The sequence below is a fragment of the Palleronia pontilimi genome, from assembly GCF_016412875.1.
Taxonomy (GTDB): domain Bacteria; phylum Pseudomonadota; class Alphaproteobacteria; order Rhodobacterales; family Rhodobacteraceae; genus Palleronia; species Palleronia pontilimi.
In genome coordinates this window covers 1-111,004 of record NZ_JAEKPD010000013.1, presented here as the reverse complement: position 1 = coordinate 111,004, position 111,004 = coordinate 1, and the positions used below count along the sequence as shown (strand labels likewise).

General features: G+C 68.1%; 113 protein-coding genes (1 of these 113 cut by a window edge). 78 read left to right on the top strand and 35 right to left on the bottom strand.

What is annotated here, in order from left to right; all coding sequences use genetic code 11:
* The 4 genes in view from ILP92_RS13110 to ILP92_RS13095 are tightly spaced (at most 3 nt apart) and all read right to left on the bottom strand, a layout consistent with a single transcriptional unit that may run on beyond the window.
* A protein-coding gene (locus ILP92_RS13110) for an efflux RND transporter periplasmic adaptor subunit (protein WP_198916862.1) crosses the window boundary here: on the bottom strand, window positions 1-261 show its 5' end (the start). It extends 951 nt beyond the left edge of the window; the window shows 261 of its 1,212 coding nt (coding positions 1-261); the start codon lies at window positions 259-261; its stop codon lies off the left edge, out of view.
* A gap of 3 nt (window positions 262-264) precedes the next feature.
* The gene (locus ILP92_RS13105; protein ID WP_368667885.1) at window positions 265-2,631 is read right to left on the bottom strand and encodes an ABC transporter permease; all 2,367 of its coding nucleotides are present in this window, start codon (window positions 2,629-2,631) and stop codon (window positions 265-267) included.
* Complete coding sequence (locus ILP92_RS13100; protein WP_198916861.1) at window positions 2,628-3,347, bottom strand: ABC transporter ATP-binding protein; 720 nt, start codon at window positions 3,345-3,347, stop codon at window positions 2,628-2,630. Before ILP92_RS13100 ends, ILP92_RS13105 begins: the two co-directional genes overlap by 4 nt.
* Window positions 3,344-3,844, bottom strand: a complete 501-nt coding sequence (locus ILP92_RS13095) for a flavodoxin family protein (protein WP_198916860.1) — start codon at window positions 3,842-3,844, stop codon at window positions 3,344-3,346. The genes ILP92_RS13100 and ILP92_RS13095 overlap by 4 nt, the downstream gene beginning before the upstream one ends.
* Before the next feature lie 170 nt (window positions 3,845-4,014).
* On the opposite strand from ILP92_RS13095, the gene ILP92_RS13090 reads away from it, so the two are divergent.
* The gene (locus tag ILP92_RS13090; protein WP_198916859.1) at window positions 4,015-4,437 is read left to right on the top strand and encodes a hypothetical protein; all 423 of its coding nucleotides are present in this window, start codon (window positions 4,015-4,017) and stop codon (window positions 4,435-4,437) included.
* Window positions 4,434-4,646 carry a YgaP family membrane protein gene (locus ILP92_RS13085; protein ID WP_198916858.1) on the top strand — a complete coding sequence of 71 codons (213 nt, stop codon included), beginning with the start codon at window positions 4,434-4,436 and terminating at the stop codon, window positions 4,644-4,646. The genes ILP92_RS13090 and ILP92_RS13085 overlap by 4 nt, the downstream gene beginning before the upstream one ends.
* Here ILP92_RS13085 and ILP92_RS13080 read toward each other — a convergent pair.
* Window positions 4,643-5,281: an exopolysaccharide biosynthesis protein gene (locus tag ILP92_RS13080; protein WP_198916857.1), complete on the bottom strand. Its 639-nt coding sequence runs from the start codon at window positions 5,279-5,281 to the stop codon at window positions 4,643-4,645. The genes ILP92_RS13085 and ILP92_RS13080 overlap by 4 nt on opposite strands.
* A gap of 340 nt (window positions 5,282-5,621) precedes the next feature.
* Here ILP92_RS13080 and ILP92_RS13075 point away from each other — a divergent pair, with 340 nt between their 5' ends.
* The 4 genes from ILP92_RS13075 to ILP92_RS13060 are packed head-to-tail and all read left to right on the top strand — an operon-like array spanning window position 5,622 to window position 9,886.
* A complete protein-coding gene (locus ILP92_RS13075; protein WP_198916856.1) occupies window positions 5,622-6,752 on the top strand; it encodes an ABC transporter permease in 1,131 nt (376 codons plus the stop codon).
* Complete coding sequence (locus ILP92_RS13070; protein WP_198916855.1) at window positions 6,752-7,546, top strand: ABC transporter ATP-binding protein; 795 nt, start codon at window positions 6,752-6,754, stop codon at window positions 7,544-7,546. The genes ILP92_RS13075 and ILP92_RS13070 overlap by 1 nt, the downstream gene beginning before the upstream one ends.
* Window positions 7,546-9,264, top strand: coding sequence for an MlaD family protein (locus tag ILP92_RS13065; protein ID WP_198916854.1), 1,719 nt, complete (start codon window positions 7,546-7,548; stop codon window positions 9,262-9,264). Before ILP92_RS13070 ends, ILP92_RS13065 begins: the two co-directional genes overlap by 1 nt.
* Window position 9,265: 1 nt before the next feature.
* Window positions 9,266-9,886: an ABC-type transport auxiliary lipoprotein family protein gene (locus ILP92_RS13060; RefSeq protein ID WP_198916853.1), complete on the top strand. Its 621-nt coding sequence runs from the start codon at window positions 9,266-9,268 to the stop codon at window positions 9,884-9,886.
* 13 nt (window positions 9,887-9,899) lie between these two features.
* Here the strand turns inward: ILP92_RS13060 and ILP92_RS13055 are convergent, their stop codons facing one another.
* Entirely contained in the window at window positions 9,900-12,620 is a 2,721-nt protein-coding gene (locus ILP92_RS13055; RefSeq protein ID WP_198916852.1) for a cation-translocating P-type ATPase, read from the bottom strand.
* Between the two features lie 219 nt (window positions 12,621-12,839).
* Between ILP92_RS13055 and ILP92_RS13050 the strand changes: the two genes are divergently transcribed.
* Window positions 12,840-13,688, top strand: coding sequence for a CPBP family glutamic-type intramembrane protease (locus ILP92_RS13050; protein ID WP_368667883.1), 849 nt, complete (start codon window positions 12,840-12,842; stop codon window positions 13,686-13,688).
* A 22-nt stretch (window positions 13,689-13,710) separates the two neighbouring features.
* Here the strand turns inward: ILP92_RS13050 and ILP92_RS13045 are convergent, their stop codons facing one another.
* Window positions 13,711-14,574, bottom strand: coding sequence for an AfsR/SARP family transcriptional regulator (locus ILP92_RS13045; RefSeq protein ID WP_198916851.1), 864 nt, complete (start codon window positions 14,572-14,574; stop codon window positions 13,711-13,713).
* Between the two features lie 221 nt (window positions 14,575-14,795).
* On the opposite strand from ILP92_RS13045, the gene ILP92_RS13040 reads away from it, so the two are divergent.
* From ILP92_RS13040 to ILP92_RS13010, 7 genes are all read left to right on the top strand, one after another.
* Window positions 14,796-15,020, top strand: coding sequence for a hypothetical protein (locus ILP92_RS13040; RefSeq protein ID WP_198916850.1), 225 nt, complete (start codon window positions 14,796-14,798; stop codon window positions 15,018-15,020).
* Window positions 15,010-15,852, top strand: a complete 843-nt coding sequence (locus ILP92_RS13035; RefSeq protein WP_198916849.1) for a hypothetical protein — start codon at window positions 15,010-15,012, stop codon at window positions 15,850-15,852. The genes ILP92_RS13040 and ILP92_RS13035 overlap by 11 nt, the downstream gene beginning before the upstream one ends.
* A gap of 10 nt (window positions 15,853-15,862) precedes the next feature.
* Window positions 15,863-16,378: a hypothetical protein gene (locus ILP92_RS13030; RefSeq protein ID WP_198916848.1), complete on the top strand. Its 516-nt coding sequence runs from the start codon at window positions 15,863-15,865 to the stop codon at window positions 16,376-16,378.
* A gap of 15 nt (window positions 16,379-16,393) precedes the next feature.
* Window positions 16,394-17,059 (top strand): hypothetical protein, encoded by a 666-nt coding sequence (locus ILP92_RS13025; RefSeq protein WP_198916847.1) that lies wholly within the window; start codon window positions 16,394-16,396, stop codon window positions 17,057-17,059.
* 9 nt (window positions 17,060-17,068) lie between these two features.
* Complete coding sequence (locus ILP92_RS13020) at window positions 17,069-17,467, top strand: hypothetical protein (protein ID WP_198916846.1); 399 nt, start codon at window positions 17,069-17,071, stop codon at window positions 17,465-17,467.
* A 70-nt stretch (window positions 17,468-17,537) separates the two neighbouring features.
* A complete protein-coding gene (locus ILP92_RS13015) occupies window positions 17,538-20,537 on the top strand; it encodes a phage tail tip lysozyme (RefSeq protein ID WP_198916845.1) in 3,000 nt (999 codons plus the stop codon).
* 11 nt (window positions 20,538-20,548) lie between these two features.
* Window positions 20,549-21,805 carry a patatin-like phospholipase family protein gene (locus ILP92_RS13010; protein WP_198916844.1) on the top strand — a complete coding sequence of 419 codons (1,257 nt, stop codon included), beginning with the start codon at window positions 20,549-20,551 and terminating at the stop codon, window positions 21,803-21,805.
* 228 nt (window positions 21,806-22,033) lie between these two features.
* Here ILP92_RS13010 and ILP92_RS13005 read toward each other — a convergent pair whose 3' ends face one another.
* On the bottom strand, window positions 22,034-22,198 hold the full coding sequence (locus ILP92_RS13005; protein ID WP_198916843.1) for a hypothetical protein: 165 nt from the start codon (window positions 22,196-22,198) through the stop codon (window positions 22,034-22,036).
* Between the two features lie 427 nt (window positions 22,199-22,625).
* The gene (locus ILP92_RS13000; RefSeq protein WP_198916842.1) at window positions 22,626-23,012 is read right to left on the bottom strand and encodes a hypothetical protein; all 387 of its coding nucleotides are present in this window, start codon (window positions 23,010-23,012) and stop codon (window positions 22,626-22,628) included.
* Window positions 23,013-23,180: 168 nt separating this feature from the next.
* On the opposite strand from ILP92_RS13000, the gene ILP92_RS12995 reads away from it, so the two are divergent.
* From ILP92_RS12995 to ILP92_RS18870, 18 genes are all read left to right on the top strand, one after another.
* Window positions 23,181-23,657, top strand: coding sequence for a hypothetical protein (locus ILP92_RS12995; protein WP_198916841.1), 477 nt, complete (start codon window positions 23,181-23,183; stop codon window positions 23,655-23,657).
* Window positions 23,658-24,295: 638 nt separating this feature from the next.
* Entirely contained in the window at window positions 24,296-24,745 is a 450-nt protein-coding gene (locus ILP92_RS12990) for a GtrA family protein (protein ID WP_198916840.1), read from the top strand.
* Window positions 24,742-26,319, top strand: coding sequence for an NAD(P)/FAD-dependent oxidoreductase (locus ILP92_RS12985; protein WP_198916839.1), 1,578 nt, complete (start codon window positions 24,742-24,744; stop codon window positions 26,317-26,319). The genes ILP92_RS12990 and ILP92_RS12985 overlap by 4 nt, the downstream gene beginning before the upstream one ends.
* Complete coding sequence (locus tag ILP92_RS12980; protein ID WP_198916838.1) at window positions 26,306-28,240, top strand: hypothetical protein; 1,935 nt, start codon at window positions 26,306-26,308, stop codon at window positions 28,238-28,240. The genes ILP92_RS12985 and ILP92_RS12980 overlap by 14 nt, the downstream gene beginning before the upstream one ends.
* Before the next feature lie 186 nt (window positions 28,241-28,426).
* Window positions 28,427-28,948, top strand: a complete 522-nt coding sequence (locus ILP92_RS12975; protein ID WP_198916837.1) for a hypothetical protein — start codon at window positions 28,427-28,429, stop codon at window positions 28,946-28,948.
* Between the two features lie 18 nt (window positions 28,949-28,966).
* Window positions 28,967-29,458, top strand: a complete 492-nt coding sequence (locus tag ILP92_RS12970) for a prepilin peptidase (protein WP_198916836.1) — start codon at window positions 28,967-28,969, stop codon at window positions 29,456-29,458.
* Window positions 29,459-29,570: 112 nt separating this feature from the next.
* Window positions 29,571-31,295, top strand: a complete 1,725-nt coding sequence (locus ILP92_RS12965) for a TadE/TadG family type IV pilus assembly protein (RefSeq protein WP_198916835.1) — start codon at window positions 29,571-29,573, stop codon at window positions 31,293-31,295.
* 378 nt (window positions 31,296-31,673) lie between these two features.
* A complete protein-coding gene (locus tag ILP92_RS12960) occupies window positions 31,674-31,862 on the top strand; it encodes a hypothetical protein (RefSeq protein ID WP_198916834.1) in 189 nt (62 codons plus the stop codon).
* 327 nt (window positions 31,863-32,189) lie between these two features.
* Window positions 32,190-33,251, top strand: coding sequence for a Flp pilus assembly protein CpaB (cpaB, locus tag ILP92_RS12955; RefSeq protein WP_198916833.1), 1,062 nt, complete (start codon window positions 32,190-32,192; stop codon window positions 33,249-33,251).
* Between the two features lie 58 nt (window positions 33,252-33,309).
* The gene (locus ILP92_RS12950; RefSeq protein WP_198916832.1) at window positions 33,310-34,761 is read left to right on the top strand and encodes a type II and III secretion system protein family protein; all 1,452 of its coding nucleotides are present in this window, start codon (window positions 33,310-33,312) and stop codon (window positions 34,759-34,761) included.
* 31 nt (window positions 34,762-34,792) lie between these two features.
* Window positions 34,793-34,951, top strand: a complete 159-nt coding sequence (locus ILP92_RS12945) for a hypothetical protein (protein ID WP_198916831.1) — start codon at window positions 34,793-34,795, stop codon at window positions 34,949-34,951.
* Between the two features lie 87 nt (window positions 34,952-35,038).
* On the top strand, window positions 35,039-35,518 hold the full coding sequence (locus ILP92_RS12940) for a TadE/TadG family type IV pilus assembly protein (RefSeq protein ID WP_198916830.1): 480 nt from the start codon (window positions 35,039-35,041) through the stop codon (window positions 35,516-35,518).
* Complete coding sequence (locus tag ILP92_RS12935; RefSeq protein WP_198916829.1) at window positions 35,512-36,147, top strand: TadE/TadG family type IV pilus assembly protein; 636 nt, start codon at window positions 35,512-35,514, stop codon at window positions 36,145-36,147. The genes ILP92_RS12940 and ILP92_RS12935 overlap by 7 nt, the downstream gene beginning before the upstream one ends.
* Window positions 36,147-37,316, top strand: coding sequence for a P-loop NTPase family protein (locus ILP92_RS12930; protein ID WP_198916828.1), 1,170 nt, complete (start codon window positions 36,147-36,149; stop codon window positions 37,314-37,316). The genes ILP92_RS12935 and ILP92_RS12930 overlap by 1 nt, the downstream gene beginning before the upstream one ends.
* On the top strand, window positions 37,313-37,885 hold the full coding sequence (locus tag ILP92_RS12925) for a L,D-transpeptidase (protein WP_198916827.1): 573 nt from the start codon (window positions 37,313-37,315) through the stop codon (window positions 37,883-37,885). Before ILP92_RS12930 ends, ILP92_RS12925 begins: the two co-directional genes overlap by 4 nt.
* A gap of 20 nt (window positions 37,886-37,905) precedes the next feature.
* Window positions 37,906-39,318 (top strand): TadA family conjugal transfer-associated ATPase, encoded by a 1,413-nt coding sequence (locus tag ILP92_RS12920; protein WP_198916826.1) that lies wholly within the window; start codon window positions 37,906-37,908, stop codon window positions 39,316-39,318.
* Window positions 39,319-39,321: 3 nt separating this feature from the next.
* Window positions 39,322-40,278 (top strand): type II secretion system F family protein, encoded by a 957-nt coding sequence (locus ILP92_RS12915; RefSeq protein WP_198916825.1) that lies wholly within the window; start codon window positions 39,322-39,324, stop codon window positions 40,276-40,278.
* A 39-nt stretch (window positions 40,279-40,317) separates the two neighbouring features.
* The gene (locus ILP92_RS18870) at window positions 40,318-41,238 is read left to right on the top strand and encodes a type II secretion system F family protein (RefSeq protein ID WP_214650047.1); all 921 of its coding nucleotides are present in this window, start codon (window positions 40,318-40,320) and stop codon (window positions 41,236-41,238) included.
* Window positions 41,239-41,259: 21 nt separating this feature from the next.
* Here ILP92_RS18870 and ILP92_RS12905 read toward each other — a convergent pair whose 3' ends face one another.
* From ILP92_RS12905 to ILP92_RS12890, 4 genes are all read right to left on the bottom strand, one after another.
* On the bottom strand, window positions 41,260-42,699 hold the full coding sequence (locus ILP92_RS12905) for a DUF8689 domain-containing protein (RefSeq protein ID WP_198916823.1): 1,440 nt from the start codon (window positions 42,697-42,699) through the stop codon (window positions 41,260-41,262).
* Between the two features lie 296 nt (window positions 42,700-42,995).
* Entirely contained in the window at window positions 42,996-44,780 is a 1,785-nt protein-coding gene (locus ILP92_RS12900; protein WP_198916822.1) for a hypothetical protein, read from the bottom strand.
* Between the two features lie 159 nt (window positions 44,781-44,939).
* Window positions 44,940-45,704 carry an SDR family NAD(P)-dependent oxidoreductase gene (locus tag ILP92_RS12895; protein ID WP_198916900.1) on the bottom strand — a complete coding sequence of 255 codons (765 nt, stop codon included), beginning with the start codon at window positions 45,702-45,704 and terminating at the stop codon, window positions 44,940-44,942.
* Between the two features lie 51 nt (window positions 45,705-45,755).
* Window positions 45,756-46,664: a LysR family transcriptional regulator gene (locus tag ILP92_RS12890; RefSeq protein ID WP_198916821.1), complete on the bottom strand. Its 909-nt coding sequence runs from the start codon at window positions 46,662-46,664 to the stop codon at window positions 45,756-45,758.
* A 121-nt stretch (window positions 46,665-46,785) separates the two neighbouring features.
* On the opposite strand from ILP92_RS12890, the gene ILP92_RS12885 reads away from it, so the two are divergent.
* From ILP92_RS12885 to ILP92_RS12875, 3 genes are read left to right on the top strand one after another with little or no spacing between them, the layout of a single operon-like run.
* Window positions 46,786-48,015, top strand: coding sequence for an aromatic ring-hydroxylating oxygenase subunit alpha (locus tag ILP92_RS12885; RefSeq protein ID WP_198916820.1), 1,230 nt, complete (start codon window positions 46,786-46,788; stop codon window positions 48,013-48,015).
* Window positions 48,015-49,082 (top strand): FAD-binding oxidoreductase, encoded by a 1,068-nt coding sequence (locus tag ILP92_RS12880; RefSeq protein ID WP_198916819.1) that lies wholly within the window; start codon window positions 48,015-48,017, stop codon window positions 49,080-49,082. Before ILP92_RS12885 ends, ILP92_RS12880 begins: the two co-directional genes overlap by 1 nt.
* Window positions 49,083-49,093: 11 nt before the next feature.
* Complete coding sequence (locus tag ILP92_RS12875; RefSeq protein WP_198916818.1) at window positions 49,094-51,130, top strand: NADH:flavin oxidoreductase; 2,037 nt, start codon at window positions 49,094-49,096, stop codon at window positions 51,128-51,130.
* On the opposite strand, the gene ILP92_RS12870 is transcribed toward ILP92_RS12875, so the two are convergent.
* Window positions 51,127-51,813 carry a D-lyxose/D-mannose family sugar isomerase gene (locus ILP92_RS12870; RefSeq protein WP_198916817.1) on the bottom strand — a complete coding sequence of 229 codons (687 nt, stop codon included), beginning with the start codon at window positions 51,811-51,813 and terminating at the stop codon, window positions 51,127-51,129. The genes ILP92_RS12875 and ILP92_RS12870 overlap by 4 nt on opposite strands.
* 132 nt (window positions 51,814-51,945) lie before the next feature.
* Between ILP92_RS12870 and ILP92_RS12865 the strand changes: the two genes are divergently transcribed.
* The 3 genes from ILP92_RS12865 to ILP92_RS12855 are packed head-to-tail and all read left to right on the top strand — an operon-like array spanning window position 51,946 to window position 54,465.
* Window positions 51,946-52,362 carry a ribbon-helix-helix domain-containing protein gene (locus ILP92_RS12865; RefSeq protein WP_198916816.1) on the top strand — a complete coding sequence of 139 codons (417 nt, stop codon included), beginning with the start codon at window positions 51,946-51,948 and terminating at the stop codon, window positions 52,360-52,362.
* Between the two features lie 46 nt (window positions 52,363-52,408).
* Window positions 52,409-53,341, top strand: a complete 933-nt coding sequence (locus ILP92_RS12860; protein ID WP_198916815.1) for an extracellular catalytic domain type 1 short-chain-length polyhydroxyalkanoate depolymerase — start codon at window positions 52,409-52,411, stop codon at window positions 53,339-53,341.
* Entirely contained in the window at window positions 53,338-54,465 is a 1,128-nt protein-coding gene (locus tag ILP92_RS12855; RefSeq protein WP_198916814.1) for a C45 family autoproteolytic acyltransferase/hydrolase, read from the top strand. Before ILP92_RS12860 ends, ILP92_RS12855 begins: the two co-directional genes overlap by 4 nt.
* Here the strand turns inward: ILP92_RS12855 and ILP92_RS12850 are convergent.
* From ILP92_RS12850 to ILP92_RS12830, 5 genes are all read right to left on the bottom strand, one after another.
* Window positions 54,462-55,634 (bottom strand): lytic murein transglycosylase, encoded by a 1,173-nt coding sequence (locus tag ILP92_RS12850; RefSeq protein WP_198916813.1) that lies wholly within the window; start codon window positions 55,632-55,634, stop codon window positions 54,462-54,464. The genes ILP92_RS12855 and ILP92_RS12850 overlap by 4 nt on opposite strands.
* Before the next feature lie 60 nt (window positions 55,635-55,694).
* Window positions 55,695-56,594, bottom strand: a complete 900-nt coding sequence (cbiB, locus tag ILP92_RS12845; RefSeq protein WP_198916812.1) for an adenosylcobinamide-phosphate synthase CbiB — start codon at window positions 56,592-56,594, stop codon at window positions 55,695-55,697.
* A gap of 81 nt (window positions 56,595-56,675) precedes the next feature.
* Window positions 56,676-57,617 (bottom strand): threonine-phosphate decarboxylase, encoded by a 942-nt coding sequence (locus tag ILP92_RS12840; RefSeq protein ID WP_198916811.1) that lies wholly within the window; start codon window positions 57,615-57,617, stop codon window positions 56,676-56,678.
* The gene (locus ILP92_RS12835) at window positions 57,610-57,984 is read right to left on the bottom strand and encodes a DUF1636 family protein (protein WP_198916810.1); all 375 of its coding nucleotides are present in this window, start codon (window positions 57,982-57,984) and stop codon (window positions 57,610-57,612) included. Before ILP92_RS12835 ends, ILP92_RS12840 begins: the two co-directional genes overlap by 8 nt.
* 40 nt (window positions 57,985-58,024) lie before the next feature.
* Complete coding sequence (locus tag ILP92_RS12830; protein ID WP_198916809.1) at window positions 58,025-58,999, bottom strand: glutathione S-transferase family protein; 975 nt, start codon at window positions 58,997-58,999, stop codon at window positions 58,025-58,027.
* Between the two features lie 268 nt (window positions 59,000-59,267).
* On the opposite strand from ILP92_RS12830, the gene ILP92_RS12825 reads away from it, so the two are divergent.
* The 8 genes from ILP92_RS12825 (at window position 59,268) to ILP92_RS12790 (ending at window position 66,408) form a co-directional block, all read left to right on the top strand.
* Entirely contained in the window at window positions 59,268-59,477 is a 210-nt protein-coding gene (locus ILP92_RS12825; protein ID WP_198916808.1) for a DUF6732 family protein, read from the top strand.
* Window positions 59,474-60,661, top strand: coding sequence for a sirohydrochlorin chelatase (locus ILP92_RS12820; protein ID WP_198916807.1), 1,188 nt, complete (start codon window positions 59,474-59,476; stop codon window positions 60,659-60,661). The genes ILP92_RS12825 and ILP92_RS12820 overlap by 4 nt, the downstream gene beginning before the upstream one ends.
* A gap of 66 nt (window positions 60,662-60,727) precedes the next feature.
* Window positions 60,728-61,363 (top strand): precorrin-8X methylmutase, encoded by a 636-nt coding sequence (locus tag ILP92_RS12815; RefSeq protein ID WP_198916806.1) that lies wholly within the window; start codon window positions 60,728-60,730, stop codon window positions 61,361-61,363.
* A 60-nt stretch (window positions 61,364-61,423) separates the two neighbouring features.
* Window positions 61,424-62,626, top strand: a complete 1,203-nt coding sequence (gene cbiE, locus ILP92_RS12810; RefSeq protein WP_198916805.1) for a precorrin-6y C5,15-methyltransferase (decarboxylating) subunit CbiE — start codon at window positions 61,424-61,426, stop codon at window positions 62,624-62,626.
* Window positions 62,627-62,705: 79 nt separating this feature from the next.
* Window positions 62,706-63,407, top strand: a complete 702-nt coding sequence (gene cobI / locus ILP92_RS12805; RefSeq protein ID WP_198916804.1) for a precorrin-2 C(20)-methyltransferase — start codon at window positions 62,706-62,708, stop codon at window positions 63,405-63,407.
* Complete coding sequence (gene cobJ / locus ILP92_RS12800) at window positions 63,398-65,176, top strand: precorrin-3B C(17)-methyltransferase (protein ID WP_198916803.1); 1,779 nt, start codon at window positions 63,398-63,400, stop codon at window positions 65,174-65,176. Before cobI ends, cobJ begins: the two co-directional genes overlap by 10 nt.
* A 43-nt stretch (window positions 65,177-65,219) precedes the next feature.
* Window positions 65,220-65,990, top strand: coding sequence for a precorrin-4 C(11)-methyltransferase (cobM, locus tag ILP92_RS12795; RefSeq protein ID WP_198916802.1), 771 nt, complete (start codon window positions 65,220-65,222; stop codon window positions 65,988-65,990).
* A gap of 55 nt (window positions 65,991-66,045) precedes the next feature.
* Complete coding sequence (locus ILP92_RS12790; protein WP_198916801.1) at window positions 66,046-66,408, top strand: hypothetical protein; 363 nt, start codon at window positions 66,046-66,048, stop codon at window positions 66,406-66,408.
* Here ILP92_RS12790 and ILP92_RS12785 read toward each other — a convergent pair.
* Genes ILP92_RS12785 through ILP92_RS12775 form a run of 3 tightly spaced genes read right to left on the bottom strand, consistent with a single transcriptional unit; the run spans window position 66,405 to window position 69,195 of the window.
* On the bottom strand, window positions 66,405-67,487 hold the full coding sequence (locus ILP92_RS12785; RefSeq protein ID WP_198916800.1) for a thiolase family protein: 1,083 nt from the start codon (window positions 67,485-67,487) through the stop codon (window positions 66,405-66,407). The two genes, ILP92_RS12790 and ILP92_RS12785, sit on opposite strands and share 4 nt — an antisense overlap.
* Window positions 67,484-68,566, bottom strand: coding sequence for an AMP-binding protein (locus tag ILP92_RS12780; RefSeq protein WP_198916799.1), 1,083 nt, complete (start codon window positions 68,564-68,566; stop codon window positions 67,484-67,486). The genes ILP92_RS12785 and ILP92_RS12780 overlap by 4 nt, the downstream gene beginning before the upstream one ends.
* Window positions 68,563-69,195 carry a ribonuclease T2 family protein gene (locus ILP92_RS12775; RefSeq protein WP_198916798.1) on the bottom strand — a complete coding sequence of 211 codons (633 nt, stop codon included), beginning with the start codon at window positions 69,193-69,195 and terminating at the stop codon, window positions 68,563-68,565. The genes ILP92_RS12780 and ILP92_RS12775 overlap by 4 nt, the downstream gene beginning before the upstream one ends.
* A gap of 132 nt (window positions 69,196-69,327) precedes the next feature.
* Here ILP92_RS12775 and ILP92_RS12770 point away from each other — a divergent pair, with 132 nt between their 5' ends.
* From ILP92_RS12770 to ILP92_RS12705, 14 genes are all read left to right on the top strand, one after another.
* A complete protein-coding gene (locus ILP92_RS12770; RefSeq protein WP_198916797.1) occupies window positions 69,328-70,083 on the top strand; it encodes a DUF1013 domain-containing protein in 756 nt (251 codons plus the stop codon).
* A gap of 553 nt (window positions 70,084-70,636) precedes the next feature.
* Window positions 70,637-71,278 (top strand): hypothetical protein, encoded by a 642-nt coding sequence (locus ILP92_RS12765; RefSeq protein ID WP_198916796.1) that lies wholly within the window; start codon window positions 70,637-70,639, stop codon window positions 71,276-71,278.
* Entirely contained in the window at window positions 71,278-73,707 is a 2,430-nt protein-coding gene (gene bcsA, locus ILP92_RS12760) for a UDP-forming cellulose synthase catalytic subunit (protein WP_198916795.1), read from the top strand. The genes ILP92_RS12765 and bcsA overlap by 1 nt, the downstream gene beginning before the upstream one ends.
* Window positions 73,704-76,046: a cellulose biosynthesis cyclic di-GMP-binding regulatory protein BcsB gene (locus ILP92_RS12755; protein ID WP_198916794.1), complete on the top strand. Its 2,343-nt coding sequence runs from the start codon at window positions 73,704-73,706 to the stop codon at window positions 76,044-76,046. Before bcsA ends, ILP92_RS12755 begins: the two co-directional genes overlap by 4 nt.
* Window positions 76,046-77,104 carry a family 8 glycosyl hydrolase gene (locus tag ILP92_RS12750; protein WP_198916793.1) on the top strand — a complete coding sequence of 353 codons (1,059 nt, stop codon included), beginning with the start codon at window positions 76,046-76,048 and terminating at the stop codon, window positions 77,102-77,104. The genes ILP92_RS12755 and ILP92_RS12750 overlap by 1 nt, the downstream gene beginning before the upstream one ends.
* Window positions 77,101-78,513, top strand: a complete 1,413-nt coding sequence (locus tag ILP92_RS12745; protein ID WP_198916792.1) for a hypothetical protein — start codon at window positions 77,101-77,103, stop codon at window positions 78,511-78,513. The genes ILP92_RS12750 and ILP92_RS12745 overlap by 4 nt, the downstream gene beginning before the upstream one ends.
* A 76-nt stretch (window positions 78,514-78,589) precedes the next feature.
* On the top strand, window positions 78,590-79,294 hold the full coding sequence (locus tag ILP92_RS12740) for an ABC transporter permease (RefSeq protein WP_198916791.1): 705 nt from the start codon (window positions 78,590-78,592) through the stop codon (window positions 79,292-79,294).
* The gene (locus ILP92_RS12735) at window positions 79,291-79,995 is read left to right on the top strand and encodes an ATP-binding cassette domain-containing protein (RefSeq protein ID WP_198916790.1); all 705 of its coding nucleotides are present in this window, start codon (window positions 79,291-79,293) and stop codon (window positions 79,993-79,995) included. Before ILP92_RS12740 ends, ILP92_RS12735 begins: the two co-directional genes overlap by 4 nt.
* Entirely contained in the window at window positions 79,992-80,795 is an 804-nt protein-coding gene (locus ILP92_RS12730) for an ABC transporter substrate-binding protein (RefSeq protein ID WP_198916789.1), read from the top strand. The genes ILP92_RS12735 and ILP92_RS12730 overlap by 4 nt, the downstream gene beginning before the upstream one ends.
* Window positions 80,796-80,898: 103 nt before the next feature.
* The gene (acpS, locus tag ILP92_RS12725; protein ID WP_198916788.1) at window positions 80,899-81,315 is read left to right on the top strand and encodes a holo-ACP synthase; all 417 of its coding nucleotides are present in this window, start codon (window positions 80,899-80,901) and stop codon (window positions 81,313-81,315) included.
* 155 nt (window positions 81,316-81,470) lie between these two features.
* Window positions 81,471-81,956, top strand: a complete 486-nt coding sequence (locus ILP92_RS12720; RefSeq protein ID WP_198916787.1) for a nucleoside deaminase — start codon at window positions 81,471-81,473, stop codon at window positions 81,954-81,956.
* Between the two features lie 61 nt (window positions 81,957-82,017).
* Window positions 82,018-82,803 (top strand): signal peptidase I, encoded by a 786-nt coding sequence (gene lepB, locus ILP92_RS12715; protein WP_198916786.1) that lies wholly within the window; start codon window positions 82,018-82,020, stop codon window positions 82,801-82,803.
* Window positions 82,800-83,477: a ribonuclease III gene (rnc, locus tag ILP92_RS12710; protein ID WP_198916785.1), complete on the top strand. Its 678-nt coding sequence runs from the start codon at window positions 82,800-82,802 to the stop codon at window positions 83,475-83,477. The genes lepB and rnc overlap by 4 nt, the downstream gene beginning before the upstream one ends.
* Complete coding sequence (locus tag ILP92_RS12705) at window positions 83,474-84,358, top strand: DMT family transporter (RefSeq protein WP_368667882.1); 885 nt, start codon at window positions 83,474-83,476, stop codon at window positions 84,356-84,358. The genes rnc and ILP92_RS12705 overlap by 4 nt, the downstream gene beginning before the upstream one ends.
* Here ILP92_RS12705 and ILP92_RS12700 read toward each other — a convergent pair.
* The gene (locus tag ILP92_RS12700; RefSeq protein WP_198916784.1) at window positions 84,316-85,287 is read right to left on the bottom strand and encodes an NAD(P)H-binding protein; all 972 of its coding nucleotides are present in this window, start codon (window positions 85,285-85,287) and stop codon (window positions 84,316-84,318) included. The two genes, ILP92_RS12705 and ILP92_RS12700, sit on opposite strands and share 43 nt — an antisense overlap.
* 90 nt (window positions 85,288-85,377) lie before the next feature.
* On the opposite strand from ILP92_RS12700, the gene era reads away from it, so the two are divergent.
* From era to recO, 3 genes are all read left to right on the top strand, one after another.
* Window positions 85,378-86,283 (top strand): GTPase Era, encoded by a 906-nt coding sequence (gene era, locus ILP92_RS12695; protein ID WP_198916783.1) that lies wholly within the window; start codon window positions 85,378-85,380, stop codon window positions 86,281-86,283.
* A 36-nt stretch (window positions 86,284-86,319) separates the two neighbouring features.
* Window positions 86,320-86,649, top strand: a complete 330-nt coding sequence (locus ILP92_RS12690; RefSeq protein ID WP_198916782.1) for a DUF1491 family protein — start codon at window positions 86,320-86,322, stop codon at window positions 86,647-86,649.
* A 66-nt stretch (window positions 86,650-86,715) separates the two neighbouring features.
* Window positions 86,716-87,447, top strand: a complete 732-nt coding sequence (gene recO, locus ILP92_RS12685) for a DNA repair protein RecO (RefSeq protein ID WP_198916898.1) — start codon at window positions 86,716-86,718, stop codon at window positions 87,445-87,447.
* Here the strand turns inward: recO and ILP92_RS12680 are convergent.
* The 3 genes from ILP92_RS12680 to ILP92_RS12670 are packed head-to-tail and all read right to left on the bottom strand — an operon-like array spanning window position 87,432 to window position 89,059.
* On the bottom strand, window positions 87,432-87,827 hold the full coding sequence (locus tag ILP92_RS12680) for an META domain-containing protein (protein WP_198916781.1): 396 nt from the start codon (window positions 87,825-87,827) through the stop codon (window positions 87,432-87,434). The genes recO and ILP92_RS12680 overlap by 16 nt on opposite strands.
* 22 nt (window positions 87,828-87,849) lie before the next feature.
* Window positions 87,850-88,488, bottom strand: a complete 639-nt coding sequence (locus ILP92_RS12675; protein ID WP_198916780.1) for an NrsF family protein — start codon at window positions 88,486-88,488, stop codon at window positions 87,850-87,852.
* Window positions 88,475-89,059: a sigma-70 family RNA polymerase sigma factor gene (locus tag ILP92_RS12670; protein ID WP_198916779.1), complete on the bottom strand. Its 585-nt coding sequence runs from the start codon at window positions 89,057-89,059 to the stop codon at window positions 88,475-88,477. Before ILP92_RS12670 ends, ILP92_RS12675 begins: the two co-directional genes overlap by 14 nt.
* A gap of 203 nt (window positions 89,060-89,262) precedes the next feature.
* Here ILP92_RS12670 and ILP92_RS12665 point away from each other — a divergent pair, with 203 nt between their 5' ends.
* From ILP92_RS12665 to ILP92_RS12650, 4 genes are all read left to right on the top strand, one after another.
* Window positions 89,263-89,562: a BufA1 family periplasmic bufferin-type metallophore gene (locus ILP92_RS12665; protein ID WP_198916778.1), complete on the top strand. Its 300-nt coding sequence runs from the start codon at window positions 89,263-89,265 to the stop codon at window positions 89,560-89,562.
* Window positions 89,563-89,645: 83 nt separating this feature from the next.
* A complete protein-coding gene (gene bufB, locus ILP92_RS12660) occupies window positions 89,646-90,500 on the top strand; it encodes an MNIO family bufferin maturase (protein ID WP_198916777.1) in 855 nt (284 codons plus the stop codon).
* The gene (locus tag ILP92_RS12655; protein ID WP_198916776.1) at window positions 90,484-91,242 is read left to right on the top strand and encodes an HvfC/BufC N-terminal domain-containing protein; all 759 of its coding nucleotides are present in this window, start codon (window positions 90,484-90,486) and stop codon (window positions 91,240-91,242) included. Before bufB ends, ILP92_RS12655 begins: the two co-directional genes overlap by 17 nt.
* On the top strand, window positions 91,239-91,715 hold the full coding sequence (locus ILP92_RS12650; RefSeq protein WP_198916775.1) for a DoxX family protein: 477 nt from the start codon (window positions 91,239-91,241) through the stop codon (window positions 91,713-91,715). The genes ILP92_RS12655 and ILP92_RS12650 overlap by 4 nt, the downstream gene beginning before the upstream one ends.
* Window positions 91,716-91,771: 56 nt before the next feature.
* On the opposite strand, the gene ILP92_RS12645 is transcribed toward ILP92_RS12650, so the two are convergent.
* Complete coding sequence (locus ILP92_RS12645; RefSeq protein ID WP_198916774.1) at window positions 91,772-93,463, bottom strand: acyl-CoA dehydrogenase family protein; 1,692 nt, start codon at window positions 93,461-93,463, stop codon at window positions 91,772-91,774.
* A 154-nt stretch (window positions 93,464-93,617) separates the two neighbouring features.
* Between ILP92_RS12645 and ILP92_RS12640 the strand changes: the two genes are divergently transcribed.
* Window positions 93,618-94,388 carry a sulfite exporter TauE/SafE family protein gene (locus ILP92_RS12640; RefSeq protein ID WP_198916773.1) on the top strand — a complete coding sequence of 257 codons (771 nt, stop codon included), beginning with the start codon at window positions 93,618-93,620 and terminating at the stop codon, window positions 94,386-94,388.
* A gap of 38 nt (window positions 94,389-94,426) precedes the next feature.
* Here ILP92_RS12640 and ILP92_RS12635 read toward each other — a convergent pair whose 3' ends face one another.
* Window positions 94,427-96,025 (bottom strand): phosphoenolpyruvate carboxykinase, encoded by a 1,599-nt coding sequence (locus ILP92_RS12635; RefSeq protein ID WP_198916772.1) that lies wholly within the window; start codon window positions 96,023-96,025, stop codon window positions 94,427-94,429.
* 312 nt (window positions 96,026-96,337) lie between these two features.
* Here ILP92_RS12635 and ILP92_RS12630 point away from each other — a divergent pair, with 312 nt between their 5' ends.
* Genes ILP92_RS12630 through ILP92_RS12600 form a run of 7 tightly spaced genes read left to right on the top strand, consistent with a single transcriptional unit; the run spans window position 96,338 to window position 101,734 of the window.
* Window positions 96,338-97,039, top strand: a complete 702-nt coding sequence (locus ILP92_RS12630) for a response regulator transcription factor (RefSeq protein ID WP_198916771.1) — start codon at window positions 96,338-96,340, stop codon at window positions 97,037-97,039.
* 4 nt (window positions 97,040-97,043) lie between these two features.
* Entirely contained in the window at window positions 97,044-98,765 is a 1,722-nt protein-coding gene (locus ILP92_RS12625; protein WP_198916770.1) for a sensor histidine kinase, read from the top strand.
* Window positions 98,762-99,199, top strand: a complete 438-nt coding sequence (locus tag ILP92_RS12620; RefSeq protein WP_368667881.1) for an HPr kinase/phosphorylase — start codon at window positions 98,762-98,764, stop codon at window positions 99,197-99,199. Before ILP92_RS12625 ends, ILP92_RS12620 begins: the two co-directional genes overlap by 4 nt.
* Window positions 99,196-100,104, top strand: coding sequence for an RNase adapter RapZ (gene rapZ / locus ILP92_RS12615; RefSeq protein ID WP_198916769.1), 909 nt, complete (start codon window positions 99,196-99,198; stop codon window positions 100,102-100,104). The genes ILP92_RS12620 and rapZ overlap by 4 nt, the downstream gene beginning before the upstream one ends.
* A complete protein-coding gene (locus ILP92_RS12610; protein WP_198916768.1) occupies window positions 100,101-100,520 on the top strand; it encodes a PTS sugar transporter subunit IIA in 420 nt (139 codons plus the stop codon). Before rapZ ends, ILP92_RS12610 begins: the two co-directional genes overlap by 4 nt.
* Before the next feature lies 1 nt (window position 100,521).
* On the top strand, window positions 100,522-100,791 hold the full coding sequence (locus ILP92_RS12605; protein ID WP_198916767.1) for an HPr family phosphocarrier protein: 270 nt from the start codon (window positions 100,522-100,524) through the stop codon (window positions 100,789-100,791).
* Window positions 100,792-100,846: 55 nt separating this feature from the next.
* The gene (locus ILP92_RS12600) at window positions 100,847-101,734 is read left to right on the top strand and encodes a lysophospholipid acyltransferase family protein (RefSeq protein WP_438361556.1); all 888 of its coding nucleotides are present in this window, start codon (window positions 100,847-100,849) and stop codon (window positions 101,732-101,734) included.
* 7 nt (window positions 101,735-101,741) lie between these two features.
* Here the strand turns inward: ILP92_RS12600 and ILP92_RS12595 are convergent, their stop codons facing one another.
* Window positions 101,742-102,617 carry a 3-hydroxybutyryl-CoA dehydrogenase gene (locus ILP92_RS12595; protein WP_198916765.1) on the bottom strand — a complete coding sequence of 292 codons (876 nt, stop codon included), beginning with the start codon at window positions 102,615-102,617 and terminating at the stop codon, window positions 101,742-101,744.
* A gap of 175 nt (window positions 102,618-102,792) precedes the next feature.
* Between ILP92_RS12595 and ILP92_RS12590 the strand changes: the two genes are divergently transcribed.
* Window positions 102,793-103,665 carry a DUF6473 family protein gene (locus ILP92_RS12590; protein ID WP_198916764.1) on the top strand — a complete coding sequence of 291 codons (873 nt, stop codon included), beginning with the start codon at window positions 102,793-102,795 and terminating at the stop codon, window positions 103,663-103,665.
* A 57-nt stretch (window positions 103,666-103,722) separates the two neighbouring features.
* Here the strand turns inward: ILP92_RS12590 and ILP92_RS12585 are convergent, their stop codons facing one another.
* The 6 genes from ILP92_RS12585 to ILP92_RS12560 all read right to left on the bottom strand — a co-directional run bounded on the left by ILP92_RS12585 (window position 103,723) and on the right by ILP92_RS12560 (window position 107,816).
* Window positions 103,723-104,649, bottom strand: coding sequence for an electron transfer flavoprotein subunit alpha/FixB family protein (locus tag ILP92_RS12585; RefSeq protein WP_198916763.1), 927 nt, complete (start codon window positions 104,647-104,649; stop codon window positions 103,723-103,725).
* The gene (locus ILP92_RS12580; RefSeq protein ID WP_198916762.1) at window positions 104,649-105,410 is read right to left on the bottom strand and encodes an electron transfer flavoprotein subunit beta/FixA family protein; all 762 of its coding nucleotides are present in this window, start codon (window positions 105,408-105,410) and stop codon (window positions 104,649-104,651) included. Before ILP92_RS12580 ends, ILP92_RS12585 begins: the two co-directional genes overlap by 1 nt.
* 146 nt (window positions 105,411-105,556) lie before the next feature.
* The gene (locus tag ILP92_RS12575) at window positions 105,557-106,129 is read right to left on the bottom strand and encodes a cob(I)yrinic acid a,c-diamide adenosyltransferase (RefSeq protein WP_198916761.1); all 573 of its coding nucleotides are present in this window, start codon (window positions 106,127-106,129) and stop codon (window positions 105,557-105,559) included.
* 3 nt (window positions 106,130-106,132) lie between these two features.
* A complete protein-coding gene (locus ILP92_RS12570; protein ID WP_198916760.1) occupies window positions 106,133-106,339 on the bottom strand; it encodes a twin transmembrane helix small protein in 207 nt (68 codons plus the stop codon).
* A 79-nt stretch (window positions 106,340-106,418) separates the two neighbouring features.
* A complete protein-coding gene (locus ILP92_RS12565; RefSeq protein ID WP_198916759.1) occupies window positions 106,419-107,246 on the bottom strand; it encodes an SDR family NAD(P)-dependent oxidoreductase in 828 nt (275 codons plus the stop codon).
* A 72-nt stretch (window positions 107,247-107,318) separates the two neighbouring features.
* Window positions 107,319-107,816 (bottom strand): SH3 domain-containing protein, encoded by a 498-nt coding sequence (locus ILP92_RS12560; protein WP_198916758.1) that lies wholly within the window; start codon window positions 107,814-107,816, stop codon window positions 107,319-107,321.
* Window positions 107,817-107,954: 138 nt separating this feature from the next.
* Here ILP92_RS12560 and ILP92_RS12555 point away from each other — a divergent pair, with 138 nt between their 5' ends.
* Together ILP92_RS12555 and ILP92_RS12550 are read left to right on the top strand one after the other, a co-directional pair.
* Window positions 107,955-110,270, top strand: coding sequence for a DNA topoisomerase IV subunit A (locus ILP92_RS12555; RefSeq protein ID WP_198916757.1), 2,316 nt, complete (start codon window positions 107,955-107,957; stop codon window positions 110,268-110,270).
* 11 nt (window positions 110,271-110,281) lie between these two features.
* Entirely contained in the window at window positions 110,282-110,893 is a 612-nt protein-coding gene (locus ILP92_RS12550) for a hypothetical protein (RefSeq protein ID WP_198916756.1), read from the top strand.
* The last annotated feature ends 111 nt before the right edge of the window (window positions 110,894-111,004 follow it).

Here is a 111,004-nt window from a genome sequence, read left to right as displayed (position 1 = left end):
CTCGCCGCCGGTCACCGCGTCGCCCACCGCCACGGGCGAGCGTCGCGCCACCCCCGCGATGGGGGCCGCGATCTCGTAAAGGTCGCGGACCCGCGTCTTGCCGTCCGCGTCGATCGTCACCTGCATCGGTCCGCGCGTGACCGTGCTCAGGTCCACGGGCACCGGGTCAGGCCGGAAGGTAACCCACAGCAGCGCGGCCACCGCGGCCAGGCCCAGCAGGGACACGATGACGGATCGCAGGTTCAGTCCCTTGGCGCGCATGGCTCACTCCCTTGTCTTCATGACGGCCACTAGGTCCAGCCGGTCCAGCCTGCGCCGCACCACCAGCACCGCGGCCAGCGTGGCGCCCAGCACGATCAGGCTGGCGAAGCTGAAGGTGGCCGGTTTCAGGACCAGCGGCAGGTTGTAAAGATCGCTGGAAAACGCGCGCACCATCAGCCCGGTGAAGACGCGGCCCAAAAGCCAGCCCAAGGGCTGCGCCAGCACGGCCAGCAGCATCAGCTCGCCCACCAGGATATACGACACCTGCCAGCGGCTGAAGCCCAGGATGCGCAGGCTGGCCAGCTCGCGCGCCCGCTCGGACAGCTGGATCCGGGCGCTGTTGTAGCCGACGCCGACCGAGATCAGCACGGCGATGGTGATATAGACCGTCAGCATGATCGTGACGTTCTGGCGGATCGTCTCCTGGAACGAGCGGCGGGTGTGGGTCATCATCACCGTGCCCGCGATTCCGGGGGTGTCCTTGATGGCGGCGTGCAGGGCATCGTGCCGGGCGCCGTCCAGCGTGATGTTGGCGACCGAGACACGGGGCGCCTGCCGCAGCAGCCGGTTGAACCCCTCCAGGTCCACATAGGCGCCCAGTCCGAAATATTGCGGCACGATGCCCGCGACCTCGAACGTGTAGGTGCCCTGGTTGCCGCCCAGCAGCTCGGCCGTGATCGTCTGCCCGGGCCGCACGTCGAGCTGGCCCGCCACCCGCTCGGACAGAAGGATCCCGCCCGGCGGCGCGTCGCGCGCGCCGCCATCCGCCGCCACGATCCGGCTCAGATCCGCGCCCGGAAGGCGCGCCTCGATCGCCACCTGCTTTTCGTGGTGCCCGCGGCGCAGCACGGCGGCGGCGATCTGCTGGCCCTCGACCTGGCGCACGCCGGGCAGGTGGGCCACGTCCTGCAGCGCCGACAGCGGCGCGTCGCTCTGGAAGATCAGCATCGCGTGCTGGCGGTTGGACTGGTAGAAGGCGCTGTCGACGACGAAATCCAGCGCATCGGTCATGAAGGACGCGGTCATCACCGACGCCACCGCCAGCGCCAGTCCCAGCGCCGTCAGCGCGCTGCGGACCGGCCAGCGGACCAGGCTGCGCAGGATCATCACCGTGGGCTGGGTCAGGTTGGCCCGGTCCATGGCCCGGTCGAAGGCACTTTGCGTGAATTTCGGCGGCGCGGGCGGCTGCATGGCGATGGCGGGCGCCAGCCGGGCCGCGCGCAACGCGCTTTGGGTGGCCCCCAGCGTGGTCGCCGCCAGCGCCAGCACGGCGGACAGCCCATAGACCCAGGGCGCGATGCGGAAGATCACGAAGGGGAAGTCGAAGAAATTGGCGTAGAGATGCGCAAGCCCCCGCGCCAGCCACGTGCCCGCCACCCAGCCCGTCGCGATGCCCACCAGCGCGATCAGCCCCGCCAGCAACAGGTAATGCAGGCAGACCGCGCCGTTGCCGTATCCCAGCGCCTTCAACAGCCCGATCTGGGCCCGCTCCAACGTCACGATCCGGCCCATGACCATGGCCACCAGGAAGGCCGAGATGCCGAAGAAGACCGGCGGCAGGATCATCGCCATGCTGCGCAACTGCCTGATCTCGGCGTCGATGAAGGCGTTGGACAGCTGCTTGTCGCGCCCGTAGGCGCCGAAGCCGCCATAGGGGTCCAGCAGGTCGTCCAGCGCGTCGATCACCGGCTCGGCCTTGGTGGACGCATCGATCTTCAGCGCCAGGTCGTTGAACGCACCGCCCATGTCGAACGCGGCCTCGGCCCCCGCGCGGCGCATCCACAGGATGCCGAACCCCTCGTTGTCGGGCATCAGCGCGCCGGGCCCCAGCGTGTAAATGAACTCGGGCGACAGCAGCGTGCCGGTGATGGTCAGCGTGCGCTTGCGCCCGTTCAGGTTGGCCAGGATCGTGTCGCCGGGCCGGTAGCCGTTGGCGTCGGCGAAGGGCTCGTTCACGGCGATCTCGGACGGGGTGTCGGGCAGCCGCCCCGAGCGCAGAAGCGGCAGGTTCAGCCGCGGCTCGGCGTGATCGGGCAGCGACAGCACCCGGCCGACGGCGGCCTCGACCCGGCCGGGCAGGTCCAGCACCACGTCGCCGGTGACGCGCCCCTCGACGGCCTGGACACCCGGGATCGCCGCGATTTCGGCCAGCAGGGCCAGCGGTGCGCGGCGCGCTTCCACGAAGACATCGGCGAAGCGGTTGCGCTGGTAGTAGGCCGCGCGCGTCTCGTCCAGCGCGCGGTACATCCCGAACGACGTGAGCAGGATCGCCACGCCGCAGGCCAGCACCAGCGCGATCGCCAGCACCTGCGCCCAAAGCCGCCGGAAATCCCGCAACAGCTTGCGGTCCAGGGCGTGCAGGCCGCTCACCACGAGATCTCCGACGGAGCGATGCGGTGGTCGTTGCGCTCGACCCGCGAGATGCGGCCATCCTGGAAATAGATCACCCGGTGCGCCATGCGGCGGATCTCGGCGTTGTGGGTGATGACGACCGTGGTCGTGCCGAACCGGTCGTTGATCTGGCGCAGCGCTTCGAGCACCTGGATCCCGGTCTGGCTGTCCAGCGCGCCGGTGGGCTCGTCGCACAGAAGGATCTCGGGGCGTTTCGCGATGGCCCGCGCGATGGCGACGCGCTGCTGCTCGCCGCCCGACATCTCGGATGGGAAATGGTCCATGCGCGCGTGCAGCCCCACCAGCGCCAGCGCCTCGTCCGCGGGCATCGGATCGCGCGCCACGTCGGTGACCAGCTGCACGTTCTCGCGCGCGGTCAGGCTGGGCACCAGGTTGTAGAACTGGAACACGAAGCCCACGTGGTCGCGCCGGTACCGTGTCAGGCCCCGGTCGCCCAGGTCCGTCAGTTCCAGATCGCGAAACCACACCCGCCCGTCGGTGACATGGTCGAGCCCGCCCAGGATATTCAGCAGCGTGGACTTGCCGCTGCCAGACGGGCCCAGCAGCACGGCCAGCTCGCCGGTGAACAGCTCCAGGTCGACGCCGTCCAGCGCGCGCACCTCGACCGCGCCGGTGGCATAGACCTTGGTGATCCCCTCGGTGCGGAACACCGGCAGATCGGCGCTGTCCTTCATGGCGGCTTGCCCAGTCCCGCCAGCAGGCTTTCGCAATAGCCGGCCACGCGCGATCGGATCTCGCCCGTGTCGGTGCCGTTGGGCACGTTCACGGCCGCATCGACCTTGTAGCCCAGGATATCCTCGACCACCTTGCGCGCCTTGGCCTGCGGTCCGTCGCCGCCGCTGGTGGTGAACAGCCCGACCGTGCCGGGCAGCGTCGGATCCTGCGCCAGGTACGCGCGCAGCGGCGTCGCGGGGTTGCCGATCCAGACCGGAGTGCCAAGCGACACGGTGACGTATCCCGCCATGTCCCGCAGCGGCTTGATCGCGGGCAGCCGTCCGACCAGGCTGTCGAACCCGGCCAGCAGGTAGCTGAACGGCTGGTCGCCGTAGCGGTCGGTGGCGATGCGGAACAGGTCCGCGTCCAGCCCGTCGGCGATCTGGCTGGCAAGCGCATGGGTATGGTCGTCGCGCGAGTAGAAGACGACGGCATGCTGGCGGGGCGGTGACGACATGGGATCCTCGGCAATGGCGGGTCGGAACGCCGGGGAAGTGTCCGGTAGGACCGCGCCCAAGGGGTTGATCGGGATCAATTTGCGACAGCGCCGGTGCCCTAGGGTGAGCGGAACGCCAACCTGCCCAGAGACGAGGATCTGCCTTGCAACCAGACCTGATTGAACCCCGATTGTTCCAGACCAGCGCCGAGCTGCGCCGCGCAATGCGCCGCCGTGCCGTCGACCGTCCATGTCCCGGTCGGGGACCGACAGACCGGGCGGGCCCGCGCGACGGACCCCTGCCGGTGGTGTTGGCGGGGGCCTTGCACGTCGCGCCGTCCATCGGTTGCCGCCCGGCCGTCACGCTCTACTGCCTGGACTTCGAACCGCCCTATCACGTCGCGGCACCCCCCCGCGTGGACCTGCCCGCCATGGCGCAGCAGCTTGCCGGGCTGGATCTGCGCGTGTTGTGGCTGACGCGCGCGGCCTGCGAGGATCTTCTGGCCCGCTTCGCCGAGTTCCGCGGCCTGATCTTTCGCGCCACCTCGGCGCATCTCGTGGCCCTTCGCGGGGCCGCGACCCCGGCACTGCAATGGAAAGGACCACTCCAATGATCGAGAATGTCGGAAAAATCGACCGCGGCTTGCGGATCTTGCTGGGGCTCGTGCTGCTCGCGATCCCGGCTCTGGGACTGTTCGGGGTCAGCGGCGCCAGCGCCCTCGGGATCGTGTCGCTGATCGTGGCCATCGTGCTGCTGGTCACCGGCGTGTTCGGCTTCTGCCCGCTCTACCGACTGCTGGGCATGTCCACGCGGGAAGGCTAGGGCGTGCCGAGGCCCGTGGCCAGCATCCCGGCCAGCAGGTCGCCCAAGGCGAAGACCGTGACGAAGATCCCGACCGACACGGCCAGCCCCAGCCCGACCACGAAGCCGTCGCGCTGGATCAATCCCCAGGACAGGCACACCAGCGCCAGCGCGGGCGCCATGTTCAGGAAGGGCACCGGCAGGAACAGCAGGAATGACAGCATGATGCTGACCAGTCCGACCAGCCGTTCAAGGTTCGCCAGCGCGGGCAAGCGATCGCCGGTCAGCCGTTCGGCCCGTTCGAGCGGACCGGCGACACGACGCGCCAGAAGGTCGATCAGCCGGTCGGGCAGCCTGACCCGGCGCGCGCGGGGGGGCAGATCGCCTCGCTCGCCGTAGAATGCCAGGTGCAGCGACACCAGGATCAGCGGAACCCCCAGCACGGCCCCGAAACTGGGGATCGGCAGGGGAAGCGCCTCGGGCAGCGCCATCAGCAGGATCGCCACCCCGTGAACCCGCGCGCCCGCGGCATCCAGCGCGTCGCCGAGCGTCACCGTCTCGCCATCGGCCCGGCGGCTGTCGAGGTCGCGGATCAGGGCCGCGAAGCCGCCCGCGTCGGGCTGTTCCGATTGTTCGGGTTGCGGCGATCCGGTCATCACGCGCCCGGTCTCGGGCCGCGCGCGCCGTCCCGCAAGTTCAGCGAACCCCGGTCGGCGGGCTTGTGCGTCGCGGTCATCCGGCGTCTCCTTCTGTCCGGCCTCACGGCCGGAAATGGCCTGCGCCCGGGGTGCCAAGATCCGCTCCGGCGTCGGCACCTCTGGCCCCAAGATGCTGCTGTAACTGCCGAAATCGCGCGCACGGCGCATGTGGCGGTTCTGCACATCCCTCGGGCTGCAAATCGGCCGACCGGGCGGTCATCCTTGAGGATAGGACCAAAGTCGTGGATGGTCCAACCGATCCCCGGCGCAATTTCGCCACCCAGATCGCGTGAGTTTGATGCCCAAGTCCATTAACGGTTCCGTCCAGCTGTCCGTGGCAGACGCGCGGCTGACGCTGACGGGTCGGCTGGACATCGGCGTGGTGGGCCGCCTGGATCCCCATGCGATCCTCGCGCAAGGGCAGGGGCAGGGCGTGTCGGTCCTGGACATCGCGGGCCTGTCGCAGATCGACACGGCCGGGGCGTGGTTCCTGCTCGACCTCGAGCGGCGCATCGCCACGCGCGGCGGGAGCATCGCCATCGAAGGGGCCAGCGCCGTGCAGGCGCAGCTGATCGAGCGGGTGCGCGCGAACCTGGCGCCGGACGACATCCCGCCGCCGCCCCGCAAGTCGCCGGTCGACCACCTGGAAGAGTTCGGGCGCAAAACGGCCAGCGCGGGCCGCAAATCGGTCGAGCTGATCTCGTTCCTGGGCCAGACGGTCGCCACCATCGCGGGGATCGTGGTGCACCCGAAGCGCTTGCGCCTGACATCGCTGGTGCATCACTGCCAGGAGGTCGGCCTGAACGCCGTGCCCATCGTCGCACTGATGGCTTTCCTGATCGGCGTGGTGCTGGCGTTCCAGGGCTCGGCCCAGCTGCGCCAGTTCGGGGCCGAGGTCTTCGTGGTGGACCTGATCGCCATCTCGATCCTGCGCGAGCTGGGCATCCTGCTGACCGCCATCATCGTGGCGGGCCGGTCCGGCTCGGCCTTCACCGCCGCCATCGGATCCATGAAGATGCGCGAGGAAATCGACGCCATGCGCACGCTGGGACTGGACCCGGTGACGATCCTGGTGGTGCCGCGGGTGCTGGCGCTGATGATCATGCTGCCCGCGCTGGGCCTGATCGCGGACGTGTCGGGCCTGGTCGGCGGGGCGCTCATGTCGTGGATCGAGCTGGGCGTCTCGCCCGCCGTCTTCCAGTCGCGCCTGGTCAGCAACACCGACGTGTGGCATTTCGGCGTCGGCATGATCAAGGCGCCGTTCTTCGCGCTCATCATCGGCATCATCGGCTGCTACGAAGGCATGATGGTGGGGGGAGACGCGGAATCGCTGGGGCGCATGACCTCGACATCGGTGGTCTTGTCGATTTTCATGGTCATCGTGATGGATGCACTGTTTTCCATATTCTTCGCCGTGGTGGGCGTCTGATGGCGGCGGCGGACCAAGATCGCATCATCCGGGTGCGCGGCCTCGTGACCCGCTTCGGCAGCCACGTGGTCCATGACGGGCTGGATCTCGACGTGAGACGGGGCGAGATCATCGGCGTCGTCGGCGGTTCGGGCACCGGCAAGTCGGTCCTGCTGCGCGCCATCGTGGGCCTTCTGAAACCCGCCGAGGGCCGGATCGAGGTCTTCGGCCAAAGCGTGCGCGACACCTCCGACGCCGAGTATCGCGCCCTGCGCCGCCGCTGGGGCGTGATGTTCCAGGACGGCGCGCTGTTTTCGTCCCTGACCGTGCGCCAGAATGTCGAAGCCCCCATGCGCGAGCAGCTCCAGCTTGCGCCCGACCTGCGCGAAACGCTGGCGGCGATCAAGGTGCGCATGGTCGGCCTGCCGGAAAACGCCCAAGACAAGTATCCGTCCGAGCTGTCGGGCGGGATGCGCAAGCGCGCGGGATTCGCGCGGGCCATCGCGCTCGACCCCGAAATCGTCTTCCTGGACGAGCCGACGGCGGGCCTGGACCCGATCGGGGCCGCCGCCTTCGATATCCTGATCAAGCAGCTGCAGAATGCGCTGGGCCTGACGGTCTTTCTGGTGACGCACGATCTGGACAGCCTGCACGCCATCTGCGACCGGGTCGCGGTGCTGGCGGACCGCCGCGTGCTGGCGGTGGGCACCATGGCCGACATGCTGGAGGTCGATCACCCCTGGGTGCGCGAATATTTCCACGGCCCCCGCGCCCGCGCGGCCCTGGCCTCGTCGGTCACCGAAGGGGCCGCGTGATGGAGACGCGCGCCAATTTCATCCTGATCGGCCTTTTCACGCTGGCCGCGATCCTGGGGACGCTGGGCTTCTTCATCTGGCTCGCCAGTGTCCAGATCGACCGGCAATACAGCTACTACGCGATCCTGTTCGACGATGTCTCGGGGCTCGATCCGTCGGGCGACGTGCTCTTCAACGGCATCGCGGTGGGGCAGGTGATCGGGCTGGAAATCTACGACGACGATCCGTCCAAGGTTTACACCACCATCCAGATCGACGCGGCGACCCCGGTGCGCGAGAACACGATCGCGCGGCTGCAATCCCAGGGCGTGACGGGGGTGGCCTATATCTCGCTGTCGGGCGGCAACAACGGCGCCGCGCCGATCGAAGCCGAGGATGACGAACTGCCCATCATCCCCTCGCGGCGCTCGTCCGTGCAGACCCTGGTCGAAGACGCGCCGGGCCTCGTGGTCGAAGCGGGGCGCCTGATCGGTCAGATGCAAGAGCTGACCGGACCCGAGAACCAGGCGCTGGTCGTCAACATCCTCAGCAATCTCGACGCGGCGTCGGGCCAGCTTGACCGGGCGCTCAGCGATTTCTCGTCCGTCACCGGCTCGGTCAGCGACGCCACCGCCGAGATCGCGCGCTTCACCGAGCGGCTGGACAGCATCGGCACCGCGATCGAAACGACGATGGCGCGCGCCGACAGCGCCCTGGCCGCGACCCAGCAGACCTTCGAGACGGCAGACACCGCGCTGGCCGCGTCGGTGCCCGCGATCGAGCGGATCGAAGGCACGTTCGGCCAGACCGAGATCCTGCTGCGCGACCAGATCCCGGCGATCCTGTCCGACATCAACGACGTCGTGGCCCGCACCGGCGACGCCATCGCCGATCTGCAGGACCGCTCGGGCCGGACCATCGACCGCTACGGCGAATCCGCGGCCCTTCTGAACCTGCGCCTGGCCGAGCTCGAGCGCACGCTCCTGGGCGCCAACACCGCGTTCGAGGCGGTGACCGAGGCCTCCGACAGCTTCGATATCCTGGTGGATGGTGACGGCACGCTGCTGATCGCCGAGGCGCGCGATTTCCTGGCCGACGCCAAGGCCGCGGTCGCCACGATCGAAACCGTGGTGCTGGAAGACGTGCCGCCGGTGGTGGCCGATATCCGCCGCGCCGTGGCCTCGGCATCGGGTGCCGTGGACCGGATCGCGCAGGATCTGACCGGGCTGACCGGCCGTCTCGATCCCATGGCGGGCGCGGCCGAGGACGCGCTGACCTCGGCCAACGCGCTGTTCGACCGGGCGCAGACCAGCCTGGACCAGCTCGACACCACGCTGCAGGGGGCTGATGGCGCGTTGGCCTCGGCCGAAGGCGCCTTCGACGCGGCGACCGGCGTGCTCGAGACGGATATCAGCCCCGTTCTGGGCGATATCCGCACCGCGTCCGAGCGGATCAGCGTCGCGGTCGAGGACGTGACCCGCGACGTGCCCGCCATCGCGCGCGACCTGCGGGCGCTGATCGCGCGGGCCGACGCGGTGGTGGTGCAGGTGCAGGGCGCCGTGGCCGCCAGCGCGCCGGGCGTCGCCGATTTCGCCCGCACCGGCCTGCCCGAACTGACCCGCCTGGGCGCCGAGGCGCGCGGCCTCGTCACGTCGCTTGACCGGCTGGTGCGGCGCATCGAACGCAACCCCACGCGCTTCCTGCTGGAAGACGACCGCGTGCCCGAATACCGGAGATGACATGATGCCCCCTTCAGACCTGACGCGGCGGGCGGCGCTCCTGGGCGGTGTCTGCGCGCTTGGCGGCTGCTCGGCGCTCGCGTCGCTGGACGCGGCGTCCCAGCCGCTCGATACCTACGATCTGTCGCCGCGCGCGGGCGCGACCGCCGGGCGGCGCACATCGCGCACCCTTGTGGTGGCGCAGCCCGACGCGCCTGCGGCCATTGCCAGCGACCGCATCATGGTCAAGCCCGACGCGGTGTCGGTGACGTACCTGCCCGACGCGCGCTGGACGGACGAGTTGCCGCTGGTGATCCAGTCGCTGCTGATCCGCAGCATTTCGGGAACGGGCCGCGTCGGCTACGTGGGCCCGGCCCAGGGCGGCCCGGTGCCTGACACGGCGCTGCTGGTGCGCGTGGACGCCTTCCAGGTGGATATCGGGCCCGACGGCGGCGCCACGGCGCGCATCGACATGGCGCTGACCCTGCTGCGCGACCGCGACCAGCGCGTGATCGCCACCCGCAGTTTCGCGCAGGCCGGGTCGGCGGCAAGCGACGCGCCCGCCGCGATCGTCGCCGCCTTCCAGGCACTGCTCGACACGCTGCTTCCCGCCATGGCCGACTGGGCGGTGCAACGGGTCTGACCGGGCCAACCGCTCAGGTCTCGGCGCCCCGCGGCCCGCCCAATTGCGGCGCGGGGTCCCGGCCCATGGCCCAAACCACGGGCTGTCCCGCCAGAACGGTGACCAGGCTGGCCCCCACGCCCAGCAGAAGGCCCGCCGGACCGGGATCGGGCAGGCCCAGAAGCTCGGCCGCGCTCGGGATCCACAGGGCCAGCCCGATCAGCGTCAGGCAGAGCGCCAGCGCGGCCCAGACGTACGGATTGCGCGTCACCTCGTTGCGCAGGACCGCGCTGTCGGGCGCGCGCATGTTGAACACGTTCCACAGCTGCGCCAGCGACAGCGTCACGAAGGCGACCGTGACGGCTTGGTCGGGCGCAAGGCGCAGCCCGAAAAGCGCCGCCGCGAAAGCGCCAAGCGTGACCAGCGTGATGATCGCCCCCAGCGCCCCCAGAAGCCACCAGCGCGCCCGGTCGACGATGGCCTCCTTCGGATCGCGGGGCGGGCGCTGCATGATCCCTACGTCGCCACGCCCCAGGCCCAGCGCGAAGGCGGGAAAGACGTCCGTCACCAGGTTCAGGAACAGGATCTGCAACGGCAGCAGCGGCGTCGGCAGGCCCGCGCCGATGGCAAGGCTGACCACCAGCACTTCGCTCACGTTGCACGACATCAGGTAGATGACGAACTTGCGGATGTTGTCGTAGATCACCCGCCCCTGGCGCATGGCCACCACGATCGTCGGGAACGCGTCGTCGCGCAGCACCATGTGCGCGGCCTCCTGCGCCACCTGCGTGCCGCGTTTGCCCATGGCCACACCGATATCGGCCTTCTTCAGCGCGGGCGCGTCGTTGACGCCGTCGCCGGTCATGGCGACGACCTGTCCCGCCTGCTGATACAGCGCGACCAGGTTCAGCTTCGTCTCGGGCTCGACCCGCGCGAAGACGTCGGCCGCCAGCAGGCGCGCGCGCAGGTCGGGCGAGGCTGCGCCAAGATCGCGGCCCGCGATCTCGTGGCCTTCCATGACGTGCGGATCCGCGCCGCCGATCCCCGCCTGCGCGGCGATGGCGCGGGCCGTGGCGGCGTGATCGCCCGTCAGCATGACCACGCGCACGCCCGCCCTGCGGCAATCCTCGATGGCGTCCGGGATATCGGGGCGCAGCGGATCGCTGAGACCGGCAAGACCCAGCAGCGTCAGCCCGTCATAGGGATCGTCGCCCGCGCCGTCGGCCCGCTTCATCGCCAGCCCCAGAAGCCGAAGCCCGCGTCCCGCGGCGCGCTCCAGCCGGTCCCGCCATGCCGCGCGCGCCGCGTCGGTCAGCGGGCGGGGGCCGTCCGGACCCATTTCGGTCCCGCTGCGCGCGATCACCGCCTCGGGCGCGCCCTTGATCGCCACCAGAACGCCGTCGTCCCAGCCATGCTCGGTCGCCATCATCCGCAGCTCGGGATCGAAGGCGTATTCGGCCAGCTCGGGATGGGTCCGCCGCAGATCCGACGCTTCCAGCCCGGCCGCGCGCGCCGCGTCGAGCAACGCGATCTCCATCGGATCGCCGCTGGCCGCGTCGCCGTCGGTCGCCCCGATATCGGCGTTGGTGCACAGCGCGCCCACCGTCAGCGCCCAGCGCGCGCGGGCATCCGCCGCGGGCTCGACCGCCCCGTCGTCCAGCGTGAAGGACGCCGTTTTGCCGTGCCAGTCGAGCGCCAGATCGGCCTCGGCCAGCAGGATCCGCACGACGCTCATCCGGTTCTCGGTCAGGGTGCCGGTCTTGTCGGTCAGGATGATCGTCGCCGCGCCCAGCGTCTCCACCGACGACAATTGCCGGATCAGCGCGTTGTGCCGGTTCATCCGCAACATGCCCCGCGCCAGGCACAGCGTCGCCACGACCGGCAACCCCTCGGGCACCGCGGCCACAGCAAGCGCGATGCCCGTCTGGATCATCACCGCCATGTCGTGACCGCGCAGGATCCCGGCGCCGATGGTCAGCACCGACAGCGCCAGCGTCAGCCACACCAGCCGGTGGCCCAGCCGGTCCAGCCGCCGTTCCAGCGGCGCGACCTCGGCCTCGGCGCCCTGGGCCAGTGCGCTGATCCGGCCGACTTGGGTGTCCATGCCCGTCGCCGTGACCACGCCCGCGCCCGTGCCCTGGGTGATCGCCGTGCCCTTGAACGCCATGCAGCTTCGATCGCCCAGGGTCGCGTCGGCCGGGACCGGATCGGTCGATTTGGCGACCGGCGCGGATTCGCCCGTCAGCACGGATTCGTTCGCCTGGATATCCGCGGTCTCGAGCAGGCGCAGATCCGCGCTGACGATGTCGCCCGCTTCAAGGATGACCAGGTCGCCGGGAACCAGGTCCTGCGCGTCGACCATCTGAACCTTGCCGTCGCGCCGCACGCGGGTCCGGACCTCCGCGATCCGCAGAAGTGCTTCCATCGAGCGGGCGGCGCGCAGTTCGGTGATGAAGCCGATGGCGGTGTTGAAGACCAGCACGCAGGCGATGGCGACCCCTTCGGCGACATCCCCCAGCGTGAAGGACAGCAGGGTCGCGCCGCCCAGAAGCCACACGATGATGCTGCGCACCTGGTGCAGCAGGATCTGCCAGGCGCCTTTCCTGTGCTGCCGACTCAGGCGGTTGAGACCGTGGCGCGACTGCCGCGCGCGCACCTCTTCGCCGGTCAGGCCGGTGCCGGGCTTCGCTTGCAGATCCTCGACGACCCTTTGGGCGGTCTCGGCATGGCGCGGTTGCGCGGTATCGCTCGGCACTCGGACCCTCCTGCCTGCGCGCGCCCGGGATCGGGGGGCCGCATGGTCACACCAATCTGCGCCCGTCCGGCGCGCGCGTCCTTACGTTTCATCAAGACGCGCCATTGTTTCAAGGGACCACGCGCGGGCGGCTGCGGCTTGATCTGGATCACCGCGCCCCGCACCGGCGCGCCGCATCCTGGCCCCATGTCCGCACGTCCCCGCAGATGAGGTCCAGCCGTGTCAGTCGTCGCTGCCCCCGCCGCGCGAAAGCCGATCCCGACCCGCGCGATCCTGCCCTTCCTGGGCCTGACCTTCCTGATCACGTGGGGGCTCATGGGCTTCTACATCCTGCTGCCCGCGCGTGCCGCGGCGCTGCTCGGGCCGCTCAGCGGCACCCATCCGGTCTTCTTCCTGGCCACCTGGTCGCCCGCGATCGCCGGGCTTGCCGTGACCGCGCTCTACGGCGGCAGGTCGGCGCCGCGCGCGCTGCTGTCGCGCCTGCTGATCTGGAGGATCCCGTGGGTCTGGCCGCTTTTCATCCTTGTCGTCCTGCCCGGCGTCTTCGTCGCGGGCGCGCTGATGAAAGGCGGCCCCGTCCTGGCCCCCTTGCCCCCCGGCGGGGCGGGCGCGGTCGTCGCCACGCTCTTCACGATGCTGGCCCTCGGCCCCGTCGAAGAGCTTGGCTGGCGCGGTGTGCTGCAGCCCTTGCTCCAGCGCCGCGTCGCCCCGTTCTGGGCCGGAGCGGCCGTCGGCGCCACCTGGGGCCTGTGGCACCTGCCCGCCTTCTTCCTGGCGGGCACCGTCTTCGCGGACTGGAATTTCGTGCCGTTCTTCGTGGGCAACGTGGTGCTGGCCATCCTGGTGACGCCGATCCTGAACGGCTCGGGCGGATCGCTGCTCTGGCCCATGCTGTTTCACTGGCAGCTGATCAATCCGCTCTGGCCCGATGCGCAGCCCTTCGACACCTGGATCCTGCTGGCCGTCACAGCCATCGTCGCCTGGATCTCGCGGGCCGACTTGTTCACGCGCGGCGGCGTGACCGACGTGCTGCCCGCCCCGAAAACGCGCCCGGCCGGACCGGGCTAAGGCGCGCCCGCCCTCCGTCAGCTCAGGCCAAGGCGGTGCGACCGGCCCCCGCGTCGCGGGCGTTCGGGCGCTCGGCCAGCGCGCGCTCGACACGTCCCAGCCGCGCGCGGATCGCGCTCAGCGCCGGGCCGAACGCATCGGGGCGCGCGCCGCGTTCGGGCTGGTCGGGCGCAAGATCGGCGAAGGCAAATCCGGGCCGTTCGCCGAATTCACGCTCCATGATTGCCACGTATTGCTCGTAAAGATGCCGGGCGAACAGGCGATGCCCGTCGGCCAGCGCATGTTCGATCTGCAAGCGGCGAATGTCCTCGCGGTACGGCTCGAGCCGCAGCAGCCGCGCCGCGTAGCGATTGAGCCTCTCGCCGCATCCCAGCTCGGACGCGATCCGGGCGCCCAGGAACAGCGCGTCGCATTGGGCATTTTCCAGCGTGAACCGCGCCTCCGCGGCCCAGTCGCCGGGAAGCTCGGCGAAGGCCGGGCCGCCCTCGGCCAGCGCGATGGCGCGTTCCAGCCGGGCCGCGGCCTGGCGCGGGGCGCGCGAAGCACAGCCGAGCGACCTGGCCAGGTGACGGGTCATGGCCGACAGGTCCGACCAGACCGACGCGCCCCGGCCCAGCCGCACCGATTTGCGCGACCGCAGGATGTGGGGCGCCAGCGCCTCGACGCTGGTCAGTCGCCACAGCGCGGTGCTCAGCGCGCGGCGGGCGCGGTGCTCGGACAGATCCGGCCAGAGCGTCCCCGCGATCATCGACCGCGCGACGGGCTTGCCCAGATGCAGCGTGAGAAAGCCAAGAAGCGGCGCCGGGAAATCGCCCGGAAGTTGAACGGGCGTCTTTCGGGACGCAAGAGAAAGACCGCCGAAATGGCGAATTGTCAGGTCAGGCATCGAAAAATTCCGCGATTTCTGAAGAAATAAGCGAATGCCGCAACGATACCGCTGCAGTTGTGGCGGCCAAAGCGTTTTTCCCGCGGCCCCCTCGGTGAGCGGGGCGCCGCGCAGATTTTTCCTGTCCCCCGCACCCCGTGAAACTCCGGTGAGCCGGGTTGAGCCTGCCGTGACCGGGCTCTGCCAGCGTCGGGGAAACGAGTCGGAACAGGGGACGAATCGTGACGACCGAGACCGGCGAGGGCCGCGCGACCTTCGTGATCCGCATCCCGCTTCGCCAGCTCGCAATCCGGATGTCCGACGGTCCCGGCGGGCACCTGCGCTGCCTGGAAACCAATGTCTCGCAGACGTTTCGCGATTTCGCCGAGCTTCGGCGGCTGATCGTGGAAAGCAGCGCCGCTTTGCAAGAGGCCCGAACCCGAAAGGAGCCACGCCGTGACCCATAGCGAATTCGCCCACCAGGATCCCTTTCCGGCGGCAAGCCGTTACCCGGCCCTGCGCAGCGTCCTGCGCGAAGACCTGGTCGGCCTGTCCGACAGCGAACTTGCCGAGGCGGCATACCACGTGGTGCCCGGCGTCGATCTGGATGCGCTCGAGCTGGACCTGCGAAATATCGGCCGCGGCCTGTCGCAAGGGCTGCGCAGCGTCGGCCGGGTCGCGGGGCAGGCGGCCCCGGGTGCGCTGAGCGGCGCGATGCAGGGTGCCACGATGGGTGCGGCGCTTGGTCCCTACGGGATGCTGGCGGGCGCCGCGCTGGGCGCGCTGGGCGGCGGTGCGATGAGCTATCGGCAATCCCAACAGGCCCGCCGCCAAGGCCCAAGTCCCGCGCCCATCCCAGCGCAGCCCAGCCCGGCCCAGCCGCGCCCTGCCGCGCCATCCCCCATGATGCCGCAACACCGCGCGCCCCAGGCGCAGGCCGCGACGCTGCAGCTGTTGCAGCTCTTGTCGCGGCCCGAAATCATCCAGGCGCTGATGGCGCTGGGGGCAGGCGCGCTGGGTCGACAAAGCGTCCCGGTGGGACGGATGCAGACCCCGGTTCGGCCCGAAGCGGTGCTGGAAGTCCTGCCCTATGCCTGCGCGGCGGGCGCGGGCACCGGCTACGGCGAAGCGGCGGCCTTCCCCGACGGCGCGGCCATCTGGCAGGCGCTGGCCGAAACCGACCCCGCCACCCATCCCTTCACCGCCGCGCTCGATGCGCTGGTCTACCAGGCGCCCGACCCGGCCTCGGTCTTCGACACCTGGAACGAAGATTACGGCCCCACTTTCCCCCATGGCTGAGGACACCGCGATGACCCATTCCACAGATGCCGCGTCGCTGCCCGATCTCGCCGCCAGCCTGCCGTCAGGCCCCGCGGCGATCCTGGAGGTGCTGAAGGCCCGCGGCCGGATCTCGGCCGAGCAAGTCAGCCTGCTGCAGGCGATGATGTCCGGCGACACCCCGCCGCCCGACGCGCCAGGCGCACCGTCGGATCCCGGTGCGGACAGCGAAACGCAGATCCCGTCACATGCGGCAGACCTGCTGGAACGGGCCGATCTCAGGATCGGCTGGCTCGAGACCGTGCTGGCCCACGTGGCCCAGGGCCTTGGCGCGTGCCCCCGCTGCCTTGGCGGCGATCCCGCGTGCCCCGATTGCGACGGAGACGGTCTGCCCGGCAGTCGCCCGCCGCACCGCGAAGCCTTCGACTATTTCGTTCTGCCGGTCCTGGACCGGCTGAAACGCCCGCGCCGCCGGCCCACGGATGCGCAGGCGCCCTCGGCCATCGGACGCATGTCCGTCGCGGCCACCCGCAGCCAAGTTGACTGAAAGGAGAAAGTCACGATGGAACCCGAGCTGATCGAAAACGACTACGAGCTGGAATTCGACGAATTCCACGATGACGACGACATGTATGACGACGAATTCGACGAAGATCTCGACGAAGACGAGGCGGCCGAGTTCGACTTCGACGAAGGCGTCCTCGAGTTCGACGAAGACGACGATGACGACGCCGAGCGGCGCGGCCGCCGCCGTCGCCGCCGCCGGCGCGGCAAGCCGAAGACGGGCAGTGGCACGGGCTATCTGCAGCGCCAGCTGCGCGGCTACGTCAAGCGGACCGAGCTGCGCAAGAGCCTGGCCCGGGTCGGCCGCGACATCCGCCGCAACGGCGCCGCAATCAAGATCAACGCCCGGCGGATCTCGTCCAACCGTTCGCGTCTCGGCAATGTCGATCGGCTGAATCGCAAGCAGTCGAAGGAAATCGCCGCGATCCGCAAGGAAATGGCGGATCAGCGGCAGTTGAGCCTTCTGATGTCGCTGCTGGATTCGGGATCGGCCCAGTACGACGTCACCGACGTCAAGCTCGATGGGACCGGCAACCTGCAACAGGTCTCGTTGGATCGGAAGGGCGACGAGCTGACGGCGCTGCTTCCGCTGATGATGGGATCATCGGGCGGCGGCACGGGGTTCGACAACCCGCTGATGCTGATGCTGCTCCTCAAGCAATAGGGGGGTGCCATGAGTTTCAACATGAACGCCTTTGCCACCGGCCTCATCGTCGGCCGGACGCAACAGCTCAACCAGGCCGCCGCCATGCGGCTGGGCATCCTGAACGCCGCGGTGGCGCGCGACAATTCCACCGCCGCGATCGTCCTGCCCCTGGCGCTGGCGCCCCGGCTGAAAGCGATGTCGCCGCCACCGCGCCCGGCGGATAACGGGCCGGGCGACGTGGTCGTGACACAAGCGCCGACCGGGTCCCAGCCCGATGCGCAGATGTCCGACGTGATCGAGCGGATGGATCGGCTGGACCAGGGCCTGCAGGACGTGGCGGCCACGCAAGAGACGCTGAACCAGCGCATGGCGTCGCTCGAGCAGGACCAGAAATCCGCGTCGGACAGCGCCCGGACGAAGAAGTGACACCGGCGCGGGTCCGTTCCCTGCGGTCCCGCGCCCCCATTCCCCCAGGCATCGTGAAAGGGAGCCGCAGATGGACCCGCAACTTTGGGAAGAGATCGAGCGTGGCGCCGCGGACGAGGATATCCGCGCCCTCGTGCGCCTCTATCCCGGCATGAGCCCGCCCGCCACATTGCGCCCGGTCAGCCGCTTCGGCGACATCCTGACCTGCCGTCTGCGCCGCAGCGATATCCTCGCGGCGCGAAGCCATGCCTCGGTGCGCTCGCTGAAAGCCGCGCGCGGGCTCGAACCCGCGTCGCGTCCCGGCACGACCCCGCCCACCCGGAGCGGCCAGGTGCGCCGTCCACAGGTCCGCGAGACCGGCGCGGGCGTCGTGCTTGGCGTCATCGACTACGGCTGCGATTTCGCCCACCGCGCGTTCCGCAAGCCCGACGGGGCCAGCCGGATCGAAGCGCTCTGGCATCAGGGCGCGCGCGCCCGCACCGGGCTGTCCCCCGATCCGTTCGACCAGGGCCGGGTCTGGAAGACGCGCCACCTGGACCGGGCATTGCGCCAGGCGAACCCCTATCGCGCGCTGGGCTACATGCCGTCGTCGCGCGGCGCGGATGGCCGCAGGCATCCCAGCCACGGCACCCACGTGCTCGGCATCGCCGCGGGCGGCCTGGACAGCGACGGTCCTGTCGGCATGGCACCGGACGCGGATATCGTGTTCGTCCACGTGGACAGCGGCGACACGTCGGGGCTGCTGAATTTCGGCGACAGCGTGGGTGTGCTCGAAGCGCTGGACTTCATCCTGCAAAGCGCGGGCGACCGGCCCGCCGCCGTCAACATCTCGATGGGTCGCCACGGTGGCCCGCACGACGGCAGCACGCTGATCGAGCAGGCCATGGACCACGTGCTGGACACCCGCCGCGGCGTGTCCATCGTCCAGAGCGCGGGCAATTACTACGGCGGCAACATCCACTGCACGGGCACCCTGCGCCCCGGACAGACCACCCGCTTCGCCTGGCGGGTGCAACCGGCGGCGACGGGCACCAAGGAACTGGAAGTCTGGCTGAACGGCGAAGACACCACCGATTTCGAGATCACCGCCCCCGATGGCACGCGCTGGGACGTGCCGCCCGGCGCGCGGGTCGTGCTGGAAAAGGACGGCGTCGTGCTTGGCCGCGCCTATCACCGGCTGGACGATCCGGGCAACGGCGACACCCATATCGACGTCTTTCTCTACGAAGGGTCTGGCAGCGACGGCGTCTGGCAGGCCGGGCTGGCGCCCCGCCGGATCGTCACCGGCACGTGGCACGCCTGGCTCGAGCGGCACGGACGCAGCCGCAACCAGACCCGCTTCACCCGCGGGCCGCGTAGCGACAGCACCACGGGCGGCACCATCGCCCACGGACGCAGGCCGATCCAGGTGGCGGCCCATCGTGCAGATCCGCCCTACGCCTTCACGCGCTTCTCGTCCGCGGGGCCCGCGCGGGACGGCCGCTCGGTGCCGCTGATCGCCGCACCTGGCGAGGCGATTGTGTCGGCGCGCTCCGCCACCTCGGCGCGGGCCACGGGCCGCGAGGTGACGCGCATGAACGGGACCTCGATGGCCGCGCCGCACGTGACGGGGACCGTCGCGCTGATGCTGCAGGCCGCGCCGACGCTCAGCCAGGCGCAGATCCGACACATCCTGCGCCGCACGGCCCGCCCCATGGCGGCCAATATCGACGAGGTCGGCCTGCGCAGCGCCTGGGGGCGCCTGGATGCCGCGGCCGCGGTGCGCGCCGCCCGGCGCGGTGCCGCCCGTCCCGCGCGCGAAGCAGGCGGTCCCGCGGAACAGCTCGCGTCCCGCATCAGCGCCAGCGAATGGCGCGTGGTGGAAAGCTGGGTAAGCGTCGGGCAGGTGCCGGTCGACGGCGGTGGTGCCCTGGCCCCCAACCAAAGCGCGCTGAACGCCGTGGCACTGCCCGACCAGCCCGTCGCGGCCGCCCGCGCCTGCGCGCAGGCCCTTCTGAACCGGCGCAATCGGATCCAGGGGACACCCACCATAACCCACCCCATCCCGCGGCAGACGCGCGTCAGCGACTCCGTGCTCGACCCGCTGGCGCGCCAGCTCGTGGCCGCCATGCCGCTGGGCGACGGCGACTGGCAGACGGTCGGGCGCTTCGTCGAGGCGCAGCTGACCGCCAATCGCAGCACGCCCGCGCCGACATCGCCGATGATCGGACCGGACGACGCGCGCAACCGGCTGAACATCGCGCACCTGATCGCCTGCGAGCGCGAGACCGCCTTCAGCGGCGGGGTGGCCGGGCCGTCGGCGGCCTGCGGTTTCCCGCAATCCGCGCCCGCCTCGGCGGCGGCGGCGATCACCCGGCGCCAGCTGCGCCGCCTGGGCCCGATCGTGGACTGGGTTCAGGTGCCGCTCGACCAGCGCCGCGTCCACGTGATGGAGCGGCTGATCGACCACTACCGCTTCCCGGTCAACGCCGCCGCCGGGATCGTCGGCAATCTCGAGTCCGAGTCCGGGATCCTGCCCGAACGCCTGGAAAGCGCCGCGCGCGCGACCCCGCGCCTGGCGCTGGCGCTGCGCGGTCCCCGGCGGCGCTTCAGCGCCCAGGAAGTGCGCGACCGCTCGCGGCGGTTGGGCCGCGGGCCGCGTCTGCCCGGGGTCGGCCTTGCCCAATGGACCACCGCGCGGCGCAGGCGGCTGCCCTTCGCGCATCGCTACCGGGGGGTCACGCTGGGGGCCTACGTTCTTTATTTCATGGACGTGCAGATCGACGTGCTGGTCAGCGAACTGGGCAACACGGCCGGGTTCCGCACGCTGCTGCGCAACCTGCGCGACGCCAGCCGCACGGTGAACCAGGCGGCCGACGACTTCGTCTACATCTACGAAATCCCCGGCCGGCTGCTCGAACCCGATCCCGCCCGTCCGGGCCGCCGCCGCCGTCGCGCCCGCACCGATCCGCAAGCGCAGGCCGTCTTCGCCGAGCGCCGGGCCCGGGCGCAGCGCGCGCTCGCCGCCTACCGCGCGGCGCATCCCGCGCAGGGCCCGGACCGGATCGAAACACCCGAACCCATCGCCTGAAGGAGCGCATCATGCGAGACGAGCTCAACGGCCACGAAGACACCCGTCCCACGGCGATCGAACGGATCGCCGCGCCGTCGGTCGAATACCTGTGTTTCGAGGGCGGTGGCGGGAAGGGCATCGTCTTCCTGGGCGCCTTGGTCGAGCTGAACCGGCGCGGCGTGCTGCGCTACGCGGGCCACCGGCTTGACCCCGATGGCCAGATCAAGGGGATCGCCGGGTCGTCGGCGGGGGCGCTGACGGCGGTGCTGCTCAGTTGCGGCTTCAGGCCCGCCGATTTCCAGCGCCTCTTGTTCGGCGGCTACGATTTCAACCGTTTCTTCGACCAGCCCGCCCATCCCGCGCCCATTCCGGCCCTGGTGGGCCGATCCACGGATGACCATGCCGCCTGGACGTCCCGGGTCCTGCCGGGCCCGCTCAGCTACCCGCTGAACGCCGTGCTCAGGCGCAGCGCCGGGATCGGTGCGCCGACCGATACGCTGCTGCGCAAACTGGGCAGCCCGCGGTTGCTGCACTATCTTTTCAACATCTACCGCCACTGGGGCATCTTCTCGGGCATCGCGGCGCACGAGCTCTTTCGCGCGCTCATCGCCCGCAAGGTGGCAGCCCAGCAGGGCCGCGCGCGGCGCCCCGAAGATGGCGACATCACCTTCGCGGAGCATCGCCGGATCTTCCGTTGCGATCTGGTGCTGACGGGATCGAACTTTTCGACCGGGAAGACCGGCTTCTTCTCGGCCGACACGTCGCCGAAGATGCCGGTCGCCGCGGCGGCCCGGATCTCGATGTCGATCCCGGTGGCGTTCAAGCCCGTCCGCATCGACAGCGCGACCGCGCAGACCTTCGCGGCCCCCGCGGGGCATCCGCGCAACCTGAGCGCCCGCGCCTTGCAGGGGGTTTGGGTCGACGGTGGCTACATGAACAACCTGCCGCGCACGGCCTTCGCCCATCGGCGCGGCGCGCTGGCAAAGACGCTGTCCTTCGCGCTGCACGACTACGGGGGCCGCCCGCGCCGGATCCGGAACTTCGCGCAATTCCTGGGCGCCTATGCGCAACACGCGGCGTTCGGAACGGGCGAGTCGCAATCGTCGCGCAGCACCGGCGCGCTCGAGGATATCGTGCCCCTGATCGCGGGCGACAGGGCCTTCCAGATCGACACCCTGGATTTCGCCTTCCCCGCGACCGCGCTGCCATCGGTCATGCGGATCGTCACGGCGGCGCAGCAGCGCACCAGCGACTATTTCAACGGGGTCGCGATCCCCGACCCGTGATCTGGCACGCGATGCTCAACCGGATTTGGCCCGGTCGGATCGGGCGACCTGCTCGACCGGCTTGGGGGCCGCCCTCGCGTCCGGACTGGAACGGACCAAGACCACGATCTACTTGCCCGGCAGGTTCAGAGCCACTTCAAGATCGCGGCGCCCTTTGCCGGTGGAGGCCACGCAAGACAGCCCGCGATCGGGCAGGAACACCGTGATCGACCAGGTCTGCGCGTCCTTCTAGGCGAAGACCTCGAGCACGTTCTTGGATTTGCGCAAGGCATTGGCATACAGGATCGGCCGATCCGGCGGAAAGGCGGCGGCCAGGTGCGCCAGTACCGTCAGTCCGGTCGCGCGTGCGTCATTGGCCGATCTTTCGCTTGCCCGGCGCACGATGGCGTTCACGCGGCGATCGGCACCGCGCAGCTAGGCGGCCCGTACTCATGTCACGAACGCTCCGTGAAATCGACGCGGTAGAATTCGGGCGCACGTTGGCCCAAAGCCTGCAGTGAAAAGCGTCTTTCGATGAAATCCCGTCGTACAGTGGATCCGCGGCCAGCGCGCCCGGCAACCAGGCTTCAAGCCGGACCGCCGCCCCACCGGGTGTTGCATCCGCATCAAGCACTAGGCCCGCGCAGTTTCCATTGCGCAGGATGGCGCCCCACAGACGTCCCTGATTGCAGCCTGCCAGCAGGATCCCGAGCGCAAGGGTCTCGTGCAGCACGTTCGCCCTACTTTGATCCGCTACATCAGCAGTTCTGCATCGGCCTTTTGATAGAAGTCGCGCGGCAGCGCCAGCAAGAGATATCGAAAAGACCTGGCGCCAGCGTGACTAGGCGCATCCTTGCAGATGGATCTCGGCCACATTGGCAAGGCGGTTGTTGTGCTTGGCGTCGGCTTGGCCGACCGTCTGTCCCCCGAAGCGGTCATCCCCGAGATGGGATCCTGGCTTGCCGTGCTGAGTGTCGAAGTGGCCCATCTCGGCGCCTTGCACGGGGTCGACAATTTCATCTGGACCAAGGACCATGACCGACGGTTGCCCGGCCTGCTGAAGCCCGGCCAGTCCTTCCGACCGCTTTTCGAAGATCTGACCGGGGCGAAACGGGCAGAGGGCACTATACACGATACCCGGTTCGAGGACTTCATCTGGACCGGGCCGCGGATTGACCTTCTGATAATCGACTCGCCAATATGCGCCGGACGCGCTGGTCGCGGTCAAGAACGCGCATAATATACAGAAACCTCCGCTGATGCGGCAGTTGGACCGCTTGGTCTCTGGGCCGCCTTGCGCTCGAACGGGACCTGATCGACCGGCAGCGGAACATCCTCGTCCTGCGTGCCACGGCCACGCGCTACGATCTGGTAAAACGATGCCAGGCAGCGAAAAATGATCGATTGGGGGCACGCGGCCTACGACCCGGGTCCCGAGCACCACATCGCCCTCTGCCTGAGCTGGATCAGGACGGATAAAGTCATCGCCCTGACCGAGCGTTATTTCGATAGCGAGATCCCCGAAGAAAAGGCGTCGCGCCCAGAAACCGGACTGGGGCGGCTGAACGATACGATCCGGGCGCGCTACCCGACCCTAACGGATCGCGACTTCGAAACGCAGAACCTGATCTTTATCGCCATCGTCAAACCCTCCTTATGCGACGGCGCGAACCGGACCCTGTTCCAGGATGATCCCGGCGATCCAAAAATCGTTGCTGGCGTCGAATGGCGCGAAGAACACAAGATCGTCGGCGGTGACGGGCGTCTCGAGGATGCAGCCGACTTCGCCGTTCAACATCGCGATCGTCTCGTGCTTGGTCTCGACGCCGTCGAAGATGCTTATCTTCTCGGGATCGATCTCGCCCAGCTTTAAGCCGTCGAAGGTGATCCGGCCTCGGCCCGTCATCGCTGCGCCGTTCGGCACGGATACTAAGACCATTGATCCCGCGGCCTGTCCTCGCAAGGCAGACGCTGAGGGCCGTGTCCCGGAAGTCGATTTCCGCGCGTAAGTCCTGGTCGACGACGGCTTGCGCATACGCGCTGCCCATCAACGCGGAAAATGCGCAAACTGATCCGACGAATTTGAATGGGCCGCATTGTGAAGATTTACCCCAGAAAACAGACCGTTCACGGATTCTTTCGGGAAAGAAGCCGTCGACTTTCAAGAATTTTGGTCCGCCCGGAAAGAAATGCGACAATTCCCGTTTGGCACCTCTCCCACAGGTTGTTTTCCGCTCGATGAATGCAATTTTAATTCCGGACTCGCACGACCAATTTGAACCACGCTGTCCGGGACCGAATGCGCTGACGCCCGACAGCCGCGCTTCCGAAATTGCGGGCGAATTTGTTTTCGGTGCGTGCACAGTCCGAGTGCCGCCGCCACATTGCCCAGGATGTTCGGGTCAGTTTCCAGATAATCCTTGGTCCGCACACCGGTCGCGCCTTACGGTGCGCCGAAAGTGGGTATTCACCGAAGGGGTGGACCAATTACCGGTCCGGCGGGTCTGACAAATGGTATTGCGGTTCTTGTGTTTTTCGGGGTGCGCGGCGCTGGTCAACCTCGTCACCGGCTACCTGCTCTACGGGGTGCTAGGTCTTGACGCGTCGTTCGAATACGCGGTGTCGGTTGCGATCGCCTTCGTAGCCGGGATGGGCGTCAGTTTCGTGCTGAACCGCGCCTATACCTTCGACGCCTCGGGCCGCGCGGCCCAGGACGAGCTGCGCGATTTCTTCCTGGTGTCGCTCGGGGGCTTGCTGCTGACGACGCTGCTGGCGCAAGCGATCTGGTCCGGGCTGCGCGTGACCAGCCTGGCCGAAGGTGCCCCGGTCCCGACGCAATCGCTGGCCCACGTGGCCGCGGTCGGTCTGACCGCGTTCTATTCCTTCTTCGCGCACAAACACATCAGCTTCCGCCGCGCGCGGTCGGAGGATCTGTGCGCGGCCGGGGGCGCCAAGGGATGAGCGACCGGATCGCCGTGATCGCAGGCGCCGGTCCCGCAGGTCTGACCGCCGCCTACGAGCTGCTGACCCGCACCGACATCAAGCCCATCATCTTCGAGGCCGACAGCCAAGTCGGCGGCATCTCGAAGACAGTGAACTACAAGGGCAACCGCATCGACATCGGCGGGCATCGGTTCTTCTCGAAATCCGACCGGGTGATGGACTGGTGGACCCATGTCCTGCCCCTACAGGCAGTGCCCGACGGCGAAGACGGACTGACCATCAGCTACCAGAACGGTCACCGAAAACTCGACGGGCCAAACGCGGCCGCCCCCGATCCCGACGCGGTGGACGAAGTGATGCTGGTGCGCAACCGCGTGTCGCGCATCCTTTACGGGCGCAAGATGTACGACTACCCGCTGAAATTCAGCCGCAAGACCTTCGCCAACCTGGGCGCCCGGCGCACCGCGCGCATCGTCGGCAGCTACGGACGCGCGCGGCTGAACCCGATCCGCCCCGAGGTCACCCTGCGCGATTTCATCGTCAACCGCTTCGGCGAAGAACTCTACGCCACCTTCTTCCGCGACTATACCGAAAAGGTCTGGGGCGTCCCGTGCGAGGACATTCCGGCCGACTGGGGCGCGCAGCGGATCAAGGGCGTGTCGATCACCGGGCTGGTCCGAAACGTGTTGCGCAAGATGAAGCCGGGGCGCCAATCGCTGTCGCAAAAGGAAACCGAGACCAGTCTGATCGAGAAATTCCTGTATCCCAAATACGGTCCCGGTCAGCTGTGGGAGGTCGTCGCCCGCCAGGTCGAAGCCCTTGGCGGCCAGATCCACATGAACACCCGCGTGGAAAAGATCGCCCATGACGGCGCGCGGATCAACAGCGTCACGGTGCGCGACGCCGACGGCGACGAGCGGGACGTTGCGTGCGACATGTTCTTCTCGTCCATGCCGATCACCGAGCTCATTGGCGGCTGGACGCCCCCCGCGCCGGACCCCGTGCGCGAGGTTGCAGACGGCCTCAGCTACCGCGATTTCATGACCGTCGGCCTGCTGCTGGACAAGCGCGGCCTCGGCAGCGGCACGATGGAGCCGCAGGCCTTCCCCGACAACTGGATCTACATCCAGGAAAGCGACGTGCAGGTCGGCCGCCTTCAGGTCTTCAACAACTGGTCGCCCTACATGGTCGCCGATCCGGACACGACCTGGGTGGGCCTAGAATATTTCGTCGCGCAGGGCGACGACCTCTGGACCCGCGACGACGCGGACATGATCGCCTTCGGCGCGTCCGAGATGGAAAAGCTGGGCCTGATTGCCGCCGACAGCGTTCTGGACGGCGTGGTGGTCCGCACGCCAAAGACCTACCCGGCCTATTTCGGCACCTATGACCGATTCGACGAGGTCGAGGATTTCACCCGTCAGTTCGACAACCTGTTCTGCGTCGGGCGCAATGGGATGCACCGCTACAACAACCAGGACCATTCGATGCTGACGGCGATGATCGCCGTGGACGGCCTGGTCGAAGGCCGCGATGTCCGCCACCTTCTGTGGGACGTGAACACGGAAGAGGAGTACCATGAAAGCAAGTGACGCCGGTGGCGTCGCTGGCGCACCGGCATCGCGAAGCGGCTTGTTCGGGGGCGCTGACGCACGGGTCCCGCTCAGCAGCCGCAAAGGGCTGGCCTGCCTGCTGGCGCTGATCGTGCTGGTGCTGGCGACGCGGCCTTACACGGGCATTGCGCAGGACGGCCATCTTTACGCCGTGCAGGCCCTGCGCGCCCTGGGCGGCGAAGCGCTGGGCCAGGACCTGGTGTTTCGCTACGGAAACCAGGGCGATTTCGCCCTGTTCGGCAAGCTCTACGCCCCCGCCATCGACGCTTTGGGATTGGGCCGCGCCACTTTCGCATTCTGGCTGTTGGGCCTTGCCGCGTGGTTGGCCAGCCTTGTGGTCCTGACGCGGACGGTCTTCGGCGGCACGCGCCGCGCTTTCATCGCCGCCGGACTCGCCCTTGCCCTGTCGTCGGGATACGGCAACCTGCTGCTGGGCTATGGCGAGGCTTACGTCACCCCGCGCCCGCTGTCCGAGACGTTTTCGATGCTGGCCCTCGCGATGCTGTGGCGCGGCGCGCATCTGTCCGGCGGGGCGCTTCTGCTGGTCGCGCTTGCGGTGCATCCTTTGACGGGCCTGGCCGCGCTGACCGTGGGTGCGTGGATCGCCCTAGGCGACTGGAAGCGCTTCGCGATCCTGGCCGCGGTCGGTTCTGGCATGGCATTCGGGCTGGCCTGGTCCGGGATCGGCCCATTCGTCTGGCTGCTTCAAGCGCTCGATCCCGAATGGTTCGCGCTGACCCGCCTGCGGGATTCCATCGTGTATCCCACCGGCTGGAACGCGTCGCTGATCTTCGCGTCGCTCCAGCTGTCCGTGACCGTCCTTTTGCTGGTACGGCTGGCCGGACCGTCGCGGCGGGCGTCCTTCGCCATCGGCCTGATCGGTGTAGCCTGCGCGATGTTGCTGGTGTCCGTTGTCGGGGCCGACCTGCTTGGCAACCGGCTCATCGCGGCGCTGCAATTCTGGCGCGTCCTGCTGTTCGTGACGCTGTTCGGCAACCTGCTGGCGATCGAGGCGCTGCGCCTGTCCCAGCGCCGCGTCGCGAACGTTTTGATTCTGTCTCTGGGCATCGCCGTGGCGGAAGCGGCGCTGGGGCTGGTCCCGCTGGGCTCGGCCATCGTCGCGCTGGGCGCGCTGCTGTCGGCGGTGGCCGGGCGCGCAGGCGCGGGCAGGGCGCGTTTCGTGCTGGACGTGCTGGCACTGTCGGTCGCCGCGCTCGGCGCGCTGCTTGCGGCAAGCCTGATCGGCACGAACGCGTTCGCTCTGACTGACGAGGCCTACGGATGGAAAACCGCGCTGCGCATCGCGGCAATTGCCCTGGCGCTGACCTGGCTGATGCGCCCGCCGGGCCGCGCCGAAGCGCGCGCGGCACTGGTTGCAGGGCTCGGCGCGGTCAGTGTGGGTCTGGGGACAAGCATCGACGACCGGACGGCGATGCAGCGGTTCGACACGGGCGTCAGTCCCATTGATCCCGCGATAGTCGCCGCGCTGGACGGAAAGACCGTCTATTGGGAAGAGGGCGTGGGCCTTTTGTGGTTCAAGCTGGGGATGCCCAGCTATTTCAGCTGCCGCCAGAAAAGCGGAATCCAGTTCTTCCGCGGCCAGGCCCTCGAATTCGAGCGTCGTGCCCAAGCCCTGCGCGGGCTGAACTCCGGCGATTTCGGGGGATACGTGCTTGGAAATTGTCCGCAAAAGCTGGATCCGACGCAGACCGGCCCGCAGCGCGCCGAGCAGATCGACAAGGCCTGCGCCGCTGCGGGGGACCTGGATGTCCTGGTGCTGCGCAACCGTGTGGCGGACGCTGCGCCGCGCGCCTTCAAGTTGCCGACGGACCCCTCGGATGGCATGTCGGGCAGCACCGCCTACTACCTGTACCGCTGCGCGAAAGATCAGCCGGGATAGCATCGCTGGCCCGAAAAGCCGCTATTCACTGTGGAAAAAATGCAACTTGCATCCCGCCGCGTTGCCGGAACGGCAAGTTTCGCTCCCTATTGATGCGCATTGAGTTATCGTCAAATGGCCAAACTTGGCCATTGAAACATCGAGAAGGCCGGAACCGTATGTTGCCCGGGGCCGCGGATTGATCCTATGAAGCGTATCTTTGCAGTTACGATCCTTCTGGCGCTGGCGGCTTGCGAAAACGTCGGGCTGAACGAAACATCGGCCTACAGCGACTCGCCCGCAACCACGCGCGACACGGCCAGCGTCAATTTCTATCCCAACGATACCAGCCTGGTACCGGCCAAGCTGCAGTTCCGGGAAGGCAATTACGGAAAGTCCTACAAGCTTTACAAGGACGCGCTGGAAGTCGTGCCCGACGACGCGCTGGCGCTGCTGGGCTTCGCGGCCAGCGCCGACATGCTGCGCCGCTTCGACCAGTCCGACGCGGCGTATCGCAGGTTGCAGCCGGTCATCGGCAACCGCCCTGAGTATCTGAACAATTACGGCTATTCGAAGTTGCTGCGCGGCGACCTGGTCGCGGCGCGGGCCCTGTTCCTGCGCGCCTACGAGATCGATCCGGCAAACGCGGTGACGGCCAACAATCTCGAGCTGCTGCGCAACTCGGTCAATTCTCCCAAAAGAGCACCGGGCGATCTCAGAGGGATCTGATCGCCTGGACGCACGCTGATGTTGTATCTCGCCCTGCTGGCGCAGCTGGCGTCGATTGTCCTGCTCGTCTGGATAGCGTGGCGCGATATCCGCACCTTCACCATCAGCAACCAGTTAGTCCTGGCCTTCCTGCTGCTCTACCTTCCCGCGCAGGGATTCCTGGGCTTCCCGACCCTGTGGCAAGACCTGATGGCGGGCGGACTTCTGTTCGTGATTGGGTTCATGATGTGGATGCTGGGCGTGCTGGGGGCGGGCGATTCCAAGCTGATGCTGCCGCTGGGACTGCATCTCGGCTACATGGGACTGGCGCCGTTCGTCGTCTTCCTCATGGTCTTCTCGATCCTCTTCTACCTGATCATCACCGTGTCGGCCTTTGCCGGGGCCGAGCGCGGAGCCTTCGGCTGGCTGGCCGAGCTTAAACGCTCGGGCCGCGTGCCTTACGGGTTGCCCCTGGCGGTCGCGGCGGTGCCGGTCATGGCGCTTCGCATGGGGTGGTTCATTTTTTCGTAACCAAGTTTCAGAATTGACCGGAACTTGTTAGCATCGTTAATTGAATTCTGGGGCACGGCTTGGTTTGCTGACGCGCCCCGGATTTCGGAGTGGGGACTTCGGGGAATTCGAGATGAAATATTTGCGCGATTTGCAGGACGGTTTCGTCTTGGTCATGATGCTGCTTTTGCTGCCGGTGTTTCTGGGGTTCGGACTAATCCTGATCGATATCGGACGGGGCAACAATGCCCATGCAGACCTTCAGGCGGTGGTCGATTCGATGGCGCTGACCGGCGCGCGCGAACTGGACGGCACGTCAACGCAGATCGCGGACGCCCGCGCGGCCATGGGCGAGTTGACCAATCCTGTCGGGATGCTCAGCTTCAACGGGACGACGACCAAATCGGTGACGTTCAACCCCGCCAGCGACGACCGGTTCGATGTCTACTTCTTGGACGCCATTCCCACCGACGACACCACCGTCATCGACACGGCCTGGATCACCGCGCACAACGCCGAGACGCTGTCGACCTCGCCCGAATACGTCTATGTGCGCGCCTATTCTCCGTCGGAATTCTCGCTTCAGCTGATTTTCGACGGGATCTTCTCGCGGTTCGGGGTTCCCAGTTCGCAGCCGGTGGGCGCCATCGCCGTCGCCACGTCCGAGTCGTCGATCTGCGAGGTGCCGCCGCTTTTCGTTTGCAACCCGTTCGAATTCACCGATCTCGGCGTAGCCGATCCTGACCGGTTGCAAAGGGAATTCGCCGCAGGCAACCTGCACGGCCGCATGATCCGCCTGCATCCGGGCGGCGGCTCGACGGCGTTTCCGGGCAATTTCGGATTCCTGTCGGTGGACGGGGCCAATGGCACCGCGGCCTTGAACGATTATTTCGCGGGCGGCCGCGTGCCCATCTGCATCCGCAACGGCGACACCGTGAACACGTCGCCCGGCGCGCGCGAGGCGATCGCCGACGGCCTGAATGTGCGCTTCGACATGATGCCGAACCAGGGCTACGGCTCTGGGCAAGGGCTCACATACCTGCCCGCGATCGCGCAGAACGTGCGCAAGGGGTTCATCCCGAAGAAGACCGGCCAAAACTTCAACGACTGCGTGAAGCCCACCGGCGCCCCTGCAGGGACGCCGCAAGGCCGGTTCGGCGACGACCATATCATCGACCTTGCGACCGGATGGACCGACCCGACGAAGATCGACCCGGTTTCGGGACTATACTGGGGCGAGAACGGCAAGATCGACGGCGTCTACGGCTTCCCAGACAATGATGCCATGACGAACCCGCCGAAAAAGGCAGGCGAGACGGGCACGCCGGGCGCGTATGTGGGAACGGACTCGAACTGGAACCTGCAGCGGTATCTGGACGTGAACTTCCCATCGCAGGCCTACACGCCCGCGTCGATCCCTTCGACGTTCAGCGGAAAACAGGCGTCGCGTTATGACGTCTATCGTTGGGAGATCGAGACGCCGACCCCGAACTTAACCACGATGCGCCTGCCGTCGAACCAGGCCCAGGACACCGGTGGCGAAGTCGCCGCGCCCTATTGCTCGACCCAGGATTTCACCCGCAACTTCACGTCGATCACGTCCGTAGATCCTTCGGCGGATCCGCGGACGTTGGTGGCCGCGATGATCGATTGCGTGGGTGAATCCGAAACCGGGGCCGGGGGGAACACGGATCTGAACGTGAACACCTATGCCCGGATTTTCCTCACGCGTCCGATGAAGACCTGGAACCCGTCCGCGGGCACGACGGTCGATGTCGAAATCGTCGATCTGCTGGGCAGTGGCGGCTTGGGCTCGCTCGACGATTTGATTCGCAAAGAAGCTTTTCTGGTCAGGTAGGCGAATCACCGCGAATCGCTGCGAATCAATTGCGGCGATACTGTGGATGGTTCGCAATCCAAGGTTTAATGGGTCTTCTTAATTCAACCCCGGATTTAATTCCGGGGGAGTCGCTGAAATACACTGTAATCATTCGTAAGATAATCGGGTCACGTCGATGCAATTGGCCATCACAAAACGCAAAATGTGGCAATAGTCTGCTAATAAGCTTGTGGGATCAGCGGATTATGGCTTAATTCTGGCAATACAAAGACGACGGGCCGGAGTGGGGACCGAGGCATCCATCCAAGCAACCGAATGTCGAGCGTAAGTGAAGGGGTGTTCATGGGGTACATCTCGAGGAATTGGAGCAATTAAATGCAAAAAGTAACTTCTTACATGACTGACCTGGTGCGTCGCTATTACAGCGAGGACGAAGGCCTGGCGCTGTCGGAATATCTCGTCGTCTTGGGTCTTCTGATCGGCGGCGTCATCGGAACCGTTTTGATCTTTGGCCAGCAGCTGTCGCTGGCCTGGCAAAACTGGGGGCTGTGGATCGCGTCTGCGCTGGGTAGCACTCCGACCTGATCGGAACCGGCGTCCGGGCGCCCGCGTCACGCAGCGCCCGGACACCGAAGCCAAGTCGTGGTCCCGGTGCAAGCTGGGACCGCAACCCGTTCATTTCAATAGCGTAAATGGTTTCGCTTCGAAGTTCATGAAGCCCGCCGAAGAAATCGTCGGAAAAATACATCAGATTAGAAAATTCGCGTCTAGTTCGTTGCCTGCTCATGTCAACCCTGAAACATTTCCATCACGGGAACATCGTGTCTGACACGGTGAATAAGGGCGGGTGATATCTGACACACATCCGGGGGAGTGGGAAATCCGATGCGCTTGTCTATGGTCCTGAGTCTGATGGTCGCTGTCGTTCTGGCGGCGCTTGCTGTTTTCGGTGCGCGCGGCTGGCTGGCAAGCGAACGGCAATTGCTGACCCGTCAAATCACCGAGCAGGGGGCACCTGGCGACCAGGCTCCAAAAAACACGATTGTTGTCGCGACCGAGTCCATCAGCTTCGGGGAACGCCTGCTGCCCAACAAGGTGCGCACGATCGAATGGTCCGGCGAAATCGAGCCTGACGGCGCATTCAAGACGATCGCGGACCTGATCCCTGACGATCAGGAAGATAATGCGCGCTTCGCGTTGACGACCATGGCGGCGGGCGAGCCGATCCTGGCTAGCAGGGTCACGCTTCCCGGCGTGCGCGCCAAGTTGTCAACAGCTCTGACGCCCGGCCTCAAGGCCGTGTCGATCCGTGTGAACGACGTGCTCGGCGTGGCGGGCTTCGTGCTTCCCGGCGACCGCGTCGACATCCTTCTGGTGCGCGGCGAATACGTCGATGTCCTACTGCAGGGCGTGAAAGTCTTGGCGATCGACCAGATCGCCGACGACCGCAAGGATCAGCCCAGTGTCGTGCGCACCGTGACGTTCGAGGTGAACACCGAAGAGGCGCAGAAGCTGGTCCTGGCCGGCAATGTCGGACAGCTGTCGCTGACGCTGCGCAACCTGGCATCGACCGAGGTCGAGGCGAATGAGCGGATCACCATCGACGACCTGAGCGATCTGGACGTCGCCGAGAACCTGCTGCCCGAGGCCGAACTGGCCGCTGAGCCCGATGCCGACGACGAGCGCCTGCAGGAACTCGAAGAGATGCTGCGCAACATGTCCGACGGCTTCACCGACCGCTTGTCGAATTTCGAAGAACTGATGCGCGAAACCGAGCCGACTGTCGTCGAGCGTGTCGTCGAGGTCGAGCGCGTCGTCCCGCAGCCCTACGTGCCGCCGCGCAAGGCAGTCATCGGCGTGACCCGTGGCAACGGTCAGCGCCAAGAATACCGGGTCGATCCGACCGAAGCCGAAACATACGGCGTGGAGACTATCGAAGAAGGCGCGGAGCAGTTGATCCAAGTGACGAATTGAGATCACGGATCGCTGGCTCTGTACGAAGATCGAGCAGAAACGGAACAGGCCCGCAGTTATGAATCATTTGAAACACAAGATCGGCAGCCCCCCCGGGGCCCGCCATTTCACAACATTGATCGGGGCCGCGCTTCTCGCGGTATCCGCGCTTTTCCAGGCCTCTGGCCCGGCCGACGCCCAAACCCGCGACATCAGGATCGACGATGGCGTCCTGTCGACGGTCGAGATCGCGCCAAGCACGACGCTCACGGTCACGACCGACCGGCCCTTCGCGGACATCCTGATCGGTGATAACGCGATTGCCGATGTCTTTCCGCTAACCGACACGTCGCTATACATCCAGGCCAAGACCACCGGCGTCACGAACATCACGCTGTATTCGAACGACAAGCAGCTGCTCGAAGTGATCGACGTGCGCGTCCGGGTGGATTTCTCGCAGCTCGAGCGGGCGATCGCGCGCGCCGTTCCCAGCGCGCAGATCAGCGTGATGAACGTCAACAACCGCATCCGCCTGTCGGGCACGGTGAAGGACAACGTGGACAAGAAGCGCGTGCTCGACATCGCGGCGCAATTCTCGACCGATCCGGTGATCGATACGATTTCGGTGGCCAGTGCCCAGCAGGTCGAGCTCGACGTGCGGATCCTCGAGGTCGAGCGCAACGCCGGCCGCAACCTCGGCGTCAGCCTGACCGGCACGCGCGAAAGCGGGCAGACCGCCTTCGTCACCAACGGCGCGAGTGTCGCGGCCCAGAACGGGGCACCTTTCGGGTCGCTGATCGGCGAGTTGCTCGAGATTTCCGGCGTCCAGATCGACGTCGTGATCAACGCGCTCGAGAACAAGGGCCTTGCCCGCCGCCTGGCCAACCCCAAGCTCGTTACGACCAACGGGGTCGAGGCGAATTTCGTCGTCGGCGGCGAGGTTCCGATCTCGTCCACTTCGGTCAACGAGAACGGCTTCGTGGTCGAGGGCACCGACTACCGCGAATACGGTGTGCGCCTGAACTTCGTGCCGACGGTGCTGGACGACGAGCTAATCAGCTTGCGCATCTCGCCCGAGGTGTCGGATATCGACCCGTCGCTGACAGTCAACGGTCAGCCCGCCTTCATCTCGCGCAAGGCGGAAACGACTGTGTCGCTGCGCAACGGCCAGAGCTTCGCGATCGCGGGGCTTCTGCAGGCCAACAACGCACGCAATACCAGTCAGGTGCCGTGGCTAGGCCAGATCCCGGTGCTGGGCACCCTGTTCAGCTCGCGCAGCTTCCAGAAGCGTGAGTCGGACCTGGTGATCCTGGTAACGCCGCGTCTGGTCGCGCCGGTCGGGCCGAACACGCCGCTCAGCTCACCGCTGGACTCGACGCGCTCGTCCAACGATGTCGAACTGTTCCTGCTGGGGATGCTCGAAGTCGACCGCGATCTTCTGCGCCGCTTCCGCGATGGGAACGGCGTCGTCGGTCCCTATGGCCATATCATTGATCTGGAGTTCGAAGATGCCGTCATCAACAAGAAATAAGGCGCGTTTCGCACTCGGTCTCGGAGCGGTCGTGCTGACGCTTTCGGGCTGTGGATCCGCGGATTACCTCAATCACTGGGACACGGTGTCGTTCCGGGGCGGCAACGCACACATGGCGAATACCGGCATCCAGACGATCGAGGCGTTTCCGCGCGCGACCTACAATACACCGATCGACGCCGACGGGTGAACCGTCGGCGCGGTGGGCCAAGACGAGTTCATCCCGTGTCGTGGGGACGCGGGATCGACTCAGTTCATTTGAGAAGTCGTTATGAAGATGTTGGGGAAACTGGGGTATTCTAGGGACGAGCGCGGCGCCGTGCTCGTCGAAGCGCTGATCGCCTTCCCGGTCATGTCCATCATTTCCTTCGGCTTGCTGGAATTCGGCTACATGATGTGGGAGCGGCAGCAACTGGCCATGGGCGTGCGCGATGCTGCGCGCTACTGGTCGCGCTGCAGACCTGTCTTCTCGCCCACCGTGCCCAGCGCCTGCAACGAGACGACCGCCCGTAATATCGCCTTCTACGGCACGCCCGTGCCGGGAACAAACGAGCCCCGACGCGTTCCGGGCTGGGACGACAGCAGCCAGCTGCTCTTGTACCCTTCGAAGGGGTCGCTTTCCACGGCCCCCCAGGATGACGACATCGTCAAGGTTGTGGGCACCGTCGTGCACCAGGGATCGCCTGCGTTTTCCGCCATCCTCAGCAGCCCGGTGACGATCAGCTACTCGCTCGAAATGAGGCAGATCGGATGGTGATCGTCGCCCATGGGGTGCGGTCCTTCTGGATCGACCGTCGCGGCATCTCGATGACCGAAGCGCTTCTGGTCATGCCATTGCTGATCCTGACCCTCGCCGCGGCCATTGAGGTCAGCGTCGTGCTGTTCCAGTGGAACCAGACCGTGAAGGCGCTTCAGGTCGGTGCGCGCAACGCGGTCGTGTCGGATCCGCTGGTCGATATCTCGGCGCTGGCGACATATCCCACCGGGTCGTCGACCGGCAGCCCGATCAGCATCGGCACAGCGGTTCCGATCAGCTGCCAGGGCGCCACCTGCATAGCGGCCCGGCTGGACCGGCTTTATTACGGCGGCGATCGCAGGTGCCTTGATGCCACTACCGCGATCGTCGGCATCTGCGATATCGCGGCCTTCATCCCCAGGGACAAGATCAAGATCACCTATACCCGGTCCGACCTGGGCTATGTGAACCGGCCGGGCGGGCCCATCGTGTCGGTCAGCCTGGAAGTCAGAGACCTTTTCTTCGATTTCTTCATTCTCGACGACATCATGAAATTCTTCACGCCGCTTGGGCTTCCGGGGGGCATCGCTGTGCCGCCCCATCGCGTTTCGGTCACCAGTGAAGACTTGTGCAGCAAGGATACCTGCTGATGAAAATTCAAAACGAACAGGCCCTCGGCATGACGCCCAACCCGATGTCCCGCATTCTTCTGGTTTCTGGCAATGACGCCACCAACGAAGAGATCGAGGCGCTGGTCGAGGCATCGCCGCGCATCATGGTCTTCCCGATCGAAGTGTCGGCCCTGAAGACGAACCTGACTCCCGAGGCGGGCGACCTGGTGATCGTCAACGTGTCGGCTCTGACCGAAGCCGAGATCGAGCTACTGTCCGACGTGCGCGCCGCCGTCCCGCACATGCCGCTGATCGTGTCCTCTCCCGCCCTGACCGCGGACGAAACCCGTCGCCTCTTCAAGTTCAACGTACACGATTGGATGCCCAAGCCGGTCGATGGCAAGGACCTGATCGAAAGCATCTTCAAGGGGGTGCGTTTCCGCAAGACCTACAACAATCGCGTCCACGCGGTCGTGTCGTCGGTGGGCGGTGTGGGCGCCACTACGCTGGCGGTATCGATGGCCGATATCGCCGCGCAGCGTATGTTCAAGAAAAGATCGGTGGCGCTGTTCGATCTGGATTTCTCGCTGGGCGATTGCAGCTACGCGATCAACATGATCAACGGCTACAACCTGGCCAGCGTCGCCGCCGCGCCGCATCGGGTGGATGCCGAATTCATCCGCGTGATCCAGAAGCAGCACGAAAACGGCTTCGCGGTCTATTCCTTCAAGCGCCCCGAGCTCAATTCCGAGATCAATGGCTATGAGTTGGTGCTGCGCCTGCTGGACGCCGTCACCATCGAGCACGACCAGACTTTCGTGGACATCCCCTACTATGAAACCGAGTGGAAGGACGACGTGCTGTCGGCCGTGAACACCTGTACGCTGGTGACCGAGCTGAACATGTCGGCGCTCAAGCATACGGTCGATCTGATCGACCGGATCCGGGAACTCCGAGGCAAGGACTTCGCGTTGCAGGTCGTCGTCAACAAGTACGAATCCAGGCTGTTCGGCCAGCGGATCGGCAAAAGCCGCCTGAAAGAGCTTTTCGGCGACGTGCCCTTCACGTACCTGCCGCTTGCCAGCGCGCAGATCGGCGAAGCCGTCGATCGCGGTGTTCCCCCGTCGGAAGTGGCACATCGTTCGCGCTTTCTGAACGCTTTGCAGAAATACATGAAGTCGATGGAACTGACCGAGGTGTCCGCATGACCGACGCGCAGGACAGATCGCGCCGCGGCTTCCTGATCGGCGCTGTCGCGGCGGCCGCGACGCTGGCAACGGGGCAGGCGGCCACCGCCGCGAACGCCAAGGTGCCGCGCGATCACGGCGCCCGCACCAAGGAAATCGTTGCCTATTCCAGCAACGAGCGGCCCGGAACGATCATCATCTCGAACGCGGACAGGACGCTGCACAGGATCCTGGGCGGCGGCAAGGCCGAGCGCTACCGCATTTCGGTCGGCCGCGAAGGGTTCACCTGGACCGGAACCACGGTGGTCGGCGCAAAGAAGGAATGGCCCGGCTGGCGACCGCCCAGCGACATGCTGAAGCGCAGCCCGGGCCTGCCCAGCTACGTCCCGCCCGGTCCCTACAACCCGTTGGGCGCCCGGGCGCTCTATCTCTATACCGGCGGACGCGACACGCTTTATCGCATTCACGGCACCAACAGCGCGGGTACCGTCGGCGCCTACGAGACGTCGGGCTGCTTCCGCCTGACCAACGCGGATGTGCTCGAACTCTTCGCCAATGTCCCCACCGGAACGAAAGTCATCGTCCGCTAGCGCGGGGAAAAGGATAAGCCATGGTCGGTCGATTTTACAGAAAATCCCAACCCGCGCAGGACGATGCGGTCGTCGAGGACCAGCCGCTGGTGCTGAAGACGTCGGACGGCGCGAAGGAAGGCGGGCGCGACCGCAACGGGGTCGCCCGGCCCGAACAGGACTCGCCCGATTTCATCGACGAGCGGGTGACGCTGCACCGATTCCTGATCGACAAGATTAACCTGTCGATCCTGGACACCATGGAAGAAGACGAGATCCACGACGAGTTGCGCCCGCTGGTGCGGAGCTACGCGAAGGATCACAATTTCCCGCTCAGTTCGACCGAGCTGGACAAGCTGATCGACGATATTGGCAACGAAATGCTGGGCCTCGGCCCGATCGAGCCGCTGCTGGAAGACGACACGATCTCGGACATCCTGATCGTCGGGCCCAAGACCGTCTATATCGAGCGTGGCGGCAAGCTGATCCCCACCAAGGTCCGCTTCAAGGACGAAGATCACCTGCTGCGGATCGTCAACAAGATCGTCGCCTCGGTCGGACGCCGGGTCGACGAAAGCTCGCCGCTGGTGGATGCGCGCCTGGCAGACGGCTCGCGCGTGAACGTGGCGATCCGCCCCGTGGCGGTGGACGGCCCGCAAGTGTCGATCCGCAAATTCTCGAAACGGCCCTATTCGCTGGACAAGCTGGTCGGCGCCCGCGCGCTGGCGCCGGGCATGGCGACGCTTCTGAAGGCTGCGGTCGAAGGCAAGATCTCCATCGTGGTGTCGGGCGGCACCGGCTCGGGCAAGACGACGATGCTAAACGCGCTGTCGGCCTATATCCCGCATGACGAGCGCCTGGTCACCATCGAAGACGCCGCCGAACTGCAACTGCAACAGCCCCACGTCGTCCGGCTGGAAACCCGGCCGCCCACCATCGACGGGCGCAACGAGATCCTTCAGCGCGACCTGGTAAAGAACGCGCTTCGGATGCGCCCCGACCGCATCATCATCGGCGAGGTGCGCGGCGGCGAAGCCTTCGACATGCTGCAGGCCATGAACACCGGCCATGAGGGGTCCATGTCCACGATCCACGCCAACAATCCGCGCGACGCCATCTCCCGGATGGAGCAGATGGTCGGCATGTCCGGGATGCCCATGACCCTGAACGCGATCCGCAGCCAGATCACGTCGGCCATCAGCCTGTTCATCCAGCTCGAGCGCCTGCGAGACGGGACGCGCCGGGTGACGTCGATCTCGGAAATCACCGGCATGGAGCAGGACGTGGTCCAGCTTCAGGAGATCATGCGGTTCAAGCGGCTGGGCGTCGACGAGAACGGCACGATCCTGGGCGAATTCCGCGCGACCGGCATCCGGCCCGGCTTCCTCGAGGACCTAAAATCGATGGGACTGAAGGTGCCGCTTGAACATTTCGATCCGTCCAAGGTGCTCTGAGCCATGTTTGACAATCTCATCCTGATCTACGGACTGGTCTTCGCGGCCGCATTGCTGGTCGTCGACACGGTCCTGCGCTTCGTCTTCGCGTCCCGGCGCAGCTCAAGCGAGATCAAGAACCGGCTCGAGAACATCAAGCTGAAGCAAGGCACAGAAGAAGCCTATACCAACCTACTGCTGCGCCGCGGGATCGGGCGCGATGGCAGTTCGCTCGCGCAGGTCATGGAACGGATCTATGCCCAAAGCGGGCTCGAGACGAGCCGTCCGCGCATGGTCGCCTATCTGGTGTTCGGCGCTCTCGCCTCATACCTGCTGCTGGTCATATTCCTGGATCTGCCTACACCGGTGAATTTCGTGCTCGCCGCCGTGATTTCGCTGCTTCTGGGCGCGATGACGGTCCTGCGCATCCGCGCAATGCGGATCAAGAAATTCACTGCGCAACTGGCCCCGGCGATCGACATCATCGTGCGCAGCCTGAACGCGGGCCACCCCACGAATGCCGCGATCGCCCTTGTCGCCCGCGAAATGCCCGATCCGATCGGCAGCGAATTCGGGATCCTGACCGACCAGATGACCTTCGGCTCAAGCATCGACCAGGCGCTGCTGGCCATGGTCGACCGGGTCGGCGCCGAAGAGCTCAACCTACTGGCCGTGACGATCACCGTGCAGCGCGGCACCGGCGGCAACCTTTCGGAGATCTTGGAAAACCTGGCCAAGATGATCCGCGACCGGCTGATGATCAAGGCGAAGATCCGCGCGATCTCGGCTGAGGGGCGCGTGACGGCCTGGATCATGATGCTGTTTCCGTTCCTGCTTTTCGCGATGATCCGCACCATGGTGCCGACCTATTTCGACGAAGTTTGGGAAAGCGGCTATGGCGGGCTGATCGTGGGCTTCTGCCTGTTCTTCATGCTTCTGGGCATGCTGGTCGTGCGCAAACTGATCAATTTCGATTTCTGAGCGCCCGGCCTGGGCGTCGATAGACGGGGAACAATGGACGTGAACGAAACGCTAGTCCTTGCGGCCATCTTCACCGCGGTGCTCATCCTGACCTTCACGATCATCAACGCTGTCGTGCAGCGCCGCGAGGTCGAGCGCAACATGAACGCCGCGCGCTCGAAGCGGAAGGCCGACGAGCAGATCGACGAACTGCTCGGCTCGGGCAACGAGCAGATGCGCTACTACCTTGAAGTGGTGAACAAAGAGAGCGCCGACAGCCTGCGGATGCGCCTGGTTCAGGCCGGCTATTTCTCAAGCTCGGCAATCCACAAGTTCAACCTGCTGCGCTTTGGTTGCGTGGTCCTGGTCTTCCTTGCGGTTCAGGTCCTCTTCCCGATCGTCCTGCCCGAGGCCAGCACGACCGCGGCCTACGCATTCGGCGGCATCGCGGGCGGACTGGTCTTCATCCTGTGTTCGTGGTTCCTGGAACGTCGCGGAAAGAAGCGGATGCGCGAGTTCCGCAAGCTGTTCCCCGATTTCATGGACCTGCTGCTGGTCTGTGTCGATGCCGGGCTCAGCATCAATGCCGCCATCGACCGCGTGACGCGCGAATTCTTGCAGACCGTGCCCGATTTCGGCGTGCAGCTGTCCTTCGTGAACCTCGAAATGCGCGCCGGGCGCTCGCTGCACGAAGCGCTGTCCAACTTCGCCGAACGCGTGCGCGTGGAAGAGGCGCGCACGCTGGCCGTACTTTTCCGCCAGTCGCATGAGCTGGGGTCGGATGTCAGCCGGACGCTCAGAAGCTTCGCAGCGGAAATGCGTCAGATGCGGATCATCAAGGCCGAAGAAAAGGCCAACCAGCTTCCCATCAAGATGCTGTTTCCCATGGCTTTCTTCATGTTCCCGGTCAGCCTGATCATTGTCGTCGTGCCGATCATGATGACGATCATCAAGCTGTTCCTGCAGATGGCCCCCGCCTGAGGCCGCCCGCGCCGCGTCGGACTAGGCGCGGATCGAGCGTTTCTTGCTGGCCGCCACGTTGCGCCAAGCCAAGTCCAGAAGCTCCATGCTCAACTCCGGCTCGCGCTCCAGATAGCGGCAGGCGGCGAAGATGTGCTGCACCAAAAAGCCCGGATGCGCTCCGGACGTCACGAAGCCGCCCTCTTCGTATTTGCGCTGGAAGAAAGCGTCCATCACCTCGGCGTTCCAGTCGATTCCCTGCGCATCGCAAACATCGCGGAAGATCTTCAGGTAATCCTCGCGCGTGGGCGAAGGCACGTGGATCTTGAAATAGATCCGGCGCAGCGCGGCGTCATCGCCCATTTCCTCGGGCAGCATGTTGGACGAGAACACGACAAGCTGGTCGAACGGCACGCTGAATTTCTTGCCCGTGTGCAGCGACAGGATGTCGAAGCCCTTCTCCAGCGGCACGATCCAGCGGTTCAGATAGGCTTGCGGCACTTCCACCTGGCGGCCGAAATCGTCCAGCACGAAGATCCCGCCCAGCGCCTTCAGGTGCATCGGCGCCTCGTAGAACCGCGCCGTCTGCTCGAACCGCAGGTCCAGCATATCCAGCGTCAGCTCGCCACCGGCGATGACCACCGGCCTGTTGCACGGCACCCAGCGCGGATCGATCGGGTCGATGCCAGGCGGCAGGTCCGCCGTCTCGTGCAGCGTGTCGTCGTGGAAGCGAATGACCTGGTTGCCCACCAGGATCGCGTACGGAAAGCTGATGACGTCCACGAAGGTGCCGCCGAGCGCCTCGGCCAGCGACGTCTTACCGTTGCCGGGCTCGCCGTACAGCAACATCGAGCGGCCGGAATTGACCGCTGGTCCCAGCTGGGCCTTCAGGATGTCGGGGATCACGAGATGCGAGAATCCGGCATCCAGCTCGCTGCGATGCACTTCCTCGTGGTTGATCGACTGGCGGCGGATCTGTTCCTCGAAAACCTTCAGCGTCACCGGGGCCGGACCAACGTATTGCGACACCATCATTGCGTCGAGCGCCCATTTCTTGCCCAAGTCCGTCAGCGAATAGCGAATGTCGGACTTGATATCGCTGGTCTCCAATCCCTGCGCCTCGACCAGCATCTTCTCGGTCATCAGCTTGATCAGCTGGCGGCAGACAAGCTTCGGCAGCTTCACCACGTCCGCGATCTCGGCGGGTGTCATGGTGCCGCCGGAATGCATGACCTTGCAGACCAGATTGATCAGGTAGGCATCGCTCAGGCCGGTCTCGGAAATGGTCTTCGGCGGCTTGCCTGGAAGGAACAGCTGTTGGCGTGCCAGCGCGGCCCTGGTTTGGTTGCTCGGCACCGTCATCGTGTCGGGCGTCGGCACGGCGGGTTCCGCGTCTTCCGCCATGGGTGGTGGGGACGGCTCGGCAGGTTTGGCGGGCTGCGGTTCAGCATCCTTGGCCGCGGGCGGTGTCGGGTCGGTCATCCCGGCCGGATCGATCGCATCGTTCTCGGCGACCGCCCCCGTCGCGGGCTTATGCTCTTCCGCCGTCGAAGGTCGACTTTCCTTCGCTTGCGCTTTTCCGAAAAAATTCACGTACAGACCCCCGCAGAAAATCAAACCCCAAGGCACCGGTTTGCGGACCGGCGCGGGATCACGATAGCGGGCATTTCCTGTGACAAATATTAGTTTCTGACAATTGTTGCGTCCGCCGGAAAGAAATCATCCCCTTGCGACCATTAGGCCAGGTCCGGCACCAACCGGACAGCCCCTAAGTCATCTCACAACTTGTCCTTGTCGACTTTCAGCACGCGCAGGATGTCGCCGCCCGACGGAACAGGCGTGTCGGTCAGGAAGTCCACATCCTCGCCCGCGGCAAGGCGTGTCGCAACCGTGGTGTCCGGTCCATAGGACTTGCCCCGGCACAGGATCACGTAGTCGGCGCCGGTGTCGGCCAAGGCCGCGCGCAAGGCGTCGCTCTGCTCGTAGAGGAATGGCACGATCCCGTATTCCAGCGCCCGCGGACTGCGGTGGTAGGACGCGCCGGTGACCGAGTGCGGGCTATGGACCAGAAGCAGCGTCCCGAACTCGATGGGGTTGAAGATCAGCGATGGCGGCAGGGCGTTCAGGCTTTCGATCGCTTCTCGGGTGACGCAGCGCGGATCCTCCGTGGGCGACGCGATCTGCGACGGCGCGGGCGCCGACAGGCCGACGAAAGCCAGTCCGAAGAGGTGCGGAAAGCTCGCGGCAATTACCAGAAGCAGGCGGAAGGTCCAGACCAGATTGATCCGGTTCTGGCGCGTGAAATCGTGAAACGCGACGCCCAGGGCCGCGGGCAGGGTCGCAAAGCCCCAGATCATCATGCGCGCCTGCAGGAGGCTCACGGCCAGCGCCAGCAGCGATAGGGCCACGGACAGCGCCCGCGCGTCCCGCGCTTTGCCCGATGCAAGGGTCGGTGCCAGCAGCAGGATTACGCACAGGAAGGGCAGGGCCATCGACAACCCCTGCACGGGTAGGTGGACCAGGAAGAATCTCAGCGGCAGGTTTTCGATGACATTGGCGACCACGATCCGCTTCACCATGTCCGAGACCATGTCGTAAGGCCCGTCGGCGCAGGCTTGCGCGGCCGGAAGCAACGCCAGCAGGGCAGGCACCGCCAGGACCAAGGCGACCCGCACGCGCTCCGGCCTTGTCGCGTCGCGCGTCATCCGCGCCAGTCCCAGCAGGTATAGCCCCGCGACGGTCGTAACCCACAGGACCGGCAGCGCCAGCTCGTCGCAATGAGGCACCGTCCAGTCCGACGGCGCGGTTTGCGCAAGAAACAGAAGCGGCGCGGTTAGCATCAAAGCGAGGCCGAAGCCGCCGACGCGCTCGGCCTCCCATCCGCCCAAGGCGATGTAACGCAGGCCCAGGAACACGATCGCGACCGCGATGAAGCCCACGGCTTCCAGGCCGACCGCCAGCGACAGCGCGGTCAGCGCCCCGGCCGCGAGGCCCGACCGGGTGCGATCCCCGTCGCTGAGAAGCCCCCAGGCGACGCCCGCCATCACGACGATCTGGACGTTGTGATGGTCGATCAGGCCCGGCAGGAAATAGACGCCGCGCAGCAGCTGGGACGTGGCGGCGACCAGCACGGTCAGCGACGCGGCCTTGTCGCCGAAACGCTCGCGCACCATCGCACCGCTGATGGCGATCAGCAGGATCAGAAGAAGGACGGGCCAGGCGAACAGGACCGCCGTCTCGGCGCGGGCGGGATCGACGAAGAATGACACGAAGACGATCGCCCCGGCAAGCACCGCGTCGATCAGTCGTGACCAGTGCAGGTCCAGCCCTTCGGGCGGCAGGACGCGGGGCTGCACGGTGTCGAACCAGCCCCGACCCGCCATGAAGTCGCGCAGTTCGAGCAGCCGCAGGACCGAGTCGTAATCCTGCGACAATCCGGCACTTCGGAAGGCCGACACGTGCAGCGCGACCACTAGCAGGATCGCGAAGCCCAGGACCCACGGGTAATGCGCGAGCAGCCCTTTCGTGTCGGCGGTTTCGCCGGACATGCGCTCGTCTGTCATCGACCCATCCCGAAAGCAGCGCACCCGACGCGGCGGGTGCAACACGGGGGCCATAATGCGGCGTGCAGCTTCAAAGTCGACAGATCAGTGCCGGTGGCGGCGGAACGGTCCGGGCTGTTTCACCCGTGCAACGCGCCATCGAGCGAAGCTGGCGCCCGGTCAGCGCGGCGCCATGCGGATGGCGCCGTCAAGGCGGATGACCTCGCCGTTCAGCATCGGGTTGGCCAGGATATGGGCGACCATGGCTGCGAACTCGGCCGGATCGCCCAGCCGCGACGGGAACGGCACCTGTCGGCCCAACGACTGCTGCACGTCCTCCGGCAAGCCTTCGAGCAATGGCGTCAGGAACAGTCCCGGCGCCACACTGCACACGCGCACGCCCTTGTCGGCCAGGTCGCGCGCCATGGGCAGGGTCATGCCCACGATACCGCCCTTCGACGCGGCATAGGCCGCCTGGCCCACCTGTCCGTCGAACGCCGCGACCGACGCGGTGTTCACGATCGCGCCACGCGCCTCGTCCGGCCCCAGCGGATCGGCCGCCACCATCCGCGCGGCCGCCTGGGACGCGCAGTAAAAGCTGCCCAGCAGGTTCACCCGGATCACGGTCGCGAACAGCTCAGGGTCGTGTGCCGCACCCCGCGATACGGTCTTGGCCGCCGGGCCGATGCCCGCGCAATTGACCAGCGCGCGCGGGATGCCGTGGGCCGCCTCGGCCGCTGCGATGCCATCCGCGACCGACGCCGGATCCGCCACGTCGACCCGCGCGAAGCCGCCGCCCAAGGCGCGGGCCAGCTCTGTCCCCGCGTCCTCGTTCAGATCGAAGATCGTCACGCGCATCCCCGCCTCGGTCAGCGCCCGCGCGGTCGCGGCCCCCAAACCGGACGCGCCGCCCGTCACGATGGCGCCCGCGCCGCTCCAATCCATCATCGCCCTGTCCTTCCGCTCGCCCGCCCCGCATCTGTCCGCGAAACGGGATCACTCCGCAACCCGCGCCACCGGAACCGCACCCGCATGGGTCGACACCAGCCAGTCGCGGAACCGCCGCGCCGGGTCCGACGCGCGGCGGTGGGTCTTGATGTAGAAGCAGTTCGGCGACACGATCCGGTCGTCCACCAGCTGGTCGAGCTCGCCCGCCTCGATCAGCGGTCCCACCAGCCCGTCCCAACCCAGCACCGCGCCAAGCCCGTCCTTCGCCATCTGCAAAGCGATCATGTAATTGTTCACCGCGATCCTGTGCCCGCGCGGCGCGGGGCATCCCAGCGCGCCCAGCCAGCCGGTCCAGTCGGTCCATTGGTGCCGCGTGTCGGTCATGTGGATCAGCGGGGCCCGCTGCAGATCGCGGGCCTGGGTGATGACGTGGCGCCGCGCGAAACCCGGCGCGCCCACCGCGCAGATCCGGTCGCGAAACAGCAGGGCGCAGTCGCCGGTATCGGCGTCGATGTCCCCGTAGCACAGGCTCAGATCGGCGGCAGCGTCGGGTATGTCGGCGTCCGACACGATCTGCGACACCTCGCTGTCGGGATGCAGACGCCAGTAATCGGTGAGCTTGGGGGTCAGCCAAAGCGCGCTCATGGCGGTGGAAACCAGCACCGTCACGCCGTCGCGCCCGGTGCCGCGCAACCCGTCCACCGTGTCCGAGATCGCTTCGAAACTGCGCTGCAACGTCGTGAACAGATACGCGCCCGCCGCGGTCAGCTCGACCCCGCGATGCTGGCGGCGAAACAGCGGCTGGCCCAGGTCGTCTTCCAGCGCGCGCACCTGGTGGCTGATCGCGGTGGGCGTCACGTTCAGCTCGCGCGCGGCCGTCTTGAAGCTCAGGTGGCGGGCCGCGGCCTCGAAGCTACTCAGCGCGCGCAGGGAGGGCAGGTTGTAGGGGCGTGGCATGGGCGGCGCCTTGCAATGGATGAGTTCACTTCATCCTAGCTGAAAATAAGTGCCGTTGAAAACGGTGCAGAGATCCAATTTAGCTGAACCTATCTCAATCATCACCACCGGGTGTCCCGCCATGACCGCTCTTGCCGCTGATCTTCTGGCCCACAGGCAACCCGGACACTCGCTCGAGCGGGCCTTCTATACCGATCCCGGGATTTTCGCGCAGGATCTGGACGCGATCTTCTACCGCGACTGGCTGTTCGCGATCCCGGCGGCGCAGTTGCAGAAGCCGGGCGATTACGCGCGGGTGAAGATCGGCGCCTATGACGTGATCCTCGTGAAAGGCGCCGACACGCGGATCCGCGCGTTTCACAACACCTGCCGCCACCGCGGCTCGATCCTGTGCCAGGCGGCGCAGGGCCGCGTCGCCAAGCTGGTCTGTCCCTATCACCAATGGACCTACGACCTGGACGGCAGCCTGCTTTGGGCCCGCGACATGGGGCCGTCCTTCGATCCCAGGGCGCACGGCTTGCACCCGGTGCATTTGCGCGACCTGGACGGGCTGATCTATATCTGCCTGGCCGACACGCCCCCCGATTTCGACGCCTTCGCCGCGCTGGCGCACCCCTACCTTGCCATCCACGACCTGCACCGCGCCAAGGTCGCCCACACCACCACCTCCGTCGAGCATGGCAACTGGAAGCTCGTGTGGGAAAACAACCGCGAATGCTACCATTGCTCGGCCAACCACCCCGAGCTTTGCGCGTCCTTCCCGCTGGATCCCGAAGTGGCGGGCGTGTCGCCCGATGGCAGCATCTCGGCCCGTCTGCAGGCCCATTTCGACGCCTGCGAAGCCGCCGGTGCGCCCGCGCAGTTCCGCATCGACACGAACGGCCAGTACCGCTTCGCCCGGATGCCGCTGGAAGTGGGCGCCGTCAGCTTCACGCTGGACGGCCAGCCCGCCTGCCGCCGCCCGCTGGGCCGGGTCGCCAAGCGCGAAGCGGGCTCGCTGCTGAAGTTCCACTACCCGTCGGGCTGGCACCATTTCCTGCCCGACATCACCATGCTGTTCCGCCTGAACCCCGTCAGCGCGACCGAGACCGAGCTGACGACCTACTGGCTGGTGGACCGCGATGCCGTCGAAGGGGTGGATTACGACCTGCACCGCCTGACCGAGGTCTGGATCGCCACCAACGACCAGGACCGCGAGGTGGTGGAAAACAACCAGCGCGGCGTGAACCAGCCCGCCTATCGCCCCGGCCCCTACAGCCCCGACTGGGAATCGGGCGTCAGCCAGTTCGTGGACTGGTATGCCGACACGATGATCCGCGCCCAGGCGCAAGCCCGGCTCGCCGCGGAATAATGCGCCCCGATACGCCCCCCGCGCTGGCCTTCTGGACCGATTCCGAGGCGCTGACCTGCGTCAACGTCCTGCCCGAGACGGCCAACACCGCGACCTTCACCTTCCGCCCGCAATCGGGCGCGCTCTTTCACTTCAAGCCGGGCCAGTTCGTCACGCTCGAGCTGCCGGTGCCCGGCGGGCCGCTGCACCGGACCTACACGATCTCGTCCGCGCCCTCGCGGCCCACGTCGCTGACGGTGACGGTCAAGGCCCAGCCCGACAGCATCGGCGGGCGCTGGATGCTGGACCACCTGCGCCCCGGCATGGCGATCAAGGCCACCGGGCCGGGCGGCGACTTCTCGCACCACGTCCACCCGGCGGCGAAATACCTGTTCATCAGCGCGGGGTCCGGCATCACGCCGATGATGTCGATGACCACGCAGATGTACGACGCGGGCGCCGACCCCGACATCGTGTTCCTGAACTGCGCGCGCCGCCCGTCGGAAATCATCTTCCGCGAACGGCTGGAACACATCGCGTCGCGCTCCACCGGGATCGCGCTGACATGGGTGGTCGAACAGGCCGACCCCTACGCCCCCTGGACCGGCATCAAGGGCCAGTTCAACCAGCTGATCCTGGGCCTGGTCGCGCCCGACTACCTGGAGCGCGAGGTGTTCTGCTGCGGCCCCGAACCCTTCATGCGCGCGGTCCGCGAGGCTCTGGCGGGCCTCGGCTACGACATGGACCGCTACCACCAGGAAAGTTTCCACGCCCCCATCGCCGACGTGACCGACGCGCCCGAAGACGTGGTGCCCGACGCGGCCGAGGCGGTCGAGGTCAGCTTCGCCCGCTCCGGCAAGACCGCCCGGATGCGCCAGACCGAAACCCTGCTGGCCGCGGCCAAGACCAGCGGCGTGCGCCTGCCCACGGGCTGCACCTTCGGCGTCTGCGGCACCTGCAAGACCCGCAAGATCGCGGGCGACGTGCACATGGTCCACAACGGCGGCATCACCGAAGACGAGATCGCGGAAGGCTACGTGCTGGCCTGCTGCTCGCACCCCATCGGCGACGTCACGCTCGACATCTGAAAGGCCGCTTCATGTCCAACGATCCGCTTCTCCAGCCCTTCCAGCTGAAGCACCTGACGCTGAAGAACCGGCTGATGATCACCAGCCACGAACCCGCCTATCCCGAGGACGGGATGCCCAAGGACCGCTACCGCGCCTACCACGTGGAACGGGCCAAGGGCGGCGTCGCGCTGACCATGACGGCGGGCTCGGCGTCGGTGTCGCGCGACAGCCCGCCGGTCTTCAACAACGTGCTGGCCTGGCAGGACGAGGTGGTCGGCTGGATGGCGAAGCTCACGGACGAATGCCACGACCACGGCTGCGCGGTGATGATCCAGCTCACCCATCTGGGCCGCCGCACCCGCTGGGACAAGGGCGACTGGCTTCCGGTCGTGTCGGCAGGCTACGAGCGCGAGCCCGCGCACCGCGCCTTTCCCAAATGCGCCGAGGATTGGGACATCGCGCGCATCATCCGCGATTACGCCGACGCGGCCGAGCGGATGCAGGCCGCGGGTCTCGACGGGATCGAGCTGGAAGCCTACGGCCACCTGATCGAGCAGTTCACCTCGCCGCTCACCAACGCCCAAGACGGCCCCTATGGCGGCCCGCTCGACAACCGCCTGCGGTTCCTGTTCGATACGCTCGCCGCCATCCGCCAGCGGGTCGGCCCCGATTTCATCGTCGGCGTGCGCTACGCGGGCGACGAATGCCAGCCGGGCGGCATCGACAAGACCGAAGGCATGGAAATCTCGCGCCGCCTGAAGGACAGCGGCATGGTCGATTTCCTAAACATCGTGCGCGGCCATATCGACACCGATCCGGGCCTCTCTGACCTGATCCCGGTGCAGGGCATGGCCAGCGCACCGCACCTGGACTTCGCGGGCGAGATCCGCGCGGCCACGCAATTTCCGACCTTCCACGCCGCCAAGATCCAGGACGTCGCCACCGCGCGCCACGCCATCGCGTCCGGCAAGCTCGACATGGTGGGCATGACCCGCGCCCACATGGCCGATCCGCATATCGTCGCCAAGATCATGGCGGGCACCGAGGATCGCATCCGCCCCTGCGTCGGCGCGAACTATTGCCTCGACCGGATCTACCAGGGGGGCATGGCGCTGTGCCTGCACAACCCGTCCACGGGCCGCGAGATCGAGCAGCCGCACCAGGTCGCCAAGACCGACACGCCCCGCCGCGTGGTCGTCGTCGGGGCCGGTCCCGCCGGTCTGGAAGCCGCGCGCGTGGCGGCTTTGCGCGGGCATCAAGTCACCGTCCACGAGGCCGCGAACGATCCCGGCGGGCAGGTCCGCCTGTCGTCGCAGACCAGGCGCCGCTCGGAAATGCTGCAACTGATCCAGTGGCGCCACGCCGAATGCGACCGGCTGGGCGTCACCTTCCGCTTCAACAGCTTCGCCGACGCCGACACGATCCGCGAAGACGCGCCCGACGTCGTCATCATCGCCACCGGCGGCCTGCCGCATACCGAAGTGCTGGACGAAGGCGACGACCTGGTGGCGTCCACGTGGGACATCCTGTCGGGCGACGTGCGCCCGGGCGACAACGTCCTGATCTACGACGACGCGGGCGACTACGCCGGGCTGCAAGCCGCCGAGCGCATCGCCGAGACCGGCGCGCGGGTCGAGATCACCACCCGCGACCGCGCCTTCGCCCCCGAGGTCATGGCCATGTCGCTGACGCCCTCCATGCGCGTGCTGCAACAGCGCGACGTGACGACCACGGTCATGTGGAAGCTTGACGCCGTCGAGCGCCACGGCAACGCGCTGCGCGCCACGCTGGGCAGCGATTACGGCGATTTCAAGCGGACCCGAGACGTCGACCAGGTCATCGTCAACCACGGCACGCGGCCCCTGGACGACCTCTATTTCGAGCTGACGCGCGACGCGACCAACGGGGGCGAGGTCGATTACGAAGCCCTCGTCGCGGGCGCGCCGCAGACCGTCACCCGCAACCCCGACGGCGCGTTCCAGCTCTTCCGCATCGGCGACGCCGTGGCCGCGCGCAACACCCACGCGGCGATCTACGACGCGCTCCGGCTGGTCCGCACGCTCTAGCCCAGCCAGGTGGCGTAGTCGCTGACCAGCAGGTGGCGGGGGGCTTCGTCTTCCTCGACCTGCGCGAAGCGGCCGATGGGATCGCGGAAGATGTTGTCGGTCTCGTCGTCGTTCACGGTCGAAACCTCGCCGATCAGCACGTCGCCGCCGTCGCCCCAGAACGCGTGCCAGTCGCCCGGCCGTAGCGTGACGCTTTCGCCCGGGGCCAGCTGCAACTTCTCGCCGGGGCCGAAATCGCGCGCGATCCCGTCGCACAGCACCGTGCCGCCCGCGGTATCGTCGAAATTGCCGTCGCCGTCCGACCCGTAAAGCTCGACCACAAGCGTCGCGCCGCCCCGGTTGATGATATCCTCAGCCTTGATGGCGTGGGTATGGGTCGGGCTCAGCTGGTCGCGGCGCGAGATCAGCAGCTTTTCCGCGTAGCACATGCCGCCGCCGCGCTGCAGGTCCGACAGAAGCCCGTTGCGCAGGGTGAACAGGAACAGCCCCATCGCGTCGAAATCGCCCTTGCCGTAATCGGTGATGTCCCAGCCGCAGCGCGAATCGATGACATGCCGCGCCGCGTCCTTGCGCTTCGCGAACTCATCGGGCGTCCAGTCTGCGAAGGGCGGCAGCACGAAGCCGTGGCGTTCGATCAGCGCGCGCGCGTCGTCCATGATTGCATTGATCTGCGAGCGTTTCATGCCACGCCTCCCGAATGTTTCGCCCGCGATCATAGCAGTCCGACCCAAATTCGTCATGGCGCGTTATGATTGGCCATTGACAGTTCGGCCCGGGAAGATCATCCATAGAACATCCAAGTGGATGGTAAGTAGATGCCCAAGATACACCGACTGCCGGATCGCAGCGCCGATACGGAAAAACTCACGATCAACCTGGGCCACGTGGACCTGGGCCGGATCGACCTGCTGGTGCGCGAGGGCTTCTACACCAACCGCTCCGATTTCATTCGCGCCGCGATCCGCGCGCAACTCGTCACGGATGCGCGCGCGGTCGAGCAATCGGTCGCCCGCCACCAGGTGGAAATGGGGCTGATCGACCTCAGCCGCGCCGACCTGGAAGCCATGCGCGACGCGGGCGAGACGCTGCACCTGCGGGTGCTGGGCCTTGCCCGGATCGCCGACGACGTGTCGCCCGAACTGGCGGCGCAGGTCATCGGCTCGCTCAGCGTGCTGGGATCGTTACAGGCGCCCACGGCGGTGAAGTCGGTCCTTAAGGATCGCATGGTATGAACCGGGCCGCCCGAAAGCGCCCATTGACGGAAAGGTCTTCCACCCCATGAACGAAGAATTCTCGCAGGCCATGCGCCAGGCGCTCGAGGCCACGCGCGCGGGCGATCCCGGTGCCGCCACGGCGATCATCCAGTCGGCGCTGGGCGGCCAACCGCTGCCCGCGCAGGCCCCGCCGCTGAAGGCCCCGCCGGTCCACACCGACGCGCGCATCCAGTCACGCCGTCACGCCTGCAGCGGCGGGGCGCGGAGCTACCGGCTGTTCGTGCCCACCAGGCCTGCCCGCGGCGTCGTGCTGATGCTGCACGGCTGCACCCAGACGCCAGAAGATTTCGCCCGCGGCGTCGGCATGGACGCGCTGGCCGAGGATGCGGGGTTCGTCGTCGCCTATCCCGCCCAGACCGCCGCCCAGAACGCGCAATCGTGCTGGAACTGGTTCCTGCCCGCGCACCAGTCCCGCACCGGTGGCGAGGCCGAGATGCTCGCCAACCTCGCCCGTGATCTGGCCACCGAATTCGACGTGGGCGACCGGATCTTCGTGGCCGGGCTGTCGGCGGGCGGCGCCATGGCGGCCGTGCTGGCCGACACCCACCCCGAGCTCTTCGCCGCCATCGGCGTCCATTCCGGCCTGCCCGCGGGCGCGGCGCAGGACGTGAACGCCGCCTTCGCCGCCATGCGCGCGGGCGGCACCGGGCGGGCGCCCCGCGTCCCCGCCATCGTCTTCCACGGCACGTCGGATACCACGGTGTCGCCGCGCAACGCGCGGATGCTGGTGCCCGGCGACGGGATCGAGACCTCCGAAAGCGGCAACGGGCGATCCTGGACCCGCCTGACCAGCGACACGTCCGAGCTGTGGCTGGTCAAGGGCGCGGGCCATGCGTGGTTCGGCGGCGGCGCGGGCGGCAGCTACGCCGACCCCAAGGGGCCCGGCGCCTCGGCCGAGATGCTGCGCTTCTTCGATGCTCAAGGGACACGCACATGACCCATTCCATGACCTTCGATGCCATCGCCGAGGATCTCCCCGGCGCCAAGTGGCGCGCCCGTTGGGATGCCTGCTGGCCCGAGTACCGCGCCTGGTTCGAAGCCCGTGGCGGCGCGTCGGGGCCGTCCCGCCAGGCCTGCGAGGCCGCGTTGGCCGAGCATATGCCCGAGCTGGTCCCGGTCCACCGCGACCTGACCCGGCTCGCGGGCGGCGGCGACCTGGCGGCACGGTTCCTGTCCACCTGGTGCCCGCCCGCCTATCTGGGCGGCTGCTCGCTGGCCGCCCTCTCGGATGGCGACGACACCCGCCTGATCCGCAACTACGACCTGTCGCCGGACCTGAACGAAGGGTTCCTTTTGCGCAGCGCGTGGACCGGCACGCCCGTCATGGGCATGGTCGAATTCCTGTGGGGCCTGTCGGACGGCATAAACGAGCACGGCCTGTCGGTGGCACTTGCCTTCGGCGGCACCGAGCGCGTGGGGCAAGGCTTCGGCATCTGCACGATCCTGCGCTACCTGCTGGAAACCTGCCGCGACGTGCCGCAGGCGCTGGACGTGCTGGACCGGGTGCCATCGCACATGGACTACAACCTGGTGCTGGCCGACGCCGAAGGCAGGGTCCAGTCGGTCGAGGTCCACGCGGGCGGCGGGATCGTCCTGCGCCCCGGCGCGGTGGCGACGAACCACCAGCTCGACCGCCCCCTGCCGCTGAAAGCCGAGTTCACCCGGACTGTCGAACGCCTGGCCGCCCTGACCCGCGTCACCCGCAAGGACGAAGGCGACGCCGCGGTCGCGGCCTTCGGCAGGGCGCCGCTCTACCAGACCGATTTCGCGGGCGGGTTCGGCACGCTCTTCACCGCCGAATACAGGCCCGGCACCCGCGCGATGCGGCTGATCTGGCCCGACATCGAGATGGCGCAAAGCCTGCACGCCTTCGACGAGACCAGCGTGACCGTCACCTTCGGCGACGCGCCCCGGACCGAGGTTCCGCTGGAAGACCTGGTGGCGTTCGTGCCCGACTCCCGCCGCGACCGCGCCCGCCGCTGGCTGGACGAAGCGCGCGCGGGACGGATGGACTGGGCGGCCTTCGGGGCGCTGTTCGTGCCCGACGCCGCGCGTCCCTAAAGCGCGTTCAAAAGCTCGGTCGTGGGCCAGGCATCGGCGGGCAGGCCCAGCCGCTGCTGCTCGGCCCGCACCGCCGACCGCGTGCCCGCGCCGAGGATGCCGTCGACCTCGCCCACGTCATGGCCGCGCGCGGCCAGCTTCTGCTGCAAGTCCCGCATCTGCGCGCCCGACAGCGGCGGCGGCGGGTTGCCAGCGTCGAAGACCGGCGCGCCCTCCAGCCGGGTGGCGAAATAGGCGGCGGTCAGGACGTAAGTAAAGCTCTGGTTCCACTCGAAAAAGACGTTGAAATTCGGGTAGGCGATGAAGGCCGGGCCGTTGCGGCCCTGCGGCAGCACCAGCGACGCGGGCAGATCCGCGTCCCACCCGCCGTCGCGCGGGGTGACGCCCAAAGCGGCCCATTCCGACGGGCTCAGGGTCGTGTCGATATTGGCCAGGCTCCAATCCATGCTGCCCGGCACGTCCACTTCCTCGAGCCACGGCTCGCCCGCGCGCCAGCCCAAATGTTGCAGCATCTTGCCGCCCGAGCTCAGCGCGTCCCGCGGCGAGGTCTTCAGATCCACCGTGCCGTTGCCGTCGGCATCGACGCCGTTCTCGATGATGTCCTGCGGCAGCATCTGCACCATCCCGATCTCGCCCGCCCAGGCGCCGGTGGTGGTGTCGGGATCCAGCGCGCCGCGCGCGAAAAGCTCCAGCGCCGCGAAGACCTGCGGGCGGAACAGCTCGGGGCGGCGGCAATCATGGGCCAGCGTCATCAGCGAATTGACCGTGTTGAAGTCGCCCTGGAACGCGCCGTAATCGGTCTCGAACGCCCAGAAGGCCAGCAGCACGCCGCGCGACACGCCGTAGTCGCGCTCGATGGCGGCGAAGGTGTCGGCGTAGCGCTCGGCATTGGCGCGCCCGCGGGTGACCCGGTCGGCGCTGATCAGGCGGCGCGCGAACTCGGTGAAGGGCAGGGTGAAGACGCCCTGCTTGCGGTCGGCCGCCAGCGTGGCGTCGTCCTGGCGCGTGCCGTCGAAGAACGCGCGGGCGGTGTCCGGCGCGACGCCGCGCGCGATGGCCGCGTCCTGCATGGCGGCGCGGAAATCGGCGAAACTGCCGCCGCATTGCGGCTGGGCGCTGGCGACGCCGGCCAGCAGGGTCAGTGTCGCGGCGAGGGGGATCAGACGCATGGAAGGCTCCGTCGTGGGAATTTCGGCGCCTAGCTAGCAGGTGCGCCCGCCGGGGCAAGATCAGAGAACCGCGACCAGCCCGACGATGCCCACCATCAGCGCCCAGCTGCGCCACAGTGCAGCGGTGGCGCGCTCGATGTCGTCCGCGCCCGCGTCGCGGTGGCCCTCGGGGCCCACGAACGGAAAGTCGCGCAGCTGCCCGTCGTACGAGCGCGGCCCCGCCAGCGCCACGCCCAGCACGGCCGCCATGGCCGCTTCGGGCCAGCCTGCATTGGGCGAGCGGTGTAGCGGCGCATCGCGCAGGACGCGGCGCCACAGCCCCGGTCGGCCGTGGGACAGCAGGATCAGCAGCGCCGTCAGGCGCGCCGGGATCCAGTTCAGCACGTCGTCCAGCCGGGCGGCGGCCCAGCCGAAATCGGCGTGGCGCGGCGTGCGGTAGCCGACCATCGAATCGGCGGTGTTCACGATCTTGTAAACCAGCAGCCCCGGCAGACCCGCCAGCGCGAACCAGAAGGCGGGCGCCACGACGCCGTCCGACAGGTTCTCGGCCCCCGATTCGATGGCCGCCCGCGCGATGGCGGCCCCATCCATCGCGTCCGTGTCGCGCCCGACGATCTGCGCGACGGCGTGGCGCGCCTCATCGGTCGAGCGGCGCAGGGCGGTGGCCACCGCGCGCACGTGATCGGCCAGGCTGCGCTGGGCCAGCAGGATCGCGGCCAGCAGCAGCGACCAGAGCGCGCCGCCGGGCAGCACCTCGATGACGCGCCCGGCGAGGGCCGCGCCCACCACCAGCGCCGCGACCGTCGCGATGCCCGCGGGTTTCGCGGGCGGCCGGTTGAACCGCGCGTCGCACCAGCCGATCAGGCGCCCCATCAGCACGGCCGGATGCGGCGCGCGGTCCCACAGCCAGCGCGGCTCGCCCAGCGCGGCGTCGAGCAGAAGGGCCGCGAACAGCGTCACGCTGGCGAACCGTCGCAAGGGCAGGGGGCGTCGGTCCGGGATATTTGGAAGAACAAAGATGGGGCGGGACGGCGCATGGGCTCAGGGCTTTGCGAAGGCGGCGCGGACGCGGTCGAAGGCGTCGGGGCGGGGCAGGCCCAGGCGCAGCCAGGTCGCGTCGTAGGGAAAGACGCGCGACAGGATGCGGTGGCGTGCCAGACATTCGTGCCATGCCGCGGCCGTTGGGCAGGCGTAAAGGCGGAACAGCGTCGTCCCGCCCATTGGCGTGAGCCCCGCGCCGGTGACGATGCGGTCGAGCCGCTCGGCGTCGTGGGCCAGGCGCGTCCGGGTGCGCTCGGCCCATGCGGTGTCGCCAAGCGCCGCGGCGCCCACCTCGAGCGCCGGGCCCGACACGGCCCAGGGGCCGATCCGGTCGGACAGCGCGCTGAGGGTGGCCCCGTGCCCGATGGCAAAGCCCAGCCGCAGCCCCGCCAACCCCCAGAATTTGCCGAAACTTTTCAGCACGATCGTGCCGGGCTGCGCCGTGTGCGCGATCAGCGAGCGGTCGGGCGCCACGTCGCAGAAGCTTTCGTCGATGATAGCGATCCGCGCGTCCGGCCGTGCGGCGAGCCAGCGCCCGTCCGGGTTGTTCGGATGCACCCGCACCTGGATCGGGGCGGTCGCGTCGCCGAAGCGCGCGCCATGCGCGGCGAAGGCGGCGCGATGCTCGTTATAGGTGGGCGCGGGGATGTGGACGGGGGCGTCGGGCAGGATGCCGGGCAGGGCGGCGATCAGCGCCGACGCGCCGGGAGCCGCGACGATCCGGGCGGTCTCGGGCACCCGCCAGAAGGCCCGGGCCGCGTCCAGCAGGCGCCCCATGGCGGCCCGGTCGGGAAGGGCCGTCCACGCGTCCGGCGCCAGCGGCGGCAGCGGATAGGGCACCGGGTTGATCCCGGTCGAGAGATCCAGCCAGTCGGCCCGTGCACCGCCCCACCGCGCAATCGCCGCGTCGAGCCCGCCGCCGTGGTCGCGTGGCTCAGCCATCGTCCGGAAGTGGCGGGTGGCGCGTGATGAAATGCCCCTTCACGCCCTGCGGCCATTGCCGATAGGGCACCTGCCCGCAGTCGCTTTCGGCGTGCAGCGCCGCGTAATCGACGATAGCCTGCGCGTCCCCGGGTTCGGGCGCGAACTTGCCCAGCGTGTAGGCCAGCTTGCCCGCCGCCTGGATCGCGACGTTGCAGCCGTGGCTGCATCCCATCAGGCACGACACCCGCCGCGTCCGCACGCCCCGCCCCTCGGCCGCGCGTTCGACCAGTGCCGCCAGCACCTCGCCATCGGTTTGCCCCGCGCCCCCGGCGTCCCAGCCGTCGCGCTTGCAGGTGTCGCAGATGGTGATCCAGGTGGTGCTCATGGCCGTGCTTGAACCCGATCCGGGCGGCCGGGGCAAGGGCTCAGCCGCGCCCGTGCGGCGCGGTCCAGTCGATCACCGGGTTGATCGGGATGATCCGGTGCGGGTTTATCGTCTCGTGGCTGTAGTGGTAATGCTCGACGATATGGTCGAAATGCACCGTGTCGGCGATGCCCGGCCACTGGTAGAGCTCGCGCGTGTAGCCCCACAGGTTGGGGTAATCCACGATCCGCTTGCGGTTGCACTTGAAGTGCAGGTGATAGACCAGGTCGAACCGCACCAGGGTGGAAAACAGGCGCCAGTCGGCCTCGGTGATGCAGTCGCCCATGAGGTAGCGGTTTTCGGACAGGATCCCCTCGATCCAGTCCAGGCTGTCGAAGAGCGGATGCACCGCCTTGTCATAGGCGGCTTGCGTGGTCGCGAAGCCCGCCTTGTAGACGCCATTGTTCACCGTGTCGTAGATGCGGTCGTTCACAGGCTCCATCGCGTCCCGCAGCTCTTCGGGCCAGTAATCGTCGGTATTTCCCGTGATGCCGTCGAAGGCCGAATTCAGCATCCGGATGATCTCGGACGATTCGTTGCTGACGATGGTCTCGCGCTGCAGGTCCCACAGGATCGGCACGGTCACGCGACCCGACGTCTTGGGATCGGCCCGCAGGTACAGGTCGCGCGCGAAGGGCAAGCCGTAAACCCGGTCGCCGGTCGTGCCGGGAAAGTCCGTCTCGAACGTCCAGCCGTCGCCCAGCATGTGCGGATGCACGGCCGACACCTGGATGATGTCCTGCAAGTCCTTCAGCGCCAGGAAGAACAGCGCGCGATTGGCCCAGGGGCAAGCATACGAGACATAGAGGTGATAGCGATGCGGCTCGGCCTTGAACCCGCCTTCGCCCGACGGACCCGCGCTGCCGTCGGCCGTGATCCAGTTGCGATAGCTCGAGGTCGAGCGTCGAAACTCGCCGCCCGTGCTGTCGGTATCGTACCACTCGTCGCGCCAGACGCCGTCCACCAGCTTGCCCATGTCCTGTCCTTCCATGTCCTTACGGTCCGAAAGATAGCGCCGCGCGCCCGCCGGGGCAGGGCGAAGCGGCTGTGCGCGGATGCACCAAGCGCATATCGCTTTGCATGGGCCGCCCGGCGGGTGTAAGGCGGGCGCGACGACGCCCCGCAACCCAAGGGGCCGGACAGGTGGCCACGACGCACCCGACCCAGACCGGGGGGGCAGCGTGGTATCGTCAGGGCAAGACCCGGCGCGCCCGATGGCCCCGCCCGCCGAAGGAGACGCCTCCATGCGATACGCCTGTCTTTTGCTGACGGTCCCCGGTCCGGCCTTTGCCCATGCAGGCCATCTGGGCGCGCTGGCGGGCCACGATCACTGGATCGCCGGGGCCGCGGTGGGGATCGCGCTGGGCATCGGGCTCTGGCAAGCGGCCAAGGATCGCAAGGCCCGCAAGGACGACACCGCAGCCGACGACACCACGCCCGAGCAATCCGCATGAAGACCGGCGTGATGATCTGCGGCCACGGCTCGCGCAGCCAGTCGGCGGTGGACGAATTCGCGACGCTGGCCGAAAAGCTGCCCGCCCGCCTGCCCGCGGACTGGCTGGTCGATTACGGCTACCTGGAATTCGCCAACCCGGTGATCCGCGACGGGCTGGACCGGCTGCGCGACGCAGGGTGCGACCGCATCCTGGCCGTCCCGGGCATGCTTTTCGCGGCCATGCACGCCAAGAACGACATCCCCACGGTGCTGAACACCTATGCGGAAAAGCACGGCATCGACATCCGCTACGGGCGCGAGCTGGGGATCGATCCGAAGATGATCGCCGCCGCCGCCGCGCGGATCCGCGACGCCGTGGCCCGCGCCGATGCGGAAGACGGCAAGGTCGACCTGCACGACACCTGCCTGGTGGTGATCGGCCGCGGCGCGTCCGACCCCGACGCAAACGGCAACGTCGCCAAGATCGCGCGGATGCTGCACGAGGGCATCGGCTTCGGCTGGCACGAGGTCGGCTATAGCGGCGTGACCTTCCCGCTGGTCGAGCCGTGCCTCGAACACGTCACCCGGCTCGGCTACAGGCGCGTCGTGGTGTTCCCCTATTTCCTGTTCTCGGGCATCCTGATCGACCGCATCTACGGCTTCACCGACCGTGTCGCCGCCGCGCATCCCGAAATCGCTTTCGTCAAGGCGGGCTATCTGGGCGACCATGCGCAGGTGCTCGACACTTTCGCCGAGCGGGTGATGGAGCTGAACACCGGCCAGCCCATCCCCAATTGCGGCATCTGCCCATTCCGCGAACAGGTGCTCGAGCTCGAAGGCGGCGCCCACCGCCACATCGCGCCCGCCGAACGGATGAGCCTCGACCACCCCGCCGCGGGCCCGGTGCCGCCGCCCACCTGCGTGCTGTGCAAGTACCGCACGCAAGTGCTGGGGTTCGAGGCCGAGGTCGGCGCGGTCCAGGAAAGCCACCACCACCACGTGGAAGGCCAGGGCGCCAATGCGCCCGGCTCGAACGTGGCCGATTGCGCGCTCTGCGACACGTTCTGCACCGGCCTCTGTCGTCTTGAGGCGCAGCATCATCACCACCACGATCACGACGACCACCACCACCATCACCACGCGACCTATCCCCACGCACATCACCCGCTGGGCCCCGAAAGCGCCCGCAAGATGAAGCCCTGACCGGTACTTCATCTTTCCAAAAATACCTCCGCCGGAGGCATCCGACGCAAGCAAAAGGCACCCCATTTGCGCCCCTACGAAAAAGACCCAGCCGCCATCTACGCCCAAAGCTTCGCGACCGTCCGGTCCGAGGCGCGGCTGGACCGGTTCCCGGCCGGGCTCGACGCGCTGGCGATCCGGCTGATCCACGCCTGCGGCATGGTCGAGATCGCCGACCGCCTGGCATTCTCGCCGGACGCCCACGACGCGGGGCGGGCGGCGCTGGCGGCGGGCGCGCCGATCCTGTGCGATTGCGAAATGGCGGGCGCGGGGATCATCCGCCGCCACCTGCCCGCGGGCAACGACGTGGTGGTGACGCTCAACGACCCGCGCGTCCCGGACCTGGCCCGGCGCCTGGGCACCACCCGCTCGGCGGCGGCGGTCGAGCTCTGGCGCGACCGCCTGGCGGGCGCGGTGGTCGCCATCGGCAACGCGCCAACGGCGCTGTTCCACCTGCTCGAGATGCTGGACGCGGGCGGCCCGCGCCCCGCCGTCATCCTTGGCTTCCCGGTGGGCTTCGTCGGTGCGGCGGAATCCAAGGCCGAGCTGGCCCGCGACCCCCGCGGCTGCGCCTACGTGTGCCTGAAGGGGCGGCGCGGCGGCTCCGCGATGGCGTCGGCGGCGGTGAATGCACTGGCGTCGGGCCTGGAGACAGGCGGATGACCCGGGGCGCAATTTTCCTACCGGAAAATTGGACGGATTTTTCGAAAAATCCGGGTCCCCATGTCTGACGTCTGGCTGCATATCGTGGGCATCGGCGAAGATGGCATGGCGGGGCTGTCCCCGGCCACCCGCGCCGTGCTCGAGGCGGCCGAGATCATCGTCGGCGGCGATCGCCACCACCGCCTGTCGGACAGCGTCACGGCCGAGCGCGTCGCCTGGCCGTCGCCCTTCGACGCGCTGATCGACATGCTGAAAGGCTATCGAGGCAGGCGCGTGGTCGTCTTGGCCACCGGCGATCCGCTCTGGTTCTCGGTGGGCGCGCGGATCGGCCGCGCGATCCCGGCGCGCGAGATCCTGTACCACCCGCAGCTTTCGGCCTTCCAGCTGGCCGCCGCCCGGCTGGGCTGGTCGCTGGCCGACGTGGAAACCCTGACCGTCCACGGCCGTCCGGTCGAGCAGATGATCGCCTTCATTCAGCCCGACGCGCGGCTGCTGATCCTGACCACCGGCGCCGAGACGCCCGCCCGCATCGCCGCCTTCCTGACCGAGCGCGGCTTTGGCGGCTCGCCCATGACGGTGCTGGCCAACATGGGCGGCGCGGAGGAAGCTCGCTTCGACGGCGTGGCCGAAAGCTGGAACCATGTCGTGCCCGCCTTCAACACGCTCGCGGTGGACTGCGTCGCGGCGCCGGACGCGGCGCTGCTGCCGCGCGTGCCGGGTCTGGACGACGATCTGTTCCAGCACGACGGCACCATGACCAAGCAGGAGGTCCGCGCGGTCACGTTGGCCAAGCTCATGCCCATGCGCGGCGCGCTGCTGTGGGACGTGGGCACCGGCTGCGGCTCGGTCGCGGTGGAATGGATGCGCGCCGCCCGCTACGCCCGCGCCATCGGCATCGAGCCGCGCGCCGACCGGCGGGCCATGGCCGCGGCCAACGCGCTGGCGCTGGGCGCCCCGAAGCTCGAACTGATCGACGGCACGGCGCCCGCCGCGCTGCAGGGGCTCGACGCGCCCGACGCGGTGTTCCTGGGCGGCGGCCTGGGCAAGGACGTGTTCGACGCGGCCTGGGACCGGCTGAAGCCCCTGGGACGGCTGGTGGCCAACGCGGTGACGCTGGAAAGCGAGGGCGTCCTGGGCGCGCTGCACGCGCGGCACGGCGGCCAACTGGTCCGCCTGCAATCCGCGCGCGCCGAGGGCGTGGGCCGGTTTCGCGGCTGGCGCCCGGCCATGCCCGTGACCCAGTGGAGCCTGATCAAGCGATGAGCCCCTGTCACGCGCTGCGCCGGGATATTTGTGAGAACAAAGATGGGACAGGCCGCGCGCCGTTCCGGGCTCGGCGCGGATGAGCGGCGTGCTTTACGGCGTCGGGGTCGGCCCGGGCGATCCGGGCCTGGTGACGCGCAAGGCGGCCCGGCTGGTCGCGGGCGCATCGGTGATCGCCTATCCGACGCTGGCGGGCGCGCCCAGCTTCGCGCGCGCCATCGTGGCCGACCTGATCCCCGAAGGCTGCGACGAGATCGTCATGGACCTGCCCATGCGCGGCGACCGCGCGCCCGCCCAGGCCGTCTATGACGACGGGGCCGCGCGGATCGGTGCGGCGCTGGCGGGCGGCCGCGACGTCGTGTGCCTCTGCGAGGGCGATCCGTTCTTCTACGGCTCGTTCATGTACCTGCACGCGCGGCTGAAGGATCGGTTCGCGATCGAGATCGTGCCGGGCGTGTCGTCGGTCATGGCCGCGTCGGCGCGGGCCGCGCTGCCGCTGGCCGCCCGCAACGAGCGGGTGACCATCCTGCCCGGCCCCTTGTCCGCGGCTGAGCTGGAAGCGCGCATCGCGGGGGCCGAGGCGGTCGCCGTGATGAAGGTCGGCCGCCATCTGCCGAAGATCCGTGACGTGATCGGACGGCTGGGCCTTCTGGACCGCGCCGTCTATGTCGAGCGCGCGACCCTGCCGAACGAGCGGATCTGCCCGCTGGCCGAGGCACCAGAGGCGGCGCCGTATTTCTCGATGATCCTGCTCAACAAGGGGGACGATCCGTGGCTTTGACACCCGTGGTCCTGGCGCTGTCGCGCGCGGGCGAAGACACCGCGCATCGCGTCGCGGCCGTGCTGGGCTGCCCCGTGCACGGGCGCGCGGGTCGGGTCGCGCGGGCGGATGCCTGGTTCGACAACGCGCTGGACCACGCGCGCGACCTGTTCGCGGCGGGAACGCCCGTTGTCGGCGTCTGCGCCAGCGGCATCCTGATCCGCGCCGTCGCCCCGATCCTGTCGGACAAGCGGGCTGAGCCGCCGGTCGTGTCGGTCAGCGACGACGGCGCGGTGGTGGTGCCGCTGCTGGGCGGGCATCGCGGGGCGAACCGGCTGGCGGGCGATATCGCGCGGGCGCTGGGCGGCATCGCGGCGGTGACCACGGCGGGCGACATCGCGCTGGGCGTGGCTTTGGATGCGCCGCCGCCGGGATACGTGCTGGAGAACCCCGAGGACGCGAAGGACGTGATGGCGCGGCTTCTGGCCGGGGAGTCCGCGCGTGTCGAGGGCGACGCCCCGTGGCTGGCCGGTCTGCCGCGCGGGTCGGGGCCTGTCCTGACGTGCCAGACCGCGCCGGGCGGCGAGGGGCTGGTGTTCCGCCCGCAGGTCGCCGTGCTGGGCCTGGGCGCGTCGCGCGACTGCCCGGTGGACGAGATGGCCGAGCTTGTGACCCGCGTCCTGGACGAGGCGCAAATCGCGCCGGGGGCCGTGGCCTGCGTGACCAGCGTGGACCTGAAGGCCGACGAGCCCGCTATCCTGGCGGTGGCGATGCGGCTGGGGCGCGAATTGCGCCTGTTCACCGCGGCCGAGTTGGAGGCCGAGACACCGCGCAGCGCGACGCCGTCGGACGTGGTCTTCGCCGAGATCGGCACCCACGGGGTCAGCGAGAACGCGGCGCTGGCGGGCGCGGGCCCCGATGCGCGGCTTTTGGTGGCGAAACGCAAGACCGCCCATGCCACCGCCGCGTTGGCCCTGTCGCCCGTGCCGCTGGTCGAGCTGCCGGGCCGCGCGCGGGGCCGGCTGTCGGTGGTGGGGATCGGGCCGGGCCAGTCCGCGTGGCGCACGCCCGAGGTCAGCCGCCTGATCACCGATGCCGACACGCTGGTGGGCTACGGGCTTTACATCGACCTGCTGGGTCCGCTGGCCGGCGGGAAAGAGCGCCACGATTTCCCCCTGGGCGGCGAGGAGGACCGCTGCCGCCACGCGCTGGAACTGGCGGGCGAGGGGCGCAACGTGGCGCTGGTCTGCTCGGGCGACGCGGGGATCTATGCCATGGGCGCGCTGGTCTTCGAGCTGCTCGACCGCACCGAGAAAGGCGTGAGCGACGCGGCGCGGCGGGCCGAAGTGATCTCGTCGCCCGGCATCTCGGCGCTGCAGGCCGCGGCGGCCCGGGCGGGGGCGCCCTTGGGCCATGACTTCTGCGCGATCTCGCTGTCGGACCTGCTGACCCCGCGCGAGGATATCGTGAAACGCCTGCACGCGGCGGCCGAGGGCGATTTCGTCATCGCCTTCTACAACCCGGTGTCGAAGCGGCGGCGGACCCTGCTGGCCGAGGCGCGCGAGATCCTGCTCCAGCACCGCCCCGCCGACACGCCCGTGCTGCTGGCATCGTCGCTGGGGCGGCCCGAGGAACAGATCCGCTATCGCAGGCTCGACGCGCTCGAAGTGGACGAGGTGGACATGCTGACCGTGGTGCTGGTCGGCTCGTCCCAGTCGCGGCTGGTGCGCTCGGGCGAAGGCCCGCGCATGTACACGCCGCGCGGCTATGCCCGGAAGGCCGGGCTATGAGGCGGGGGGTGCGCCATAGGTATTTCTGGAAAGGTGAATCGGCATGACGGTCTATTTCATCGGCGCGGGTCCCGGTGACCCGGAGCTTCTGACGCTCAAGGCCCAGCGCCTGATCCGGGCCTGCCCGGTCTGCCTTTACGCGGGATCGTTGGTGCCGCAGGCCGTGGTGGCCGAGGCGCCCGCAGGCGCGCGGGTGCTGGACACTGCCCCCATGACGCTGGACGACACCCATGCCGAGATCGTCGCGGCCCATGCGAAGGGGCAGGACGTGGCGCGGGTCCATTCCGGCGATCCGTCGCTTTACGGCGCCATCGCCGAGCAGATCCGGCGCCTGCGCGCCGACGGGATCGACTACCAGATCGTGCCCGGCGTGCCCGCCTACGCCGCCGCCGCCGCGGCGCTGGGCCAGGAACTGACGGTGCCGGGCGTTGCGCAATCCATCGTGCTGACCCGCATGAGCATGAAATCCACGTCCATGCCGCCGGGCGAGACGCTGGAAAACTTCGCCCGCTCGGGCGCCACGCTGGCCATCCACCTGGGCATCCGCGCCCTGCGCGAGATCGAGCGCCAGCTGGTGCCGTTCTACGGGCCCGACTGCCCCGTCATCGTGGCCTACCGGGTGGGCTGGCCGGACCAGTCGTTCCTGCGCGGCACGCTGTCGGATATCCGCGAACGCGTGCGCGCCGAAAAGATCACCCGCACGGCGCTGATCCTGGTCGGGCCCGCGCTGGGTGAGGTCGGCGATTTCAGCGACTCGGCGCTCTACGATCCCGCGATCCCCCATGTTCTTCGGCCAAGGGTGCAAAAAGCTTGATTTGATCCCCGACTGCGACATCTTCGACAGGGAGCACGTTTGGGGGGACGTCGGGATGAGCGCTTATCTGTCGAAGGATCTACTGGCATCCGTGGGCGCATCGCGCATCCCGAAGCCGCGATCGGACGCCCAGTTGGCGGTGGTGTCGAACAATCGCCGCCTGCCGGTGCGCCGCCGCTGGAGCACCGGGTTCTCGGTCGACGCATCCGACGCGCGGCACCTGCGCGGCCTCGTCGAGCTTTACGAGGGCGACGCCCTGCTCGGCTGGTGCCTGGTCTATTCGGGCACGCTGGACGGGGCCGAACATCGCTTCGAATTCAAGCGCTTCACCGCCTGCGGCGACGCGCCGCCGGTGGATTTCGAGCGGATCCCACCTGTCGTCCTTCAGCTGGCCGCGCCAAAAATCGCCCGCCGCTAGGCGCGCAGCAACAAAGCTGTCCCGAGGCCGCCCGCCGCCGCGATCGCGGCCAATCCCAGTCCCGGGCCGCGCCCGAGCTCATGGACCAGCCGCACCGCGTTGACCGCGCCCGAGGCGCCGATGGGATGGCCCCGCGCCAACGCGCCGCCGCCGCGATTGACGCTTGCGGGATCGATCCCGCAGCGCGCGACGGTGGCCATGGCCTGGCTCGCATAGGCCTCCATCATTTCCACGGCCGTCAGGTCGGCTGGCGTGACGCCCGCGCGGCTCAGCGTGTCCTGGATCGCGGCCAGCGGGGCCAGCGGCGGCGTGGCGGGATCCCCGCCCAGGGTGCAGCCGCCGACGATGCGCGGCGCGTCCGGCGCCATGTGGGCGGGACCCAGGAGCAGCAGCGCGGCACCATCGGCGGCCACGGCGGCGGTGGCGGTGGTGATCGGGTCGCAGAGCAGCGGCGCGCGCGCGGCCGTGGCGGACGACAGGGCGCGGGTGAAGCTGTCCCGCGCCAGTCCCGCCACCGCGACAAGCTCGGCCGTCAGATCCGCCGCGCGCGCGCTCGCGTGGCTGGCGACCGCGTAGGCCGCCATCGCGTCGCGGGTGATCCCGTCGGCCCGCGCCAGCGCCGCGGCGGCTTCGGCCAGGTCGGGATCGGGCATGCCGGGCGGCGCGAAGGCGGGCCGGTCGTAAAAGCGCGGCGCCGCAGCCGTGCCACGCGCGCGCAGGGGGCGGCGCGAATAGCTTTCGGCCCCGCCCGCCAGCACCAGCCGCGCCCGGCCCGCCCGGATCAGCGCGTCGCCCAGCAGAACCGCGTCCAGGCCGCTGACGCATTGCCGGTCGATCGTCAGCCCCGCCACCCGCTCGTGCAGCCCCGCCGCCAGCGCCGCGACCCGCGCGGGATTGCCCCCGGCGCCCAGCGCGTTGCCCAGGATCAGCTCGTCGATCTCGTGCGGCGCGACATCCGCGTGGCGCAGGCAGGCGCGGATCACCGGTGCGGCCAGCGCGTGGATGTCCAGCCCGGCCAGCGCGCCGCCGCGGGGGGCCACCGGCGTGCGGAACGCGGCCAGGATGGCGGTGTCGCTCATGCGGGATGCGTCAGGCTGCGCGTCAGCGCCCATAGATCGGGCTTGCCCGACGGCAGCGTCGGCAGCACCGGCAGCGCGACCATCCGGTGCGGCGTGGACGCGGCCCCGATCCGGGCGCGGCACTGGCCCAGAAGCCGCGCATCCAGCGCGGCATCGGGCGCCCCTTCCCGGATCGCGACAAGGCGGTGGCCGCGCGCCGGGTCCCTCAGAGCGACGACCGCGACCGCGGCCCCTGCGGCCTCGGCCAGCACCCGCTCGGCCGCTTCGGGGCTGACCAACCGGTCGGCGATATTGACCTGTCGCGACACGCGGCCCAGCACCTCCAGCGCGCCGTCCGCGGCGAAGGCGCCCAACTCGCCCAGGCTGATCCAGTCGCCGTCGCGCCGCAGGTCCGGATCGGCCCCGCTGACATATCCGTCGAAGAGATAGGGCGAGCGCACGCGGATCAGCCCGCGTTCATCCAGCGCGATCTCGACGCCGGGATAGGGGGCCGCGTCCAGCGTGATGAAGCTAGTCTCGGACGCGCCGTAGAACGGCACGATGCGCGCGCGCGGAAAGGCGTCGCGCGCCAGCCACCGCGCGGCCCCGTCCAGCGCGCCGCCGCCGACCAGGACGTGGCGCAGCGCCGGGAAGGGGCCGTGCCGGGCGATCTGGCGGATCTGCGTCGGCGTCAGCCACAGATGCGTGGCGGCGTGGGCGCGCAGCGCCTGGGCCTGCCGGTCGGGGCGCATGCCCCCCAGCGCCAGAAGGCCCGCGCCCAGATGCGCGGCTTCGCAAAGCGCGTACAGCGCGATCGAATGGCCCATGACGCTCAGGCACGCCACGCGGGCCTCGGGCGTGATGTGGAACAGGCGCGCATTGATCCGGAACGACGCGATCCAGCTTTGGGCACTGCGGCGCAGGATCTTCGGCGCGCCCGTGGTCCCGCCCGTGGCGACCTCGATCCACGTGCCGTAGCCCCCGTCGGCCCGCAGCCCGCCCCCGTCGGCGCGCAAATCCAGCCCCGCGCCCAGGATGTCCAGCAGCCCGCCATCGTCGCCCGCGACAAGGCGCGCGCCGGGGTGGCGGTGCAACCTCATTCGATCGGGTCCATCAGCGCGTCGCGCTGGGTGCAGTCCCGGATCACGTCGTCGCCGCAGCGGCGCGGGGCCAGGTCGCGGGTCAGGCACACGCGCACCTCCTGGATGCGGCGCGATTTGCAGGTGACGGTCAGCGCGTCCGGAAACAGCTGCGCGTTTTCCTTCAGGAACGCCTCTTCCACCACCCGCGCGGGCAGTTTCACGGGCTCCGCCAAGTCTCGGAACACCTGCGGCCGGGCGACGCTTGCAAACGCGTCGCGGGCAAGCGCGAAATACTCGTCGGACGCCAGCCCCGCGCAGCGTCCGTGCTTCTTCCACTGGTACCATGCCGCCCCGGGGCCGCCCATGATGTCGGCCATGGCGGCGGTGTCGCGGCGCGACGGATCGCCCAGGCGCAGCGTGCAATATTGCGGATAGCCCCGCTCGTATTGCGGCCAGAGCCCGTGCAGAACCCAGCCGAAATCGGCACCCGCGTCGCATTGCGCCGCGCCGCGCGCGTCGCCTTCCATTGCGCACCAGGTGGGCGACCACGACAGCGCCAGCACGTAGTAATCGAACGCCCCGGCGCGGTCCTGCGCGCGCAGGGGCGCGGGCAGCAGTAGCGATAGCACGACCAGCAAGCGCAGCATTTGGGGTCTTTCCTAAAGGGCCGACAGTGACTATATCCTCCCCGAGTTCCCCGACAATGCGAACTTGGGCCTGACCGGCCCGGCCTCTGATCCGGGCCACGGGGAAGACATGTCTGAATGGGAGCACGAGCGATGTCCGACAAACCGATCATGGCCAAAGCCACCGCCGTCTGGCTGGTCGACAATACCACGCTGACCTTCAAGCAGGTCGCCGATTTCTGCGGTCTGCACGAGCTTGAAGTGCAGGGCATCGCCGACGGCGACGTGGCCGCGGGCGTCAAGGGCTTCGATCCGGTCGCCAACAATCAGCTGACCCAGGAAGAGATCGACAAGGCCGAAAAGGACCCGGCCCACAAGCTGAAGCTGAAGTTCAATCCCGCCGCCCTGGGCGAAGAAAAGCGCCGCGGGCCGCGCTACACGCCGCTCAGCAAGCGCCAGGACCGGCCCGCGTCGATCCTGTGGCTGGTGAAGTTCCACCCCGAGCTGGCGGATGCCCAGATCTCAAAGCTGGTGGGCACCACCAAGCCGACGATCCAGGCGATCCGCGAGCGCACGCACTGGAACATCAACAACATCGAGCCCATCGACCCCGTCGCCCTGGGCCTGTGCAAGCAGTCCGAGCTGGACCTGCAGGTGCAGAAGGCCGCCGCCAAGAAGGCCCGCGAAGGCGCGGTGATGACCGACGACGAGCGCCGCAAACTGGTCTCGACCGAGCAGTCGCTGGGCGGCGATCCCGAGCCGAAGATGCCGTCGGCGATCTCGGGGCTGGAAACCTTCAGCCTGAGCGATACCGGCGAAGAGCTGGAGGAAAAGGACGACCGCGACGTCAGCGACGCCGACAGCTTCTTCAACCTGCCCGACGGCCCGCGGGACGACGACGACACCTAAGGCCCGCCCGGCCGCGGCGTCGTCCAGCGGCCGCCCGGACCTCCCATCCCCAGCGTCCCCGCTCCACGGCCGGGGACGCTTCGGCCCCCCCTGCGGGCGTAGGCGCCGACCGAAGTCCGCCGCCGACTTCGCCCCAATATCCCCGAAGAATCCGAGAAAAACACGCAATCCGGCCCCCCGGACTGCAGTGACGCAAGCGGTGCGTCCCGCCCGATCAGGCCCGCCGCGACGCCCGGTTTCGGCGTGTTCTTTCCGTCACTTGCCGCCCGCAGCGCAGGCGTGCCATGAATTTGCCCTACCCAGTCCACATTCGATATGTTCTTTTCGGACAAAATAAATCCGCAAAATCGCGGAAGGGTGTTTCTGCATCCGGACGAGCAATGAGGCACAGAGCAGCGACCGATCGGCCAGTCCATGGTCCGACTGTCGCTTTCTGGCGGATCGCGCAAAGCGGTTCGTGGGGAAGGAGCGGTTTTTTTGACCGACGGGTATGACAACTGGGGTTGATCTTCTGGTTCGCGCCGCGGCGCGCATCCGGTCCAACGCGCGTCGCATGGCGGCGCTCGCGGCTGTCTGCGCCGTGGCGACCGCGTGCGCGGCGCCCGGCATCATCCGCTCGGACAGCCTGCAGGACCGCATGACCACCACCCAGTACCGCATGGTCGATGCGTCGCGGTCGTGGGTCTACGTGCCGGGCGGATTGCTGACCCTGCAGCGCGACCTGGGCAGCACCCAGGAGCAGCGCATCGCGCTGGCCAATCAAAGCACGCTCAAGGGCGACAATTTCGTGCTGCTGCGCTCGCGCACCTCCGGCGGCCTGACCGGCGGTCGGTTCAACCTTGAAGGCTTCGTGTCGGATATCGGCGGCGTGCCCTATCCCTTCACGCAATTGACCAACCGCAACATGAAGACCGGCTCGGACGCGATGGGCACCTATTTCTGGATCGACCAGCAGGTCGGCCCCCAGACCGTGTGCGTGCTGGCCGTCCGCTCGCTCGGCAAGGGCGCGAAGCCCCTTCCGGTGAAGGCCGACGCCGTCGATGTCCTGCTGCGCAACTGCGCGCCGGGCCGCGCGCAGGACGCGCTTGCCCCGATCCTGGCGCAGAACATCGGCGCGGCGCCCGGTGTCGGTCCCGGCCGCTCGTCGGTCAAGCTGAAGAACCTCTCGCCCTTCGCCGCCCCAACCCGCAACTGATGGCCGATTTCTTCAACAGAAAGCGGCAACTGCCCCTGGGCCACGCGATCTGGATCAGCCTGTGGCTGGTGGTGGGCTTCGTCTGCGTGGTGCTGGCGTCGATCCCGATCTCGACCTGGGCGCAGGCGCTGCTGGGCGTGGCGGGCGTGCTGGGCGTGGTGCTGCTGCGCCCGCTTGCCGACCAGGCCGCCCCGCGTTTCGCGCTGCTGTCGATCGCGGGCGCCATGGTGCTGCGCTACTGGATCTGGCGCGTGACCGAAACGCTGCCGGGCCTCGATTCGCCGATCTCGCTGGTCTTCGCCACGCTGCTGCTGCTGACCGAGACCTACGCGATCTGCATCTTCTTCCTGACCGCCTTCATGACCTCCGATCCGCTGACCCGGCCAATGCCGCCCACGGTCCGGGTCGACGAATTGCCCACAGTCAACGTGCTCGTGCCCAGCTACAACGAGCCCGCGTCGATGCTGAAGATCACCCTCGCGGCGGCGCGCAACATGCACTACCCGCCCGACAAGATGTGCGTGGTGCTCTGCGACGACGGCGGCACGGATGAACGGATCGCCAGCGACGATCCGCAGAAATCCAAGCAATCCGCCGAGCGCCGCGCAGAACTGCAGGCGCTCTGCGCCGATCTGGGGGTGGTCTATTCCACCCGCGCCAGGAACGAGCACGCCAAGGCCGGCAACATGTCCGCGGCGCTCGAGCGGCTCGACGGCGATCTGGTGGCCGTGTTCGACGCCGATCACGTGCCCAGCCGGGATTTCCTGGCCAGGACCGCGGGGTATTTCGTGAAGCACGAAGACCTGTTCCTGGTCCAGACGCCGCATTTCTTCCTGAACCCCGACCCGATCATGCGCAATGTCGGCCTGGTCGACAATTGCCCCCCCGAGAACGAGATGTTCTATGGCCACGTTCACCGTGGCCTCGACCGTTGGCACGGCACGTTCTTCTGCGGCTCGGCCGCGCTGATCCGCCGCCGCGCGCTCGACAGCGTCGGTGGCTTCTCGGGCGAAACGATCACCGAGGACGCCGAAACCGCGCTCGACATCCACGCCACCGGCTGGCGCTCGATCTACGTGAACCGCGCCATGATCGCGGGTCTGCAGCCCGAAACCTTCACCAGCTTCATCGAACAGCGCGGGCGCTGGGCGGCGGGGATGATGCAGATGCTGCTGCTGAAAAATCCCCTGATGCGCAAGGGCTTGGGCGTCACCCAGCGGCTTTGCTACATCAACTCGATGACCTTCTGGTTCTTCCCGATCATCCGCATGACCTTCCTGCTGGCGCCTTTGTGCTACCTGTTCTTCGGGCTGGAAATCTTCGTCGCCACCCGGTCCGAGGTCGTGGCCTACATGGCGACCTATGTCGCCACCTCCTTCATCGTGCAGAACGCGCTGTTCAACCGGTCGCGCTGGCCGCTCATGTCCGAGCTCTACGAGACCGCGCAGGCGCCCTATCTCAGCCGCGCGGTGCTGAAGACCTTCCTGAAGCCCCGGGGCGCCAAGTTCAACGTGACCGCCAAGGACGAAACGCTGGACGAGGCGTCGATCACCCCCATCGCCGGCCCCCTGCTGTGGACCTTCGCGCTGATGGTGGCGGGCGTCGTGGCGGCGGGCATCCGCTACTACCTGTTCCCCGGCGACCGCGAGGTGCTGCAGGTCGTGGGCGGCTGGGCGGTGTTCAACCTGATCCTGATCGGCGCGGCCTTGCCCTGTCTGCGCGAAACCCAGCAGCGCCGCGGCGCCCCGCGCGTGCCGTTGGAAGAGCCCGCGCTGGTGGCGCTGGCGGGCCATCCCAACCGCAAGCTCGGCGGCGTCGTGCTCGACGGCTCGCTGTCGGGGATGCAGGTGAAGATCGTCAGCGACGAGGGCATCGCGCCCGGCCAGATCACCGAAGGCGCGCCGATCAAGGTGCTGCCCGCGCTGGCCGAAGCCCCCGCGCTGGCCCATCCCATCGCGGGCCACATCCGCTGGACCCGGCGCGAGGACAAGGCGATCCTGGTGGGCATCGAATACGACGAGGACCAGCCCAACATCGTCGCCGAAACCATCGGCCAGATGATCTACGGCAAGTCCAGCCGCTGGGCCGCCCGGCGCGAGCATTACTTCCACGAAATGGGCCTGCTGGGCGGGCTGGGCTACATCCTGCGGCTGTCGGTCACCGGCACGTTCACCACGCTGAAGGCACTGATGGCCGAGCCCGCGCGCCGCAAGGCGGCCGAGGCGCGCCGCCTGAACGCGCACGTCACCGAAGAGCCGCTGATCCACGAACAGGTCTTCGCGGGCTACGAGGACGGGCGCCAGCCGACCTTCTCGATCGAGCATTTCAAGCCCGACGACGACAAGGGCCGCGACGCGCCCGCCGCCAAGACCGCCGCGCCGGGCGAGCCCGCGCTGCACAGCTTCGCCGCGGCGGGGGCGGGCCGATGAGCGCGCGGCCCGGACGGATCGCGCTGGCGGGCCTCGCCGCGCTGGCGCTCTGCGGCACCGCGCTGGCGCAGGACGACCAGGTGATCGTCATCCCGTCCTTCGGCGCCACCGATGCCGGATCGCCGCCGGGCCAGCCGATCCTCGACGCGCCGCTCGACCCGCTGGGCCAGGGGGCAGGGCGGCTGGAACGCACCCGCGCAGCGCAGGACGGCGGTGGTGCCACCGACCCGCGCGGCCCGATCCTGGCGCCGCTGCTGTCGCCGCTGCCGATCCTGCCGGGCCACAAGACGCTGCGCCTGCAGGGCGAATATCCCAGCGCCGAGTTCTCGCTGTTCCTGCCCCAGGGCCAGCCGCCCGGCGCGCTGATCCTCGACCACGATAGCGGCATCGCGGTGCTGCCCGAACGCTCGGTGATGGAGGTGTTCGTCAACGACGTGTCCATGGGCGAATTCACCTTGGGCAAGGCGCCCGGCGACGCGCCGGACACCGTGGGCGTGCCGGCAACCGCGTGGCAGGCCGGGTTCAACACCGTGCGGCTGGCCATGAAGCAGGTCCACCGCATCTATTGCGGCCCCGACGCGGCGTTCGACCTGTGGACCGATATCGATCTCTCGAACTCGGGCGCGCTGATCGACGCGCCCTCGCAAAGCTCGGGGCCCGCCGACTTCCTGGCCGCCGTCGCCCGCGACGCGGCCGATGGCAACCCGGTCGAGCTGCGCGACCCGGCGGGCATCTCGATCTGGGCCCGGCCCGTCCTGGACGCCGTGGCCCTGCAATTGGGCAAGCTGGTGGGCGGGCACACGCTGTCCTACACCGACAGCCCCGTCTGGGACGTGGCGCAACTCGGCGGCGCCGCGGGCGCGTCGCATGCGCGCATCACGTTGATCCCGGCCACCGTCGGCGGCGCTGCCACGCCGTTCAGTCAGGCCGAGTTCCGCCGCGCGGGCGACGGCGCCGAGGTTCTGGTGCTGCACGTGGATACCAGCCAGGGCGACCTGGACCGGGTCGAGGCCGACCTGACCGGCGTGCTGGAAGGGCTGATGGCCGGGGCGGGTGCCACCGCGCGCCGCACCACCGGCGTCAGCATCGGCGCCGAGACGGCGCTCAGAGCGGGCGAGCCGGTGCGCCTGGACCGAATCGGGCTGGATACCGTCACCACGTCCAGCCATTATTTCAGCCGCCCCCAGGTCTTCACGCTGCCCCGCGACTGGCTGATCCTGACCGCGCAAAAGGCGATCCTGCATCTCGATTACGCCTACGCGCGCAACCTGCCCGAGAACTCCCAGCTCCTGATCAAGGTCAACGGCGAAACCGTGCGCCTGCTGCCGCTGGAAGACGAAGGCGGCAAACCGATCGAGCAATTCCCGGTGAAGTTCCAGGCCGACCTGCTGAAGGAAGGCCCGAACCTTTTGCAATTCGAAGCCATGATCCCCGGTTCGCCCACCGATTATGCCTGCCCGACCGAAGCCTTCCCCAAGCTCGAAATCCGCGGCAGCTCGACCCTGACGGTGCCCAGCTCGCCCAAGATGCGGCTGCCCGATATCCGGCAGGCGGTGGCGCGGCTTCGGGCCGGCAACATCCAGCTGTCGCAGCTTTCCGTGGGCGACATGGGCATGGCCGACCGGCTGGCACTGGTAACGGCGCTGGGCGCGCCCGCGCGCGGCTCGACCCGGCTCGAAGTGCTGACCAGCGACCAGCTGACGCGGCTGCCCTTGGGCGACTACACCTTCTCGCGGCTGGCGCTGCGCGACGTGCTGACGATCCCGCCGCGGATCGACCTGCCCGCCACCGATCCCGGCGGGCGCATCGGCGCGCTGCCCGGCGACAGCATCTTCGACATCGGCACCGTCGAAGAACGCGACGGCTATAACGGCCTCTTCGGGCAGGCCCTGGCCAATTGGGGCGCGTCGGCCAATGCCGTGCGCGAACGGCTGTTTCCCGATGCCGACCGCGCCGCCACCGAATGGCTGTCGGGCCAGCGCGGGCGGGCCATCCTGATGCAGCTCGACGCGACCCAACCGAACGCGCTGTGGCTGGTGCTCGGCCCTGACGTGGCCTTCGCCGAGGTCGCGTCGATGATCGCGTCGGCGCGGCGCACCATCGCCGGTCCCAACGGGCAGATGTCGGTGCTGGGCCACGACAACATCTGGCGCAACTGGGCCGACACCCGCCGGATGCCGCAGCTGCAGGAACAGATCACCATCGCCAATTTCCGCCCGATCCTGGGCAATTACGCGTCCTGGCGTCCCGTCTATTTCGCCGCCATCCTGTTCGGCATGGCCCTTGTCTTCGCCGCGATCGCGCTTCGGCTGGTCGTCCTCACCCGGAGAAACGACTGATGCACCGCCGCCAGGTCCTTGCCGCGCTGGGCGCCCTTCCCTTGAGCCTGGCGACCCGCGCCCCCGCCGCGCAAGAGCGTCACCCCCTGCACCCCGCTTGGGAGGCATGGAAGACCGCCTATCTCGACCCGTCGGGCCGGGTGATCGACGCGTTGCAAGACGGCGCAAGCCATTCCGAAGGCCAGGGCTACGGCATGGTGCTGGCGACCGCCCTGCGCGACCGCGAGGCGTTCGAGGCGATGCATGGCTGGACCCGCGACAACCTGGCGATCCGCGACGACGCGCTTCTGGCCTGGCGCTGGCTGCCCGATGCCGAAACCGCCGTGCCCGACACCAACAACGCGTCCGACGGCGACCTGTTCTACGCCTGGGCCCTGTCGCGCGGCGGCCGCGTCTTCGCGCGCCCCGAGCTTTCCGAGGAAGCGGGCGCGGTCGCGGCGGACCTGGTGGCGAGCTGCCTGGTCGCCCATCCCGGCAAGGACGGCGTGCAGCTGCTGCTGCCCGGCGCTTTCGGGTTCCGCAAGGACGAAGGCATCGTGGTCAACCCGTCCTACTACTTCCCGCGCGCCATGCGCGAGCTGGCGCTGAACCACGGGGTCGGCGCGCTGGGTATCGCGGCCGAAGACGGCGTGGAAATGCTGGCCGACATGGCCCGCACCGGCCCGATCCCCGACTGGATTCAGATCAGCGCCGACGGCATCGGCGCGCCCGAAGGCTTCTCGTCCGATTCCGGCTACGAAGCGTTGCGTGTCCCGCTCTGGATGATCTGGTCGGGCGATGCCGACCACCCGGTCGTCGTCCGCGCCCATGCCGCGGACAGGCTTCTGCCCGCCGGGCAATCGGCCACGGTCGTGAAAGCCGATGGCAGCGCGATCACCGAAACCAGTTCCGCCCCCGGCTACGCCGCCATCGCGTCGCTGGCGGCCTGCGCCGTCGAAAAGGCGCCGGGCTCGTCCATGCCGCCGTTCTCGACCGACCAGCCCTATTACCCGGCCACCCTGCAGATGTTCACCTATCTCGCCCAGATGGAGGTGCTTCCAGAATGCTTCCCCATATGACCCGCACCCGTCTTGCCCCGCTGATCGGCCTTGCGCTGGCCGTCACGCTCGGCGGCCCCCTGGCCGCCCGCGATCTCAGCCCCGCCGAGCTGCGCGCGCTGACCTATTACGTCGAGCAGGGCGACGCCAAGGCCGCCCGCGCCGAGATGCAGCGCCTGCGCACGCTCCATCCCGACTGGGTCCCGCCCGAGGATCTGACCCGCCTGAACGCCGCGACCAATTCCTCCGGCGAAGGACCGGGCGACGACGCCAACCGGATCTGGCGGCTGATCGAGATCGGCAACCTGGAAGCCGCGCGGGGCCGCCTGCAACACCTGCAGACCGTCTATCCCGACTGGACCCCGCCCGCCGAGATGACGCGCCTGCTGGCCACCGCCGAGACCCAGACCCAGTTCGACCGCGCCATCGGCCGCGGCGACGCCAATGCCGCCATCGCCGTGGCCCGCAACAACCCCGGCATCCTGCGCTGCGACCGCGTGAACAACGCGTGGCAACTGGCGCTCATGCAGACCAAGGTGGGCGACAAGGCCGCGGCGCTCCAGACCTATCGCGGCGTGCTGGGCACTTGCACCGACACCGGCGTGCTGGTGGCGACCTTGCAGAAATCCAGCGCCATCGCGACGGCCGCCGAGCTGCGCGAGCTTGCATCCTTCGCCAAGGCCCGCCGCCCCGGCGCGCTGCGCTCGCTCACGGTGGCCGAGCAGAACCTGCTGGCGGGCAAACCGGCCCAAGACGACACCCCCGCGCAGGACCGGGCCACCGCCCAGACCAGCCGCCGCGCGACCGAGCCCCAGCAGACCGCCGAGGCGTCCCAGGCCCCGACCCCGCCCCGCTCGGGGCGGCTGGGCAAGTCCGGCGACACGCGCCTGGCCGCCGTGCGCAGCGCCGCCAAGGCGGGCGCCTGGACGCAATGCCTGGCCAACTCGACCGACCCGCGCTCAGTCGACGTGCTTTATGAACGGGCGTGGTGCGCCTACAACCAGGACCGCTCGCTCGAGGCGCTGGCGGCCTTCCGCGTCGCCTCGACCGCCGGGCTGGGTGCCACCGTGGACCGCGACGCCCGCTTCGGCATGGTGCTGGCCATGCTCGCCAACCAGATGACCGAAGACGCCGCCCGGCTGGCCGCCACCACCAGCCTGACCGACGAGCAGCGCCTGGACGTCGAAACCATCATCCTGGACCAGCGCGGCGTGCGCGCCTTCCAGCGCAAGGAATACCGCGACGCCATCGCCTATCTCGACGCGCTGGAACGGCTGACCGGCGGCATCCGGCGGGACCTCGCGATCATGCGCGGCTACGCCTACCTGAATTCGGGCGACCGCAAGACCGCCACGATGATCTTCCAGGAGCTGCACGACCAGCTGGCCACGCCCGAAACCCGCAGCGGATTGCGGGCCGCCCTGAACTGATCCGCGCGCGATTGACAGGCGGGCCGCGGCTTGGGACAAGCCCCGCGGTCATCTCGACAGGACAGGCACCAGGCCCATGGGCGATATCTGGGCCGGGATCGCAGCGGCGTTCCGGCTGATCATCACGGCGGACGCGGACCTCGTCGAAATCTCGCTGCGCTCGCTCCAGGTGACGCTGAGCGCGCTGGTCATCGCCTGCGCCATCGCGCTGCCGCTGGGCACGTTCCTGGCGATCCAGCGCTTCCGCTATCGCCGCACCGTCATCGCGGTGCTGAACGCGCTGATGGGCCTGCCCCCGGTGGTGGTCGGGCTGATCGTCTATATCCTGCTGTCGCGCTCGGGGCCCTTCGGCGTGCTGGGGCTTCTGTTCACGCCCACGGCGATGATCATCGCGCAGGTCATCATCATCACGCCGCTGATCGCGTCGGTGACCCACCAGGCGATGCGCGATCTCTGGGCCGAGTATCACGATCTTCTGATCTCGCTGAACACCGGCAAGCTGCAGCGCGTGGGCACGCTGATCCTGGACGGGCGCCGCTCGCTTCTGACGGCGGCGCTGGCGGGCTTCGGCCGCGCCATCGGCGAAGTGGGCGCGATCATGATCGTCGGCGGCAATATCGAACACCAGACCCGCGTGCTGACCACGGCCATCGCGCTGGAAACCGGGCGCGGCGACTTCGCGCTGGCGCTGGGCCTCGGGTTCGTGCTGATCGCGCTGGCGCTGGCCGTGAACCTGGCCACGCATTACCTGGGCCGCACCGAAAGCGAGGGCCGGTGGTGAGCGTCCTGCCCATCACCCTGCGCGACGCCTGCGTCCGCCGCGGCGGGCACGTCATCCTTGGCCCGGTGTCGCTGACGCTGGCGGGGCGCGGTCTGACCGTGCTCATGGGTCCCAACGGCGCGGGCAAGACCACGCTGCTGAAGGTGCTGCACGGCATCGTGAGGCTCAGCGCGGGGACCGTGTCGCACGATGGCGACGACGCGCGCGGCGCGCAGGCCTTCGTGTTCCAGACGCCCATCGTGCTGCGCCGCTCGGTCGCGGCCAACCTGGCCTATCCGCTGAAATTGCAACGCAGGTCCCGCGCCGAGCGGGCCGAGCGGATCCGCGACTGGGCCGCGCGGATCCGGCTCGAAGACCACCTGGACCAACCCGCCGGACGCCTCTCGGGCGGCGAACGCCAGAAGCTCGCCATCGCCCGCGCGATGATCCGCGATCCCGAACTGGTGTTCCTGGACGAGCCCACGTCGAACCTCGACGGCCGCTCGACCCGCGAGATCGAGGATCTGCTGAAGGCCGCCCGCGACGCGGGCACGCGCATCGTGATGTCCACACACGATATTGCGCAAGGACGGCGTCTTGCGGACGACGCGTGGCTGCTGGTTAATGGGCAGATCCGCGAAACGGCGCCCGCGCCGCAATTCTTCGACCAACCGGCGCAACCCGAAACGCGCGCCTACCTGCGAGGGGACATCCTGGAATGAAACTGCTTCTGGCCATTTTCCTGAGCTGTTGCGCCACGCTGGCCCAGGCGGACGCCCTGAAGCTGGCGGTGACCACGTCGTTCCAGAATTCCGGGCTGGCCGAAGTTCTGCTTCCGGCCATCGCGGAAGACACCGGCATCGACGTTCAGCTCCTGGTCGTGGGCACCGGCCAGGCGCTCCGGCTGGGCGAGGCGGGCGACGTGGACGCGATCCTGGTCCACTCGAAAGCGGCGGAAGACGCCTTCGTCGCCGCGGGTTACGGCACCGGGCGGACCGAGATCATGTATAACGATTTTGTGCTCATCGGTCCCGAAGACGACCCCGCCGATATCTCGGCCGCCGACACGGCAGGGGCCGCGCTGCGCGCCATCGCCGAGCTGCAGGCCCCGTTCGTCAGCCGCGGCGACGACAGCGGCACCCACCGCAAGGAAGTGTCGCTCTGGTCGGGCATCGGCATCGATCCGGGCGGCGACTGGTATCGCCCCGTCGGCGCGGGCATGGGCGCTGCGCTCAACACCGCGTCGGGCATGGGCGCCTATATCCTGGCCGACCGCGCCAGCTGGCTGAACTTCGCCAACAAGGGCGACCTCGCGCTGCTCTTCTCGGGCGATCCGGTCCTCTTCAACCAATACGCCTACATCCCGGTCAGCCCCGAACGTCACCCCTCCGTGGCGCACGACCTGGCGCTGCAACTGAAGGGCTGGCTGACCGGCCCCCGGGCGCAAGAGCTGATCGACGGCTACACGATCGACGGCCAGCAGCTCTTCACTTTCAACGCCGCCCCCGCGGCACCCGGCTGACCCCCATGCGCGCCATCCCCCATCTTTGTTCTCGAAAATATCCCGGCGCCCGGCCCGCAACGGGCGCGACGGTCGCCCCATCCTCGCGGCGGCCGGTGCTGCGATGATCCTGGGCGTCGGAACCGACCTGGCCAATATCGACCGGATCGCGGGCACGCTCGAACGGTTCGGCGACCGGTTCCGCAACCGCGTCTTCACGCCGGTCGAGCAGGCCAAATCCGAGCGGCGCGCCGACACGCCGGGCACCTACGCCAAGCGCTGGGCCGCGAAGGAAGCGTGCTCGAAGGCGCTCGGCACGGGTCTGCGGATGGGCATCGCCTGGAAGGACATGGCGGTGTCGAACCTGCAGACCGGACAGCCGGTGATGCACGTGACCGGCTGGGCGGCCGACCGGCTGTCCGAAATGACCCCCCCGGGATACGAGGCGATCATCCACGTCACCCTGACCGACGACCACCCCTGGGCCCAGGCCTTCGTCGTGATCGAGGCACGCCCTGCGGGGCAGGCGCAGAAAATCTAGGATTTTCTGTCCCCGCTGCGGGTGTTGTCCCACGGACCGGCGTTGCGCCGGGATATTTGGAAGAACAAAGATGGGGGATCGCGCGCCAGCACGGCGCCGGAACCGCCCCGGTCGGGTCGCGTTAGCCTGCGACGCAACCCCGGGGAACCGCGCGCATGGCCCAGATCGAACCCACCGAAGCCGAACGCGGCACCCTGGCCCGCGCCATCACCCGCGCCCAGGGCCTGGCCAAAGGCGGCCATGACGCGCCCATCGTCGCGGCCATCATGGACGGCGACGACACCATCGCCTGGGGCGACAACGAGGTGCATCTGGACCACGACCCGTCCCGCCACGCCGAAATCGTCGCCATCGCCGCCGCCTGCAAGCACCTGGGGCGCCACGACCTGCAGGGCCACACCCTGGTCACCACGCTGCAACCCTGCGAGATGTGCCTCGGCGCCATGGCCTTCGCCGGGATCGCGCGGCTGGTCTTCGCCGCGGGCAGGCCCCATGTCGGTGACGGGTATTTCCAGTTCCACGGGCTGACGCTCGACGATTTCGCCAAGGCCGCCGACCGCGACTTCGACTGGGCGGGCCACGTCATGGAAGACGACATCCTGCGCCTTTACGCCAAGGGCGACACCGGGGCGGATGGCTGATCGCTTGACACCTCACGCGCGGCCTCTCATGTAGCAGCAGTTTTCAGGGAAGGGTGCGTGGATGGCCAAGGCCGAAAAGAAGGAAGGCGTCTTCGAGACGGTCAAGACCATCGTCTATGCCCTTCTGATCGCGGGCATCTTCCGCACGCTGTTCTTCCAGCCCTTCTGGATTCCGTCGGGATCCATGAAGGACACGCTTCTGGTCGGCGACTTCCTGTTCGTCAACAAGATGGCCTACGGATATTCCGAGCATTCGTGCCCGTTTTCCATGTGCAAGTTCATCGACGGCCGCTGGCTCGGCGCGCAGCCCGATCGCGGCGACGTGGTCGTGTTCCGCCACCCCGTCACCGGCAGCGACTTCATCAAGCGCCTGATCGGCCTGCCCGGCGACACGATCCAGGTGCGCGACGCCGTGCTCTACATCAACGGCGAAGCCGCGCCGCAGGAACCGGCGGGCACCTTCGTCGAGACGTTCGAGAAGCAGGGCCCGGTGGGCAACCTGCCGCAATGCGCCAATGCGGGCGTCGGCCTGGGCGGCGACTGCGTGAAGGAACGCTTCATCGAGACGCTGCCGGGCGGCACCTCGCACAACATCCTGAACATCCGCGACAGCCGCCTGGACGACACGCCGGTCTACACGGTGCCGCCGGGCAATTATTTCTTCATGGGCGACAACCGCGACAACTCGACCGACAGCCGCGTCAGCCCCAGCGCACTGGGCGTGGGCTTCGTGCCCTTCGAAAACCTGATCGGCCGCGCGGACCGGGTGATGTTCTCGTCCGCCGGACGTTCGATGCTGTTCTTCTGGACCTGGCGCGCGGACAGGTTCTTCGAAAAGATCGTATGAAGCTCTCGGCCGAGCAGACGGCCTTCGCCGCGCGGCTCGGCCATGATTTCGCCGATCCGGGCCTGCTGATCCGCGCGCTCACCCATGGCTCGATCGCGTCTCAGACCCGGCCCGACAACCAGCGGCTGGAATTCCTGGGCGACCGGGTGCTGGGCCTCGTCATGGCCGAGGCGCTGCTGCAAGCCGACCCCGACGCGCCCGAGGGCCAGCTGGCCCCGCGCTTCAACGCGCTCGTGCGCAAGGAAACCTGCGCCGATGTCGCGCGCGAGGTCGCGCTGGGCGCCGTGCTGCGGCTGGGCCGGTCGGAAATGCTGTCCGGCGGGCGCCGCAAGGAAGCCCTGCTGGCCGACGCCATGGAAGCCGTGATCGCCGCCGTCTATCGCGACGCGGGCTTCGCGGCGGCCCGGGCGGTGATCCTGCGGCTCTGGGGCAGCCGGATCAAGACGGTCGAGGCCGACAGCCGCGACGCCAAGACATCGCTGCAGGAATGGGCGCAGGGCCGCAAGCTGCCGCCGCCCAGCTATTCCGAGATCGCGCGCGAAGGCCCCGACCACGCGCCCGTCTTCACCATCGAGGTGCGCCTGAAGACCGGCGAGACGGCGCAGGCCAAGGCCCCCAACAAGCGCACGGCCGAGCAACAGGCGGCCCAGGCCCTGCTGGACCGACTGGCGTGAGCCATGCCGCGCCCCGCGCGAACCTCTGGGGCAGCGCGTTCATGGTGCTGGCCATGGTCGGCTTCGGGATCGAGGACGCGCTGTTCAAGGCCGCCACCGCCAGCGTGTCGCCCGGGATCGGGACGATCCTCTTCGGCGTCTTCGGGTTCACCGGTTTCGCCGCGCTGTGCGTGCGGGCGGGCGATCCGCTCTGGTCGCCGCATTTCTTCAGCGCCGCCATGGGCTGGCGGTCGGTGTTCGAGCTATCGGGCCGCCTGTTCTACGCGCTGGCACTGGCCTTCGCGCCGCTGTCGACCACCTCCGCCATCCTGCAGGCCGCGCCGCTGGTCGTGACCCTGGGGGCGGCCGCGGTGCTGGGCGAGCGGGTGGGCCCGCGCCGCTGGATCGCCATGGGCGTGGGCTTCGCGGGCGTGCTGATGATCCTGCGCCCCTTCGGCGAAGGGTTCTCGCCCACCTTGCTCTTCGCCGTGGCCGGGATGCTGGGTTTCGCCGGGCGCGACCTGGCCACCCGCGCCAGCGCGCCGGGCCTGTCTTCGTGGCAGCTGGGCACGTCGGGCTTCGCCATGGTCGTGCTGGCCGGGCTGCTCATCACCGCGTTCGAAGCGACACCGCGCCTGCCCGACCCACGGGCCACGCTCTTGCTCCTGGGCGCGGGCATTGTGGGCGTCGCGGCCTACACGGCGCTGACCCGCGCCATGCGCACGGGCGAGGTGTCGGTCGTGGCCCCCTTCCGCTATTCGCGCCTGCTGGTCGCGCTGGTCCTGGCCGCGATCCTGTTCGGCGAGCGGCCCGGCGCGCTGACCCTGATCGGCGCGACGCTGATCGTGGGCAGCGGGCTTTACACCCTGGTGCGGTCCGGCCGCGCACCGAAAACCGCGTGAGCGCCCAGATCGGCCGATCCGCCCTCGCGGATCAGCCGCGCGTAATGGTCGCGCAGGGTATCGCTCCCGGTCTCGGGCGTGGCATCCGCATCGTAGCGCGTGCCGTCCCAGACCAGCATCGACTCGGTCGCGTAATACTGCCCGATCCGGGCCAATTCCGCCTTTGCGCGCAGGCGCGGGGCGATGCGGCCCGCGACGCCCAGGCTCGCCGCGATCCGGCCCAGAAGCCCGGGCGGCACGCGGCGAAAGCGCGGCGACCGGTCCAGCAGTTCGAACAGCATCCGCCCCTGCGCCAGCGGGGTGATGGCGGGGCCGGGCCCGCCGATGGGCAGGATGCGGCCCCGCCGGTCGTCGCGCTCGAGGCAATCGGCGAGGTATTGGGCCAGGTCCCGGTCGCTGATCGGCTTGCAGGCGGTCAACCGGCCATCGCCGAACACCAGGAAGGGCTTGCCCGCCCGCAACCGGTCGATTTGCCCTGAGAGCGATTTGAAGAATGCGGTCGGGCGGACGATGGAATAGGCCAGCCCGCTGTCGATGATGGCGCGCTCGGCGGCCAGCTTGGCGTGCTGGAAGGCCAGGCGGGGCTTCTGCACGCACAGGGCAGACAGCAGGACCATGCGGCGCGCACCCGCATCCCGCAGCGCCGCCAACGCGTCGACGGTCGCGCGGTGATCCAGCGCCCAGGCGTCATCGGGTGCGCCGGTGCGCGAGGCCAGGCAGGACACCAGCGCGTCGAACCGCTCGCCCGCCACGCCGTCGCGCCGCAGGGACGCGGGATCGGTGACATCGCCCTCACGCCGGATCGCGCCGACGGGCAGGGCGGCGGCGCCGGGCCGGACAAGGCACACCACCGCGTGCCCGCGCGCCAGCAGCGCCGCGCAGGTCGCGCGTCCGATCGTGCCCGTGGCGCCCAGAAGGAAGATCCGCATGGCCGCGACCCTAGGCCCGCGCGCGCGATCTGGCCATAGCCATCGGTTTCGGCTAGACCCGTCGCCTGCCACCCATCAAGGAGTCGCCCCATGACCACACGCGCCGGAGTGATCGCCCTTCTGGGCGAGCCCAACGCGGGCAAATCCACGCTCCTCAACCGCATGGTGGGCGCCAAGGTCGCCATCGTGACCCACAAGGTGCAGACCACGCGGTCGCGGATCCGCGGCGTGGCCATGGCCGGGCAGTCGCAGCTGGTCTTCGTGGACACGCCGGGCCTGTTCCAGCCGCGCCGCCGCCTGGACCGCGCCATGGTCGCCGCGGCGTGGTCCGGCGCATCCGATGCCGACATCGTCGTGCTGCTGGTCGAGGCGCATCGCGGCCTGACCGACGGGGTCGAGACGATCCTGACGACACTGGAAGAGCGGCAGATCACCGCGCCGGTGGTGCTGGCCATCAACAAGATCGACCGGGTCGAGGCGCCGGTGCTGCTGGGCCTGACGAAGAAACTCAACGACCGCTACGCCTTCGCCGAGACGTTCCTGATCTCGGCCGAGAAGGGGCACGGGGTTGACGACCTGAAGGCCTGGCTGGCGGACGCGGTGCCCGAGGGTCCGTGGCTCTATCCCGAAGACCAGCTGGCCGATCTGCCGCTGCGCATGATCGCGGCCGAGATGACGCGCGAGAAGTTGACGCTTAGGCTGCACCAGGAACTGCCCTACCAGCTGACGGTGGAAACCGAGAACTGGGAAGAGCGCAAGGACGGCTCGGCCCGCGTGGACCAGGTGATCTACGTGATCCGCGACGGCCACAAGGGCATCGTGCTGGGCAAGAAGGGCGAAACGATCAAGGCGATCAGCCAGGCGGCGCGGGCGGACCTGGAAGAATTCACCGGCCGCAAGATCCACCTCTTCCTGCAGGTCAAGGTGCGGCCCGGCTGGCTGGACGAGGCCGAGCGTTACAGCGAGATCGGCCTGGACATCCGCGATGGCGGGTGAGGGGCGCGAATTTTCGCCGAAAATTCGGGGGCGCGGGTGGCGCGGCTGACCGCGGATTTCTGGGTCCGCGCCTACCTGCGCAGGCTCGAAGGCGAAGGCATCACCGCCTTCATCGCCGCCAAGGGGGACGCCACGGCGGGGGCGGTGATGATCGTTGTCGCCACGCTCGATGGACAGGCGCGCGTGTTCCAGCGCAGTTTCGATCTGCAAAGCGGCGCGCGGGTCTGGGTCGAGCTGATGGCGGGCACCGAGGCCGAGGTGTCGGCCTCGGTCGCGGCGCAGCGGCGCTTCGATCCAGACCTCTGGGTCGTCGAGGTCGAGGACCGCGCCGGGCGGCACCTGCTGGATGCGCCCGGTCTCGAGTGACGTCGCGGGCAGGGGGCGGCGGGCCATGGATATTTTCGAGAACAAAGATGGGAAAGGGACGGCGCCCTGATCGAATGGTCCGAAGAAGGGGTCGTGCTGGCGGCGCGCAAGCACGGTGAAGGCAACGCCATCGTCGAGGCGCTGACGCCGGGCCACGGGCGGCACCTGGGCGTCGTGCGCGGCGGGGCGGGGCGCAGGCTCGGCCCCTTGCTGCAGCCCGGCGCGCAGATGGCGTTCCGCTGGCGCGCGCGGCTCGAGGATCACATGGGGGCCTTCACGGTCGAGCCCGTGCGCTCGCGCGCAGGCCTTCTGGGCGACCCGCTGGCGTTGGCCGGGCTCAGCGCGGTGACCGCGATCCTGGGCCATGTCCTGCCCGAGCGCGAGGCACAGCCGCGGCTTTACGCCCAAAGCGTCGACCTGCTCGACCGGATGGGGACGGATGGCGACTGGCCGCTCGCCTATCTGTTCTGGGAGATGGAGCTGCTCGAACAGCTTGGCTTCGGGCTGGACCTGACGCGGTGCGCGCTCACCGGCAGTCGCGAGGATCTGGCCTTCGTGTCGCCGCGCACGGGGCGCGCGGTGTCGCGCGACGCCGCGGGCGATTGGGCGCCGCGCCTGCTGCCCTTGCCCGCCTGCCTGTTGGGGCAGGGTCCGGCCAGCGCGTCCGAGCTCCTGGAGGGGCTGGGCCTGACCGGCCATTTCCTGACCAATTGGCTGTCCGCATCGCTCGGCGACCGTCCGTTTCCCGCCGCCCGCGCGCGGCTGATCGGCCGCCTGGCGCGTCAGTTGTCGGCCTGAAACACCAGCTCGGGGCCGCCGGGATCCGACAGGATCAGCGTGTCGCCGGAAACCTCGGCGATCGTGGCTTGCTTCAGCGCGGTGAAATACGCGGCCTCGACCCCCAGTTCGGGGCAGGCCCGCCGCGTGGCGCGGATCGGCCCCAGCGCGAACCACGGATAGGGGGCCGTCTGCGCGGCCGAGAAGGCGTTGCAGGGCCCGGTGCCGGTGACCTCACCGGGCCGCGGGAACCGGATCGTCGCACGGGCCGCGGCCGGGGTCCCGTCAAGGCTGCGCAGCGCGAACACCGTCTCGGGCGGGGCGAAGGCCGAAATCGTCTCGTCGCCGCGGCAGGCGGACAGGGCCAGCCCGGCGATCACCAGCGATATCGCGATCCGCATGGAAACGTCCTTTCGGGCCATCCTACCAGCGCAGCAGGTGGCGTCCGGCCAGCGCCGATGCGCCGATCACCGCCGCCATCGCCAGCGTGTACCACGCCGCGTAGAACAGCGGCGAGTCCTCGGTGCAATAGACCGAGTAAATCGCCGCGGACACACCGGCCGCGATCAGCCCCGCGGCGGCCCCGGCGCGCGCCGGATGCTCGGGCGCGCCGCTGCGGAAGGCTGCGAGAAGGGCGGCGCTGACGGGCACCGACAGCAGGAAGATCGACGGCAGGCACGTCGCGATCGAATGCCCCACGAAAGACGTCCACCAAAGCGCGGGCGGCGTGACCCACAGCGCCACGGCCACCAGCCCCACCAGCACGACCGGCACCAACCACAAGCCCGCCGCCGCGCGCGTCACCCCACCGGGGCGGATGCTGGCCAGGCCCACCGGCACCGCCAGCACGCCCAGCGCCAGGGGCAGCAGCGTCTTGGCCAGCAGGAACGGATCGAACAGCACCGCCGAGAGATCCATCCGCACCCCCCAGAACGCCGCGAACAGCGCGCCTGTGACGGCGCCGCCCACCGCCAGCGCGCCCAGCACGACCCGCCCCAGCGGGACCGGGCGCACCGGCGAAGGCTCGGCCCCCAGTGCGGCGATCAGGTCATCGGTTCTCATGGGTCTTTTCCTTGCTTGTCCGCGGCGGGGCGTCCGGCTGGCCCACGCGGCTCGATAATCTTGCCAGCGCGCGATGCAGCGCCACCCGCACCGCACCGGCGCTCATGCCCAGCGGGGCGCCGGTCTCGGCCGCGCTGGCGCCCCGCAGCTTCATTTCGCGCACGATATGCGCCGACGTGTCGTCCAAACCGGCCAGCAGGCGGTCCAGATCGTACGATACGCTGGGATCCACGGTCGCGTCGTCCGGTGTCGTCAGCTCGACGCCGTCCAGCGGATCGGCGCGGTTGCGGCGTCTCTGGCGGAACGCGTCGGCGGTCTTGTAGCGCGCGATGGAATAGAGCCAGGGCGCCACCGGATCGCCATCGCGCCACGTGTAGCGCTTTTCGTGGATGGCGATCAGCGTGTTCTGCAGGATGTCCTCGCTGTCGTCGATCCGCGCACCGCCCCGCGCCACGATAACGCCGCGCAGCACCGGCGCGATTTCGCGCAAAAACATCAGGTAAGCCTGCCGTTCGCCCCGGTTGGCGCGGCGGAGCAGGTTGGCCCATCGAAGATCGCGGGGGTCGTCCATGCTGTCCTATTCGCGGGACCGGTGCCGAATGTTACAGCCCGGCGCGCGAAAAATCACGCAATCTCGCCACGTCCGCCGTCCCGGCGCCCGGGATTTCAGCCGATCACCAAGACGCGAGCCGTGTAACGATGCCGCCCCCCGGCGCGAACTGACCTGCATCGGCGGCCATTGGGGGCGCCGACACATCACGGGAGACGACCCACATGAAAACCAACAGGACCACCGCCACCCTTGCCCTTGCCATTGCCGGCGCCTGCGGACTGGCCGGTGCCGCCAGCGCCCAGGACATGGTGAAGTGCTACGGCGTTTCGCTCGCCGGTGAAAACGACTGCGCCGCCGGTCCCGGCACCACCTGCGCGGGCACATCGACCATCGACTACCAGGGCAACGCCTGGACGCTGGTTCCCGAAGGCAGCTGCACCGACATCGAGCTTCCCGCCATGGCCGACGGCAGCGCCCGCATGGGGTCGCTCGAGCCGCTGGAGCGTGATCGTCCCGCGTAATCCAGCCCCGCGCGCCGCGACACGTTTCCCCCCAGGGGTCGCGGCGCGCGTGATCCACTCATCCCCAGACGGAAAGGCCCGCCATGAGCTTCCCCACCGGACTTCCCCCCGCCACCGGCATCGGCTTCAAACGCGCCCATTTCGACGGGCTGCACGCGACCCGGACGGGCCTCGGCTTCATCGAGATCCACGCCGAGAACTACATGGGCGCGGGCGGCCCGCCGCACGCCCAGCTGGCCGCCCTGCGCGCCGATTACGCGCTGTCGGTCCACGGCGTCGGCCTGTCCATCGGTGGCGCGGGGCCGCTCGACGCCACCCACCTGGCCCGTCTCAGGACCCTCTGCGACCGCTACCAGCCCGATAGCTTTTCCGAGCACCTGGCCTGGTCCAGCCACGACGACGCCTTTCTCAACGACCTTCTGCCGCTGCCCTACGACGACGCGACCCTGGCGACGGTCTGCGCGCATATCGACCAGGTGCAGACCGCGCTGGGCCGACCGATGCTGCTGGAAAACCCCTCGACCTACCTGACGTTCGAGGCATCGACCCTCGCCGAAACCGACTTCCTGGCCGAAATCACGCGGCGCACGGGCTGCGGCCTGCTGCTCGACATCAACAACGTCTTCGTCAGCTGCACCAACCACGTGGCCGACCCGCGCGCCTACCTGTCCGTCTTCCCGCTGCACGCCGTGGGCGAAATCCACCTGGGCGGGCACGATGCCGAAGACCTGCCGTCGGGCCCGCTGCTCATCGACAGCCACGCGGCACCGGTGGCGGACCCGGTCTGGACGCTTTACGCCGAAACCATCGCCGCGACCGGACCGCTGCCCACCCTGATCGAATGGGACAACGACGTGCCCGACCTTCCGGTCCTGCTGGCCGAGGCGCGGCGCGCCGACGCGATCCTCGACGGGGTGCGCCATGCCCGCGCATCGTGAGCTGCAGGCCGCGTTCGGGGCCGCGCTGACCGGCACAGGCGTGCCGCCGGGCGTCATCGCGACCGGGGATGTGGCGCGGCGCTTCGCGGTCTATCGCAACACGGTGCAGCATTCGTTGACCGACGCGCTGTCGCAGCGCTTTCCGGTCATCCGCAGGTTGGTCGGCGCGCGCTTCTTCGATGCCGTGGCCGGTGTCTTCATCCGGGCCCACCCGCCCCGCTCTCCGGTCATCGCGGTATACGGCGCCGCGTTCGCCGATTTCCTCGACGGGTTCCCGCCAGCCCGGCGGCTGGCCTATTTGCCCGACGTGGCGCGGCTGGAATGGGCGCGCGGGCTGGCCTTCCACGCCGCCGACGCGGCTGCGCTGACGCCCGCTGCCTTCGCGGACGCCACGGCCCATGACCCCGACCGCGTGGCGCTGACGCTGCATCCCTGCCTTCACCTGCTCGGCTCGGACTATCCCGTGGTGTCGATCTGGCGCGCCAACCAGCCCGGCGCGGATCCCGCCCCGCTGCCCGCCGGGGGCGAGGCGGCGCTGATCTTCCGCGACGCGGGCGACGTGCCGGTGCTGCCGCTCGACCCGCCGACATTCCGGATGATCGGCGCGCTTGCCGCGGGAAAACCCATGGGCGCGGCCCTGGCCCACGCGGATCAGGACCAGATCGCCCGAACCCTGTCCACCCTTCTGCGCCACGGCCTGATCGTCGGCACAGCCCCTTTCCAGAACACGAGGTTCCCATGACCCAGACCAGCACCGCTGACCGCCCCGCCACCGAACCGGCCCGCGCCCGGGTCCTGACGCGATCGCTGAGCGACCTCTTCGACCGGATCCCCTGGACCGTGCCCGCGCTACTGGCCCGCCTGGTCCCCGCCTGGATCTTCTGGGCCTCGGCCCGCACAAAGGTCGACGGGTTCGCCATCGCCGACAGCACCTTCTGGCTGTTCGAGAACGAATACGCGCTGCCGCTGATCCCCTCGGCCCTGGCCGCGGTGCTGGCAACGCTGGCCGAGCACGTCTTCTCGGTCACGCTGGCGCTGGGCCTCGCCACGCGGCTGTCGGCCCTGGCGCTGCTGACGATGACGCTGGTGATCCAGGTCTTCGTCTATCCCGACGCCTGGGTGACGCATGGACTTTGGGCGGTGTGCTTCCTTGCGCTGATCGCGCGCGGCCCGGGCGCTCTGTCGCTGGACAGGGCGCTGAAACTGGACAGCTAGACCGCGCAAGGAAAAGGGACCGAAAGCGCGCCCTCGGTCCCCTTGTCGGCGCGCGCCTAGCCCAGAAGGCGGCGCGCGATAACCTGGGCCTGGATCTCGGCGGCCCCTTCGAAGATGTTCAGGATCCGCGCGTCACACAGGATCCGGCTGATGCTGTATTCCAGCGCGAAGCCGTTGCCGCCGTGGATCTGCAGCCCGTTATCGGCCGCGGCCCACGCCACCCGCGCGCCCAAGAGCTTCGCCATGCCCGCTTCCAGGTCGCAGCGCTTGCCGTTGTCCTTCTGGAACGCGCTGAAATAGGTCAGCTGGCGCGCGATCATGATCTCGACCGCCATCATCGCCAGCTTGCCGCTGACCCGCGGGAAGGCGATCAGCGACTGGCCGAACTGCTTGCGGTCGTTGGCATACTTGATCGACACGTCCAGCGCCGATTGCGCCACGCCGATGGCGCGCGCGGCGGTCTGGATGCGGGCGCTCTCGAACGTCTCCATGAGCTGCTTGAAGCCCTTGCCTTCCTCGCCGCCCAGCAGGTTCTCGCCCTTCACGGCGAAATCGTCGAAGTTGACCGTGTATTCCTTCATGCCGCGGTAGCCGAGCACCTCGATCTCGCCGCCCGAGATGCCGGGATCCTGCCACGGCGCGTCATCCGTGCCGGGGGTCTTTTCGGCCAGGAACATGCTCAGACCGCGGTAATCGCTGGTGCCGGGCACCGTGCGCGCCAGCACCGTCATCACCTGCGTGCGCGCGGCATGGGTGATCCAGGTCTTGTTGCCGTTCAGCACCCAGTCGTCGCCGTCGCGCGTGGCCTTGGTGCGCAGCGATCCCAGATCCGAGCCCGTGTTGGGCTCGGTGAACACCGCCGTCGGCAGGATCTCGGCCGACGCCAGGCCCGGCAGCCACTTTTCCTTCTGCGCCTCGGTGCCGCCACACAGGATCAGCTCGGCCGCGATTTCCGTGCGCGTGCCCAGACTGCCCACGCCGATATAGCCGCGCGACAGCTCTTCGCTGACCACGCACATGGACGCCTTCGACAGCCCGAACCCGCCGTATTGCTCGGGGATGGTCAGGCCGAACACGCCCAACTCGGCCATCTCGCCGATGATCTCCATCGGGATCAGCTCGTCCTTCAGGTGCCACTCGTGCGCGTGCGGCTCGACCCGGTCCACGCTGAAGCGGCGGAACTGCTCGCGGATCATCTCGAGCTCGTCGTCCAGCCCCGATCGGCCCACGGTGATCTCGGCCGACTGCTCCTGCATCAGCGCCACCAGCCGGGTGCGCGCGCTTTGGGTGTTGCCCGTCAGCGACAGCCGCGTGATCTCGGCCGTGGCCAGCGGCGCGATGTCGTTGGCGTTCAGCCCCAGATCGGGCAGGCGCAGGATTTCGCCCTGGCTCATGGGAATGCCGCCCGCGATCTGGCTCAGGTATTCCCCGAAGGCGATCTGGTGGATCAGCTGTTCGAGCTCGCGGAAGGTGCCGTCGGCCTCTAGCCGCTCGGCCCAGGCCTGCATCTGGTGCAGCGCCTGCACGTAGGTGCCCAGCCACGCCAGCCCGTGCGCCGCGGTCTGGTGCGCCTCGACCAGCCGGGCCGAAACCTTTTCGCCGTCGGTGACCCGAGCGCGGACGCGATCGGTCGCGGTGACCAGCAGCGTGTCCAAAGCGGGCAGGGTGGCGGCGGTGGTCGCCAGAAGGTCGTCCAGCACCGGGCTGGGGGCGACGAGATCGGTCATGTCCTGGCCGTCATGGGGCATGGCGCGGGCTCCTTTATTCTGCGGTTGCGAAGGCACCTAGCGCGGCAGCGCGGCGCGCGCAACAAGATTTCAATAGCACGCCCCGGTTCGCACGAATATGACGCAGGCGCCATTTGCCCTTCCAAAGTGCGGCGCGCCGCGACATGAAAGCGGCATGGATGTTCTGACCGACCTGCTGTCACCGGGGATATTGCTCTACGCGGCCATGGTGACGCTTATTTCGGGATTCGTGAAGGGATCGGTCGGCTTCGGCATGCCGCTGGTGATGATTTCCGGCATCTCGGTGCTGGTCGAGCCGCGGCTGGTGGTCGCGGGCATCGTCCTGCCGATCTTCCTGTCGAACGGGCTGCAGATCCTGCGCGCGGGGCTGGCGGATTCGTGGCGCGCGGCGGTCGAGTATCGCCGCTATGTCGGGATCGTGTGCGTGATGATCCTGATCTCGGCGCAATTCCTGACCGTGATCCCCGCGCGGGCGATGTACGTGGTGCTGGGCGTGCCCGTCGTGGCGCTGTCGGTGATGCAGCTGCTCGGACTGCGCTTCAGCATCCCGCCCCATCGCCGCACCCAGGCCGATTGGGGGCTGGGCATGGCGTCGGGCATCCTTGGCGGGCTGGCGGGCACCTGGGGGCCGCCCACGGTGCTCTACCTGCTGGCGCTCGACACGCCGAAAGCGCGCCAGATGGCGGTGCAGGGGGTGGTCTACGGGATGGGATCGGCGGCGCTGCTGCTGGGCCACCTGCAATCGGGCATCCTGAACGACGACACACTGCCCTTCTCGGTCTTCCTGCTGGCGCCCGCGGCGCTGGGCATGTGGGTCGGATTTCGCCTCGGCGACCGGATGGACCAGGAGAAATTCCGCCGCGCGACCCTGTGGGTGCTGGTCATCGCCGGTCTCAACCTGATCCGCCGCGGCGTGCTTGGCTGACGCCGATCATCCCGGTAAACCCGGGATGATCCGCCGCCTCAGCCCAGCGCGATCGCCCGGATATCGTCGTCGATATGGGTCTCGTATTGCGCGAAATTGTCCGCGAACATCTTCACCAGCTTCGCCGCCTGCGCATCGTAGGCGGCGCCGTCGTCCCAGGTGCGGCGCGGGTTCAGCAGCACGTCGGGCACCCCGGCCACGGCGGTGGGCACGTCGAAGCCGAAATTCGGATCCTTGCGGAACGGCGCCCGCTCGAGCGATCCGTCCAGCGCCGCCGTCAGCAGCGCCCGCGTCGCCTTGATCGGCATCCGCTGGCCTTCGCCGAACGCGCCGCCGGTCCAGCCGGTATTCACCAGCCAGCAGGTCGCGCCGTGCTTGGCGATCTTCTTGCGCAGCAGGTCGCCGTAGACCTCGGGGCGGCGCGGCATGAAGGGCGCGCCGAAGCAGGTCGAAAACGTGGGCTGAGGCTCGGTCACGCCGCGCTCGGTGCCTGCCACCTTTGCGGTGAAGCCCGACAGGAAGTGGTACATCGCTTGCGCCGGCGTCAGTCGCGCGATGGGCGGCAGCACCCCGAACGCGTCGCAGGTCAGCATGATGACGTTCTTGGGGTGCCCGCCCAGCGCCGTCTCGGACGCGTTCGAGATATACTCCAGCGGATAGGCGCAGCGCATGTTGGCCGTCAGGCTGTCATCGTTGAAATCCAGCTCGCGCGTCTCTTCGTCATAGACCATGTTCTCGATCACGGTGGCGAACTTGCGGGTCGTGGCGTAGATCTCCGGCTCGGCCTCGGCGTCCAGGCCGATGGTCTTGGCGTAGCAGCCGCCTTCGAAGTTGAAGGTGCCCCGGTCCGACCAGCCGTGCTCGTCGTCGCCGATCAGTACGCGCGCGGGATCCGCCGACAGCGTCGTCTTGCCGGTGCCCGACAGCCCGAAGAACACCGCCGTGTCGACGGGGTTGCCCGGCGCGTGGTTGGCCGAGCAATGCATCGCCATGATGCCCTTCGCGGGCAGCAGGTAGTTCAGCAGCGTGAACACCGACTTCTTGTTCTCGCCCGCGTATTCGGTGCCGCCGATCAGGATCAGCTTGGCCTCGATATTCAGCGCGATCACCGTCTCCGAGCGGCAGCCATGCGCCTGCGGGTCGGCCCGGAAGCTGGGGCAGTTGATGATGGTGAAATCCGCGACGAACTCGTTCAGCGCGTCGCGCTCGGGGCGGCGCAGCAGGTGGCGGATGAACAGGCCATGCCAGGCCAGCTCGGTGACGACGCGCACGTCCAGCCGGTGCGCGGGATCCGCGCCGCCGAACAGGTCCTGCACGAAATAGTCGCGCCCCTTCATGTGCTCGAGCATCGCGGCGTGCAGCGCGTCGAACTTCGCGGGATCCATGGGCGGGTTGTTTTCCCACCAGATGCTGTCTTCCACCGACGGCGTGCGGACCACGAACTTGTCCTTGGGCGATCGGCCGGTGTGCTTGCCCGTCGTCACCAGCAGCGTTCCGCCCTGGCCGATCTTGCCCTCGCCGCGCGCCAGGGCCGCTTCCATCAATTGCGGCTCGGTCAGGTTGTAGCGGACCGATTTCAGCCCGGTGATGCCTTGGTGCTCGAGCGTGTGATCGGGGTTGCAGCGACCGTCAGTCATGGCGTCGGGGCTCCTGTGAACGATTGTCTTGGACAAGAATGTCGCGACCTGTGCAGCCTGTTAGCATAACAAAAGCCCTCAAAAAGGCTGTTTTTCGACCGTTACCGCAAACATTTTCAGGTTAGCGCAATCAGCCCCCGCCGCGCGTGACTGAGGCAATTTAGTCAGCATTAAGGAATTTGGTGCCAAATATCGGGCATTGGCGACGGGTGATTCGCGAAATCTGTTGCCTTGCGGGCGTCAACGACGGAATATGAGGGAAAAATATAATGACGACCAGGCACAAGATCGCGCAGTAAAAGGACGACTCCCATGTCAAGGATAGCCTTGGTGGACGATGACAGGAATATCCTGACATCCGTCGCCATGACCCTCGAAGCCGAAGGCTTCGAAGTCGAAACCTACAACGATGGACAGCAGGCGCTGGACGCTTTCAACCGCAAGCTGCCGGACATGGCCGTGTTCGACATCAAGATGCCGCGCATGGACGGCATGGACCTGCTGCAGCGCGTCCGCCAGAAAAGCACGATGCCGGTGATCTTCCTGACCTCGAAGGACGACGAGATCGACGAGGTTCTGGGCCTGCGCATGGGCGCCGACGATTACGTGAAAAAGCCGTTTTCGCAGCGCCTTCTGGTCGAGCGGATCCGCGCCCTCCTGCGCCGCCAGGAAGTGCTGTCGGGCGAAGAAGTGACCGAATCCGAAGCCAGCCAGGTAATGCAGCGCGGCGAGCTGAAGATGGACCCGGCCCGCCACGCGGTGGCATGGAAGGGCATGGACGTGTCGCTGACCGTGACCGAATTCCTGCTGCTCCAGGCGCTGGCCCAGCGGCCCGGCTTCGTGAAATCGCGCGACCAACTCATGGACGTGGCCTACGACGACCAGGTCTATGTCGACGATCGCACGATCGACAGTCACATCAAGCGTTTGCGCAAGAAGATGCGCTCGGTCGACAACGAATTCTCGGCCATCGAAACGCTTTACGGCATCGGTTACCGCTACAACGAAGAATAAGCCGATGGCCATGGCGACAGAAGTGGACGTTCCACGGCGCGACCCCCAGCAGGCGAAAGTCGTGCTGGGCGAAGACTGGGTTCGTGCGGACGCCACGGCCGAGCGCGAATTGCGCAATCGGCACGAACGCCGTGGCCTGATCTCGATCAACCGCTCGCCCCTGGCGCGCAAGATCATCACCTTCAACCTGCTCGCGATCCTGGTGCTCGTGACGGGTGTTCTGTTCCTGAATCCGTTCCGCGATTCGCTGGTGCTGCAGCGCGAAGCGGCCCTGGTGAACGAGGCCGCTCTTCTGACCAGCGCGTTCGAAGCCCAGCTTTTGCAGGATCCGGACGCCCGGTTCGGCCTGGGCCTTGACGCGGTGGCGACGCTGCGGATGGCCAAGCTGAACCCGAACAGCGAAGCCTTCGTCTTCGACCGCGACCAGCGGATCATCGCCACGACCCGCGACATGCCCGACCGTGCGCCGGTCCCGGTGGTCGGCGGCGTGAAGGACACGCGCGAAACGGTCATTACCGACGGGCTCGACCGCATCTGGACGGCCCTGTCCAGCGTCCTGTCGCTCAACCGCTCCCAGATCGACGCCGCCGAAACCGCGCGCCTGGCCGAAGCGCTGGTCGCGCGCACCTTCCGCGGCGAAATCCAGGTCGAAACCGAGCTGGTGCGCGACGGCAGCACCGTCTTCGCCGTCGCCTCGCCCATCATGTACGATGGCCGCATCCTAGGCGTCGTGGGGCTCACATCCGGGGCCGGCGAAATCGACAGCCTGGTGCGCTCCGAACGCGAGCAGGTGCTGCAGATGTTCGTCATCGCCATCCTGGTGTCCATCGGGCTTAGCCTGGTGCTGGCCTCGACCATCGCCAACCCGCTGTCGGACCTGGCCGCCGCGGCCGAGATCGGGCGCGACAAGAACGCCCGCACCGTGAAGCCCAGCCGCGTCCGGATCCCGGACCTGACCGCGCGCCCCGACGAAATCGGCCGCCTGTCGGGCGCCCTGCGCGGCATGGTGGCCGCGCTCTACGACCGGATCGACGCCAACGAACAATTCGCCGCCGACGTCGCGCACGAGATCAAGAACCCCCTCGCGTCCCTGCGCTCGGCCGTGGGCTCGCTGCGCTTCGTCAAGAAGGAAGAGCATCGCGACAAGCTGCTGGACGTGATCGACCACGACGTGCGCCGTCTCGACCGGCTGGTCAGCGACATCTCCAACGCCTCGCGGCTGGACAGCGAGCTGGTCAAGGAGGACGAGGAATGCTTCAACCTTCTGTCCATGCTCAGCAATCTCGCCGATTATCTCAGCCGGGACGCCAGCGAAAAGGGCGTCGAGTTCATCGCCGACCTGCCGAAGGACCCGATTGTCATCGAAGGTCTCGAAAGCCGCCTGGCCCAGGTCTTCGTCAACCTCATCACCAACGCGATCTCGTTCTGCGAGGATGGCGACGCCATTCGCATCTGGGCGCGCAGGCGAGAAAACCGTGTGCTCGTGGTGGTCGAGGATACCGGCCCCGGCATCCCTGAAAGCGCGCTGAACAAGATCTTCAACCGCTTCTATTCCGAACGCCCCGAAGGCCAGTTCGGCAACAATTCCGGCCTGGGCCTGGCCATCTCGAAACAGATCGTCGAAGCGCATGGCGGCGTCATCTGGGCGGAAAACATCCAGCCCACCGACGCCGATCCGACATCCCAGCCGCTGGGTGCGCGCTTCGTCGTGGGCCTGCCGGTGTGACACCGTCCGCCGCGCCGCTGGTCGCTCACGCCAGCGCCGCAGCCCTGGACGGATCGGGCGTGCTGATCCTGGGCGCGTCGGGCACCGGCAAATCGCGCCTGGCCCTGGGCCTTCTGGCCCACGGATTCCACCTGGTCGCGGACGACCGCACCTGCCTGGGGCGACGGGGCGCCGACCTCATCGCCTGGGCGCCCGCCAGCATCCTGGGCCGGATCGAGGCGCGCGGCGTCGGCATCCTGAATGCGACCCCCGCGCCGCCCACGCGGATCAGGTTGGTCGTGGATCTCGACCGGGACGAGCCGGACCGCCTGCCGCCCCACCGCACCTGGTCCGCGCGCGGCTGGACCGGCCCCCTTGTCCACGGCCGCGGAAACCCCGATTTATTATGGGCAATCTTGCAATATCTGAAGGCAGGACGCGCCGATAGGCCATGACCAGCTACAGCCAAGACACCGAAGTGATCCTTGTCACCGGCCCCTCGGGCGCCGGGCGCTCCACCGCGATCCACGCGCTCGAGGATATGGGGTTCGAGGCCATCGACAACCTGCCCCTGTCGCTGGTCGAGCGTCTGCTGGTCCCCGACGGAACCCCGCGCCGACTGGCCCTGGGCATCGATGCGCGCAACCGCGACTTCTCGACCGCCGCCATGCTCCAGCTGATCGCCCGGCTGCCCGACCTGCCCGATACCAAAAGCGAGATCCTCTATCTCGACGCCAATGACGATGTGCTGGAACGGCGCTATTCCGAAACCCGCCGCCGCCATCCGCTGGCCCCTCAGGACACCCCCGCCGCAGGCATCGCGCGCGAGGCCGAGCTGCTGGCGCCGATCCGCGCCCGCGCCGAGATGCTGATCGACACCTCTGACCTCAGCCCGCACCAGCTGCGCGCCGAAATCACGCGGCTCTTCGGCCGCGCCGACACGCCCGGGCTCGCGCTGTCGGTGCAGTCGTTTTCCTACAAGCGCGGCCTGCCCAGCGGGGTTGATCTGGTTTTCGATTTGCGCTTCCTGCGTAATCCCCACTGGGAGGCGTCCCTGCGGGCCCATAGCGGGTTGGACGACGCGGTCGCGCGCTACGTCACCGACGATCCGCGCTTCGGCCCGTTCTTCGAAAAGCTCTGCGAACTGGTCCTGTCGCTGCTTCCGGCCTATGTCGAAGAGGGCAAGACAAGCCTGGGCATCGCGATGGGGTGTACCGGAGGGCAACACCGATCGGTTGCCGTTGCGGAAAAACTGGCCTTTGCACTTGCAGAAAAAGGGTGGCGGGTGTCAACTCGTCATAGGGAGCTTGAACGCCACGCCGGAATGGGGCGTGGGACAGGCAGGGGATCTGGGCCTTGATCGGCATCGTCATCGTGGCACATGGAGGATTGGCGCAGGAGCTTCTTGCCGCCGTCGAACACGTGGTCGGACCGCAGGATGGCATATTGGCGATCTCGATTGAGCCCGAATGCGACCGCGTCGCGAAACAGTCCGAAATCTGCGATGCTGCCGACGCGGTGGATACGGGCGACGGGGTCGTCATCGCCACCGATATGTTCGGCGGATCGCCCTCGAACCTCAGCCTGCGCGCCAGCAGCGCCGACAACCGCCGCATCGTCTATGGCGCGAACCTGCCGCTGCTCATCAAGCTGGCCAAATCGCGCCACCTGCCCGTGCAGGAAGCGGTCCAGGCGGGCCTGATGGCCGGGCGCAAGTATCTCGACGCCATGGCCGATCCCGCCCCCGATCTGCGCGTCGCGGCGTCGAAGGGCTGACATGACGAAAGCCCGGCTGGAGATCGTGAACGAAAAAGGCCTGCACGCGCGCGCGTCGGCGAAGCTGGTCGAAACGGTCGAGAATTTCGACGCCCAGGCCGAAATCAGCCGCGACGGCGCCAGTGCGTCGGGCGACAGCATCATGGGCCTTTTGATGTTGGCAGCTTGCCGCGGAACCTATATCGACGTCGAAACCAGTGGGCCCGAGGCTCGGGAACTGGCCGATGCGATCTCAGCGCTCGTTGCCGACAAATTCGGCGAAGGCATGTAGGTCCAGCCGAAAAGGCAGAACCATGTCCGACAGCTCCCAGGTCCGCGCAGTGCTGATGCCGCGCAGCGCCCGCAGCAAGTCCCGAGACATGGCAACGCAAGGCGACGGGTCGAACCTGGCGGACGAGGCCTACGACCACCGCCGCCTGAGCTACGCCAACACCTTCACCAACCCGGCCCACAGGCTCGCCATCAAGTCGATGGAAATGGCGACCGGCAAGCTGAAGCTGCTGACCCTGATCCGCCGCTTCGAAGCCATGGGCGTGCCCTACGGCCAGCCCTTCTGGGACCAGGCGCTCGACGTCATGGGGATCGCCGTTCACACCCCCCAGGAACAGGTCGACCGCATCCCCGCCGACGGCCCCCTGGTCATCACCGCGAACCATCCGCACGGGCTGGTGGACGGCCTGGTGCTGGGCCAGTTGATCGGGCGCAGGCGCACCGATTACCGCATCCTGACGCGGTCGCTTCTGACCGGCGTGGGCGAGATCCAGCAATTCATGATCCCGGTGCCCTTCGCCCACGAAGCCGACGCGCTTCAGCAAAGCCTGGCCATGCGCAAGGCGGCGATGGCGCATCTGGGGCAGGGCGGCTGCATCGTGCTGTTCCCGTCCGGCGTCGTGGCCACGTCGCAAACGGCCTTCGGCCCGGTGATCGAGGCGGATTGGAACCCCTTCACCGCCAAGATGATCCAGCGGTCGGGTGCGGCCGTCGTGCCGATCCGCTTTCCCGGCCAGAACTCGCGCGCCTACCAGGTGGCCGACAAGATCTCGCCGATCCTGCGCCAGGGCCTTCTGCTGCACGAGGTCGTGCGCGCGCTGAACAAGCCGCAATCCCCCGTCGTGGGCGCCCCGATCGACCCCGACAGGATCCGCGCCTTCGAAAACGATCCGCGCGGCTTCATGGCGTGGCTGCGCGCCCACACGCTGGCGCTGGACGACTGACGGGCGCCTAGCGCGTCGGCTTCGGCTCGTCGCCGCGATAATCGTAGAAGCCGCGCCCGGTCTTGCGCCCCAGCCAGCCCGCTTCCACGTATTTCGTCAGCAGCGGGCAGGGGCGGTACTTGGTGTCGGCCAGCCCGTCATGTAGCACGTTCATGATCGCAAGGCAGGTGTCGAGCCCGATGAAATCGGCCAGCTCCAGCGGGCCCATCGGGTGGTTCGTGCCCAGCTTCATCGCCTTGTCGATGGACCGCACGTTGCCCACCCCTTCGTACAGCACGTAAACCGCCTCGTTGATCATCGGCATCAGGATGCGGTTGACGATGAAGGCGGGAAAATCCTCGGCCGTGGCGGCGGTCTTGTTCAGCCGCTCGACCACGCCCATGCAGGCCTCGAACGTCTCCTCGTCGGTGGCGATGCCGCGGATCAACTCGACCAGGCTCATCACCGGGACGGGGTTCATGAAATGAAAGCCCATGAACTTCTCGGGCCGGTCGGTGCGCGACGCAAGCCGCGTGATCGAGATCGACGACGTGTTCGACGTCAGGATCGTGTCGGGCTTCAGCGCCGGGACCAGCTCGGAAAAGATCGCGTCCTTCACCGCCTCGCGCTCGGTCGCGGCCTCGATCACCAGGTCGGACTGGCCCAGGTCGGTCAGCGTCGTGGTCGTGGCGATCCGCTGCATGGCCGCGTCGCGGTCGGCGGCGGTGATCTTCTCGCGGCTGACCTGGCGATCCATGTTCGCGCCGATCAGCTCCAGCGCCTTGTCCAGCGCCTCGGCCTTCACGTCGTTGAGCAGCACGTCGTAGCCCGCCAGCGCGCAGACATGGGCGATGCCGTTGCCCATCTGGCCCGCGCCGATGACGCCCACACTCTTGATTTCCATGGTCGTGATCCCTTCCGCGCACCGGCTGTCGCGCGGACCTTATGCGCGCGCTCGGGGGCGATGCAAGGCGCGATGATCGGGACAATTCAAGACGAATTCGCGCCTTAGGAATTTCCCAACGGCTGTCTGCGATGGTGTCCCTCGGGTGGCGAAATCAAAGCCGTGAGGGGCAGAGATGGAAAAGGTGGAACGGGGCGCGGACGCGCTCGATTATGCGCCGTGCAATTACGGCGCATCAAGACTGATCTGTCGCGGTCCGCGCTGCGACCTGGACGGCGACGACTACATCGCCGTGCTGGGCGGGATCGAGACTTTCGGCCAGTTCGTCGAACGGCCCTATCCCGCGCGGCTGGAAGCGGCGCTGGGGATGCCCTGCATCAACCTGGCCGCGGTCAATTCCGGCCCCGATGCGTGGATGGGCGACCAGACGGTGATGGACCTGGCGCGCGGCGCCAGGCTGACGGTCATCGCGGTGCCCGGCGCCCATATGCTGCGCAACAAGTTCTACACCGTGCATTCGCGCCGCAACGATCGCGTGGTCCGGCAGTCCGAATTCATGCGCCGGGTCTTCCCCGAGCTCGACCTCAGCCAGAATTTCTTTGTCCGGCACCTGCTCAACGATCTGTTCGAGGCGTCCGAGCGCCGCTTCGCCGTGGTGCGCGACGAGTTGCAGAAGCTCTGGGTCACGCGCATGAACCAGCTGACCGCGCGGATCGGCGGCGACGTGATCCTGGTGTGGATCGGCGACCGCAGCCCGGACGACCCCACCGACACGGTCTGCGACGGCGATCCGCCCTTCGTCACGCGGGCCATGCTGCGCAGCCTGCGCGGCCGGATCCGCGCCACGATCGAGGTCCTGGACCAGTCGTCGACCATGGAAGAAGCGCTCGAAGGCAAGCATTTCGCCCCGGACGAGCGCGACGCCGCGCTGCGCGTGCCGGGCCCGCGGGCGCATCAGAACATCGCCGACGCGCTGCGCGACGCGATCGCGCCGCTCATCGGGGACGAGCCCGACATCCTGAGCCAACTCGCCCAGCGCACCGCCTGAACGACAAACGGCCCGCCGGGTCGGGCGGGCCGTGTCGATGTGCGCGGACGCTGCCGGTCAGACCTTTTCGGTCATCTCCGGGACGGCTTCGAACAGGTCCATGACCAGCCCGTAATCGGCCACCTGGAAGATCGGCGCCTCTTCGTCCTTGTTGATCGCGACGATGACCTTGCTGTCCTTCATGCCCGCCAGGTGCTGGATCGCGCCGGAAATGCCGATGGCCACGTAAAGATCGGGCGCCACGACCTTGCCGGTCTGTCCCACCTGCCAGTCATTGGGCGCGAAGCCCGAATCGACCGCCGCGCGCGACGCGCCGACGGCGGCGCCCAGCTTGTCGGCCAGCTTCTCGATCAGCGCGAAATCGTCTTCCGAGCCGACCCCGCGGCCGCCCGACACCACCACGCCCGCGCTGGTCAGATCGGGGCGGTCGGACTCGGCCACGTGATCCTCGACCCATTCGCTCAGGCCCGGCGCGGCCGCGGTCGCAACCGTCTCCACGGGCGCATCGCCCCCGGTCTCGGCAGCTTCGAAGGTCGACGTGCGGATCGACACCACCTTCTTGGCGTCCTTCGACTTCACAGTCTGGATCGCGTTGCCCGCGTAGATCGGGCGCTCGAACGTGTCGGCATCGACCACGCCGGACACGTCGGTGATGACCATCACGTCCAGCAGCGCCGCGACGCGGGGCAGGATGTTCTTGGCATCGGTGGTGGCGGGCGCGACGATGTGGTCGTAATCGGCCGCCAGGTGCGCCAGCAGCGCCGCCGTCGGCTCGGCCAGGCGGTGCCCGTAAAGCGGATCCTCGGCGACCAGCACCTTGGCGACACCCTTGATGGTGGCGGCTTCCTTGCCCGCATCGGCGCATCTTTCGCCCGCGCACAGGATGGTGACGTCGCCCAGCTTGGCGGCGGCGGTCACGGATTTTGCGGTCGCGTCCATGTTCAGCGCGCCGTTGTCGACCTCGGCCAGAAGAAGAACAGCCATCAGATAACCCCCGCTTCGTTTCTCAGTTTCTCGACCAGTTGATCCACCGACTCGACGATGATGCCGGCCTTGCGCTCGGCGGGCTCGGCGGTCTTGACGATCTCAAGCCGCGGCGAGACGTCGACGCCGTAATCGGCGGCGGTCTTTTCATCCAGCGGCTTCTTCTTGGCCTTCATGATGTTGGGCAGCGACGCGTAGCGCGGCTCGTTCAGGCGCAGATCGACCGAGATCACGGCCGGCATCTTCACGCGGATGCTCTGCATCCCGCCATCGACCTCGCGCTTGACCAGCGCGTGATCGCCGTCGATGTCGATCTTCGACGCGAAGGTGGCCTGGCTCCAGCCCAGCAGCGCCGACAGCATCTGCCCGGTGGCGTTCATGTCGTTGTCGATGGCCTGCTTGCCGCACAGCACCAGGCCCGGCTGTTCCTCGTCGATCACGGCCTTCAGCAGCTTGGCGACGGCCAGCGGCTCGATATCCGTGTGCACGTCGTCGGCGGCGACGATCAGGATGGCGCGGTCGGCACCCATGGCCAGCGCGGTGCGCAGGGTTTCCTGGCTTTGCTTCACGCCGATCGACACGACGACGATCTCGTCCGCATTGCCCGCTTCCTTCATGCGGATCGCCTGCTCGACGGCGATCTCGTCGAACGGGTTCATGGACATTTTGACGTTGGCCAGGTCCACACCCGATCCGTCGCCCTTGACGCGCACCTTCACGTTGTAGTCGATCACCCGCTTCACGGGCACGAGAATCTTCATGAGCCTATCTCCTCATCCAATTGGACAAGGAAGTAGCGCCTTGGGCCGTGCGGTGACAGGGAAAAACGACCCTTCGGGACGCTATGACGCCGTGTCACGGCCGCGCGTGTTCCGCAGATCGGAACGCGCGGTCCCGCCCTGCGGGATCAGCGGTTCGCGCCCGGCTTCCACAGGATATCCGCGCGGCCGTCATCGTTGGCGATGCGCGCGGCGCAAAAGCACCAATCCGACAGCCGGTTCAGGTAGCGCACGGCGGCGGGGTTCACCTGTTCCAGCCCCGCAAGCTCCATCGTCAGACGCTCGGCCCGGCGCGTGACCGTGCGGCAGAGATGCAGATGCGCCGACAGCGCGCTGCCGCCAGGCAGGATGAAGCTGCGCAAGGGCTCGAGCGCCTCGTTCATGGCGTCGATCTCGCGCTCCAGCCGGTCGGTCTGGGCGTCGGTCATGCGCAGCGGCGTGTATTCCGCCTGCGCGTCCTTCTCCATCTCGGGGCGGCAGAGGTCCGCGCCCAGGTCGAACAGGTCGTTCTGGATGCGCGCGATCTGCTCCTCGACCTCGCCCGACGCGTGCAGCCGCGCCATGCCGAAGGTCGCGTTCACCTCGTCCACCGTGCCGTAGGCGGTGACGCGCGTGCTGTGCTTGGCGACGCGCTGGCCGTTGCCCAAGGCGGTTTCGCCGGTATCGCCGGTGCGGGTGTAGATCTTGTTCAGAACGACCATGGTTCAGCCCCCCGTGCGGCGGAAAAAGACGAAAATCAGGATGATGACGATCGCGATGCCCTGGGCGTAGATCCGCCAGCGCATGTACTTGTTGGAGTTCTTGGCGTTCGCCTCGCCGCCCTTCCCGAACGAGCTGATGCCCATGAGCAGGATCGCCAGCACCGCCAGCACGGCGATGACGACTAGGACGAATAACGGGTCGCTGAACATGGCTGCCCTCCTTCAAGCGGTTTCGACGAGAGTTAGCCGAGCTTGCGGCAAAAGCGAAGGGTGGCCGTTCGACGCGGGATCAGCCGCGCGCGATCAGACCGTCCAGGTGGCGCTGCGACAACAGCCTGCGGGCGGTGGCCATCAGGTGCGTGGGCAGCGTCACCCGGTAATGGGGCCGCGGGTTCGGCGCGTCCAGCGCGCGCAGCAGCACCGCGCTCACCGCCGACGCGGGCAGCTGGAACCGGTCCTTGCCGTCCGGCTCGTACAGCCGCTTCAGCAGGCTGCCTTCGTATTGCGCGCGGCGGGGCGACGCCTTCCAGTCGATCCAGCGCTCGAAATGCGGGATGGAATTGGCCCGGATCCGCGACGCGATGGGTCCGGGCTGCAGCGTGATGACGTGCAGCGACGTGTCGCGCATCTCGATCCGCAGCGTGTCGGTCAGCCCCTCCAGCGCGAACTTGCTGGCGACGTAGGCACCGCGCCACTTCATCGGCACGAAACCCAGCACGCTCGAGCATTGCACGATCCGGCCGTGCCCCTGCGCCCGCATCACCGGGATCACGCGCCGCGTCAGCTCGTGCAGGCCGAAGACGTTGGCCTCGAATACCGCGCGCAGGGCGTCCGTCGGCAGATCCTCGACCGCGCCGGGGCAGGCGAAGGCGGCGTTGTTGTAAAGCGCGTCCAGCGTGCCGCCGGTTCGCGCCAGCACGGCGTCCAGTCCCGCCGCGATGCTGTCCGCGTCGGCCATCTCCATCCGCACCACGTCGATGCCCGAAGCCTCCAGCCGCGCCGCGCTGTCATCGTCGCGCACCGTCGCGAAGACCCGCCAGCCGTGCCGCGACAGCGTCAGCGCCGCGTCCAGCCCGATGCCGGACGAGCATCCGGTGATCAGGATCGTGCGTGTCATCGCGGCCCCCTTCGGCGCAAGAAAAAACCGCCCCCAGATAGGGGCGGTGCCAGCCTGTCCGCAAGGGCGGGTTCAGCCCGCCAGGGGCGCCAGGAAGCGGCCGAAGATGAAGGCTTCGGTCCCGGTATCGACGATGCGGATGCGCATCCAGCCATCGGGTGTTTCGTCCAGCACCTCGACCCGCTGGTCGCGCACCACCTGGTCCACCACGTCGTTCGCCGTCGACGGGCCCGAGCGCACGTTGACCCGGTTGCCGGTCACGTAATGCAGCTGGCCCATGGGCTGCAGCGTCGTCGGCCCGACGCTCTGCACGCTCGCGGTCTGCACGCTGGCCGTCTGCACGCCGGCGGGCTGCACCTGCGGTCTGGGCGCGGCGGTGGCGCTCAGGGCGCGTTCGATCGCGCCGATCTCGTCGTCCAGGGCCAGGCGCTGCGACGTGCCAAGATCGGTCGGATTGCTCGCGGCCTTTGCCACGTCCATGACGGGCTGGTCGCTGCCTTCCGGCCCGTCCACGTCCCGCCCCAGCATGACCATCGTCAGGCCGATGCACATCAACAGGGCAAGCGTCATGCGAATCATCGTTTTCATTTCCTGTGTTGATCACGCAAAGGTTAACACGTCACAAACTTGCCAAGCGTCAAAAAGTTCGCGCGAAATAGCGAAAACTTGTCCTTTACCGCCCCCAACCGGCCCGGTATCCCAATCTGCATGAGCGACGATGGCCCCGACACAGACGACACGCCCGCGCCCGATGCGCTGACCGAATCGCTGTCCCGCGCCATCGGCGAGCGCTACCTGACCTATGCCCTGTCGACGATCATGCACCGCGCGCTGCCCGACGCGCGCGACGGCCTGAAGCCCGTGCACCGCCGCATCCTCTACGCCATGCGCGAGCTTCGGCTGGGCTCGAACGGGGGGTTCCGCAAATCCGCCAAGATCAGCGGCGACGTGATGGGCAACTACCACCCGCACGGCGACGCCGCCATCTACGACGCGATGGCGCGGCTGGCGCAGGATTTCAACGTCCGCTACCCGCTGGTCGACGGGCAGGGCAATTTCGGCAATATCGACGGCGACAACCCCGCCGCGTCGCGCTACACCGAAGCCCGCATGACCGAAGCGGCCGAGGCGCTGCTGGAAGGGCTGTCCGAAAACGCCGTCGATTTCCGGGATAATTACGACGGCACCCTGACCGAGCCCGTGGTCCTGCCCGCGTCCTTTCCGAACCTGCTGGCCAACGGCTCCAGCGGCATCGCCGTGGGCATGGCGACGAACATCCCGCCCCACAACATCGTCGAGCTTTGCGACGCCGCCATCCACCTGATCAAGACGCCCGACGCCCGCGACGACACGTTGTTGAAATGCGTAAAAGGCCCGGATTTCCCCACCGGCGGCGTGATCGTCGAAAGCCCTGAAAGCATGGCCGAAACCTACCGCACCGGTCGCGGCGGATTTCGCCTGCGCTGCAAATGGGACATCGAGGATCTGGGCCGCGGCCAGTGGCAGATCGTCGTGACCGAGATCCCGTACCAGGTTCAGAAGTCCAAGCTGATCGAAAAGATCGCCGAGATCATCCAGCTGAAGAAGCTGCCGATCCTGGCCGACGTGCGGGATGAGTCCGCCGAAGACATCCGACTGATCCTCGAGCCCAAGTCGCGCAGCGTGGATCCGGACGTGCTGATGAACATGCTCTACAAGCAGTCCGACCTGGAAACGCGCTTCGCCATGAACATGAACGTGCTGATAGACGGGCGCACGCCCAAGGTCTGTTCGCTGAAGGAAGTGCTGCGCGCGTTTCTGGACCACCGCCGCGACGTGCTGCAGCGCCGCTCGCAGCACCGGCTGGACAAGATCGACCACCGGCTGGAAGTGCTCGAAGGCTTCATCATCGCCTTCCTGAACCTCGACCGCGTGATCGACATCATCCGCTACGACGACGACCCCAAGCAGGCGCTGATGCACCAGGATTGGGGCAGCGTTCCGCCCCGCGCCACGGACGAGACGGATTACGTCTCGCCGCTGCCCGGCACGGACGAGATCGACCTCAGCGACGTGCAGGCCGAGGCCATCCTGAACATGCGCCTGCGCGCCCTGCGCCGCCTGGAAGAGCTGGAATTGAAGCGCGAGCGCGACGAATTGCTGGTTGAGCGCGCCGATCTGGAAGACTTGCTGGCGACCCCCGGCGTCCAGTGGGACCGCATCACCGACCAGCTGCGCGAGACCCGCAAGCAGTTCGGCAAGGACTACGCGCGCGGCGCGCGGCTGACCCAGTTCGCCGAGGCGGGCGAGGTCGAGGACGTGCCGATCGAAGCCATGATCGACCGCGAGCCGATCACCGTGGTCTGCAGCCAGATGGGCTGGATCCGCGCCATGACCGGCCATATCGACCTGGGCCGCGAGCTGAAGTTCAAGGACGGCGACGGCCCGCGCTTCATCTTCCACGCCGAAACCACCGACCGGCTGCTGCTCATGGGCTCGAACGGGCGCTTCTACACGCTGCCCGCCTCCAGCCTGCCCGGCGGGCGCGGCATGGGCGAGCCGGTGCGCCTGATGGTCGACCTGCCCAACGAGGCGCAGATCGTCACCCTGCGCATCCACCGCCCCGGCGAGCGGCTGCTGGTGGCCTCGAGTGCCGGCGACGGGTTCATCCTGCCCGAAGACGACGCCATCGCCCAGACCCGCGCGGGCAAGCAGGTGCTGAACGTCCGCGCGCCCACCACCGCGCTGCTGGCCAAGCCGGTCACCGGCGACCACGTCGCCACGGTGGGCGAAAATCGCAAAGTTCTGGTTTTCCCGCTGGACGAGCTACCGGAAATGGCCCGCGGCAAGGGCGTGAGGTTGCAAAAGTTCAAGGATGGCGGCCTGTCCGACGCCACCACCTTCACCCTGGCCGACGGCCTTTCGTGGCTCGATCCCGCCGGGCGCACCCGCACCCAGACCGAGCTGGCCGAATGGGTCGGCAAGCGCGCCGGCGCCGGGCGCATGGCCCCCCGCGGCTTCCCGCGCGACAACACGTTTACCTGAAGGATCCACCCATGATCGCCAGATGCCTTGCCGCGCTTGCGCTGCTGCTGCTCACGGCCTGCGTCGCCGACGATGCCACCGGCACCCGACCCGAGCTTGGCGACTTCCGCCTGGGCTACAACATCGTGCAGGCCCGCGACGTGGAAAAGGGCCCGTTCTCGCGCGATGCCACCCCGGCCGAGCTGACCGGCGCGCTGCAGGCGGCGATCGAGCAGCGGCTGGGCCGCTACGACGGCGACGGGCTTTACCACCTCGGGATCGCCATCGGCGGCTACGTGCTGGCCCAGCCCGGCCTGCCGGTGGTCTATACGCCGAAATCCGCCCTGATCTTCGAGGTCAACATCTACGACAACGCGACCCAAGCGCGGCTGAACGACAAGCCCAAGCGCATCACCGCCTTCGAAGGGCTGCAGAACACCGCGCCGCTGATCGGATCGGGACTGGCGCGCGGCAAGGACGAACAGTTGCAGAACCTGGTCACCGAAGGCGCCCGCGCGCTCGAAAACTGGCTGCGCCAGAACCCCGACTGGTTCACGCCCAAGCCCGGCAGCCCGCGCATCGATTTCGACCGCAGCGCGCTGAACGCCCGCGGGGCCGCGGCCATCGCGGCGCCCGGCGGCTGAGCGCGCCCAAGACCCGCTTGCGTTTCGCGCCCCGTGTCGCTAATCAGCGCGCGTTGTTGAAACGGGCCAGCCATCCCTGTCGCGGCCCTTGCAGAATAAGAGGCGCTGACA

Excerpts from the sequence above, each read along its gene's own strand:
- ILP92_RS13100 (WP_198916861.1), bottom strand. The coding sequence starts at position 3,347 with ATGAAGGACAGCGCCGATCTGCCGGTGTTCCGCACCGAGGGGATCACC.
- ILP92_RS13095 (WP_198916860.1), bottom strand. The coding sequence starts at position 3,844 with ATGTCGTCACCGCCCCGCCAGCATGCCGTCGTCTTCTACTCGCGCGAC.
- ILP92_RS13085 (WP_198916858.1), top strand. The coding sequence starts at position 4,434 with ATGATCGAGAATGTCGGAAAAATCGACCGCGGCTTGCGGATCTTGCTG.
- ILP92_RS13080 (WP_198916857.1), bottom strand. The coding sequence starts at position 5,281 with ATGACCGGATCGCCGCAACCCGAACAATCGGAACAGCCCGACGCGGGC.
- ILP92_RS13075 (WP_198916856.1), top strand. The coding sequence starts at position 5,622 with ATGCCCAAGTCCATTAACGGTTCCGTCCAGCTGTCCGTGGCAGACGCG.
- ILP92_RS13070 (WP_198916855.1), top strand. The coding sequence starts at position 6,752 with ATGGCGGCGGCGGACCAAGATCGCATCATCCGGGTGCGCGGCCTCGTG.
- ILP92_RS13065 (WP_198916854.1), top strand. The coding sequence starts at position 7,546 with ATGGAGACGCGCGCCAATTTCATCCTGATCGGCCTTTTCACGCTGGCC.
- ILP92_RS13060 (WP_198916853.1), top strand. The coding sequence starts at position 9,266 with ATGATGCCCCCTTCAGACCTGACGCGGCGGGCGGCGCTCCTGGGCGGT.
- ILP92_RS13045 (WP_198916851.1), bottom strand. The coding sequence starts at position 14,574 with ATGCCTGACCTGACAATTCGCCATTTCGGCGGTCTTTCTCTTGCGTCC.
- ILP92_RS13030 (WP_198916848.1), top strand. The coding sequence starts at position 15,863 with ATGACCCATTCCACAGATGCCGCGTCGCTGCCCGATCTCGCCGCCAGC.
- ILP92_RS13025 (WP_198916847.1), top strand. The coding sequence starts at position 16,394 with ATGGAACCCGAGCTGATCGAAAACGACTACGAGCTGGAATTCGACGAA.
- ILP92_RS13020 (WP_198916846.1), top strand. The coding sequence starts at position 17,069 with ATGAGTTTCAACATGAACGCCTTTGCCACCGGCCTCATCGTCGGCCGG.
- ILP92_RS13015 (WP_198916845.1), top strand. The coding sequence starts at position 17,538 with ATGGACCCGCAACTTTGGGAAGAGATCGAGCGTGGCGCCGCGGACGAG.
- ILP92_RS13010 (WP_198916844.1), top strand. The coding sequence starts at position 20,549 with ATGCGAGACGAGCTCAACGGCCACGAAGACACCCGTCCCACGGCGATC.
- ILP92_RS12995 (WP_198916841.1), top strand. The coding sequence starts at position 23,181 with ATGATCGATTGGGGGCACGCGGCCTACGACCCGGGTCCCGAGCACCAC.
- ILP92_RS12990 (WP_198916840.1), top strand. The coding sequence starts at position 24,296 with ATGGTATTGCGGTTCTTGTGTTTTTCGGGGTGCGCGGCGCTGGTCAAC.
- ILP92_RS12985 (WP_198916839.1), top strand. The coding sequence starts at position 24,742 with ATGAGCGACCGGATCGCCGTGATCGCAGGCGCCGGTCCCGCAGGTCTG.
- ILP92_RS12980 (WP_198916838.1), top strand. The coding sequence starts at position 26,306 with ATGAAAGCAAGTGACGCCGGTGGCGTCGCTGGCGCACCGGCATCGCGA.
- ILP92_RS12975 (WP_198916837.1), top strand. The coding sequence starts at position 28,427 with ATGAAGCGTATCTTTGCAGTTACGATCCTTCTGGCGCTGGCGGCTTGC.
- ILP92_RS12970 (WP_198916836.1), top strand. The coding sequence starts at position 28,967 with ATGTTGTATCTCGCCCTGCTGGCGCAGCTGGCGTCGATTGTCCTGCTC.
- ILP92_RS12965 (WP_198916835.1), top strand. The coding sequence starts at position 29,571 with ATGAAATATTTGCGCGATTTGCAGGACGGTTTCGTCTTGGTCATGATG.
- ILP92_RS12960 (WP_198916834.1), top strand. The coding sequence starts at position 31,674 with ATGACTGACCTGGTGCGTCGCTATTACAGCGAGGACGAAGGCCTGGCG.
- cpaB (WP_198916833.1), top strand. The coding sequence starts at position 32,190 with ATGGTCGCTGTCGTTCTGGCGGCGCTTGCTGTTTTCGGTGCGCGCGGC.
- ILP92_RS12950 (WP_198916832.1), top strand. The coding sequence starts at position 33,310 with ATGAATCATTTGAAACACAAGATCGGCAGCCCCCCCGGGGCCCGCCAT.
- ILP92_RS12940 (WP_198916830.1), top strand. The coding sequence starts at position 35,039 with ATGTTGGGGAAACTGGGGTATTCTAGGGACGAGCGCGGCGCCGTGCTC.
- ILP92_RS12935 (WP_198916829.1), top strand. The coding sequence starts at position 35,512 with ATGGTGATCGTCGCCCATGGGGTGCGGTCCTTCTGGATCGACCGTCGC.
- ILP92_RS12930 (WP_198916828.1), top strand. The coding sequence starts at position 36,147 with ATGAAAATTCAAAACGAACAGGCCCTCGGCATGACGCCCAACCCGATG.
- ILP92_RS12925 (WP_198916827.1), top strand. The coding sequence starts at position 37,313 with ATGACCGACGCGCAGGACAGATCGCGCCGCGGCTTCCTGATCGGCGCT.
- ILP92_RS12920 (WP_198916826.1), top strand. The coding sequence starts at position 37,906 with ATGGTCGGTCGATTTTACAGAAAATCCCAACCCGCGCAGGACGATGCG.
- ILP92_RS12915 (WP_198916825.1), top strand. The coding sequence starts at position 39,322 with ATGTTTGACAATCTCATCCTGATCTACGGACTGGTCTTCGCGGCCGCA.
- ILP92_RS12905 (WP_198916823.1), bottom strand. The coding sequence starts at position 42,699 with ATGACCGACCCGACACCGCCCGCGGCCAAGGATGCTGAACCGCAGCCC.
- ILP92_RS12900 (WP_198916822.1), bottom strand. The coding sequence starts at position 44,780 with ATGACAGACGAGCGCATGTCCGGCGAAACCGCCGACACGAAAGGGCTG.
- ILP92_RS12895 (WP_198916900.1), bottom strand. The coding sequence starts at position 45,704 with ATGGATTGGAGCGGCGCGGGCGCCATCGTGACGGGCGGCGCGTCCGGT.
- ILP92_RS12890 (WP_198916821.1), bottom strand. The coding sequence starts at position 46,664 with ATGCCACGCCCCTACAACCTGCCCTCCCTGCGCGCGCTGAGTAGCTTC.
- ILP92_RS12885 (WP_198916820.1), top strand. The coding sequence starts at position 46,786 with ATGACCGCTCTTGCCGCTGATCTTCTGGCCCACAGGCAACCCGGACAC.
- ILP92_RS12880 (WP_198916819.1), top strand. The coding sequence starts at position 48,015 with ATGCGCCCCGATACGCCCCCCGCGCTGGCCTTCTGGACCGATTCCGAG.
- ILP92_RS12875 (WP_198916818.1), top strand. The coding sequence starts at position 49,094 with ATGTCCAACGATCCGCTTCTCCAGCCCTTCCAGCTGAAGCACCTGACG.
- ILP92_RS12870 (WP_198916817.1), bottom strand. The coding sequence starts at position 51,813 with ATGAAACGCTCGCAGATCAATGCAATCATGGACGACGCGCGCGCGCTG.
- ILP92_RS12865 (WP_198916816.1), top strand. The coding sequence starts at position 51,946 with ATGCCCAAGATACACCGACTGCCGGATCGCAGCGCCGATACGGAAAAA.
- ILP92_RS12860 (WP_198916815.1), top strand. The coding sequence starts at position 52,409 with ATGAACGAAGAATTCTCGCAGGCCATGCGCCAGGCGCTCGAGGCCACG.
- ILP92_RS12855 (WP_198916814.1), top strand. The coding sequence starts at position 53,338 with ATGACCCATTCCATGACCTTCGATGCCATCGCCGAGGATCTCCCCGGC.
- ILP92_RS12850 (WP_198916813.1), bottom strand. The coding sequence starts at position 55,634 with ATGCGTCTGATCCCCCTCGCCGCGACACTGACCCTGCTGGCCGGCGTC.
- ILP92_RS12840 (WP_198916811.1), bottom strand. The coding sequence starts at position 57,617 with ATGGCTGAGCCACGCGACCACGGCGGCGGGCTCGACGCGGCGATTGCG.
- ILP92_RS12835 (WP_198916810.1), bottom strand. The coding sequence starts at position 57,984 with ATGAGCACCACCTGGATCACCATCTGCGACACCTGCAAGCGCGACGGC.
- ILP92_RS12830 (WP_198916809.1), bottom strand. The coding sequence starts at position 58,999 with ATGGGCAAGCTGGTGGACGGCGTCTGGCGCGACGAGTGGTACGATACC.
- ILP92_RS12825 (WP_198916808.1), top strand. The coding sequence starts at position 59,268 with ATGCGATACGCCTGTCTTTTGCTGACGGTCCCCGGTCCGGCCTTTGCC.
- ILP92_RS12820 (WP_198916807.1), top strand. The coding sequence starts at position 59,474 with ATGAAGACCGGCGTGATGATCTGCGGCCACGGCTCGCGCAGCCAGTCG.
- cbiE (WP_198916805.1), top strand. The coding sequence starts at position 61,424 with ATGTCTGACGTCTGGCTGCATATCGTGGGCATCGGCGAAGATGGCATG.
- cobI (WP_198916804.1), top strand. The coding sequence starts at position 62,706 with ATGAGCGGCGTGCTTTACGGCGTCGGGGTCGGCCCGGGCGATCCGGGC.
- cobM (WP_198916802.1), top strand. The coding sequence starts at position 65,220 with ATGACGGTCTATTTCATCGGCGCGGGTCCCGGTGACCCGGAGCTTCTG.
- ILP92_RS12790 (WP_198916801.1), top strand. The coding sequence starts at position 66,046 with ATGAGCGCTTATCTGTCGAAGGATCTACTGGCATCCGTGGGCGCATCG.
- ILP92_RS12785 (WP_198916800.1), bottom strand. The coding sequence starts at position 67,487 with ATGAGCGACACCGCCATCCTGGCCGCGTTCCGCACGCCGGTGGCCCCC.
- ILP92_RS12780 (WP_198916799.1), bottom strand. The coding sequence starts at position 68,566 with ATGAGGTTGCACCGCCACCCCGGCGCGCGCCTTGTCGCGGGCGACGAT.
- ILP92_RS12775 (WP_198916798.1), bottom strand. The coding sequence starts at position 69,195 with ATGCTGCGCTTGCTGGTCGTGCTATCGCTACTGCTGCCCGCGCCCCTG.
- ILP92_RS12770 (WP_198916797.1), top strand. The coding sequence starts at position 69,328 with ATGTCCGACAAACCGATCATGGCCAAAGCCACCGCCGTCTGGCTGGTC.
- ILP92_RS12765 (WP_198916796.1), top strand. The coding sequence starts at position 70,637 with ATGGCGGCGCTCGCGGCTGTCTGCGCCGTGGCGACCGCGTGCGCGGCG.
- bcsA (WP_198916795.1), top strand. The coding sequence starts at position 71,278 with ATGGCCGATTTCTTCAACAGAAAGCGGCAACTGCCCCTGGGCCACGCG.
- ILP92_RS12755 (WP_198916794.1), top strand. The coding sequence starts at position 73,704 with ATGAGCGCGCGGCCCGGACGGATCGCGCTGGCGGGCCTCGCCGCGCTG.
- ILP92_RS12750 (WP_198916793.1), top strand. The coding sequence starts at position 76,046 with ATGCACCGCCGCCAGGTCCTTGCCGCGCTGGGCGCCCTTCCCTTGAGC.
- ILP92_RS12745 (WP_198916792.1), top strand. The coding sequence starts at position 77,101 with ATGACCCGCACCCGTCTTGCCCCGCTGATCGGCCTTGCGCTGGCCGTC.
- ILP92_RS12740 (WP_198916791.1), top strand. The coding sequence starts at position 78,590 with ATGGGCGATATCTGGGCCGGGATCGCAGCGGCGTTCCGGCTGATCATC.
- ILP92_RS12730 (WP_198916789.1), top strand. The coding sequence starts at position 79,992 with ATGAAACTGCTTCTGGCCATTTTCCTGAGCTGTTGCGCCACGCTGGCC.
- acpS (WP_198916788.1), top strand. The coding sequence starts at position 80,899 with ATGATCCTGGGCGTCGGAACCGACCTGGCCAATATCGACCGGATCGCG.
- ILP92_RS12720 (WP_198916787.1), top strand. The coding sequence starts at position 81,471 with ATGGCCCAGATCGAACCCACCGAAGCCGAACGCGGCACCCTGGCCCGC.
- lepB (WP_198916786.1), top strand. The coding sequence starts at position 82,018 with ATGGCCAAGGCCGAAAAGAAGGAAGGCGTCTTCGAGACGGTCAAGACC.
- rnc (WP_198916785.1), top strand. The coding sequence starts at position 82,800 with ATGAAGCTCTCGGCCGAGCAGACGGCCTTCGCCGCGCGGCTCGGCCAT.
- ILP92_RS12700 (WP_198916784.1), bottom strand. The coding sequence starts at position 85,287 with ATGCGGATCTTCCTTCTGGGCGCCACGGGCACGATCGGACGCGCGACC.
- era (WP_198916783.1), top strand. The coding sequence starts at position 85,378 with ATGACCACACGCGCCGGAGTGATCGCCCTTCTGGGCGAGCCCAACGCG.
- ILP92_RS12680 (WP_198916781.1), bottom strand. The coding sequence starts at position 87,827 with ATGCGGATCGCGATATCGCTGGTGATCGCCGGGCTGGCCCTGTCCGCC.
- ILP92_RS12675 (WP_198916780.1), bottom strand. The coding sequence starts at position 88,488 with ATGAGAACCGATGACCTGATCGCCGCACTGGGGGCCGAGCCTTCGCCG.
- ILP92_RS12670 (WP_198916779.1), bottom strand. The coding sequence starts at position 89,059 with ATGGACGACCCCCGCGATCTTCGATGGGCCAACCTGCTCCGCCGCGCC.
- ILP92_RS12665 (WP_198916778.1), top strand. The coding sequence starts at position 89,263 with ATGAAAACCAACAGGACCACCGCCACCCTTGCCCTTGCCATTGCCGGC.
- bufB (WP_198916777.1), top strand. The coding sequence starts at position 89,646 with ATGAGCTTCCCCACCGGACTTCCCCCCGCCACCGGCATCGGCTTCAAA.
- ILP92_RS12655 (WP_198916776.1), top strand. The coding sequence starts at position 90,484 with ATGCCCGCGCATCGTGAGCTGCAGGCCGCGTTCGGGGCCGCGCTGACC.
- ILP92_RS12650 (WP_198916775.1), top strand. The coding sequence starts at position 91,239 with ATGACCCAGACCAGCACCGCTGACCGCCCCGCCACCGAACCGGCCCGC.
- ILP92_RS12645 (WP_198916774.1), bottom strand. The coding sequence starts at position 93,463 with ATGCCCCATGACGGCCAGGACATGACCGATCTCGTCGCCCCCAGCCCG.
- ILP92_RS12640 (WP_198916773.1), top strand. The coding sequence starts at position 93,618 with ATGGATGTTCTGACCGACCTGCTGTCACCGGGGATATTGCTCTACGCG.
- ILP92_RS12635 (WP_198916772.1), bottom strand. The coding sequence starts at position 96,025 with ATGACTGACGGTCGCTGCAACCCCGATCACACGCTCGAGCACCAAGGC.
- ILP92_RS12630 (WP_198916771.1), top strand. The coding sequence starts at position 96,338 with ATGTCAAGGATAGCCTTGGTGGACGATGACAGGAATATCCTGACATCC.
- ILP92_RS12625 (WP_198916770.1), top strand. The coding sequence starts at position 97,044 with ATGGCCATGGCGACAGAAGTGGACGTTCCACGGCGCGACCCCCAGCAG.
- rapZ (WP_198916769.1), top strand. The coding sequence starts at position 99,196 with ATGACCAGCTACAGCCAAGACACCGAAGTGATCCTTGTCACCGGCCCC.
- ILP92_RS12605 (WP_198916767.1), top strand. The coding sequence starts at position 100,522 with ATGACGAAAGCCCGGCTGGAGATCGTGAACGAAAAAGGCCTGCACGCG.
- ILP92_RS12600 (WP_438361556.1), top strand. The coding sequence starts at position 100,847 with ATGCCGCGCAGCGCCCGCAGCAAGTCCCGAGACATGGCAACGCAAGGC.
- ILP92_RS12595 (WP_198916765.1), bottom strand. The coding sequence starts at position 102,617 with ATGGAAATCAAGAGTGTGGGCGTCATCGGCGCGGGCCAGATGGGCAAC.
- ILP92_RS12590 (WP_198916764.1), top strand. The coding sequence starts at position 102,793 with ATGGAAAAGGTGGAACGGGGCGCGGACGCGCTCGATTATGCGCCGTGC.
- ILP92_RS12585 (WP_198916763.1), bottom strand. The coding sequence starts at position 104,649 with ATGGCTGTTCTTCTTCTGGCCGAGGTCGACAACGGCGCGCTGAACATG.
- ILP92_RS12580 (WP_198916762.1), bottom strand. The coding sequence starts at position 105,410 with ATGAAGATTCTCGTGCCCGTGAAGCGGGTGATCGACTACAACGTGAAG.
- ILP92_RS12575 (WP_198916761.1), bottom strand. The coding sequence starts at position 106,129 with ATGGTCGTTCTGAACAAGATCTACACCCGCACCGGCGATACCGGCGAA.
- ILP92_RS12570 (WP_198916760.1), bottom strand. The coding sequence starts at position 106,339 with ATGTTCAGCGACCCGTTATTCGTCCTAGTCGTCATCGCCGTGCTGGCG.
- ILP92_RS12565 (WP_198916759.1), bottom strand. The coding sequence starts at position 107,246 with ATGACACGCACGATCCTGATCACCGGATGCTCGTCCGGCATCGGGCTG.
- ILP92_RS12560 (WP_198916758.1), bottom strand. The coding sequence starts at position 107,816 with ATGACGCTTGCCCTGTTGATGTGCATCGGCCTGACGATGGTCATGCTG.
- ILP92_RS12555 (WP_198916757.1), top strand. The coding sequence starts at position 107,955 with ATGAGCGACGATGGCCCCGACACAGACGACACGCCCGCGCCCGATGCG.
- ILP92_RS12550 (WP_198916756.1), top strand. The coding sequence starts at position 110,282 with ATGATCGCCAGATGCCTTGCCGCGCTTGCGCTGCTGCTGCTCACGGCC.